The sequence below is a fragment of the Halomonas sp. B23F22_10 genome (assembly GCF_043496975.1).
Taxonomy (GTDB): Bacteria; Pseudomonadota; Gammaproteobacteria; order Pseudomonadales; family Halomonadaceae; genus Halomonas; species Halomonas smyrnensis.
Window position 1 is genome coordinate 49,382 of sequence record NZ_JBIEKF010000002.1, and the last position, 112,762, is coordinate 162,143.

A 112,762-nucleotide genomic window follows, 5' to 3' on the forward strand; every position below is an offset into this window, starting at 1 on the left:
CGATGCTCAGGCTGACCGTGGCGGTGCTGGTGTCGCCGTCGGCATCGGTGATGGTGTAGCTGAAGCTGTCGGCGCCTTCGGCGCCGGCATTGGCCTGGTAGGTGAAGGTGCCGTCACCGTTGTAGGTCACCGTGCCCTTGGCGGGATCGGTGGTGACGCTGATGCCGGTCAGCAGATCCACGCCATCGGCGCCGGCGGTGTCGTTGGCGAAGACATCGATGTCGACGCTGCCGTCCTCGGCCACGTCGTCCGTCACGCTGTCGTCCCGCGCCGTCGGACCATCGTCGTTGACGTCGATGGTCAGCGTCGCTTCCGGCGAGACGTCGCCGTCGTCGTCACTGACGCGGACCGCGAAGGCGTCCTGCACCTGATCGGCGGCGCCGGTCTGGTCGATGCCGTCATGGTCCAGGGTGTTGTCGTCCAGCGCGTAGCTCCAGCGGCCGTCGGTATCGACCGTCAGCGTGCCGTAGGCGCCCTGCACGGCCGTGCCGTCGGCTGCGATGGTGACCCAGCTGCCGTCGGCGTTCTGCACCTCGAGCTGGGCGAGCGCGTCGCCGCCGGTGCTGATCTGGAACTGGCCACTGGTGGTCGTCGTGCCACCGCCGCTGCCATCGGCGAGCGCCGATTCCGAGACCACATCACCGTCCTGGTTCAGGTCCGGGGTGGCCACCGTGGGCGTGGAGTCCTCGGCGATGCTCAGGCTGACCGTGGCGGTGCTGGTGTCGCCGTCGGCATCGGTGATGGTGTAGCTGAAGCTGTCGGCGCCTTCGGCGCCGGCATTGGCCTGGTAGGTGAAGGTGCCGTCACCGTTGTAGGTCACCGTGCCCTTGGCGGGATCGGTGGTGACGGCGATGCCGGTCAGCAGATCCACGCCGTCGGCCCCGGCGGTGTCGTTGGCGAAGACATCGATGTCGACGCTGCCGTCCTCGGCCACGTCGTCCGTCACGCTGTCGTCCCGCGCCGTCGGACCGTCGTCATTGACGTCGATGGTCAGCGTCGCGGCCGGCGAGACATCACCGTCGTCGTCACTGACGCGGACCGCGAAGGCGTCCTGCACCTGATCGGCGGCGCCGGTCTGGTCGACGCCGTCATGGTCCAGGGTGTTGTCGTCCAGCGTGTACGTCCAGCGGCCATCGGTATCGACCGTCAGTGTGCCGTAGGCGCCCTGCACGGCCGTGCCGTCGGCGGAGATCGGGATCCAGACGCCGCTAGCATCCTGCACCTCGATCAGCTCGAGGGCATCCACGCCGGTATCGATCTGGAAGGCGCCGCTGGCGGTCAGGTTGCCGCCACCGCTGCCATCAGGCAGAGCAGACTCCCAGACCACATCACCATCGCCGTTGAGATCCTGGGTACTCACCGTCGGCGAGTCGTCCTCCTCGGCGACGAAGGCCGGATCGAACTCGACCAGATTCGGCCCCTCGAGCGCATTGACGTCGTAGTTGAAGGCCAACGGGCTGACGTTTTCACTGATGCGCAGCAGACGCACGAAATCGTGACCGCTGTCGCCGCCGCCCGCACCACCGGCTCCGCCGGCCGCGGTGGCATCGAGCCCTTCGAGCAGATCACCCTCACCCTCGTCGATGGCCGCCAGCAACGCTGCGATATCCCCATCCTGGGCGCTGGCCTCCTCGCTGGCCGGCGACTGATCCGACGCGAGGTCCGGCGTCATCACGACCTCTTCACCACCGGCGATGGCGGCCGGCTCGAGACCGTCGCCAAAATCCAGCACGGCTCGCCCGCCATCGGACGTGACCAGGGTCTCCCCTTCCTGCAGCGCGTCGCCGACGCTGAGCTCACGAAGGTTGCCGTCGGCGTCACGAGCCCAGGCCTGGCCGGTAATGGATACCACGGTGGCGATGGTCATCAGTCATTTCCCCTGAGGAGTCACATCAACCGGCGTTCGCAACGGATACACCGGTGGTTAATGACGTAACACTAAGTCAGGGGACCAGCCCCACGGTATTGGACCGAAGGACAGGTAACAGAAACTAACGAGGCAGGACTGAGACACCACCCTGGCAGGGCTCAGGAAACGCCCTGCTCCTGGTGGGAAAGCTTTAGCACGAGCTGCATGCGGTCGCGCACCTCGAGCTTGCGGAACACGGCGCCGAGATGCGCCTTGACGGTTCGCTCGGTAATGCCCAGCAGACGAGCCACCGCCTTGTTGCTGTTGCCCTCCGCGACGGCCACCGCCACGGCACGCTCACGCTGGGTCAGGCGGTCGAGCATCTCATCGCGCAGCCTCTCTTCCCCGCCGAGAGCGCGATAGGCCCCTCCCACCACCTGGGCCATGAGTTCAGGCCCCACCCAGATGCCCTGATGGGCCGTGACCAGGGCCATCTGGTTCAACAGCTCGGGCGGGGACAGCGCATGAGCGTAGCCCCGCGCACCGGCCTCGAGAGAATGGGTCGCCTCGCGGGAGTCCGGGGCATAGCTCAACACACTGACGATAGCCCCGTGCCGCGCTAGCTCCCGCACCAGCACGGGCCAGGTGTCTCCCTGGATGACCACCCAGGCCTGGACCTCGGCCGATGCCATCTCCAGGGCGAAGGACTCGTCGACACAGCACGCATCAGGAAAGGCCTCGCGCCAGCGCGGCATCAGGGCGCTCTCACGACATACGAAGATCTGCTTCATCAACGTTCTCCCAGCGCGTTCTGCCAGCCTCTCAACACCGGCTTGAGCAGATACTGCATCACCGTGCGCTTGCCGGTCAGGATGTCCACCTGCGCGGTCATCCCCGGTATCACGTCCAGTCTCTGGTGCTCGCTGCCGCCTTCCAGGGTACGGACCCGCACCAGATAGAAGGTATCACCCTCGTCATCGGTGATGGTATCGGGGCTGATGTGGACCAGCTCGGCCTCGAGCCCCCCATAGATGGCGAAGTCGTAGGCCGTCAGCTTGATGGTGGCCGGCTGTCCGGGCCTCAGGAAGGCGATATCCTGCGGCGCGATACGCGCCTCGACCAGAAGGGCATCCGCGGTGGGCACGATCTCGACCACCTCCTGACCCGGCTGCACCACGCCACCGAGGGTGTTGAGGGTCAGGCGCTGGACGATGCCGTCCACCGGCGAGCGAATCTCCGCCAGCCTCACGCGATCCTCCAGGCCGGCACTGGATTCATCCAACGCCGCCAGCTCCGCCATCGTCTGGGAAAGCTCCCCCCGCCACTCGTTGCGCTTCTCGAGCGTGACCTCACGCAGCTTCGACTGGGCTTCCTCGATGGAGGACTCCAGGCGCTCGACCTGAGCCGCGGCCTGGTCGCGCTGCCCCCGGGCGCGCGTGACCTCACGCTGAAGCCGGAGCACCTCGACCTCGGAGACCGCTCCGGAATCCAGCAGCGGTCGGGTCAGGTTCAGTTCGCGCCCGGCCATGCCCAGCTCCCGTGCGGCCGTGTCGCGCCGAGACCGGGCTTCATCCAGCTCCGCACGCCGCTGGGACAGTTGCTCCTCGAGGATGCTCTTCTGTTCTTCCAGCGCCTCGAGGTTGTTGCGGTACTGCTCACGCTCCTGGGCGACGATGTCAGGCGCCTCCTCGAGCAGTTCCCGCGACGGCGTGAAGGGCTCATCGGTGACCAAGGCGCGCAGGCGTTCCACTCGCGCCTCGAGCGATTCGGCCTTGGCGCGATTCTCGCGGAAGTTGGCCACGAAACGCGTCGGGTCGATGCGCATCAGCAGCTGCCCCTGGGACACCGATTCGCCCTCTTCGACCAGGATCTCCTGGACGACACCGCCATCGAAGGACTGGACCTTCTGCAGCTGGCTGGAGGGAATCACCCGCCCGGCGCCTCGGGTCACCTCATCCAGCGGCGCGAAGGCCGCCCACACGATCAGCGCCACCACGGCCAGCACCACGGTATAGAGCATCAGGCGAGCGCGCAGCGGCTCCTGCTGGAGCCTGGCCCAGTCGGCATCGCTGGCCCAGTCGCGATCCAGGTGCGCGGACGTGACCCGCCGCGAGAACAGCCGGTCGACGAAGGGACGAAACGGCTTGCCGCCGGTCTCGGAAAAGCGGCCGACGGCCTCGAAGCCACGCTGCTCGGAGGTACGGGCGTCTTCCGTCATGCGCCGGCCCTCCCGATCTGACCCTTGCGCAGGGCCTCGATCACCTTGTCCCTGGGACCGTCGGCCACCACCTTGCCGGCATCGATGACCACGATGCGGTCCACCAGTGACAACAAGGACGTGCGGTGAGTCACGATCAGCATCGTCTTGCCCGCTCCCACTTCCTTCAATCTTGCCTTGAGCGCCTCTTCGGAGGAGTGATCCATGGCGCTGGTGGGCTCGTCGAGCAGCAGGACGCGAGGGTCGTGCACCAGCGCCCGGGCGATGGCCACCTGCTGACGTTGCCCGCCGGACAGGCGCTGGCCGCGCTCGCCCACGTCGAGATCGATGCCATCGGGGTGGCCGTCGACCAGCCCGGAGAGGCCACTGAGATGAATCACCCGCAGCAGCGACTCGTCGTCGACACCATCGCTGCCGGCGCCGGCCAGGATGTTTTCGCGCAGCGAACCATGAAAGAGCGTGACGTCCTGGGGCACATAGCCGAAATGACGACGCAGCTGGACGGGGTCGTACTGACGCACGTCAACGCCATCCAGCCGTACCGCGCCGGCATCGGGTTCGTAGAGCCCCAGCAGCAGCTTGTGCAGCGTGGTCTTGCCGCACCCCACTCGCCCGAGCACGCCGACCTTCTCGCCGGCCTCGAGGTTCAGCGAGACCTCCCGCAGCGCCTCTCGCTGCTCGTCGGGGTAGCGGAAGCCGACCTTGTCGAAGCGCAGCTCGCCTTTCACCACGGGGCGATCGATGTACGGTCGATCCTCGTGGCGCTCCACCGGCAGTGCCATCACGCCATCCAGCGAGCGCAGTGCCGTGGAGGCCTGATGATACTGGGCCAGCAGCGCAGCGGCCTGACTGATCGGGGCCATGGCCCGCGATGACAGCATGTAGGCAGCGATCAACCCGCCCTGGGTCAGCTCGCCAGCGATGATCAGATAGACTCCCGTGATGACGACCGCCACCGCCACGCTGTGCTGCGCCCACAGCGCCACGCTGCTCACCGAGGAGCTGATCAGGCGCAGCTGGGCGGTAGTCCGCGAGAGAAAGGCGGAGGCCCGCTCCCAGATGCCCTGCGCCCGGCTCTCCCCGCGCAGCGCCTTCAGGGTCTCGAGCTGCGAGATCGACTCGACCAGCGTGGCATTGCGCTGCGCACTGGCCCGCCAGGTGGTCTCGGACAGCTCGTGCAGCTTGCCCTGCGCCGCCAGCGCATAGAGCAGCACGAAGACGATGCCCACCAGCACCGGAATCACCAGGGGCGGACCGATCAGGGCGATGATGGCGGCGAACAGCAGCACGAACGGTAGATCGACCAGCCCGACCACCGTGGCCGAACCGATGAAGGCGCGCACCGATTCGAAGGACTGCAGCATGGCGGCGAAGGAACCGGTGGAAGACGGCCGCGCGGCCATCTTGAGACCGAGCACCTGCGACATCAGCGACGACGAGAGCTTGACGTCGGCCCGGCTCGCGGCCAGGTCCACGAAGGCGCCGCGCATCAGCCGAAGCGCCAGATCGAAGCACAGCACCACGAAGACGCCGATCGCCAGCACCCACAGCGACTCGGTGGCGTGATTGGGCACCACCCGATCATAGATGTTAAGCACGAACAGCGGCATGGCCAGGGCGAAGAGGTTGATCACCACCGACCCGGCGAGCACGTCGCGGTAGAGCCGGCGGTTCTCGCGAATGACGCCCCAGAACCAGTGTCGGTCGCGCTTGCGCTCGACCTCGGGGCCGCGTGCATCGAAGCGAAAGCGGGGCCTGACATAGATGGCCTGGCCACTGTAGCTGGCCTGCAGGCCGTCCAGGTCAACCTCGGTTGCCGCCTCGCCGAGCTCCGGGAAGATCACCCGGGCACGGCGCGCCTTGAGATCCAGCGCCAGCAGCACGCAGGCGCGTCCCGGCTCGAGCAGCAGCACGGCGGGAAACAGCGCGGGATTGAGCTGTACCAGGCGCGAACGGACGATCCGCGCCGACAGCCCGGCACGAGCGGCGGCACGCGGAAAGACGCCCGGCGTCAGGCGCCCTTCCTCCAGCGGCAGGCCCGCCGTCAAGGCATCGGCACTGACGTCATGTTCGTGGGCCAGCGCAATGTTCCGCAGGCATTCGAGCAGCTCGTCCCGAACGGCAGACCTGGCCCCGCTGCCATCATCGAGCGCTTCACGTTGTGTCAATTCTCACCCCTGCGTCGAAACGATAGAGCGACGTCGGTCGAGCCGGGCTCGACCGACACCCACCTCATGCTCTAAGGCCGATAGGCGGCCATGTCGAGATTCTCGCCGGCACGCTCCAGGGTGACCTCCACGCGGCGGTTCTGCCGACGGCCATCCACGGTGTCGTTGGACGCCACCGGCCGGCGTGAGCCGAAGCCCTCGGTCTGGATCAGCGAGGCATCCACGCCCTGCGTGACCAGATAATCACCGACGCTCCGGGCACGACGCCGAGACAGCGGGTCGTTGATGGCGTCATTGCCAGTGGCATCGGCATGGCCGGCGATGTAGACGCGCACCAGGTCGTTGCGGCCGCGGATCTGCTCGGCGAGCCGACGCAGCTCATCGCGCGATGCCATGCTCAGTTCGGCGCTGTTGATCTCGAACAGGGCGTCCGCCGAGAGCGTGACGTCCGGCGCGCGGGTCGGCGGCGCCGTGATGCCGCCGGTGAAGTCGGCCAGGGTGAAGCCGGTGGGCCCCGACGTCGGACAGATGGTCTCGGGATCGAGGGAGACCCCATCGCTGCCGAGCTCGGCCAGGGTCGGCATGTCGTCGCGACGCACCTCCAGGGTCTGCATCAGCTGCCCCATGGCAGCCAGGGTGCGGGCATCGGCCAGGTCGACGTCATAGCGGGCATCGGTATAGGCGCGGCTGGCCTCGAAGTATTCGTTCTCGGTATCCAGCACGTCCAGCAGGCTACGCTGGCCGATGTCGAACTGCTGCTGGTAGGCGCCACGCACGCGGTCGGTAGAGAGCCGATGCTGGTTGAGATACTCGAGCTGCTCGCGCAGCCGCTGGGTGTCGTTGTAGGCGATCTGGGTGGTCTGGCGCACGTCGACGCAGGCCTTCTCGCGCAGGTTGATGGCCTGCTCGACCCGCTCACTGGCGGCACGGAAACTGGCCAGGTCGCTGCCACCGCGGTACAGGTTCATGCTCGCCACCAGTTCGATGCTGCTGCGGTCCTGTCGCTCGTCGACGTCGTCGAGGGAGCCGCTGTCACTGTCCTTGTAGGTGCCGCTGCGGGCGACCAGGTCGAGCGTCGGATGGAAGGCGGCGCGCTCGCCGCTCCTTGCCGCCCGAGAGGCCGCGATGTTCTCGATCGCGGCATGAAACTCCGGATTGCCCTGGAAGGCCAGATCCAGCGCCGACGCCACGTCTGCGGGCAGTCGACCGGCGAAGTCCGGCGCCGGCGCCAGCGAGGCCGCCGGCAGGCCGCCGACGATACGCTGGAAGCGAGCCGTCACGTCATGCAGGTTGGAGGCCTCGGTCATCAGGTTGGATTCGGCCAGCGCCAGGCGTCCGCTGATCTGCTCGAGATCGACCCCACGGCCGGCCCCGGAGAGCGTGCGCTCCTCGATCTGATTGAAGACCTCCAGGTGCTTGGCGTAGTTTTCCTGAGCCAGGCGGACCAGTGCCCGGTAGCGCTGCACATCCAGATAGGCGCGCGCGGCCTCCAGCGAGGTCTGCTCGCTGGCGTCGAGAAGTTCGTAGTAGCGCACCAGCTCGGCGCGATCGAGACGCTCCACCTCGCTGCTGGTGGCGAAACCGTCATAGATCATCTGCGTCAGCGCCACCTCGGCATAGTCGGTATCGAAGCTGCCACGACCGTCGTACTCACGATCCTCCCGCCCCACACCGGCGTTGACGTCCACGCTGGGCAGATAATTCCCCCAGGCGGCACGGCGATCCTGCCCCGAGGCCCGAAGCTCGCGCCAGGCCGCCCGCACCTCGGGATTGGTGCTGATCGCCTGCTGCACGACGCTTTGCAGATCGCTGCTCCCCGGGGACATCAACCCTTGGGGCAGGGACTGGGCGACGGCCGAGGCGATGGGCAGCAGGGCGAGGCCTGCCCCCACGGCAAGGCCGCGGACGATGCGCGCTCGCGCGACGCGCGAAGAGAGTTTGACGCTAGTGCGTTTCATGGCAGTTCCCACCCCTTGCTGAGCCGGCATCAAAAACACGCGGCTACTGTTCGTTATTGTGCCGACTGAGGCCCTCCCTGATCAGGCGGGCTCCAGCCATGGCGATCTTGATCCTTTCTTCGGCTGCAGGGCAATCAGGCGAAAAGATCAGCCACTGCGATGAACGTATTACCACAATCTCTGTAACATATAGTAACCAAAAAGCCGTGATGCGCCAGTAGGTCGCCATGGTGTTTCTGTATGAATTTTGCCAACCGCTATGTAATCCATGACTTACCAAGGGGTCGGTGTACCGGCCGCTCTCGCTGGCAAGCCCAAACGTGCTATCGTCAGCGCCATCAGTCACACGGCCCGCCCAAGGAGAATCGGCATGTCGTCATCGGAGATCCAGAAGACTCGTGTCATCAATGAGCTACGCAGCTTCATCAAGAAGCTGCTGCAGGACCCCAAGATCCTGGAGCAGTCGCTGACGATCGCCCGGGAACGTCTCGGCGAGGGCGACCAGACCCAGGTCATGGCCCAGATCGCCAACGAGATTTCCGACACCACCAGCGTGCACATCCCGGAAGATCCCAAGGAACACTCCGAGGCCGACCGGCTGTTCCTGGAACTGCTCAAGGAAGTGGTGCGGGAGGAACAGGCCCTCTACTGAGCCTCTACCCGCCCCCGGTCGGGGGCGGCCATTCGCTGCACCGCCTCCCTCGACCTGCGCGCGCTCCCGCTCGCTGGTACAATGCGCGCCCTTTTGCCACGCCCCGCTTCAACGCCGCCTCGCATGCTCTATCTCCTCAAGCTTCACCCCGAGATCACCATCAAGTCCCGTTCGGTCCGTCAGCAGATGACGCGCTGCCTGACGGCCAATATCCGCAATACCCTGCGCCGCCTGGATGAGCGCGTGCGGGTCAAGGACCAGTGGGACGCCATCCGCGTGCGCCTGCCGGAGGGTCTCGACGCAGACACCACGTCCGCCCTCGAGGACAGCCTGACCCGCATCCCCGGCATCCAGCAGGTGCTGGCCACCGAAGAACGCCGGTTCGACTCGCTGGAGCAGGCCGCCGACCATATCGTGCCACTGTGGGGCCCGCTGATCGCCGGTCGCAGCTTCCGGGTCCAGGCCAAGCGGCGCGGGGAACACGATTTCACCTCGGCGGACATGGAGCGTTATCTCGGCGGTCGCCTGCTGGACGCCACCCCCAATGCCCGCGTCGACCTCAAGCACCCCGAGGTGGTCGTGCCGGTGGAGCTCGCCGACCAGCGCCTGCAGGTGATCCGCGCCCGCTGGAAGGGGCTCGGCGGCTATCCCCTGGGCGTACAGGGCCAGGCCCTGGCGCTGATGTCCGGCGGCTTCGATTCGCCGGTGGCGGCCTGGAAGATGATCCGCCGCGGCGTGAAGACCCACTTCCTGTTCTTCAATCTGGGGGGGCCGGCCCACGAGGCCGGCGTGCGCGAGGTCAGCCACCACCTGTGGGAGCGCTATGGCGTCTCCCACAAGGTGAAGTTCATCTCGGTGCCCTTCGACGGCGTGGTGGGCGAGATCCTGCGCACCATCCCGGATGGCCTGATGGGGGTGGTACTCAAGCGCCTGATGATCCGCGCCGCCAATCGCATGGCCCAGCGGCTGCGCATCCCGGCGCTGGTCACCGGCGAGGCCATCGCCCAGGTCTCCAGCCAGACCCTGGCCAACCTGGCGGTGATCGACGACGTCAGCGAGCGCCCGATCCTGCGCCCGGTACTCACCGACGACAAGCAGGACATCATCGACCGGGCCCGGCAGATAGACACCGCCCGCATCGCCGAATCGATGCCCGAGTACTGCGGCGTGATCTCGCGGCGCCCGCATAACAAGGCACCGCTGGACGACGTGCTGGCCGCCGAGCGCGAATTCGATGGTCGGGTACTGGACGACGCCATCGAGGCCGCCGTCATCAAGCGCATCGATGAGGTGCTGGAACGCGAAACGGCGCCGGCCGAGGTCGCGATGGTGCAGACGCCCGAGGAGCTCGCCTCGCTCGACACGCCCTGCATCATCGACATCCGTCGCGCCGACGAGCGCGAGGCCGCCCCCCTGGCGCTGCCCGAGGCCGTCGCTCGGGTGCCACTGATCGAGATCCCCTTCTACGAGCTGCAGGACCGGGCCCCCGAGCTCGATGCGGACCGGCACTATCTGCTGTACTGCGACCAGGGCGTGATGAGCCGCATGCAGGCGCTTCACCTCGCCGACCGCGGCCTGCATCACTTCGGCGTCTATCAGGACCGTCCCGACGCCTGAGGCCCCGGTTCCCGCGGGCGTTAGCCCTATTTTCCTAGTCGTCGATGGAGCAATCTCCTACCCGAGACTCAGGCAGCCCCCGCGGTGTCCCACTATAGTGAGGACACTTCACTCCGTGGGTTGCCTGATATGGATATGGGTTCCAATCCGCCGTCCAGACATCACCCGCTCGCTCGCCTTGCCGATAGCCTCGAAGCGCTCGAGGCATCCGCGGGGCCGGACGAATGGCGAGACGACATACTGGCACTGGTCGAGCGACTGTTCGGTCATGCCCCGATCATGATCGACGGGTTCGATGAACAGGGGCACTGTATCCTCTGGAACCATCAGTGCGAACGGGTCTTCGGCTGGACGGCCGAAGAGGTAATGAAACACCCCGACCCCCTGGCACTGTTCTATCCCGATCCGGCGGAATACCAGGCGGTCGTGGCCGGCCTGTCGTCCAGTGACGGCTCGCAGTTTCAGGAGTGGACACCGACGACCCGTGAAGGACAACGGCTCACCACCCTGTGGGCCAACGTCGCCCTGCCAGGCGGCGGCATGATCTGCATCGGCCACGACATCACCGAACAGCGCCAGGCGGAGAACCAGCGGCGTCTCGCCGCCAGCGTCTTCGCCTCAAGCTCCGACGCCATCATGATCACCGATGCCGAACGGCGCATCTGCGACACCAACGCTGCTTTCACGCGCATCACCGGCTATGCCAGGCAAGACGTGCTGGGCCTGACCCCCGCCATGCTGGGCACCGCTCAGCATGACCCGGAAACCTACGAGGCGATCTGCCGCCATCTGGACACGGAAGGCAGCTGGAAGGGCGAGATCCTCGGCTACCGGCGCAACGGCGAGGCCTACCCGCTGATGCTCTCGGCCTCGGTGGTACGCGACGACCAGGGCCGGGCACTCCACTACGTCGCCACCTTCTCCGACATCACCCACCTCAAGCGCCACCAGGACGAACTGCATCACCTGGCACGACACGACGTGCTGACCGAGCTGCCCAATCGCCGCCACTTCACCGAGCACCTCACGGGCGCGCTGCCACGGGCCCGTCGTGACGACACGCTGCTGGCGGTGTGCTTCCTCGATCTGGACGGTTTCAAGCCGATCAATGACCGGCTGGGCCATGCGGCTGGCGATCAGGTGCTGATCACGATCAGCCAGCGGCTACGCGAGGCCATTCGCGCCGGCGATGTGCTCGCCCGGCTGGGCGGCGACGAGTTCGCCCTGCTGCTGACCGACCTGGAAGACCGCGAGGAGTGCCTGCGGATCGTCGAGCGAGTCCGCCACCTCATCGCCAGGCCCATCCCCCTGGACGACGCACTGGTACGCATCTCCACCAGCATCGGCATCACCCTGTTTCCCCAGGATGATGCGGAGGCGGGCATCCTGCTGCGTCACGCCGATCAGGCCATGTATTGCGCCAAGCGCGGTGGCAAGAACCGCTATGCCTTGTTTGACCCCGAAGAGCGCGAGGATTCGTTACCCGGCCGTCGACGCCTGGATCGCCTCGAGCAGGCCTTACGCGACGACGAGTTTCGGCTTCACTATCAGCCCAGGGTCGATCTGCACAGCGGTGAGGTCTGTGGCCTCGAGGCCCTGATTCGCTGGGAGCATCCCGAGCATGGCCTCCTGGCCCCCGATGAGTTCCTGCCCCAGCTGCTCGGCAGTCGTCTCGAGGCGCCCCTCGGCGAATGGGTGATCGAACGGGTCCTGCATCAGCTCGCGGACTGGCAGCACCAGGGGCTCGCCCTGCGCATCAGCTTCAATGCCAGCGCCAACGACCTGGCCCTGCCCGAGTTCTGCGATCGGCTGACGGCGGCCCTGGCGCGCTACCCCGGGCTGGACCGGCGCCTGCTGGAGGTCGAGTTCCAGGAAAGCGCCGCGGTAGCGGATATCGATGCCATCACCCATACGCTCCAGCATTGCCGCCACTCGGGCCTGCGCATCGCCCTGGACGACTTCGGCACCGGCTACTCGTCGCTCGCTCATCTGCGCGAGCTGCCCATCGACACCCTCAAGATCGACAAGCGCTTCGTCGGTGCCATCCTGGAGGACGAGCGCGACGCCGCCCTGGTCCAGAGCATCATCCAGATCGGCGCACGGCTCGGGCTCGACGTAATCGCCGAAGGCGCCGAGTCGCCCGCACACTGCCAGCGGCTGCTCGAACTGGGCGCCTCACAGGCCCAGGGCTACGCCATCGCCCACCCCATGCCCGCCGAACGCATCCCGCCTTGGCTCGCGAGCCGGGCCAAGGGGCCTCACTGACCGCCCCGCTCGCGTTCGTCACGCACGCCGCGCGGGGCGGCGACGCCCCATTCAGACCGCCTGTGGCACGGCCCGAGCCCGAGCCGGCAAGGGCCCGGGCGGATGCAGCCGGCGAGGAAAATGCTACAATCCGGAGCCTGATTTCACGGATATCCGCATGACGGCCTCGACTTCGCCCAGGCGTCGAGTCGGCCGCCGTGCTCCACGTCTACGGGAACCTCTGAGCCACCATGTCGAACACCGCCCCGCGCAAGATCCTGGTCACCAGCGCCCTGCCCTACGCCAACGGCGCCATCCACCTGGGCCACCTGCTGGAATACATCCAGACCGACATCTGGGTGCGCTTCCAGAAGAGTCGCGGCCATGACTGCCACTACGTCTGCGCCGACGATGCCCACGGTACTGCCATCATGCTGCGCGCCGAGCAGGAGGGCATCACCTCCCAGGCGCTGATCGATCGCGTCAGCCAGGAGCATCAGGCCGACTTCTCGCGCTTCGGGGTCGCGTTCGACAACTATCACTCGACTCACTCCGAGGAAAATCGCCACTTCAGCGAGCTGATCTACACTCGCCTGCGCGACCAGGGCCACATCGCCACCCGCGACATCGAGCAGATGTACGATCCGGAAAAGGGCCTGTTCCTGGCCGACCGCTTCATCAAGGGCACCTGCCCGAAGTGCAAGGCCGAGGATCAATATGGCGACAACTGCGAGGCCTGCGGTGCCACCTACACCCCGGCCGAGCTGATCGACCCGGTCTCGGCGATCTCCGGCGCCACTCCGGAAGTGCGCAGCTCCACGCACTACTTCTTCAAGCTGCCCGACTTCGCGGCCTTCCTGCAGGGCTGGATCAACGACGACCACGTCCAGCCACAGATCCGCAACAAGCTGATGGAGTGGTTCGAGTCAGGCTTCAACGAGTGGGACATCTCCCGCGATGCGCCCTACTTCGGCTTCGAGATCCCCGATGCCCCGGGCAAGTACTTCTATGTCTGGCTGGATGCCCCGATCGGCTACCTGGCCAGCTTCAAGAACCTCTGCGAGCGCGAGGGCCTCGACTTCGACGCCTACTGGCGCGAGGACTCCGACGCCGAGGTCTATCACTTCATCGGCAAGGACATCGTCTACTTCCACGCCCTGTTCTGGCCGGCCATGCTGCACGGCGCCGGCATGCGCACGCCGACCGCGGTGAACTGCCACGGCTTCGTCACCGTCAATGGCGCCAAGATGTCCAAGTCGCGCGGTACCTTCATCAAGGCCGCGACCTATGCCGAGCATCTGAATCCCGAGTACCTGCGCTACTACTTCGCCGCCAAGCTGACCGCCGGCGTCGATGACCTGGACCTCAACCTCGAGGACTTCGCCCAGCGCGTGAACTCGGACCTGGTCGGCAAGGTCGTCAACATCGCCAGCCGCTGCGCCGGCTTCGTCAAGAAGCTCGGCGGCGGCAAGCTCTCGGCCCACTGCGCCGAGCCCCAGCGCGTCGCCCGCTTCGTCGCCGCCGGCGACGAGATCGCCGAGTCGTTCGAGGCCCGCGAGTTCGGCCGCGCCATGCGCAAGGTGATGGAACTCGCCGACGAGGCCAACACCTACATCGCCGAGGCCGAGCCCTGGGTGCTGGCCAAGCAGGAGGGCCGCGAGCAGGAAGTGCTCGATATCTGCTCGGTGGGCATCAACCTGTTCCGCCAGCTGATGGTCTACCTGGCCCCGGTGCTGCCCGAGATGGCCGAGGGCGCCCGCGCCTTCCTGAAGCTCGATTCCCTGGACTGGGACAGCCGGCAGGAACTGCTGGTCGATCATGAGATCGCCAAGTTCAAGCCGCTGATGACCCGGGTCGAACGTGACCGCATCGACGCCATGATCGAAGCGTCCAAGGAGGATCTGGTGGAAGAACAGAAGCTCAAGGAAACCCCCAAGGGTCCGCTGGCCGACACCCCCATCGCCGAGACGATCGACTTCGGCGACTTCGCCAAGGTCGACCTGCGCATCGCGCGCATCGCCAAGGCGGAATACGTCGAGGGCGCCGACAAGCTGCTGCAGCTGACCCTGGACCTGGGCGGCGAGACCCGCAACGTCTTCGCCGGCATCCGCAAGGCCTACGCCCCGGAGGCCCTGGAGGGCCACCTGACGGTGATGGTCGCCAACCTCGCGCCGCGCAAGATGCGCTTCGGCGTCTCCGAAGGCATGGTACTGGCCGCCGGCGACGACGACGGCATCTACCTGCTGGAGCCTCACTCCGGCGCCCAGCCCGGCCAGCGCGTGAGCTGATCCGGGCATGACGCAGCCCGCCCTGATCGAGGCCGTCGACGCCGCCTTGCCGCAGACCCAGTGCGGCAAGTGCGGCCACGACGGCTGCCGTCCCTACGCCGAGGCCATCGCGGAAGGCGAGGCGATCAACCGCTGTCCGCCCGGCGGCCAGGCCACCGTGGTGCGACTGGCCGAACTGACCGGCCGCGCCGAGGTGCCGCTGGAGCAGCCCGCCCAGTCGCCGCTGGTGGCGCGGATTCGCGAGGCCGAGTGCATCGGCTGCACCAAGTGCATCCAGGCCTGCCCGGTGGACGCCATCCTCGGCGCCGCCAAGCACATGCACACGGTGATCGAGGCCGAGTGCACCGGCTGCGAACTCTGCGTGGCCCCCTGCCCGGTCGACTGCATCGACCTGCTGCCGCATCCGGACTGGCAGGCCGCCGACAGCGAGGCCGAGCAGGACGCCTACCTGGCCCGACGCGCCGAGCGCGGCCGTCGCCGCTTCGAGGCGCGCAACGCGCGTCTCGTCCGCGAGGAAGACGCCCGGCGTGAGCGTCGTCGCCAGCGCAGCGCCAGGCAGGCCGCGCCGGCCCGGTCGCCCCATCAGGCCCAGCCACAGGCGCCCACGGCACCGTCCCAGGCGCCGGCGGCGTCGTCCAGTGCCCTGCGCGCCAGTCGGGTCAGCCTGGTCGCCAGCCTCAAGCGACTGGATCGCCAGCGCCAGGCGAGCGATCTCGCGCCCGACAAGCGCGACGAGCTCGAGCGTCGCGATGCGGAGCTTCGCGAGCGCCTGGCCGACGTCGATCGCCAGCTCGCGGGGGCCGACGGCCCCCAGGCATCGAACGACGATGCGGACAAGAGCGCCCGGCAGGCCGAGCGTCAGCGTCGCTTCGCCGTCAACGCGGCCGAACAGGCCAGGCGTCGCGCCCGCCAGCAGCTGGCTCATGCCGAACGCCAGCGCGACGACGAGGCCATCGCCGCCGCCCACGAGCAGATCGAGCGCGCCGAGCACATGCTCGCCGAGGCGCGAGCCGCCCTTGCGCCCGCCTCCCACTGATCCCAAGCGGCCATCCCATGAACGCCCAGAAACGCCAGCAGATCTTCACTCGCCTGCGCGAGCACAATCCCGAACCCACCACCGAGCTGAACTGGTCGACGCCCTTCGAGCTGCTCGCCGCGGTGCTGATGTCGGCCCAGGCCACCGACGTGGGCGTCAACAAGGCCACCGACCGACTGTTTCCGGTGGCCAACACCCCGGCCGCCATCCTCGAGCTGGGGCTGGACGGCCTGAAGGAACACATCAAGACCATCGGCCTGTACAACACCAAGGCCGAGAACCTGATGAAGACCTGCCGCATCCTGATGGATCGGCACGGTGGCGAGGTCCCGCGAACCCGCAAGGCGCTCGAGGCGCTGCCCGGCGTCGGCCGCAAGACCGCCAACGTCATCCTCAACACCGCCTTCGGTGAGCCGACCATCGCCGTGGACACCCATATCTTCCGGGTCTCCAACCGCACCGGCATCGCCAAGGGCAAGGACGTGGTCGAGGTGGAGCAGAAGCTGCTTCGCCACGTGCCCAGGGAATTCCGCCAGGACGCCCACCACTGGCTGATCCTGCACGGTCGCTACACCTGCGTGGCGCGCAAACCGCGCTGTGGCAGCTGCGTGATCGAGGATCTGTGCGAATTCCCGGACAAGGTGGACCTGTAGGCGCTCTTCACCCACCACCCAACGCGCCGGACATGACCGGCCTGGGAGACGCTGGATGGCCCTGCTCCAATCGCTGCTGCTGCCCCCGCTGCTCAACGCCTGGCTGATCCTGATCGGGGGCCTGCTGTGGATGCGCCTGCAGGTGATCGGCGGGCTGATGGTCGCGTTGGGCCTGGGCAGCCTGGTCGTGCTCGCCACCCCGACGGCCAGTCATGCCCTGCGCCAGGGGCTGGAACCCCCGCCGCTCGCCGCCGGCGCCCTCATGGACGGCGCCCAGGGGGAACGAGCTAGCGCCATCGTGATTCTCGGCGGCGGCCGTGACTATGACGCCCCCGAATTCGGCTGGGGCGATGCCCCCTCCAACGCCAGCTGGCGACGCCTGGCCTACGGCGCCTGGCTGCATCGTCAGAGCGACCTGCCGATCCTGGTCAGCGGCGGTCGGGTCCATGACGAACACAGCGCCGAGGCCAGCCTGATGGCCGCCGCCCTGCGCGAGGTGTTCGACGTCCCAGTCCGCTGGCGGGAAGGCGGCAGCGCCAATACGGCGGACAACGCGCGGCGAAGCGCCGAGATGCTCACCGCCGAAGGCATCGACCATGTGGCGCTGGTGTCCCAGGCCTGGCACCTCCCGCGCGCCACGGCCGAGTTCGAGCGCGCGGGCCTTGCCGTCACGCCGGCCCCCACCGAGTTCGCCAGTCCTCCTCCCGGTGGCTCCCTGGCCTGGCGGCCCAGCGCCTATCACCTGCATCAGAGCACCCGCGCCCTGCATGAATGGCTGGGGCGCGGTGCGCAATGGCTGAAAGCCACCCTGTTGCCGCCCTGACACGACAACGCCGCGGCTCGGCCGCGGCGTTGTTCCTCCTGGGAGCCAGGGCTCGTCGACGGTCTTGCCTAATCTCGCGTCGACGGACACGGCGCCCCGCACGGCGCACAGGCACTGGCGTCACGCTGCACCAGCGCAGACTGAGCCCGCCCATCCCCCATGTTGAAGGCGAAGGTGGGGCTATTCAGATGATCGACCAGGATCAGCACCAGGATGGCCAGCAGGATGCCGACGATGCGGTGACGTTGGTAAGCAGCGGTCATGGCGTCTTCCTTCGATCAGTTGGGCAGGCGGAACCAGGGCCGCAGGCGAACGCCGATCAGCGAGCCGGCGAAGGCACAGGCGAACCAGACCCAGGCGTGCACGCTGGCCGAGGCCAGGCCGGAGAACAGCGCGCCGATGTTGCAGCCGAACCCCAGCCGCGCGCCATAGCCCAGCAACAGGCCACCCACCACCGCCGCCAGGAAGGGCCGCCCCCGAGGCGTCTGTCGGCTGGCCTCGTTGAAGCGGTGGGCCATGCCCGCGGCCAGCATCGCGCCCAGCAGCAGACCGAAGTTCATCACCGAGGGGATGTTGACCAGCACCGAGTCGGCCAGCGCCTGGGCGGGATAGGCCCAGTTCCAGAACTCGAACTGCCCCATGTCCACCCCGAGCCCCTGCAACGCCTTGGCGCCCCACAGGTTGAAGGCGAAGGTGATGCCCCAGGGCGAGCCGCCGATCACCAGCGTCAGTGCATTGCCGACGGCCAGCACGATGATCGCCCACAGGAACGGCCAGCGGCCGGTGAAAAGGGCCTTCGCCATGCTGCCCTCGATCGGCCGAAGGCGCAGCTCGGTGCGCTCCAGGTCGCCATGCGCCCGCCGCTCGATGCGGTTGACCCACAGCGTCACGGCGCCGAGGCCCAGCCACTGGACGGCAATCGCTCCCGGCACGCCGACCCAGTCGATCAGGCTGATCGGATCCACCGCCGGCAGATCGAGCCACCAAGGCAGGTGGATGGAGCCGAGTACCGCGCCGACGATGAAGAACAGCAGCGTCACCATCATGCGCAGGTTGCCGGCACCGACAGTAAACAGAGTGCCGGAGCCACAGCCCCCGCCCAGCTGCATGCCGATGCCGAAGAGGAAGGAGCCCACCACCAGTGAGGTCCCCACCGGCGCCACCGCGCCGATCACGTCGTCGCGGCCGCTGCCCAGGATCGGAATCATGATCAGCGCGGCCAGGGCGAACAGCAACAGCTGGGCACGCATCCCGGCGCCGCGCTTCTTGGTCACCAGATTGCGCCAGCCGGCGGTGAAGCCGAAGGCACCGTGATACAGGGCCACGCCCAGCACGGCGCCGATGGCGAACAGTGCCAGCAGAAACGGTGCCGTCTCGAGCCACACCAGCCCGCCCAGCACCACCAGGCCGGCCAGCGCCAGCCCCACCACAAAACGATCGGGCCCCGGTCGGATCGCCGCCGGGGCCATGGTATTCGCTTGAGTCATCGTGTCTTCGCTCTACTCAATAAAAGCCTCCCGGACACACGGCCTCGGGAGGCACGATCGCGCCTCAGTCCTCGACGCCGAAGAACTCGAGCACCTTGCCGAGGCCGCGCTTGGCAACCGTGACCGGGCGACCGTCATCCTGCGACCACTCGGCCATCGAGCCGTCGTAGAGGGCCACGTCGTCTAGCCCCATCACCTCGCTGAGCACGAACCAGTCGGTCGCCGCCCAGTGCCCGGTGTTGCAGAACGATACCGTCGGCTTGCCGGCCTCGATGCCCGCCGCCTCGGCGCGCGACTGCAGCACCTCCTGGTCGAGGTACCAGGCCTGCTGACGCTCGACCAGCAGCGTCTGCTGAGGCAGGTTGAGCGCGCCGGGAATGGTGCCCGGGACCTTGGCCGCAGGCGACTGGTTCTCGCCGCGGAAATAGTCCTCGGGGCGGGCGTCGACCAGCTGGGCCTGCCCCGCCTCGCGGGCGGCCTGCACATCCTCGGTCGTCGCGATCAGCTCAGGCTGCAGCTCGCCCTCGAAGTCGGCGAATTCGCCGCGCTCCGGCGCGCCGCTGGCCACGTCCATGCCCTGGGCCTGCCAGCCGGCGAAGCCACCGTCGAGGATCGCGACCTCCTCGTGCCCCAGCACCTTGAAGGTCCAGTAGACCCGGGCCGCGCTGCCGAAGTCCGTGGCACCGGTACCGGCAGGCACGACGACCACGGTGTCGTCATTGTCGATGCCGAGGCCGCCGATCAGGCGCTCGAGGCTGGAAACGGGCGGCAACAGGCCGGTCACGCCGTCGCGGGACTCGCGCCAGCCGTCATCGGTGTAGCTGCTGTATACGCTGCCAGGAATATGCGCCGCCTCGAAGGTGCCACGATCGCCGCCGCCGTCGATGCCGGAGCGCACGTCGAGCACCACCAGGTCGTCATCGTCGAGGCGATCGCTTAGCCAGTCGGCCTCCACCAGCGGCGAGACGTCGGCGGCCAGCGCCGAGGAAGCCGCCATCATCAATCCAGCGCCTGCCAGAAGGGGTTTCCACATATACCTGACCTCTGTCATCGGGATTTAAGAACCCCATTATCCGGGTCGGCGTCACCACTGCAATATACGCCAAACGCATCAATCAAAATTATTTAAGCGCATAAAGTTATTACGCACCTCACCCGGTGGGGTATCAGCCCAGCGAAAACGCCCCGCCGCGCTCGATCGCCTTTCGATACCCCGGCCGCTCGCGGCAGCGGGCCAGGAAGTCCTGCAGCCGGGGCGCCGACTCGAGCCCGCCGCGCCCCTCGAGCGCCAGCACCGGGAAGCTCATCTGGATGTCCGCCGCCGAGAAGGCCTCTCCGGCGAACCAGGTCGCGCCCTCGAGCTCGGCCTCCCAGAAGTCGCGCAGCTCGGTGATGCGCGGCCCCAGGAAGTTCTGCTCCACGCCCTTGGCGAACTGCCGCCCCAGCGGCCGCACCAGGGCCGGCACCGGCGGCTTGCCGAGGCGCGAGAACACCAGCCGCATCACCAGCGGCGGCATCGCCGACCCCTCGGCGTGGTGCAGCCAGAAGCGATAACGCTCGCGCTCATCGCTGCCGACGGGCGGCGCCAACCGGCCGTCGGCATCGTGATGCTCGAGCAGGTATTCGATGATCGCCCCGGACTCGGCGATGGCCCGCCCACCCCGCGCCTCATCGGTGATCACCGGCGACTTGCCCAGCGGATGCACCGCTTTCAGTGAGGCCGGGGCCAGCATGGTCTCGGGATCACGCCGATAGACGACCAGCTCATACTCGACACCCAGCTCCTCCAGCAGCCACAGCACGCGCTGGGAACGCGAGTTCTCCAGATGATGTACGCGAATCATGAGACATTCTCCCTGTCCTTTCGTGAATCGCCAGTGTAACGGGCTTGGCCCAAGGTCGTCTTTGCCACCTCAGAAGCCCTCTCTAGACTTGGAGAAACAGGGATTCAATGCGTCGTGCAACGGGCGTCACGGGGAGGACGGCATGCGCAAGGTGCTGGTAGTGGACGACGAGCCCAATATCGTCCTGTCGCTGGAGTTTCTGATGCAGCAGGCCGGCTTCGAGGTGGTGACCGCGGAGGACGGCGAGACGGCGCTGGCCCGCGTGTCCGAGACGCGACCGGATCTGATGCTGCTCGACATCAGCCTGCCGGGCATCGGCGGCTTCGACGTGCTGGAACGGCTGCGGGCCGATCCCGACCTCGCACCCCTCCCGATCATCATGCTCACCGCTCACGGGCGCGAGGTGGAACGCGAGAAGGGCCTGGCCCTGGGCGCCGACGACTATGTGACCAAGCCCTTCTCGACCCGCGAGCTCGTCGAGCGCGTCAAGAGGCTGCTCGGCGACGTCGGACGGGAGGGCGAACCATGACCCGCCGCCGTCCCGGTCCGCCCCGCCGCCAGACCCTGATCGGGCTGTGGCTGCTGCTCAGCGGCGTGAGCCTGCTGGGCGGCGCACTCTTCGCCCTGTGGCTGGACGGCCTGATCGCGCCGCAAGGCCTGGCCCGCGGGGCCCTGTGGGCCGGCAGCTTCTCCGGCGGCGGCACCATCTTCCTGGCCGGCCTGATCCTCGAACGGCGGCTGTTCATGCCGCTGCGGCATCTGCAGGTGCAGCTGGCACGCCTGGTGGCCAATCCCGATGCCGTAGACGACTATCCCCCGGAGGGCTGGCTGCGCGGCCTGGGGCCCGACCTGGTGCGCATCCGCGAGGCCTGGCGCGACGATCGTGCCCGGCTGGGCAACGCCCGCGCCGAAGGGGCGCGCAGCGCCGCCCGCATCCGCCAGGAGCTCGAGGCCCTGCTGCAGGTGCTGGACACGCCGCTGCTGCTCTGCGATCGCCATCGCCGGCTCCTGCTGTTCAACCCCGCCGCCGAGGCCCTGTTCGCCGATGCCCCCGGCCTGGGGCTCGGCAAGCGACTCGACACCCTGCTGCCCGCCGCCAGCCTGCAGGAGGCCCTGCGCCAGCTGCCCGAAGACGCGACGCCCAGGGACGTGCTGGTCCCCTGCGGCGAGCGCTGGCTGCGCGCGACCCTCAGACGGATCCCCGAGAGCCAGGGCGAGACCCTGCTGACGCTGGTGGATGCCACGGCCAGCTGGCACAACGAGCTGGGCGCCGGTGCGGCCCTGGCCGAACTGCTGCCCGCCCTGCGCCGCCATGGCGCCGGCCTGACCAGCGCCGCCGATGCCCTGGGGCACCTGTCGGGCACCGATAACGACGCCCTGCGCCAGCGCCTGTCGGGGGTGGTCGAGGAGGAAGGACGCGGGCTGGCCGAAGGCCTGGAGCGGCTGGGCGAGACGCTCGATGCCCAGCAGTGCCAGGCCGAGCGCCTGTCCCCGCTGTGGTCCAACGATCTCTGGGCCGGCCTCGTCGAACGCCTGCCTGCCGGCGGCCCGACCCTCACGCCCATCGGCATGCCGGCCTGGCTCAAGGGCGATGCCCCGGTGCTGCTCGAGGCGCTGCACAGGCTGCTGACCCGGCTGGCCGAGCGCACCGGCGAGACCCGCTTCGACGGCGAGGTCTGCCTGGGCAAGCAGCGCGCCTACCTCGACCTGTGCTGGCAGGGGGCAGCGCTCAGCGAACGCGAGCTGTCGGCCTGGCGAGGCGAACGCCTCGAGGCCCTGCCGCTGGCCCCGACCCTCGGCGAGGTGCTGCGCCAGCATGCCAGCGACGCCTGGAGCCTGGCCGATGAAGACGGCGCTCACGCCCGCCTGCGGCTGCCCCTGCCGGCGCTCGAGCGGGTGGGCGCCCCTCGTCCGGCTCCACCGCCACGCCCCGAGTTTCATGACTTCGGCATCGCCGAGCTGCCACCGCCGGACGCCGAGCTCGCCGCCCGGCCGCTGCGGGCGCTGGAGATCGTGGCCTGCGATACCGAGACCACCGGCCTGGAGCTGCGCCGCGGCGACCGGGTGATCAGCATCGGGGCCTGCCGCATCGTCAACGCCCGGCTGCTGGCCAGCGAGACCTTCGACCTGCTCATCGATCCCGGCCGGCCGATTCCGCCGGCCAGCACCGCCATCCATGGTCTCACCGACGCCGACGTCACCGGCGCCCCGCCCGCCGCCGTCGCCCTGCCGCGCTTTCGCGACTACGTCGGCGACGCCGTGCTGCTGGCCCACAACGCCGCCTTCGACCTACTGGCCCTGCAGCCATCGGACGGCGGCGTCTCCCTCGACATGCCGGTGCTGGACAGCCTGCTGATCTCCCGCGGCCTGGACCCCAGCCTCGACGGCCATGACCTGGATTCCCTGGCCGAACGCTACGGACTCCCCTTCCCGCCGGGCAGCCGCCACACCGCGCTGGGGGATGCCCGGGTCACCGCCGAGCTGTGGCTGGCCCTGCTGCCGCGCCTCGAGGCCCGGGGCATCGACACCCTGGCGGCGGTACTGGCCCTGCAGGCGAGCGCCTTCGACCGGGAGGACGCCAGCGCCTCATGATGACGTCACGCCGCAAGGAGCGCCTGGTCGCCCTGATCGTTCTGGCGACGCTGCTGTTCACACCGCCGCTGCTGCTGGTCACCGAGCGCCTGGGGCTCGGCGCCCTGACGCTGTATGTCTTCCTGGTCTGGACCGCGGTGATCGCGCTGGCCGCCTGGCTGCTGGAAGGCGGGCGCCGGGAATGAGCCTGCGCGGCGAGTGGACCGTGCTGGCCGTGGCCTTCGGCTACCTGGCCCTGCTGTTCCTGATCGCCGCCTGGGGCGACCGGCGCGCCGCACGAGGCCGATCGATCATCGGCTCCCCCACCATCTACGCGCTGTCGATCGCCGTCTACTGCACCGCCTGGACCTTCTACGGCAGCGTCGGGCGCGCCGCCGAGACCGGCCCCAGCTTCCTGCTGATCTATCTCGGCCCGACGCTGGCCATGCTGCTGGCCCCCTTCGTGACGCGCAAGATGGTGCGCATCGCCCGCGCCCAGCGCCTCACGTCGATCGCCGATTTCATCAGCGCCCGCTACGGCAAGAGTACCGGGCTGGGCGCCCTTGTGGCGCTGATCGCCCTGATCGGCATCACGCCCTACATCGCCCTGCAGCTCAAGGCCATCACGCTGAGTCACGCGGTACTGGTCGACTACCCCGTAACGGCCGGCCAGGCCCTGGAGACCACCGCCTTCTGGGCCGATAAGTCGTTCTGGGTGGCGCTGGTGCTGGCGGTGTTCATCATCCTGTTCGGCACCCGCCACCTGGACGCCAGCGAACGCCATGAGGGCATGGTCGCCGCCATTGCCTTCGAGTCGCTGGTCAAGCTGGCGGCCTTCCTGGCGGTCGGCGCGTTCACGGTCTTCGTGCTCTACCGCGGCCCCGGCGAGCTGTTCACCCGGGTCGCCGAGACCCCGGACCTGCTCGGGGTGCTGGGCCTGGCCGCGGTACCGGGCGGCGCCCTGGGCTGGGTGGGCACCCTCGCCCTGGCCTTTTTGGCCTTCCTCGGCCTGCCACGCCAGTTCCAGGTGATGGTGGTCGAGAACGTCGACGAGCGGCACATCATTCGGGCGGCCTGGCTGTTTCCGCTGTATCTGCTCGCGATCAACCTGTTCGTGCTGCCCATCGCCCTGGCCGGCCTGCTGGGCGATGCCGGGGGCGATCCGGACAGCTTCGTGCTGACGCTGCCGCTGGCCACCGGCGCCGAGGGGCTGCCGCTGCTGGTCTTCATCGGCGGCCTCTCGGCCGCCACCGGCATGATGATCGTCGAGACCATCGCGCTGTCCACCATGGTCAGCAACCAGCTGGTGATGCCGCTGCTGTTGCGCGCCCGGCTGCTGCCCCGCGGCGGCCAGGGCGCGCTGGCCGGCTGGATGCTCGGCGTGCGGCGTCTGGCGATACTGGCCATCCTGCTGCTGGGCTACGGCTACCATGCGCTGGTGGGTGACGCCTACAGCCTGGTCACCATCGGCCTGGTGTCCTTCGCCGCGGCGGCCCAGCTCACCCCCGCACTGCTGATCGGCCTCTACTGGCGCGGCGCCAATCGGCTCGGCGCCGGACTCGGCCTCACGGCCGGCTTCATCGTCTGGGCCTGGACGCTGCTGATCCCGGGCTTCGCCCAGTCCGGCTGGCTCGACGCCGACTTCCTCACCGACGGCCCGTTCGGCATCGCCTGGCTCCGGCCCTATGCGCTGTTCGGCCTGGAAGGCTGGGATATCTACACCCATGCGCTGCTGTGGAGCCTGGTGGCCAATGTCGGCCTGCTGGTCGGCGTCTCACTGTTCACGCGGCCGTCGGCGCTGGAACAGACCCAGGCCGCGCTGTTCACCGAGGCGCTGCATCCGCGCCTCGACCAGGCCTCGCTGGGGCATGCCGGCCACACGCCGCGCGGCGAGCTGCGCGCCCTGCTCGACCGCTATCTGGGCGCGGCCACCACCGCCCGAGTATTCGCCGAAGAACCCGATCAGGACGACCGGCACCCCGCGTCGCCGGCGCTGGTGGCGCGGGGCGAACGGGCGCTGGCCGGGGCGCTGGGCAGCGCCTCGGCCCGGGTGCTGATCGACTCGGTGGTGCGCGGCGAAGCCCTCGACCTGCCGGCGCTGCTGAGCGTGCTCGATACCACCTCCGAGACGCTGGAGATGAACCGCCGCCTCGAGCAGAAGTCCCGCGAGCTCGAGCGCGCCGGCGAGGCGCTGCGCGAGGCCAATGAACGGCTGCGCGAACTCGACCGCCTCAAGGACGAGTTCGTGGCCATGGTCAGCCACGAGCTGAGGACGCCCTTGACCTCGATCCGCGCCTTCGCCGAGATCCTGCGCGATCATCGCGACCTGCCCGACGACAAGCGCGAGCACTTCCTCGAGGTGGTGGTACGCGAGAGCCAGCGGCTGTCTCGACTGATCGAGGAGATTCTCGACCTGGCCCGTCTCGAGAGCGGCCGACTGACGCTGCATCCCGAGCGGCTCGATCTCACCGAGCTGGCCCGCCGAGGCGTCGAGGCGGTGCAGCGCCCGCTAGAGGAGCGCGGCATCACGCTGGAGGTGGCCCTCGAGGGGGACGCCGCGCCGGTGATCGGCGACCCCGACCGGCTGGAACAGGTAATCATCAATCTGCTCGACAACGCCGGCAAGTTCGCCGACGGCGCGTCCCCGCGCGTGCGCCTGGCGCTGACGCGCCACAAGCGCGGCTATCGGCTGGCCGTCGAGGACAACGGCGCCGGCATCGCCGAGGAGGAGCGCGAGCGGGTGTTCGAGAAGTTCCACCAGATCCAGCATCAGGACGACGGCGCCCCGCGCGCGCGCCCCCGGGGCAGCGGGCTGGGCCTGCCAATCTCGCGCGGTATCGTCGCCCATCTCGGCGGCCGGCTGTGGGTGGAAGACGCCCCGACGCTGGGCGGCGCCTGTCTGGTGATGGAGCTGCCGGAGGCCCCCGACGATTCGGCTAGCTCGACGCCTGTGCCCGCTTCACCAGCCGGCGAATGACGCCCAGGTCGTGGCGCAGCAACAGGCGCTGATCCTCGCCGAGCGCGTCGAGGTCGATCCAGCCATCGGCGGCGCGGCCCTGACGCAGGGCATCACGCTGGGCCGTCAGCGACAGCGCCTGCAACCGCTCCAGCGCCCGCCGCAGTTCGGCCGCATGCGACACGTCCAGCGCCCCCGCCAGCACCAGCGCGGCCAGGCGGTCTCGGGTGGCCATCGCCCGCACGCGATGACGCACGCTCAGCAGGCGCACGGCGCCGACCAGCGGCAACAGTCCACGATGTTTGAGATCCAGCGCCGACTCGGACGGCGCCCCCTCACCTCCGCCGGCCAGTCGTCCAAAGCGGTCGAGCGCCACCGGACATTCATTCAACAGCGCCGCCATCTCGTCGAGAAACAGTCCGGCCTCGGGCACGTGACGCATCACCCCATCGATCAGCCCAGTCGACAGCGCGGCATCACCGTACACCGGTGAAGCATCGAGCAGGATATTGGCCTGCTGCACGCGCTTGACCCGCCGCTCGGCGGTCCAGATGGCCAGCTGGGTCTGCCACTCCGAAAGGCGCTTGCGCCACATCGGCCAGCGCGCCATGACATGCCCCGGACAAAGCGGAATGCCGGCGGCGTCGAGACGCGCGGTGAAGCGCCAGCCCAGCGCCTGGAAGTAGCCATCGATCTCGGTATGACGGGCGTCCGGATAGTCGGCGATGACCATCGCATTGTCCTGGTCCGGCACCAGCAGGCTCTCATGGCGAGCCGCCGACCCCAGCGTCATCACGCAGAACGCCAGCGGCGGCGCGCCCCAGCCCTGCTCCTGCATGGCGTCGAGTGACGCCTCGATGGCCCGACGATAGAGCGCATCGTTGTGGTCGCTGATCAGCTGGCTGATGCGCCAGGCGGGCAGATCGAGGCGCACCAGCGCCTCCACAAGATGCCGCTGCCAAGCATGCGCCTCGGCCAGGCCCGGCGTCGTCCCCAGACGCTCGATGGCCTCGGCCAGCGGCGCGAGCAGCGCCGGCAGCCGTCCGACATCGGGCACGATGTCGTCGGCAAACAGCGAGCGCCAGGCAGAGGGACGGTGAAGCAGATGCATGACAGCTCTCGTTGGGGGATCGCCTCCAGCGTAGCAAGCGCCTCGAGCTTTCCGATTGACCGGGAACAGTCATCCGGTGCCCTGTCCGGATGCCCGACCAAAAAAAGACGGCGCCCCTGGGGGCGCCGTCGCTTGGAAGCCTGTGGCAGGACCTGAGATCGGCTCAGCGATCGTCGAACAGGGCGTCGCCCACCTCGTCGATCATCCGCTCGGCCTTGTTGACCATCAGCGCATCGCAGGCCTCGCGCCCGGGCACCACGTCGGAGCGCTCGAAGCGATGCTCGAGCATCTCCTCCCCTTCGCCGCGGGGCTTGCGGATCCAGCCGCTGACGCGATACTGGCCGCCCATCTCCTCGGACTGAGGCACGATCAGGTAACCCTGATAGGACACCGGCTCGCCCTCTGGCGCGGCGGCAGGCGTCGTGTCTCCCTGGCCGAACAGACCGGATAGCAGTTTCTTCAGCATCGAAGCCTCCTGGATCAAGAGCGCCGACCTGGCCGGCGCTGTCTGGATCAGTCCTGCTGACGACCCTTGCCCGCCGCAATGCGCAGACGCAGCGCGTTGAGCTTGATGAAGCCTTCGGCATCCTTCTGATCGTAGGCGCCGGCGTCGTCCTCGAAGGTGGCGATGGACTCATCGAACAGCGAGGCGTCGGACTTGCGGCCGGCCACGGTGGCGTTGCCCTTGTAGAGCTTCATGCGCACCACGCCGGAGACGTTCTTCTGGGTCTCGTCGATGGCGGCCTGCAGGGCACGACGCTCCGGGCTCCACCAGTAGCCGTTGTAGATCACCTCGGCGTACTTCGGCATCAGCTGGTCCTTGAGGTGGGCTTCCTCGCGGTCCAGGGTCAGCGACTCGATGGCGCGGTGGGCGCGCAGCATGATGGTGCCCCCCGGGGTCTCGTAGCAGCCGCGGGACTTCATGCCCACGTAGCGGTTCTCGACGATGTCGAGACGGCCGATGCCGTTGTCGCCGCCCAGCTGGTTGAGCTTGGAGATGACCTCGTGGGGACGCATCGGCTCGCCGTCGATGGCCACGATGTCGCCGTTCTCGTAGGTCAGCTCGACGTAGGTCGGGGTGTCCGGGGCGGCCTCGGGGGAGACGCTCCAGCGCCACATGTCTTCCTCGGCCTCGGTCCAGGGGTCCTCGAGGTTGCCGCCCTCATAGGAGATGTGCAGCAGGTTGGCATCCATGGAGTACGGCGACTTCTTCTTCTGGCTGGTGAAGTCGACCGGGATGTCGTGCTGCTGGCAGTAGGCCATCAGCTTCTCGCGGGAGTTGAGATCCCACTCGCGCCACGGGGCGATCACCTTGACGCCCGGCTTCAGCGCGTAGGCACCGAGCTCGAAGCGCACCTGATCGTTGCCCTTGCCGGTGGCGCCGTGGGAGATGGCGTCGGCGCCGGTCTGGTTGGCAATCTCGATCAGGCGCTTGGCGATCAGCGGGCGCGCGATGGAGGTGCCGAGCAGGTACTCGCCTTCATAGATGGTGTTGGCGCGGAACATCGGATAGACGTAGTCGCGGGCGAATTCCTCGCGCAGGTCCTCGATGTAGATTTCCTTGACGCCCAGTGCCTCCGCCTTGGCACGAGCCGGCTCGACTTCCTCGCCCTGACCGATGTCGGCGGTGAAGGTCACCACTTCGCAGTCGTAGGTTTCCTGCAACCACTTGACGATGACGGACGTGTCCAGGCCGCCGGAATAGGCAAGCACGACCTTCTTGACATCGGACATGCTGAGGCTCCTTTTAGCTATTCGGTGTAGAGGAGCGATTATAGCGCGACGAGCCTGGCGCGAATACCGGCGCGGCGGGACGCATCGCGGTGAAACTGCTAGACTCCCGCGTTTCGAGACAACCCGACCCCAAGTCAAGGAGAGGTGCATGAGCGAGGTGGCCGCCCGCGAACTCATGGCACAACGCTTCCGCAGTTTCCTGCCCGTGGTGGTGGACCTGGAAACCGGCGGCTTCAATGCCCAAGGCGACGCAATCCTGGAGATCGCCGCCGTGACCCTGACCATGGACCCCGAGGGCAACCTGATGCCCGACGCCACCTATGCCTATCACGTCAATCCCTTCGAGGGGGCCAACGTCGAGCAGTCCGCCCTGGACTTCACCGGCATCCGCCTCGACGACCCGCTGCGCCAGCAGGTGGCGGTCAGCGAGTCCGAGGCGCTGGGCGAGATCTTCCGGCCGGTGCGCAAGGCGATCAAGGCCAGCGGCTGCACCCGCGCCGTGCTGGTGGGCCACAACGCTGCCTTCGACCACGGCTTCCTGAACGCCGCGGTGGAGCGCTGCGGGGTCAAGCGCAATCCCTTCCACCCCTTCTCGAGCTTCGACACCGCCTCGCTGGCCGGCCTGGTCTATGGCCAGACCGTGCTGGCCCGCGCCTGCCGCGCCGCCGGCATCGAGTTCGACAACAGCGAAGCCCACTCGGCGCGCTACGACACCGAACGCACCGCCGAGCTGTTCTGCGCCATGGTCAACCGCTACAAGGACCTGGGCGGCTGGCAGCTGGCCCAGCGCGAACAGGGCATCGAAGAACCGTAAGCGGCAAGCGGCAAGCGGCAAGCGGCAAGCGGCAAGCGGCAAGCGGCAAGCGGCAAGCGGCAAATCAGCAGCTTGAAAATTGCCTAAAGAAAAAAAGAAACCCCCGAAGGCTGAACACCTTCGGGGGTTTCTTGTGGCTCGACGCTTGTCGCTTACTGCTCGGCGTCGTCCTGATGCTTGGCGGCGGTTTCCTTGATCAGCGGCTCGAGCTCGCCGCTTTGATACATCTCGACGACGATGTCGCAGCCGCCGACCAGCTCACCCTCGACCCACAGCTGCGGGAAGGTCGGCCAGTTGGCGACCTTGGGCAGCTCGGCGCGGATGTCCGGGTTGTCCAGCACGTTGACGAAGGCGAAGCGCTCGCCGCAGGCCATCAGGGCCTGGACGGTCTGGGCCGAGAAGCCGCACTGCGGCAGCTGGGGGGTGCCCTTCATGTAGATCAGGATCGGGTTTTCGCTGATCTGGCGCTGGATGTTCTCGACGGTGGTACTCATCTGCATTCCCTCTGGATCGGTGGTGGCCGCCGCGCCAAGGATAATACCCGAGTGCGCAGGTGGGCCTTCGATGCCGACATTGTACGGATGCCAGCCGCGTTGCGCATCCCCCGCCGGCTGGCTAGGATGGTCGTTTTTTCCCGTGGAGTGACGCCATGGCCACCCGCCATTTCCTGACCCTGCTCGACCTGAGTCCGGAAGAGCTGCGCTACCTGATTCAGCGCGGCATCACGATCAAGAACGGCCTGAAGACCCACGGCCCAACCTACACCCCGTTCGCCAACCGCACCCTGGCGATGATCTTCGAGAAGTCGTCGACGCGCACGCGAGTGTCGTTCGAGACCGCCATGGCCCAGTTCGGCGGCCACGCCCTGTTCCTGTCGCCGCGCGACACCCAACTGGGCCGCGGCGAGCCGATCGGCGACACCGCCCGCGTGCTCTCGGAGATGGTCGATGCGGTGATGATCCGCACCTTCTCCCACGAGGGCCTTGAGGAGTTCGCCGGCGCCAGCGACGTACCGGTGATCAACGCGCTGACCGATGATTACCATCCCTGCCAGCTGCTGGCCGACGTCATGACCTGGACCGAGCTGCGCGGCAGCGTGCGCGGCCGCACGGCGGTATGGATCGGCGACGGCAACAACATGTGTCACTCCTGGATCAACGCCGCCCGCCAGTTCGAGTTCGACCTTCGCGTGGTCTGCCCCGAAGGCTACGAGCCGCGTCAGGACATCCTCGACGCCGCCGGCGACCGGGTGAGCATCCACCGCGACCCCATGGCCGCCGTGGAAGGCGCCGACCTGGTCACCACCGACGTCTGGGCCTCCATGGGCCAGGAAGAAGAGCAGGCCAAGCGCGAGGCCGACTTCGCCGGCTTCCAGGTCAGCGAGGCCATGCTCGACCGCGCCGCCGACGACGTGCTGTTCCTGCACTGCCTGCCGGCCCACCGCGGCGAGGAGATCAGCGAGACCCTGCTCGAGGACCCGCGTGCCGTGGTCTGGCAGGAAGCCGGCAACCGCCTGCATGCCCAGAAGGCGCTGATCGAGTTCCTGCTGCTGGGCCGCGTCGAGAACTGATCGACACCGCCCTCCCCGCTCTCACGACGCCCCGGCCATGCCGGGGCGTCGCCGTTCAGGCTCCCATCCCCCAAGCCATCGCAACCTCCGCCAGGCCTATCCGGCACAACCGGCCAACCCGCCGAGCAGACGCATGTATACATCCCCATAGCTCCCGCCATACTGCGGCGCTCTCGCTTTCTGCTCCGCTTGCGGGTCAGTGCTCGCCGTTCGCAGCGGAGCGCCTCGCCCATGGCGCAGGGGGCTCTTCAACCTGTCGTCGGCGTCTCGGCAACAGGCTTAGACCTTGGTCTAACACTCTCTCGCCGGTATAGTTCTCCACAACATTCGACTCCACGATACAGCCTGCCCTTCCATGACGACGCTCTCCGCCGACACCATCCCCCAGCGCAGCCTCCGCCAGTGCCTCTGCAACATGGCCGTCCTGCTCTATCGCCAGGGCCACGTCCTGGAAATCGTCTCCAGCCCGCATCGTGGCCTCGACCGTCACAGCCTGAACGCACTGGCCGAAGCCGAGCCCGACTGGCCGAGCCATCAGCGCACCCTGGAGCGCAGCGAGGCCGCCACCTTCAACGCCCAGCGTCGCTTCGTGCTCACCGACCTGGGCCGAGAGCTGCTGTTCGAGATGTTTGGCGAGGGCGCCGCCGATATCGCCTGACCTCGGTGCCCTTCCCTTCCACCACTCGGGCGACTTTCGTTAACTCAATGTCGCCTAGCGTCAACTTACTCCCGGCGCCATGACGGACACTCCCTGCAGTTCACGCGAGGAGGTCCCTATGAACCGCAATGTCATCATGACCTGCGCCATCACCGGCGCCGGCGACACCGCCGACAAGAACCCCAACGTTCCGGTCACGCCCAAGCAGATCGCCGACGACTGCATCGCCGCCGCCAAGGCCGGCGCCAGCGTCGCTCACATCCACGTGCGCGACCCCGAGACCGGAGGCATCAGCCACTCCACCGAGCACTTCCGCGAAGTGATGGATCGGGTACGCGAGGCGGATACCGACATCGTCATGAACATCACCGCCGGCGGCGGCGGCGACTGGATCCCGGATGCCACCGACCCGACCCGCGGCGGCCCGGGCACCGACATCCAGACCCCGGCCGAGCGTCACGCCCCGGTGGGCGAGCTGCTGCCGGAGCTGTGCACCCTGGATTGCGGCAGCCTCAACTTCGGCGACATGGTCTACGTCAACACCGCCGACTGGCTGCGCGAGCATGCCCGCCTGGTGCAGGCCGCCGGCGTCAAGCCCGAGCTCGAGTGCTTCGACCTGGGCCACGTCTGGTTCGCCCGCCAGCTGCAGCAGGAAGGCCTGCTCGATGGCGACCCGCTGTTCCAGCTGTGCCTGGGCATCCCCTGGGGCGCCGAGGCGGACACCGAGACCATGCTGGCGATGCGCAACAAGCTGCCGGAGAACGCCAACTGGGCCGCCTTCGGCATCGGCCGCCATCAGATGCCGATGGTCGCCCAGGCGATGCTGCTCGGCGGCCACGTGCGCGTCGGTCTGGAGGACAACCTCTACCTGAGCAAGGGCGTGCCAGCCACCAATGCCAGCCTGGTCGAGAAGGCCACCGGCATCATCGACAATCTCGGCGGTCGCGTCATGACCCCGGCCGAGACCCGCGCCCACCTCAAGCTGCGCGACCCCAAGACCGGTCAGATCGCCGGAGGTGACGCATGAGCCAGCTCTCTATCATCGGTACCGGCGTCATCGGCAACGGCTGGATCGCCCGCGCGCTCGCCAACGGCTGGGACGTGGTCGCCTTCGACCCGGCCGAGGGCGCCGAGACCCGCACCCGCGCCTTCGTCGACAATGCCTGGACATCGCTCGAGAAGGACGGCCTGGCCGAGGGCGCCTCACAAGAGCGCCTGCGCTTCGCGCCGAGCCTAGAGGAAGCCGTCGCGGGCGCCGACCTGATCCAGGAAAACGTGCCGGAGCGTCTGCCGCTCAAGCAGGAGATCCTGGCCGCCATCGATGCCGCCGCCGAGGCGCACGTGGTGATCGGCTCCTCGACTTCCGGCTTCAAGCCGACCGACCTGCAACAGGACTGCCGGAAGGCCCCGGGCCGCGTGATCGTCGCCCACCCCTTCAATCCGGTCTATCTGCTGCCGCTGGTCGAGCTGGTGGGGGGCGAGCACACCTCGCCGGCGCTGCTGGAAGGCGCCCGTGACGACTATCAGCGCCTGGCCATGCGCCCGCTGATCGTGCGTCGCGAGATCGAGGGCCACATCGCCGACCGCCTGATGGAGGCGCTGTGGCGCGAGGCCCTGCACCTGGTCAACGACGGCGTCGCCACCACCGAGGAGATCGACGCCGCCGTGGTCTATGGCTGTGGTCTGCGCTGGTCGCTGATGGGCACCTTCCTGACCTTCCACCTGGCCGGCGGCGAGCAGGGCATGCGCCACATGCTCGAGCAGTTCGGCCCGGCGCTGAAGCTGCCGTGGACCAAGCTCGAGGCCCCGGAGCTCACCGACGAGCTGATCGACAAGGTCGTCGAGGGCTGCGAATTCCAGGCTGCCGGTCGCCCGGTCGCCGAGCTGGACCGCCGCCGCGACGACTTTCTGGTCGAGCTGCTGGCCCTGACCCGCAAGTACTGGCCGGAAGCCGAGGGCCTGGAGGGCCGCATCTGATGCAGCTGCTCGAGCTCACGGTGCCTAACGAGTGGGTCGACTACAACGGCCACATGAACGACGCCGAGTATGCCCGCGCCTTCTCGATGGGGGTCGAGGCGCTGATGGCTCACATCGGGCTGGACGCCGCGGGTCGCGAGGCTCACGACCTGACCATCTACACCCTGGAGACGCACCTCTGCTACCGGGCCGAGGCGCACGAAGGCCAGGCACTGACGGTCGAGGTGCTGCTGCTGGACCACGATGCCAAGCGTCAGCATGTGCTGTTCACGCTGAGCGACGCCGATGGCAACACCGTCGCCACCAGCGAGCAGATGCTGATGGCGATGAGCCTCAGTGGCGGTCGCCCGACGCCCTGCCCGGATGCCGTCGCCGAGCGCATCGCGGCGCTGCCGCAGCCGGCCAGTGCCGAGGAGTGGCCCAAGGCCGCCGGTCGCCGCATCGGCCTGCCGCCGCGACGTTGATCCAGAGCAGTGCCATGCGGCCACCGCGTGGCACGACTCACCGGTCCTGCCCACCTCGCGCTCCCTCCAGGGTTTCACCGAGGGCCCGCCGGGCCGGCATCCAGGGAGGCATCGGACCATAACAACCTGCTACCATCTCGCCCGCTGCGTCCCTACCCGGGACACCGACACGCTCAAATAACTGGTGGCGGCCTTCAGGGCCGCCTCGGGAACGCCGGCCCGACGCCCGGCTCAAGAGGATGACGCTATCGCTACTTCCCCCCCCACCCCGCCAACACGCCGTGCCAGCCAAGAGGTCGAAACCTCGACCGACTACATGGTCACCGAGCTGTCCCAGGACGGTTTCTTCAGCGGCATGCACAAGGGCATGACCATCACCGCCGCACTGCTGGTGCTCGGCTTCGTGCTGTTCACGGGTGTGATGCCCGATTTCGCCAGCAGCCTGTTCGGCGCCACCCGCACCTGGATCGAGACCACCTTCAGCCGCTACTACCTGATCACCGTGGTGATACTGCTGGCGGTCTGTGGCTACATCGTCGTCAGCCGCCACGGCAGCGTCCGCCTGGGCCCCGACGACAGCCGCCCCGACTTCAGCAACTTCGCCTGGTTCTCGATGCTGTTCTCGGCCGGCATCGGCATCGGCATCCTGTTCTTCGGCGTCGCCGAACCGATCTTCTACTTCGACAACACCGGCGCCTTCGGCTACCCGAACAACCCCCATGCCGACATGGCCGGCGCCACCGCCATGAACCATGAGCGGGCCATCGACGCGCTGCGCGTCTCGGTCTTCCATTGGGGCCTGCACGGCTGGGCGATCTACGTGATCGTCGGCATGTCACTGGCCTACTTCGCCTACCGCAAGGGCCTGCCGCTGGCGCTGCGTTCGGCGCTCTATCCCTTCATCGGCGAGCGCATCTTCGGCCCCATCGGCCATATCGTGGACATCCTCGGCGTGCTCGGATGCGTGTTCGGTGTCGCCACCTCGCTGGGGCTCGGCGTCAGCCAGATGGCCGTGGGCCTGGACCGCCTGGTCGGCCTCGACCCGGGGCTCAACACCCAGCTGGTGCTGATCGGCGTGATCTCCCTGGTGTCGGTGCTCTCGGCGGTCTCGGGGGTCCAACGAGGCATCAAGATCATCTCCGAGATGAACATCTGGATCTCGGTGGCCGTGGTCGGCACCTTCCTGATCGGTGGTCCCACCCTGTGGCTGGTGATGACCTTCGGCGAGACCGTGCTGGACTACGCCCTCAACTTCATCCCCATGGGCCTGTGGTTCGCCGACGATGACGGCACGGCCCAGTGGCAGCAGGGCTGGACCATCTTCTACTGGGGCTGGTGGCTGGCCTGGGCTCCGTTCGTCGGCATCTTCATCGCCCGCATCTCCCGCGGTCGCACCCTGCGCGAGTTCGTGCTCGGCGTGCTGCTGGTACCGACCCTGATCATCTTCGTGTGGCTGGTGATCTTCGGCGGCAACGCCCTGCACCAGGAACTGACCGCCGCGGGCGGGCCGGGCAGCGCCGGCATCACCGAGCTGGTCAATGCCTGGAACCTGCCGGCCGCACTGTTCGCCACCGCCGACGGCATCGCCGGCACCGGTACCTTCGGCTGGGTGCTGTCGGCACTGATGGTGTTCCTGCTGATGAGCTGGTTCGTGACCTCATCGGACTCCGGCACCCTGGTGCTGACCACCATCCTGTCGCTGGGCAACGAGGACCCGCCGAAGCGTTTCCGGGTCTTCTGGGGAACGTCGATCGGCCTGGTGGCCGCCGTGCTGCTGGTGGCCGGGGGCCTCAAGGCACTGCAGACCGCGCTGATCGCCGCGGCCCTGCCGCTGAGCGTGGTGATCCTGCTGATGACCGCCGGCGTGCTGGTCTCGCTGGTACGGGAAACGCGCAAGGGTTCTGCCGTGGCTCGACGCCAGTGACGCGACACGGTTGAACGCCACCACGTCAAGAGGCCCGATCCGGCGATGCCGGATCGGGCCTCTCGTCTCAGGGCATGTGCCCGCTCGGGCTCGGCTCAGTAATCGCCGAGCGTGGCCTCCAGCTTGAAGAGGCTTGCCGACAGCTCGCCCGGCGTCATCACCGGCGTCTCAGGCGCCACGGCAGACGGCCAGGCCGTCAGCGTCTGATCGTAGGCGTCCAGCAGCGTCTCGCGGGTCTCATCGTCATACAGGTCAGCATGCTGCTCGAGCAGTTCCTTGGCGGTCTGTACGAAGCCGAAGCTGTCCTGGTATTCCAGCACGTTGACGAACTCGCCGTCCTCGCCGATGGCTTCATCGTACTCGGCCATCGCCTGACGCAGCAACGCCAGCTGAACGCGGCTCTGGAAGCGAACGTCGCCGAGCAGGTCGGTGTCCACCGTCTGCAGGGCGCCGTCGATGGCATCGAATGCCGCTTCATAGGCCCCGGTGTGGCTGCCCCACTCACCACCCTCTCGGGTCTCGGCGATCAGTGCTTCGAGAGCAGGCTCGACATCATCGACGCCGCGCGCCTCGAAGGCCGGCTCCATGGGCTCATAGATCTCATGGATGGGATGGCCGAAGTGCGGCTGGGCAGCCGTCTGCTCACCTTCCTCATAGAGCTCACGGGCCACGGTGAGGTGGCCTTTCATCATGGCCAGATTGGTGGCATAGACGCCGGGGTTGGTGACGTCGATGGCATGGCCGGCTTCGCCGCCTTCACCACCTTCGCCGCCTTCACCACCTTCGCCGCCTTCACCACCGGCAGAAGCGTTCAGGTAAGAGAAGACCGCATAAGGATCGGCGCCGCCTTCACCGCCTTCACCGCCTTCGCCGCCTTCACCGCCTTCACCGCCTTCACCGCCTTCACCGCCTTCACCGCCGTCGTGGTGACCATGTTCGCCGCCTTCACCACCTTCGCCGCCGTCGTGGTGACCATGTTCACCGCCTTCACCACCTTCGCCGCCGTCATGGTGACCATGTTCGCCGCCTTCACCACCTTCGCCGCCGTCATGATGACCGGACTCGCCGCCTTCACCACCTTCGCCGCCCTCGCCACCGTGATCGGCGTGGGCCAGCATCGGCTCGTCGGGTCCTTGGGTGAACTCGGCAGAGGCATCGACTGCGGCCCAGCTGGCGGTACTGGCGCCCAGCAGAACGGTGGTACCGACGCCAACCCAAAGCTTGGTACGGGAGTTGTGAGACATGCGGGATTCCTTTGAATGTTGTGATTGCCGGGACACACGGCCCTGGGACCGACTCGAACCGTCATAGATTGCCGCCGCAGGAAGAGCAATGCAAACGATTCACAGTCGTTTATAATCGCCGCACACACTCGACCCGCCGGAGCACCGACCGTGATTCTCTGCATCGACCAGGCCATCCCTTCCGAACTGCTGTCCCGCGTGCGCGCCACCCTGGCCGACAGCGAATTCCGCGACGGGCGCGAGACGGCCGGCTGGCACGCGCGCACGGTCAAGCAGAACGAACAGGCCGACGGGCGTCGCCCCGATATCGCCGAGCTGCGCCAGGAGATCGCCAGGGTGCTCCAGGCCCATTCGCTGTTCCAGATGGCCGCACGCCCGAAGCGCATCAAGCCGCTGATGTTCAGCCGCTATCAGCCGGGCATGTCCTACGGCAACCACGTCGACGACGCGGTGATGGCCACGCCCCAGGGCGCCATGCGCACCGATCTGTCGTTCACGCTGTTCCTCAATGACCCGGACAGCTACGACGGCGGCGAGCTGCTGATGGACACCACGGCGGGCGAGCAGACCTACAAGCTGCCGGCCGGCGGACTGATCCTCTATCCCTCCTCGACCCTGCATCGCGTCGAGCCGGTCACCCGCGGCGAGCGCCTCGCCGCCGTCGGCTGGGCCCAGAGCCAGGTCCGCGATCCACAGCAGCGCGAGATTCTCTTCGACCTGGATACCACCCGCCGCCAGGAGTTCGATGCCAACGGCAAGACTCGCACCTTCGACATGCTGTCGAAGAGCCTGGCCAACCTGCTGCGGATGTGGGCGGAGGTGTGATGCATGGCCTCAGCCTCGCCGCACCTCCCGCGGCGAGGCACCGAAGTGCTGTCGAAAGGCCCGGGCGAAGCTTGAGGCCGAGGTGAAGCCACAGGCCAGGCCTACGCTCAGTACTTCGAGATCGGTCTCCTCCAGCAGCTGGCGGGCTCGCGTCAGGCGCAGCGCCAGGTACCAGTCGCGGGGCGAGCGTCCCAGCTCGCGCTCGAACAACCGCTGCAGCTGACGCAGCGAGACGCCGCTGCGTCTCGCCACCTCGTCCAGGGTCAGCGGCGTCTCCAGGTGTCGCTCCATCACATCGACGGCCTCCGCCAGCCGCGGGCTATGGGTCTCCAGGCGCCGCGCCTGGGTCATCCGCTGGGCGTCGTGGCGGGTACGCATGCGCTCGTGAATCAGCTGCTCGGACACGTCGATGGCCAGCCGCTGGCCATGGCGCCGGGCGATCACGTCCAGCGCCATGTCCATGGCGGCCGCACCGCCGGCGCAGGAGAAGCGCCGCTTGCCCAGCTCGAACAGCTCGTCGGAGGTTTCGATGGCCGGAAAGCGCTCGCGGAAGGCCGGCAGGCTCTCCCAGTGAAGGGTCACGCGCTCGGCCTCCAGCAGCCCCGCCGCGGCCAGCAGGAAACCGCCGGTATCGAGGCCGCCCAATGCGCAGCCGGCCCCGTCCAGGCGATGCAGCCAGCGCATCAGCCCACGGCTCAGGTAACGCTCGGGGTCGAAACCGCTGCAGACCGCCACCGACGCGGGATGATAACGCGCCTCGATGTCCTGATCGGCCAGCAGCGTCATCCCGTTGGAAGCCGTGACCGGGCCACCGTCCTCGCTGATCAGCCGCCATTCGAACAGCGGCCGACCGCTGATGCGGTTGGCGATGCGCAGCGGCTCCACGGCCGAGAAGAAGGCCATCATCGAGAAACGGGGCAGCAGCAAGAACCCAATCGGCTCGGGCAAGGGGCCGGCATAGTCGAGACGCATGGACATCTAGGGGGTAACGAAAGGTTCGCTCATCATGACCGGCCGGCCTCCCAGTCACAAGCCGCCACGAGCGCGATTGCATCGACCCGCACGCGCTCTACAATCGTGGATCCCATTCCGCCGCCGCGACGAGGCCCATGAGACTGACGCCCGACGTCCCCGCCCCGGAGCGGATCGACTTCCTGCTGCTGCCGCGCTTCGCCATGGTGGCGTTCTTCTCGGCCGTGGAGCCGCTGCGCATCGCCAATCGCATCCGGGGCGAGACGCTGTTCGAATGGCGGCTGATCGGCCGCGACGGCGAGCCGGTGGTCGCCTCCAATGGCATGACCCTGGCGGTCGATCACGCCCTGGCCGATGCACCGCTCGCCCCCAGCCTGGCGGTATGCGCCAGCTTCGAGCCGGAGGCCACCATCGACCAGACGCTGGTCGACTGGCTGCGCGAGCGCGCCGCGGCGGGCTGCCGGCTGGGCGGCATGGACACGGGCTGCTTCGTGCTGGCTACCGCCGGGCTGCTCGACGACCAGACGGTGACGCTGCATTGGGAATCACTGCCCGAATTCCGTGCCCGCTTTCCAGGCATCGACGCAGTGGAGTCGCTCTACGAGGTGACACCGGAGGGGTTTTCCTGCGCCGGCGGCAGCTCATCCATCGACATGAGCCTCGATCTGATCCAACGCCGCCACGGGCTGCCGCTGGCGGAGCAGGTCCGCGACCAGCTACTGCACGACCAGGGGCGTCGCCCGGCCAGTCGACAGCGTGACCCCATGCCCGAGGATCCGACGCTCCACCGCGCCCTGGCCCTGATGGATGCCAACCTGGAAGCGCCACTGGAAATTCGTCGACTGGCCGACGAGCTCGACCTCTCCTGGCGGCGGCTGGATCGGCTGTTCGCGCGTCATCTGGGCACGTCGCCGCAACGGGCCTACCTGGCGCGCCGGCTGGACCACGCCCGGCGGCTGCTGCAGGAGACCCGGCACAGCGTGATGGACGTCGCCGTGGCCTGCGGCTTCGCCTCCGCCTCCAGCTTCACCCGCGCCTTCCGCCAGCGGCATGGCATGACGCCCAGCGAACTTCGACAGCTCCGCTGAGTCCCGACACCCGAACTCCGCTCCGACACCCCAAGACGTTCGCCGCGTTGACACACGAACGCCCACACGGTTTCACTTGAAACCAAATGAGCCGTGACAAGAGAAGCCCCCATCATGACAGCCGCCTGGCAGCAATACCGCAGCGCCCCATCCCTGGGCACCCGCGTGGCGCACGCCGTCGACCTGCCCGAGCACGGGCACCTGAGCCTGTCCGTGGCAAGCGAACGAGGCCGCTTCCCGCTGCTGGTGGTGCGCCTCGCCGACGCCACCCTGGTCGCCTATGTCAACGCCTGCCCGCACCAGTACCTGCCCCTCGACCAGCGCGGCGACCGACTGCTCTGCGACGATGGCGAGACGCTGCGCTGCACCAACCACGACGCCGTCTTCGCCACGCGCAGCGGCGAAGGCGTGGGCGGCCTGGGGACAGGCTGCGCCCTGGACCCGGTGCCGGTGCATCTGGAGAACGACTGGCTGATCATCGGCCATGTGTCGGAAAACGCCTAGCCCGGCGCCTGCCTGTCGAATTGTGCACAGCCGGTGTCGAATCCTGCCGCGAGTCAGCGGGGCGGTGCTGGCATCCTGAGCCGCAACATTCATCGCTCGAGAGACGCCCCATGACCGACGACACACTGCCCCTCACCCCCGACTACGACGCCTGGCCGATCGACGCCGACCTCGACGCCGTCTCCTTCACGCCGCGCCTGGTCACGGTGCGCTGGAGCGACGGTCGCGTCAGCCGCTATCACAGCATCTGGCTGCGCGAGAACGCGGGCGACGAGACCACCGTCAACCCGGCGACCCGGGAGCGCATCCTGGACCTCTCTGCGCTGCCGGCCTGGCCGGAGGTCGTCGAGGCCGAGATCGACGCCGCCGGCGCCCTGTGCGTGACCTTCGCCCCCGAGGACCGCCGTCTGCGCTTCCATCCGGGCTGGTTGCGCGCCAACGACTACGACAACGCCACCGATCCCGAGGCGCCACTGGTGACGGTCACCACCTGGCAGGGGGGACCCGGCGAAGGCCCCGACACCATCGACGGCAGCGGCCTGCTGGAGACCGACCCGGGCAGCGAAGCCGAAGAGGCGATCCTCGCCCCGGCGCTCGAGAGCGTGCTCGGCAAGGGCCTGGTACGACTGCGCGGCCTGCCCACCACCCCCGGCTCGCTCGCGGCCATCGCCCAGCGTATCGGCCCGATCCGCGACACCAACTTCGGCGGCCTGTTCAACGTCAAGGCCAAGCCGGACCCGGACTCCAACGCCTACACCGCCATCGCCCTGCCGCCCCACACCGACCTGCCGACCCGCGAGTACCATCCCGGACTGCAGATGCTGCACTGCCTGGAGAACAGCGTGGAGGGCGGCCAGGCGGTGATGCTCGACGGCTTCGCCGTGGCCGAGGCGTTGCGCGAGCGCGATCCCGAGGCCTTTGCCACCCTGACTCGAGTGCGCTGGTGCTATGCTAACACCGCCAGGGCCACCGACTACGTGTGGTTCGAACCGATGATTCGCCTCGACGCCCGCGGCGAGCTGCTCGAGGTGCGCATCGCCGACTTCCTGCGCGGCCCGCTGCAGACCGCCTTCGAGGACGTGGAACCGGCCTATGAGGCGCTGATGACCCTGCAGCGGCTGCTGCGCGACCCGGCCTTCGCCATCCGCTTCACCTACGCGCCCGGTGATCTGGTGATCTTCGACAACCGCCGCCTGCTGCACGCCCGGGACGCCTTCGAGGGCGACAGCGGCCACCGCTGGCTGCAGGGCTGCTACATGGAACGCGACGAGATCCGCTCCCGCTACCGCATGGTCCAGCGCGCTCGCCGGCAGCGGCGGGTCAGCGCAACCGTCTAACCCACACAATCCGGGAGCCAGCCTCTTGAGCGCCCACGACTCGTCGCCCACAACCACCCTCTCGGCCGCATGGAGCCTGTGGGCGCTATTGCTCGGCGTCGGTCTACTGATGCTGGGCAACGGCTTGCAAGGCAGCCTGCTCGGCATTCGCGCCGCCGAGGAGGCATTCGGCAATACCGTGACCGGTCTGGTGATGTCGTCCTATTTTGTCGGCTTCCTGGCCGGCTCGACCCTGACCCCGCGCAAGCTGCGTCAGGTCGGCCATATCCGGGTGTTCGCGGCCCTGGCCTCGATCACCTCGGTGGCCATCCTGGTGCACGTGCTGTTCATCGATCCCTGGGTCTGGGCCGCCATGCGCCTGATCACCGGTTTCGCCTACGCCGGCCTCTACGTGGTCACCGAGAGCTGGTTGAACGGTCACGCCAGCAATCGCCTGCGCGGACGCCTGCTGGCCTTCTACATGGTGATCAGCTATCTGGGCATGGGCGGCGGCCAGCTGCTGCTCAATGTCGCCGACCCCAGCGGCATGGTGCTGTTCTTGATCGTGTCGATCCTGATGTCGCTGGCCCTGGTGCCGATCCTGCTCAGCTACACCCCCCAGCCGGACACCGGCACCCCCGAGGCCATGAGCCTGCGACGCTTGTATCGGCTGGCACCGCTGGGGACCCTGGGCTGTCTGCTGACCGGCATCACCAACGGCAGTGTCTTCGGCATGGGGGCGGTATTCGCCACCGGCAGCGGCCTGGCGGTGGATCAGGTCGCCGCCTTCATGGGGGCCTTCATCCTCGGCGGCGCCCTGCTGCAATGGCCACTGGGCAAGCTCTCGGACAAGACCGACCGCCGGGTGATCATCGTGGCCGTTGCCGCCATCGCCACCGGGCTGTCGCTGGCCGGCCTGCTGCTGGAGCCCGGGCATGCCCTGCCGCTGACGCTGCTCGGCGTGCTGCTCGGGGGCACCACCCTGACCCTCTACTCACTGCTGCTGGCCTGTGCCAACGATGCCCTCACACCGTCTCAGACGGTGGCGGCGAGCAGCAGCCTGGTGCTGGCGCTGGGCATCGGCGCCATCCTCGGCCCGTTGAGTACCGGGCTGCTGATGGATGCCATCGGCCCCGATGGCTTCCTGTGGGATCTGGCGCTGATACATGCCGTCATCGTCGTTTTCGGCGGTTATTGCCTGGTGCGCCAACCGGCCACCGGCGTCGAGGAACACGGTCACTACGTGGCGGTGCCCGCCGGCACCGCACCGCTGGGCGCCACCTGGGTCGAGGAGGCGGCCAGCGAGCCCAGCCAACTGGAGCTGGGCCTGGTGGAAGCCGCACCCGAGGCGACACCGGGCGACGCGGCCGACTGAGAGGCGCGACATAGACGAAAAAAGCCCCGCTAGCGCGGGGCGAAGAGACGTCAGGACGTCTTGGCTAAGAGAGATGCGCGGTCATTGCTTGACGATCCACTCGTGGGCGGGGTCGTTCTGGAACTTCCACTCACGCTTGGGACCGGCCATCACGTTGAGATAATAGAGTTCATAGCCGTGAGGCGCGCCGACCGGATGATAGCCCCGCGGCACCATCACGCAGCAGCCATTCTCCACCGCCATGGTCTCGTCCAGGCTGCGATCGTCGGTATAGACGCGCTGGAAGGCGAAGCCCTGAGACGGGTTCAGTCGGTGATAGTAGGTCTCCTCGAGGATCGACTCCTCGGGCAGGTTATCCACGTCGTGCTTGTGCGGCGGATAGCTGGACCAGTTGCCGGCCGGCGTATAGACCTCGACCACCAGCAGGCCATCGGCCGGCTCGGAATCCGGCAGCACATCCTGGATATGACGGGTATTGGTACCGTCACCGCGGGTGCTCTGCTTGATCTGGTCGGGACCGATCAGCCGCGGCGCGTGGTTACCATGTCCCGGGGCGCTGCACACCGCAAGCTCCATATCGGTGGTGGCCTCTACCTCGAAGCTGACGCCGTCGGGCAGATAGACGGCGTAAGGCGGCACCTTCTCGAAGATGTCCATGCGCTCGCCGATGTCCTCCCAGCGGTGCTCGCCGCAGGTCACGGTGGCGCGACCGGTCAGCAGCACCAGACAGTGTTCCCGACCGCCGGTGTTGGCCTCGAAGCGCTGGCCTCGGGCCAGCCGTTGCACCCGGAAGCCGACGTGGTTCCAGCCAGCAGATTCCGGCGTGATATCGAGTACCGTGCCTTGATCGTCGGGCGCATGCGGGCGTACCAGTAGTGAGGTCATGGGTCGTCGCTCCTGTCGGGTCAGTGAATGTCAGCCAGTGCGATACGGCGGCCTTCCCGCAACGAGCGCTCGGCCGCTTCGGCCAGGCGCAGCGCCTCAAGACCATCACGGGCGCCAGCCCGCGGCTCGCGTCCCTGCCGCCAGGCATCGACAAAGTCGTCGATCTCGCGGCGATAGGCCTCGGCATAGCGTTCCAGGAAGAACCACTTGGGCTTGTCCTCCACCTGACCGGGTTCACCCGTGAAGCGCAGGCGGGTCTCGCTTTCGTTCTGGGCCTGCAGCATGCCTCCGCTGCCGAAGGCCTCGATGCGCTGATCATAGCCATAGCAGGCCCGGCGCGAGTTGTTGATGTGACACAGCCGGCCGCTCGCGGTGGTCAGGGTCACCATGGCGGTGTCGACATCGCCTGCTTCTCCGATGGCCGAGTCGATCAGACAGCTGCCCTGGGCCTGCACTTCGGCAATCGGCTCATCGAGCAGCCAGCGAGCCATGTCGAAGTCGTGAATCATCATGTCGCGGAAGAGTCCGCCCGAGGCAGCCACATATTCGGCGGGAGGCGGCGCCGGATCGCGGCTGATGATGGTCAGCGTTTCCAGCTCGCCGATCCGCCCTTCCACTACGGCACGCTTTAGGGACGCAAATTGCGGATCATGGCGACGGTTGAAGCCCAGCGCACAGGTCACCGGATGTGCCTCGAGGACTTGCAGCGCCTCGCCGGTGCGAGCCAGGTCGAGGGCGATCGGCTTCTCACAGAGCACGGCCTTGCCGCTGCGGGCGGCGCGTTCGAGGTAGTCGGCATGGGTCGGCGTGCTGGAGGCGATCAAGATAGCATCCACTTCGGCATCCTCGAACGCCGCCTCGGCGTCGATAACGCGCGCACCGAACTGCTGGGCGAGCGCCTCGGCGGCCGCGATGTGATAATCGGCCACCGCGACCAGCCGGGCATCCGGATGCGCGTCAATGGCCTGTGCATGCACCTTGCCGATACGGCCGGCGCCGATCAGGGCGAGTCTCATGGGCGTGTCCTATGGTTTGTTAGTGGCAGGTATCGCGCATTGATTTCCCCGATGGGTCAGGCGCGTTCCTCGTCATCCGGCTGACCGCTGCGCTCGCGGGCCTTGTCCTGGCGAACCCCCAGCGAGATCGCCAGGGTTTGCGTCAAGCACAGCGAAGCGGTCAAGCCGCGAAAGCTCTTCACTTCAGCCTCGTGCACCACCAGCGAGACATCGGCGATGCGGGCCAGTGGGCTGAGGTTGGAGTCGGTGATCACTATCAGCGGAATCTCACGCTTGCGCGCCTCATCGGCCGCTTCTCGAGACTCTTCGGCATAGGGCGAGAAACTGACCACCAACAGCGCATCCTGAGGCTCGATGTTGCGCACCTGCTCGCCATACATGCCGCCCAGCCCATTGACCAGGAAAGTGCGCTTGTCGATATGATGCAGCGCATACGTCATGTAGCTGGCGACGACGAAGCTGCGCCGCGCGCCCATCACGTGGATGGCGCGCGAGCGCTCCAGAATATCGAGCGCCCGCTCCAGCTGACGGGGATCGATACGCCCCGGAAGCTGGTCGAGCACCTCACGATTGGCCTCGGCGAACTCCCACAGCAGCTCGGTACTGTCGGGGGTCTCACCGGTGGCGGTACGCACGGCACGAATGCGTTCGTTGTAATTGGGCAGCTCGTCCACCAGGCGGGTGCGGAACAGCTGCTGCATCTCGGAAAACCCTGAGAAGCCGAAATGATTGGCAAAGCGGATCAGGGTCGACGGAGTGACATCAGCACGCTCGGCCAGCTTGGCCACGGTCGCGAAGGCCACTTCCTGCGGATGATCGAGCAAAAAACGCGCCGTTTGCTGTAGGCGCCGACTCAGCGACGGATAGTCCGTCGTGATGCGCTCCTCCAGCGTGGAGAAGTCTTGAAGTGTCTGGCTCATGATGTCTGCCTCGCTGGTGGGGCCTGGTGCGATGCCGTGCATCCTGTCGACACAGGATAGGCAAAAGGAACAAAAATTCCATTTACACGTTAGTCTAGAATAGCGCGATGCCGATTGCACGAGTCCCTGTCATGCCAAAGAGATGCAGCATGTCACTAGCGACGCTGAAATTTGCACTGAATCACATGGCCTGACCCCGGGGACGCCTCGGCAGCGGATCGAGACGGCGTGTGCCAGAACAGCCTCGTCGATCTCGACCAGTCACGCGCCGCCGGGAACGCGCCCGGGCGCTTGGCGTCGAGATCCTGAGCCTCATCAATGCCCTCTCCCCGTTCAGCATGCGGACGTGCCGCCCGGGCCGACCGCTGGCCCGGCTGGTCCATGCCTGCGTCGGGGGGGGCGGCCTGGCGCTGTGCCCGCTGGTCAATGCCGACGCTCAGGGCGACACGAGCGCCGCACTCGAGCCGGCGCTCTTGTCGCTGAACAGCATCCCGGGCCAGCATGATCTCAAAGGGCTTCGTCGAGCCGCTCGACTTCCCCGCCTAGAGAACCTCGACCAGCCGAGCCGATTGCTGCACGAAAGCCATGACGGCGACGTGTCTCTCGCCCCCTGTGCCAAAACCGTGCATGAACAGGACGCCCCCGCAGGTGTGCTGCGCGGGATCATGGCCCTCCTCCAGGTGCACTACAGCATCAATCCACCGCCCCCAACGCACGCGCGCACCGGCATCGGAACATCGGCGAGGCCGAGATCGACTGAAATGCCTTCTTCAGGATCCCGCGCGATATCGGCTTCGACGGCGCGCTGTCGAGCTGAGTGTTCGACAGAATGAACGCGCAGGAGTCCTCGCACTTGATGCGTGATGAGGATGGCCCCTGGATGTCGCTCTAGCAGTTGGGGTTCAGGGCCTTTTTCGCAGGCTGTGCCCACGGCTGGAAGCGGAGTACCAAGACGCGTCAACGAAACGCTTATTCCATTGCGTGACACATTTCATCACCCAGTGGCGCCACGCCGTCGCGGCTGGAGACCCTGTCTGGTGAGCATTGGGAGGGATGGTGTGACGATACTTCGAACCATCGTTCCAACTATTGTATTACTGGAATTATTGTTCCATTTTATCTAGCATCGAAATGAAAGCCGACGTATCACGCAACCACGGCCGCTAGAGCCCACCGATCGAGCTTCCGCCGTCGGGCGCCGGCCTCAAGCAGGAATCGACTCTATGAATCATGCCAATCCTCTGGATCTGATCTGTCTCGGCCGCGTCGCCGTCGACCTCTACTCGGAGCAGCTCGGCAGCCGCCTAGAAGACGTCTCGAGCTTCGCCAAATACCTGGGCGGCAGTTCCGGCAACGTGGCCTACGGCACCGCCCGCCTCGGCCTGAAGTCCGCCATGCTGTCCCGGGTCGGCGACGAGCAGATGGGCAACTTCGTGCGCGAAGAACTGGCTCGCACCGGCGTGGACGTGAGCGCCCTGCAGACCGACCCCGAGCGCCATACCGGCCTGGTGCTGCTGGCGCTCAAGGATCGCGACAGCTTCCCGCTGCTGTTCTATCGTCGCGACTGCGCCGACATGGCTATCGAGGCTGACGCCATCGACCCGGCCTTCATCGCCCGCGCCAAGGCGCTGGCCATCACCGGCACCCACCTGTCCACCGACACCACCGCTCGCGCCTGTCGTAAGGCGCTGGATGCCGCCGCCGCCCATGGCGTCAAGCGGGTGCTGGACATCGACTACCGGCCGGTGCTGTGGGGCCTGACCTCGCCCGGCGACGGCGAGACCCGCTTCATCGCCGACGAGACCGTCACGCAGGATCTCAAGGCCTGGCTTGCCGACTTCGACCTGATCGTCGGCACCGAGGAGGAATTCCACATTGCCGGCGGCAGCACCGATACCCTCACCGCCCTACGCGCGGTGCGCGAAGTCAGTGACGCCACTCTGGTGTGCAAGCTCGGTGCCCTGGGCTGCGTGGTCTTCGAGGGCGAAATTCCCGCGCGCATCGAGGACGGCATCCTCGTTGAAGGCGTCAAGGTCGAGGTGCTCAACGTGCTCGGCGCCGGCGACGCCTTCATGAGCGGCCTGCTGCGGGGCTGGCTGCGCGGCGAGGACTGGCAGACCAGCGCGGCCTATGCCAACGCCTGTGGCGCCCTGGTGGTCTCGCGCCACGGCTGCGCGCCGGCCATGCCCACCGAGGCCGAGCTCTTCGACTATGTGGCCCGCCGGAACTCGGTCAAGCGCCCCGATCAGGATGCCGGGCTCAATCACCTGCACCGCGTCACCACCCGCGTGCCCAAGGAGTGGCCACGGGTCTGCGGCCTGGCCTTCGATCACCGCCGCCAGCTCACCGACATGGCCCGCGAGGTCCACGGCGACCCCGACCGGATCCCAGCCCTCAAGCAGCTGCTGGTCAAGGCCGCCGAGGAAGGCGCACGTCGGGCCGGCCTCGAGACGCCGGCCATCCTGGTCGACGACGTCTTCGGCCAAGATGCCCTGAACGATGCCACCGGCAAGGGCTGGTGGATCGGCCGCCCGGTGGAGCTGCCGAGCTCCCGGCCGCTGCGTTTCCAGCACGGCGACGACCTGGGCAGCCGCCTGAAGCACTGGCCGCGAGAGCACATCATCAAGTGCCTGGTGTTCTATCACCCGGACGATCCGGTCGAGCTGCGCCTGGATCAGGAGGCCCGCCTGCGTCAGCTCTACCAGGCCGCCTGCGCCAACGGCCTGGAGCTGCTGATCGAGGTGATTCCGCCCAACCAGGCAGACACCGACGACCAGACCCTGGCCCGCGCCGTGCAGCGGCTCTACCACCTGGACATTCGCCCCGACTGGTGGAAGCTGCCGACCATGACCGATGCCGCCTGGGAGGCGGTCAGCCAGGCCATCGAGGCCCAGGACCCTCACTGCCGTGGCGTCGTGCTGCTGGGCCTGGATGCCCCGATGGAGGACATGAAGCGCGGCTTCAGTGCGGCCGCCCGCCATGCCCAGTGCAAGGGCTTCACCGTCGGCCGCACCCTGTTCTCCGCTCCCAGCCGCGACTGGCTGGCCGGCCGCATCGATGACGGCCAGCTGATCGACCGCGTGGCCGGCAACTACGCCGAACTGATCGAGGCCTGGCAGCAGCTGCGCGGCGCCCAGCCCATTGCAGAGGACACCCTGTCATGAGCACCATTCGACTCACCATGGCCCAGGCACTGGTCAAGTACCTGGCCGCCCAGTACATCGAGCTCGACGGTGAGGAAGTGCCGCTGTTCGCCGGCACCTTCGCCATCTTCGGCCACGGCAACGTGGCCGGCCTCGGCGAGGCGCTGTATCACGCCCAGGAGCAGCTGCCGACCTACCGCGCCCACAACGAGCAGACCATGGCGCATGCCGCCATCGCCTACGCCAAGGCCAAGGGGCGCCGGCAGATGATGGCGGTCACCAGCTCGATCGGCCCCGGCGCCGCCAACATGGTCACCGCCGCGGCGCTTGCCCACACCAACCGGCTGCCGCTGCTGCTGCTGCCCGGCGACACCTTCGCCACCCGCGAGCCGGACCCGGTGCTGCAGCAACTCGAGCATTTCAATGACCCGACCATCACCGTCAACGACTGCTTCCGCCCGGTATCGCGCTATTTCGACCGCATCATGCGTCCGGAGCAGCTGCTGACCAGCCTGCCCCAGGCCATCGCCACCCTGCTCGACCCGGAGCATTGCGGCCCGGCCACCCTGTCGCTTCCCCAGGACGTGCAGACCTTTTCCTATGACTACCCGGCACGCTTCTTCGCCCGGCGCGTGCACCGCATCCGCCGCCCGGTGCCCGAGGCCGTCGAGCTCGACGAGGCCCTCGCGGCCCTGCGCGGCGCTCGCCAGCCGCTGATCATCGCCGGGGGCGGCGTGCACTATGCCGACGCCTGCCAGACGCTGGACCGCTTCGCCCGCGACCACGGCATTCCCGTGGCGGAGACCCAGGCCGGCAAGGGCGCCCTGCCCGATGCCCACCCCCTGAGCGTGGGCGCCATCGGCGTCACCGGCAGCGCGGCCGCCAACCGCCTGGCCGAACAGGCCGATGTGATTCTCGCCGTGGGTACGCGCCTGCAGGACTTCACCACCGGTTCACGGGCGCTGTTCGAGCGCGACGACCTGACCCTGGTGGCCTTGAACGTCGGCCGCTTCGACAGCGCCAAGCACCATGCCCTGCCGTTGACCTGCGATGCGCGGGAGGGGCTCGAGGGGCTGACCGCCGCCCTCGGGGACTGGCATGCGAACGACGCATGGCGCGAGCAGGCCGGTAGTCTCAAGCGGGAATGGGACGAGGTAGTGACCCGCGTCACCGCCGATCATGGCCTGCCCCTGCCCACCGATGCCCAGGTGATCGGTGCGGTGAATCGCCAGGCCGGCGAGGACGGCACCGTGGTCTGCGCCGCCGGCGGCCTGCCCGGCGAGCTGCACAAGCTCTGGCAGCCGGCCGGACCGGGCAGCTATCACGTGGAATATGGTTTCTCCTGCATGGGCTACGAGATCGCCGGCGGCCTGGGCGTCAAGATGGCCCGGCCCGAGCGCGAGGTCTTCGTGATGGTCGGTGACGGCAGCTACCTGATGCACAACTCGGAGCTCGCCACCTCGGTAATGCTCGGCCACAAGCTGATCGTGGTGGTGCTCGACAACCGCGGTTTCGGCTGCATCAACCGGCTGCAGCACGCCACCGGCGGCGCCGGCTTCAACAACCTGCTCGAGGACTGCCGCACGGTCCCGGAAGGCGCGCCCAAGACCGACTTCGCCGCCCACGCCCGCGCCCTGGGCTGCCAGGCCGAGTCGGTCAGCGGTATCGCGGCCCTGAAGGCGGCGCTCGTGCGTGCCCGCCAGGCCTCGTCGACCTATGTGATCGCCCTGGACACGGATCCCCTGCCGAGCACCGCCGAGGGGGGCGCCTGGTGGGACGTCGCGGTACCGGAGGTCTCCGAACGCGAGGAGGTCAACACGGCCTATCGCGGCTACGTCGAGGCCAAGGCTCGCCAGCACCGCTGAACCGCCACCAGAGAGCCACCGCGCACTCACCGGCAATCACTGACTGACACGCACCATGAGCGGTCGCCTGACGCCACCCCGGCGGCCGCATCGCCTTCAAGGAGCACGCCATGAGCATTCGCCTCGGCATCAACCCGCTGACCTGGACCAACGACGACCTGCCGAGCCTCGGCGGCGACACCCCCCTGGAGACCTGCCTGACCGAGGGTCGCGAGGCCGGCTTCTCGGGCTTCGAGCTCGGCCAGAAGTTTCCCCGCACCCCCGATGCCCTGTCGAAGGTGCTGGGTGACCATGACCTATCGCTGGTCTCCGGCTGGTATTCCAGCCGCCTGCTGGAGCGCAGCCCCGAGGAGGAGATCGAGGCGATCAAGGATCACCTCCAGCTGCTCAAGCAGTGCGGCGCCAAGGCCATGGTGTTCTGCGAGGTCAGCCGCTGCATCCACGGCGACCAGTCCCACCCGGTCTCCCAGCGCCCGACTCTCAGCGACGCCGACTGGGTGCGCCTCACCGAGGGCCTCAACGTGGTCGGCGACTACCTGAAGGCACAGGGCGTGCACATGGCCTATCACCACCACCTGGGCACCGTGGTGGAAAGCCAGGCGGATGTCGAACGCCTGATGGATAACACCCGCGATTCGGTGGGCCTGCTGCTCGATTTCGGGCATCTGGTCGGAGCCGGCGGCGATCCGCTCGCCATCGCCACCCGCTACGCCTCCCGCATCCAGCATGTGCACTGCAAGGACATGCGCTTCCCGGTACTCGATGAATGGCGCAACCGCGACAAGAGCTTCCTCGACGGAGTGCTCGATGGCCTCTTCACCGTGCCGGGCGACGGCAACATCGACTTCCTGCCCACGCTGCAGCACCTGCGCGAGAACGGCTACCAGGGCTGGCTGGTGGTGGAGGCCGAGCAGGACCCCAAGGTGGCCGACCCGCTGACCTATGCCCGGCGGGGCTATCGCAACCTGCATGCCCTCGCCGAACAGGCCGGCTTCACGATCGACAAATAGGCCACTCGCGACACCACTCCCCGACACATAGCAGGCGTCATCGCGATGCGATGACGGACGCTTCGACGACCTCACTATTCGACGATACAGGTACCCGACATGAACCAGATTCACCACTTTCTCAACGGCAGCATCGTCGAGGGCCGCAGCCAACGCTTCGCCCCCGTCTACAACCCCGCCACCGGCGAACAGAGCGCCCAGGTGGCACTCGCCACCGCGGACGAAACCCGGGACGCCGTGCGACAGGCCCATGATGCCTTCGCGGCCTGGTCGAGGGTCTCGCCCCTCAAGCGCTCGCGCATCCTGTTCAAGTTCAAGGCACTGGTCGAGGCCCATACCGATGAGCTGGCGGCCATGATCTCCCGCGAGCACGGCAAGGTGTTCTCCGATGCCAAGGGCGAAGTGACCCGGGGGCTCGAGGTGGTCGAGTTCGCCTGCGGCATCCCGCACCTGCAGAAGGGCGAGCATTCGATGAACGTCGGCACCGGGGTCGACAGCTACTCGATGATGCAGCCGCTGGGCGTCTGCGCCGGCATCTCGCCGTTCAACTTCCCGGCCATGGTGCCGATGTGGATGTTCCCCATCGCCCTGGCCTGCGGCAATACCTTCGTCATGAAGCCGTCCGAGAAGGACCCGTCCACGCCCATGCGCCTGGCCGAGCTGCTCAAGGAGGCCGGGCTGCCCGACGGCGTCTTCAACGTGGTCAACGGCGACAAGGAATCGGTGGACGTGCTGCTCACCGACGAGCGCGTCCAGGCGGTGAGCTTCGTCGGCTCCACCCCGATCGCCGAGTACATCTATGCCACCGCCTCGGCCCACGGCAAGCGGGTCCAGGCGCTGGGCGGCGCCAAGAACCACATGGTGATCATGCCCGATGCCGACCTGGATCAGGCGGTGGATGCCCTGATGGGGGCGGCCTACGGCAGCGCCGGCGAGCGCTGCATGGCGATCTCGGTAGCGGTGCCGGTGGGTGAGCAGACCGCCCAGCGCCTGCGCGAGAAGCTCATCGCCCGGCTCGAGACGCTCCGCGTCGGCCCGGGCCTGGTGGATGGCCCGGACAACGACATGGGGCCGCTGGTCACCAAGGAGCACCTGGAGAAGGTCAAAGGTTATATCGCCACCGGCGTCGAGGAAGGCGCCGAGCTGGTGGTGGATGGTCGCGAGGCCGTCATCGAGGGCAGCGGCGACGGCTACTTCGTCGGCGGCACCCTGTTCGACCGCGTCACACCGGGCATGCGCATCCACGCGGAAGAGATCTTCGGCCCGGTGCTGGCCATCGCCCGGGCGGCGAGCTTCGACGACGCAGTGGCGATGATCAACGCCCACGAGTACGGCAACGGCACCGCCATCTTCACCCGCGACGGCGACGCCGCGCGCCAGTACTGCGAGCAGATCCAGGTCGGCATGGTCGGCGTCAACGTGCCGATCCCGGTGCCCATGGCCTTCCACAGCTTCGGCGGCTGGAAGCGCTCGCTGTTCGGCCCGCTGCACATGCACGGCCCGGACGGGGTGCGCTTCAATACCCGCATGAAGACCATCACCCAGCGCTGGCCGAGCGGCATTCGTGAAGAGACCAACCACTTCACCATGCCGACCCTGTGACCAACGCCCGATCTCGCGTTCCATCTTCACGCCGGGCCTCGTGCCCGGCGTTTTTTCAGGAGTCTACGCCATGCCCCTCGTGACCATCAGTGTACCCGCCCATCGTCCCGCCGCTCGGCGCAAGCAGGTTGCCAACCTGGTCAATGCCGCGGTGATCGAAACGCTCGACTTCCCGGCAGACGATCGCTACCAGCTCCTCCAGTCCTTGCCGGCCGAAGACATGGAGCTACAGCAGCGCAACGGCGACGCCGTGGTCCTGCAGTTGACCATGCGCGCCGGCCGCCCGATTGAGGCCAAACAGGCCTTCTATCGGCGCATCGCGGAGGATCTTCGCCTACATGCCGACATCGACCCCGCCAACGTGATGATCGTGATCACCGAGAACCGCGACGCCGACTGGTCGTTCAGCGACGGCGTGGCACAGTTCCTGGAAGAGTCCGATGTCCCGGCAGGCTGCTTCTTCAGGCCGGAACGCGAGACTAGTCCTGTGTCGTGAACGCTGGGAAACACCGGCTCAGGAGTCGGAATATCGCGTCATGGCGCGTCAAGGCAACCGGTGGTGCCTCCATGGCGCGTTTTTCATGCGCTCGACCGCTGCCTCCCTTTGCCGGCCAGACGAACCGCTTCTCAGGGGGTAGACCAAAGTATGGAACGCTTATATTGAATGAAAAATTTATGGAATCTATATTCTAAAACAAGCATTCCATTTGTTTCACCGGTAGCGCCCCCGGTGGATTACTTACAAAAGAAAGGAGCGAGGCACATGAGCACGCCAGCCCAGTCCTACGCCGCCAGCGAAATACCTGTAGATGGCACCGGCGGAGCCGGAGAATTCGAGCGCCAGAGGATCCCCCCCAGCCAGCAGCTCAGCGGCAAGTATTTTCTCGGCGCCTACGCTGGCGAACACGTCGCCGGCACCGAGTTCGTCATCGGGGCTTCCCTGGTCTCGCTGGGAGTCAGCACCGTCGACCTGCTGTGGGGCCTGCTGATCGGCAACCTGATGGCAGTGCTCTCCTGGGCCTGGATCTGCAGCCCACTAGCCACACGTTCTCGCATGACCATCTATTGGTACCTGGAGCGCCTCGCCGGTAAACGCCTTGCTGCCGTCTACAGCCTCTTGAATGGTCTGATCTTCGCCGTCACCGCCGGCGCCATGATCACCGTATCGGCCTCGGCCTTTCGCGTGGTCACCAGCATCCCCCCGCAAACGGCTTGGTACCCTCAAAGCTTGAGCTTCGTCGCGCTGGTGCTGTTCGTCGGCGCCATCACCGTGTGGATGACGATCAAGGGCTTCAAGCTGATCGCCAATTTCTCTACCGTCTGTTCGCCATGGATGGCGGCCATGTTCCTGGCCAGTGGCGTCATATCCGTTCCGGTACTGCTGCACATGGGCGAGCTCGAGGGATTCGCGACGTTATCCGGCGTGGTCGATACCTTCGTGTGGTCCGGTACGACGCCAGAGGGCGATCCCGGCATTTCCATGTGGGTGATCGCGGCCTGGGCCTGGGGATGTAACCTGCCCATGCACCTTGGCATGAGCGACATGAGCATCCTGCGCTTCGCCCGCAAGTCTTCCTATGGCTACTTCTCCGCGGCCGGCATGTACATCGGCCACTACATGGCCTGGGTCTGCGCCGGCCTGATGGGTGCCACCGCCGCACTGCTGGCTCAGTCCGAGTTACTCGGCATGGATCCCGGTGGCATCGCTTTCCGTATCCTCGGCGCCATGGGCCTGGTCGCTGTGGTGGTCGCCGGCTGGACCACGTCGATCCCGAGCCTGTACCGCGCTGGATTGGCGTTCCAGTCCGTCTTCACGCAGTACTCCCGCGTTAGTGTCACCGTCGCGGCGGGCGTCGTGACCACACTCATCGCCTGTTTTCCGTTCGTGTTCACCCAGTGGCTGAACGTGTTGTCCTATTTCTTCATCCTGATCGCACCGATCGGCGCCATCATCGTGGCCGAACACTTCCTCCTGCCGCGACTTGGCATGCGCCCCTTCTGGCGCGAAGCCCAAGGGCTTCGCCACAACAAGCCGGCCGTCCTGGCGTGGATCATCGGTATTGGTGTAGGGGTTGCCCTGCTGCTCGAGGGTTCCGTGCATCTCTTCGCGCTGTTCATTCCTGGATGGCTGGCAAGCTTGGTCGCCTATCCCCTGCTGTGTCGGGCCACTGGCGTAGAGAAGCATCATGACGGTGACGTTTACCTTGATGCCTATGGGCCAGTACAACCGGAGGAGACCGTTGGCATGAGTGCTCAACAGGCGCCGGTCAACGTCCGTGATCCTTGGTACTTCATTGCCATCGGATGCCTGTTGATCATCTTGGGGGCTGCTGGCTGGGCCTGGCTCGAGGAAGGCGGTGTTATCGCTCACCTGGAGGCCTTCCAGAACCTGATCGTGGTACCAACTGCACTCTATTTCCTCGCTGCGACTCTGTGGATGCGCAATCGTCGCAAGCCTCGGCACCAGCCGTCCTAATCGGATTAGCTAACACATTGCCATGCGTGTTCCAGCCCCATTCAGAAGCATGCCGCCGGCATGACCCGACTTTTCACAACCCATAGGACGCAACTCATGACTCTCAAGATCGGTGTGATCGGCACTGGCGCTATCGGCCGCGAACATATTCATCGCATCACTCACACGCTCAAGGGCGCTCGGGTGGTAGCGGTCAATGACTTCAACCCCGAACAGGCCCATGCCGTGGTCGATGATCTTGGCCTCGACGCCCAGGTCTACGCCAGCGGCGTGGAGGTCATCCAGGCCCCCAACGTCGATGCTCTGATCGTCACCTCGTCAGGGCAGACCCACGAGGAGTTCGTACTAGCGGCCATCGATGCCGGTAAGCCGGTATTCTGCGAGAAGCCGCTGGCGGTCACAGCCGAAGGCTGTCGCCGCATCGTTGACGCCGAGATGCAAGCCGGACGCAAGCTGGTCCAGGTGGGTTTCATGCGCCGCTTCGACCACTCCTACCGCCAGCTCAAGCAGGCATTGGACACCGACACCATCGGCGCTCCGCTGATCCTGAACTGCGTCCACCGCAACCCTCAGTCGCCGAGCGCGGACTTCAGCGGCGACATGGCGCTGACCGACTCCTGCGTGCACGAATTCGACGTGCTGCGTTGGCTGCTCGAGGACGACTATGTCAGCGCCCAGGTGATCCAACCGCGCAAGACGCGATTGTGCAACGAGTCACTGCAGGATCCCCACGTCATCCTGCTGAGTACCCGTGCAGGCATCCACATCTCCATCGAGAGCTTCGTCAACTGTCAGTACGGCTATGACATTCAGTGCCAGGTGGTAGGCGAGAGAGGTACCGCCAGCTTGCCCGAACCGGCCAGCGTGTCTGTACGCCATGCGGCCAAGCTGTCCTCAGACATCCTGGTCAGCTGGAAAGATCGCTTCATGGACGCCTTCGACATCGAGTTCCAGGAATGGGTTGATGCTACCACCCAGGGACAAATGAATGGCCCCAGCGCCTGGGATGGCTACGTGGTCGCGGTGACCAGCGATGCCTGCGTCAAGGCCAAGCATTCCGGCCAGATCGAGCCCATCGAGCTGCCCGGGCGTCCGGCCTTCTACGACCGCTAGGCGCCCAAAGGCCCGCGCATCGGACGGACGACGCCGGCCTCCCCTCCATTACGCCGCCCTGCCCAGGGGCGGCGTCTGGCCTGACGCATGGCCTTTGCCATGCCACTCCATTTTCAAGACTCACCAAGGAGAATCCCCATGTCTCAGTCCTCTTCTCTGGCCGGGCAGGTCGCCGTGGTCACCGGTTCCACCCAGGGCCTCGGCGAGGCCGTGGCCCGACGCCTCGCGGGACTCGGCCTCGCCGGCCTGGTGCTCTGCGGTCGTAATCGGGACAAGGGACAGGCTCTCGCCGATGCGCTCTCGACCGAGACCTGCCAGGCGGTATTCGTGGCCGCCGATCTGGGGCAAGTGGCAGATTGCCGGCACATCATCGCTGTAGCCGACGATCACTTCGGACGTATCGATGTATTGGTCAACTGCGCCGGCAATACCGAGCGTGGCTCCCTGCTCGATACCGATGAGGCGGCCTTCGATCGGTTGTTCGACGTCAATACCAAGGCGCCTTTCTTCCTCATGCAGGATGCCGCCAAGCTGATGATCCGCGAGGGCATCGAAGGGCGCATGGTCAACATCCTCAGCATGTCGGGACACGGCGGCCAGCCCTTCATCAGCGCTTACTGTGGCAGCAAAGGGGCGCTGACGACCCTGACCCGCAATGCCGCCTTCTCGCTGATGCGCAACCGCATCCGGGTCAACGGCCTCAACATCGGCTGGATGAACACGCCCGGTGAGGATCGGATCCAGAAGACCTTCCACGGTGCCGCAGACGACTGGCGGGCGAAAGCCGAAGCCGAGCAGCCGGCGGGACGGTTGCTGGAACCGATGGAGGTCGCCGGCGGCGTCGAGTTCCTGGTCACAGGGGCTTCCGGCATGATGAGCGGTGCCATCATCGACTTTGATCAGCAGGTGCTGGGCTGCTACGAGGATACCCCCCAGCCACAGGCCGCCATGTCCTTGAGCTAAGTTCAGAGCTGCCCGCCCCGCGGTGGGCCGGCCCACCGCGAGGTGTCGAGGCCTTAGCCTCGCTGCAGGAAATCCACCGGCAGCGGGGCGGGGCGCTCGAAGTCCGTGGCCAGTTCCAGGAAGCAGCGCTCCCTGGCCGAGGTCAGCAGGCCTTCCATGAGCTCCATGGCGTGCAGGGCCATGCGCCCGCTGGCCCGCTCTTCGCGTCCCTCGCCAATGGCCAGAGCCATGTCGACCAGGCCGATACCGCGGCTGTTGTCGGCATGGCTGGTCGAGGTGAAGGGATGCTCGCAGGGGACCTCTTCCCAGTCGCTGAGCGGCTGCTGGCGCGGCATACCCTTCCAGCGATAGTTGTCTCGTGTCCTCAACAGCACCTTACCACCGAAGAGATTGGGGCCGTCGGTGGGATCGATGTCCGGCAGGCAGAGGGTGCCCTTGGTGCCATAGATCTCCAGCCGTGGAAGCTCGGAATCCCAGACGTCGAAACTGGTGAGAAGCGTGCCGATGGCGCCGCTGGCAAACTCCAGATTGCCGGTGATGTGGGTGTCCACCTCGACGTCGATGGACTCACCGCGCCGCGGCTCGCTCTCGATGATGCGCGTGTCGAAGGCGCGGCTGGCCATGGCGCTGCAGCGCCGGACGGGTCCCAGCAGGGACAAGAGTGCAGTGACGTAGTAAGGCCCGATATCGAGCAACGGACCGCCACCCGCCTGGTAGAAGAAATCGGGGTTGGGGTGAAACCACTCGTGGCCGTGGCTGACGACGAAGGCGTTGGCGCCGACGATGTCGCCGAGAGTGCCGTCATCGATCAGCTTGCGACAGGTCTGCAGGCGTCCGCCCAGGAAGGTGTCCGGCGCACTGCCGACGTACAGGCCCTTCTGGCGGGCCAGCTCGATGATGCGCCGACTCTCTTCGTAGCTGGCCGCAAGGGGTTTCTCGGTATAGACGTGCTTGCCCGCTTCCAGGGCCGCCAGGTTGATCTCGGCGTGCGCCGCCGGCACCGCTAGATTGAGCACGATATCGATCTCGGGGTCGTCGAGCAGCGCCTGTGCGTCCGGGTAGGCCCGTGGCACACCGTGGCGGGCGGCGACGGCCTCCGCCTTGTCCAGGCGACGCCCGGCGCAGGCCACCACCTCGACGATATCTCGGTAGCGGGCAAGGTTGGCGAAATAGACATCGCTGATGTCGCCGATGCCCACGATTCCGATCTTGAAGGTACTTTCCATGTAACGCCTCCTGGCTATCCGATTGCTTGTGCCCACGCCGTACATGCCATGCGGAAGGGAGCCATGGCGCATGGCCGATCTTCGCGGATCGGCGATTATGGGATGCGCGGGTACCGGCTAGAGCCTAGGGTTGATGAAATAAAAATTCTATTTATACCAAAGTATAGAACGATTAGTTTGCATTGGATTGAAATTGGAATCTATATTTCAAGACGCACGGTCGACATGCTCATTCCCACCACATAAACACAAGAGGTCCGTCGCCATGCCCACCCTGCTTCGTTCGCTGACGATGTTTCATGCCATCCCCGTTCCCCTGAGCTGGCTCCAGCCCAGCGTCACAAGGCCGGATGATCCTTTGAACGCGGACACCCATTGAACAACAACGAACCGGCGCCCTGATCGCGCCATCAGGAGGTTTCCCCATGAGTGACACAGCCCCTAGCCCACAGCCGCCCGCCGACGAGCGCGTTCAGCACGTCAGCGTGTTCAAGCGGCTGCTCAGCCGTCCCGAATGTGGCGCCGTCGCCGGTGCCTTCCTGGTGATGGTGTTCTTCCTCATTGCCGCCGGCGACACCGGCATGTTCACCGGCACCGGCATCATCAACTTTCTCGAAGTGGCGGCCATGCTGGGTATCATCGCCGTGGCGGCCGCCCTGCTGATGATCGGCGGCGAGTTCGACCTGTCGATCGGCTCGATGATCGGCTTCGTCGGCATGCTGATCGCGATCCCGGCGATCGAATACGGCTGGCCACTGTGGTCGGCACTGCTGTTCGGTTTCGTCTGCGCACTGCTGGTCGGCCTGCTGAACGGTTGGCTGGTGGTACGCACCGGCCTGCCATCGTTCATCGTCACGCTGGGCTTTCTGTTTATCCTGCGCGGACTGGCCATCGGCCTCCCACGGTTGTTCACCGATCGTACCCAGGTCGGTGGCGTTCACCAGGCCATGCAGAACGACTGGCTGGCGCCACTATTCTCGGGTGAGGTAGGCACGGGGCTGTTCCAATGGCTGGCTGATATCGGAGTCATCGCCACCAACTTCGCCGGCAATCCCACGGTCAGCGGCATTCCGGTGTCCATCGTGTGGTGGTTCGGACTGACCGCGGTTGCCACCTGGGTGCTGCTGGGCACGCGCTTTGGCAACTGGATCTTCGCCTGCGGCGGAGACCCCAATGCCGCACGCAACGTCGGTGTGCCGGTTAAGCGAGTCAAGATCGCGCTGTTCGCATTTACCGCCCTGTGCGCCGCCATCTACGCCGCCCTCCAGGTCATGGACACCGGTTCCGCCGACAGCATGCGCGGCATGCTCAAGGAGCTGCAGGCGATCATCGCGGTGGTGATCGGCGGTGCCCTGCTGACCGGGGGCTACGGCTCGGCCATCGGCGCGACCTTCGGCGCCCTGATCTTCGGCACCGTACAGATGGGGATCTTCTATACCGGCGTGAACACCGACTGGTTCCAGGTCTTCCTCGGCGCGATGCTGCTGGTCGCGGTGCTGTTCAACAACTATGTGCGCAAGAAAGCGCTGGAGGCCAAGTGATGTCTACGCAAACTCCGATGATCGAAATGCGCAGCGTCGGCAAGCGCTTCGGCAGCGTTATCGCCCTCAACGACATCTCGATGAAGGTCTGCAGCGGCGAGGTGATGTGTCTGCTTGGCGACAACGGTGCCGGCAAGTCGACCCTGATCAAGACCCTGTCGGGGGTGCACAAGCCTACCGAGGGCGAGATGCTGGTGGCGGGCAAGCCAACTCGGTTCCGCAATCCCGCCAAGGCGCTGGACGCCGGTATCGCCACGGTATTCCAGGATCTGGCGATGATTCCCATGATGTCGATCACCCGCAACTTCTTCATGGGCCGCGAGCCGACCATCGGCTGGGGACCGTTCAAGCGCATCGACTGGCAGTTCGCCGAGCGGGTGGCGCGGGAGGAGATGGCCAAGATCGGCATCGACATCCGTGACCCCAGCCAGCCGGTGGGCACCCTCTCCGGGGGCGAGCGCCAGTGTGTGGCCATCGCTCGGGCGGTGTACTTCGGGGCCAAGGTGCTGATCCTCGACGAGCCGACCTCGGCACTCGGGGTCAAGCAGGCCTCGGTGGTACTGCGCTACATCGCCAAGGCGCGCTCCGATGGCCTGGCGGTGATCTTCATTACCCACAACGTCCATCATGCCTATCCCGTTGCCGATGCCTTCACCCTGCTCAAGCGGGGCACCAGCCTCGGCACCTTCCGCAAGTCGGAGGTGAGTCGCGAGGAGGTGCTCAACATGATGGCCGGCGGTGCCGAGCTCGAAAGCCTCGATGCCGAGCTGGCCGAGTTCCAGCGCAACGACCGAGAGCGAACCGAGTCGGCAGCACCGGCAGTGCGCCTGGCCAACGGCCATTGAGCCGCGCCCGGTCCATGGACCGGGCCGCATGACCCCGCCGGGCGTCACGGCGCCCTTTTCCTTCTTGCCAAGGAGACCGCCATGACTCCGCCACTGCGTCACTTCGGTGCCTCGGAACGGCTGGATCTCGTTCGCTTCGCTGCCCTGTGCGAACGTCACACCGAGCCCGCCGACTATTCTCTGGCAGAGCGCCTCTCCGCCGGTGTTCCCGTCTACGATGGTCGGCGTGCCCTCGAGCTCGGCGCGCGGGTGGATACGCGAGCGTCACTGCTCGACGAATGGCATCAGGGGCTGCTCGAGGGTCCCGGGGTGCTGGTTATCGAGGGGATGTTCGCCGATACCCGGGTCATCGATGACGCCAGCGAGGCCTTCTTCGCCATCATCGAGTCGGAGCGGGCGGCCGGCGCCAAGGGCGATCATTTTGCCCCCGCCGGCAGCAACGATCGCATCTGGAACGCTTTCCAGAAGCATGGCCTGACGGCCCCCGAGAATTTCCTCGCCTACTATGCCAATCCCCTGCTGGCACTGGTCAGCGAGGCCTGGCTGGGGCCTCATTATCAGGTCACATCGCAGGTCAACGTCGTCAATCCGGGCGGCCAGGCACAGCGACCCCATCGCGATTACCACCTTGGTTTCCAGGACGATGCCAGCGTGGCGCGCTATCCACTGCCCATGCAGGTGGCTTCGCAGCTGCTGACCCTGCAGGGGGCCATCGCCCACAGCGACATGCCGCTGGATACAGGCCCGACCCAATTGCTTCCCTATTCCCAACGCTATCCGGAGGGCTACCTGGCCTATCGCGATCCGGCATTCCGCGACTACTTTGCCGAACACGCCCTTCAGCTGCCGTTGGCAAAGGGAGATGGCCTCTTCTTCAATCCGGCGCTGTTCCATGCCGCCGGCGAAAATCGCAGTCGCGATCGACGGCGCATGGCCAACCTGCTGCAGGTGTCGTCGGCGTTTGGTCGGCCCATGGAGGCGGTCGATTCCCGCCGGCTGATCGAGGCCTGCTATCCGGCGCTGCTCGACGCCTACCGTCGCGAGAGCCTGTCACCTGGCATTCAAGCCTTTCTTACCGCGGTCGCCGAGGGCTATGCCTTCCCGGCAAACCTCGACCTGACGCCGCCCGAGTCCGGCATGGCGCCGGAGACTCAGCGCCGGCTCGTGGAGCGCGCCCTGGAGCAGGCATGGTCGCCAACAACCATCGGGAAAGCCCTTGAGCGACTGGAAGAATTGCGCCGGCCCTGACGGAGTCGAATTTACGCCGACTCACTCGATGTTGATGCCGTCCTGGGCAAGTCGTCGTGACGCCAGCCCAGGTGGAGCGTTTGATGACCCGATGAGAATATTTTTTCCATTAATACCAAAGTATAGAACATAAAATTTGAACGTATTTAAAATAGAATATATGTTCAAAGAGACCGGATGGGTCGTCACCGAATCGATGCAGCCGGCCTCGCGACAAGGAACAACACTTGCTGCGATGGTTGACAGACAGGCCCGAGAATAGAGGGCAAGCGCCGCAAGCATCGAGTACGAATGCACGATAGCGCCAGTCGACGATTCAGCGAAAAACCGTCGTTACTATCAAGAACAATCACGGAGAACCGTCATGCAAAAGCGACTCAAGAACCTCTCTCTCGGGCTCATGGCCGGGGCCTGCCTCGTAGGTGGTAGCAGTGCAGTCAATGCCCAGGACGCCGGTGGTTCGGAGCCCCTGGATATCATCGCCATCACCCATATCGTGGCCGCCGACCCCTTCGGCGCGGTGCTCAAGAACGGCTTCGAAGACGCCGCCGAGGCCATGAACGTCAACATGAGGTACCAGTCGCCCGCCCAATACGACACGGCACAGATGCAGCGCATGATCGAGCAGGCTGTGGCCGCGAGCCCCGACGGCATAGCCCTGACGATTCCCGATCCCAGTGCCTTCGCGGGGCCGATACAGGAAGCGATCGATTCCGGGATTCCGGTCGTTGCCCTGAACTCCGGCGAGACAGTCGCCCATGATCTGGGGGCGCTGGCCTACGTGGGACAGAGCGAGTATCGCTCCGGCAAGCTGGCCGGCGAGCGCATGAAAGAGGCAGGTGTTGAGCATCCGGTCTGCGTCAATTTCGCCCCCGGGCAGGCACAGTTGGACGCCCGTTGCAGCGGCTTCGATGAGGGCTTTGGCGGCGGAAGTACCCAACTATCCACGACCCAGGACCCCACCGAGATCACCAATGCCGTCTTCGCTTATCTCAACAGTAATCCCGATACCGACGGCATCATGAGCCTGGGCTCGCTGTCGACCGACCCGCTGCTCGCCATGCTGCGTGACCAGAACGCCCTGGAACAGATCTCCCTGGCGACCTTCGATCTGTCGCCGCAGACGCTCGAGGCGGTGCGTGACGGCGACATGCTGTTCGCCATCGACCAGCAGCAGTATCTGCAGGGCTACCTGCCGGTGGTGATGCTGTCGCTCTACAATCGCTATGGGCTGATGCCTACCACCGATGTCCAGACCGGCCCCAACTTCATCACCCAGGATGATGCCTCCCAGGTCATCGAGCTGACGGATCAAGGCTTCCGCTGATTCCCGCCCCACGCCCTCGGTCGGCCATACTTAGCGTATGGTCGGCCGTATTGACTTCCCACATGATTTCGCGGAGACCGCATGAAGATTGGAATCGTCACCGACAGCTTGGCGAACCTCGGCCTTGATGAACTGCTGGCTTTCTGCGCCGAACAAGGCATCGATAGCGTTGAGTTCGCCATCGGTAACTGGTCCAACTCGCCGCACCTCGACGCCGCCGCTCTGCTGGAAAGCCAAAGCAAGCGTCAAGAGCTTAAGTCCAAGCTTCTTCACCATGGCCTCACCATCTCGGCCTTCAATGCCAACGGCAACTCAATGCACCCTACTGATGGCGAGCGACAGGACGCTGTCGTACGCCAGGCCATCCGGCTCTCGGAGCACTTCGATGTGCCTAGGGTCAACCTGATGTCCGGGCTCCCGGCCGGGGCTGCCGGTGACAGCATGCCCAACTGGGTGACTGCCGCCTGGCCGCCGGAAACACATCGCATGCTCGACTACCAGTGGAATGAGGTCGCGATCCCCTACTGGCGAGAGCTGGTTTCCTACGCCAACGACCACGGCATCCACCAGCTCTGCCTGGAAATGCACGGCAACCAGCTGGTCTACAATATGCCGTCCTTCCTGCGCCTGCATGGGGCCGTAGGCGATACCGTGGGCCTCAACTTCGATCCCAGCCACCTGTTCTGGATGGGCGGCGACCCGATCGAGATCGTCAAGCGCTACGCACGGCACATCTACCATGTGCATGCCAAGGATACTTACCTGCATCCCGGCAACCTGGCCCACAACACACGGCTCGACCATCTGCCCATGGACCGTTTCCAGGAGCGCAGCTGGTCCTACGTGACGCTGGGGTATGGCCACGGCGAGTCCTGGTGGCGCGATTTCTGCTATTGGCTGCAGGCCGGGGGCTATCAGGATGGCGTGCTGAGTATCGAACATGAGGACATCAACCTGTCGCGTCGCGAGGGGGTGATCCGCTCCGTCGCGCTGCTGCGAAATTGCATGCCCACCGAGACACCCGATTTCGAACTGCCCAGTTGATCCCCCTTTCACTCGTCGAACGTCGAGGAGCTCCGCCATGCCAGAGCGTCTCAACATCGGCCTGATCGGCAGCGGCTTCATGGGCCAGACCCACGCCGACGCCTATCGTCGGGCCCGTCTGCTCTACCGCGACCTGCCGCTCGAGCCCCATCTGTATGCCGTGGCCGATCTGGGCACAGAGGCGGCCGAGAGCGCACGCAAGCGCTTCGACGCCGAATTCGCCTACGGCGACTGGCGCGAGCTGGTCGCCGACCCCAGGGTCGATGTGATCGACATCACCTCGCCCAACCAGCTGCACTACGAGATGGCGATGGCCGCCATCGAGCACGGCAAGCACGTCTACTGCGAGAAGCCGCTGGCGATGAACGACGACCAGGCTGCCGCCATGCACGAGGCAGCCGAGCGCGCGGGCCTCAAGACCATGGTCGCGTTCAACAACGTCAAGACGCCGGCGGCCATGCTCGCCAAACAGCTGATCGAGGCCGGCGAGATCGGTCGGCCGACGCGCTTTCGCGGCACCTTCGATCAGGGCTTCTTCAACGACCCCGACCTGCCCTGGTCGTGGCGCTGCTCGCGGGAAGCCGCGGGCACCGGTGCGCTGGGAGACCTGGGTGCCCACACCATCAGCGTCGCCCAGTACCTGATGGGCGACGTCAGGGCGGTTTGTGCCCAGGCCCAGACCTTCTTCACCGAGCGTCCGGTCGCCTCGGGCTACGCCGGCTACTCGAGCAAGGTCGAGGCAGGAGCGGAGCGGCGTCCGGTCGACAACGACGATCAGTCTCAGGCGCTGGTCAATTTCGCCTCCGGTGCAGCCGGCGTGATCGAGAGCTCGCGAATTGCTGCCGGCAAGGTGTTTGGCATCACCTGGGAGGTCTGCGGCACGGAAGGCACTCTGATCATGGACGGCGAGCGCTTCAACGAGCTGAAGGTCTACCGCTTCTCGGACGACAAGCGTGATCGCGGCTTCAAGACCCTGCTGGTCGGCTCGCAGGTGCCTCAGTTCGGCGCCTTCTTTCCGTTCGACTTCGGCGGCGGGGCGCTAGGCTACTTCGATGTCAAGGTGATCGAGGTCCATGACCTGATCCAGGGCATCGCCGGCGACGACGGCTGCTATCCCGACTTCGCCTTCGGCCGCCACAACCAGCGCATCATCACCGCCATCGACGACTCCGCGCAGCAGCGGCACTGGGTCGATATCTGACCGACCATCAGGGAGAGCGCTCCATGAGCAACACCCGAACCAGGACGATCAAACCGGTACGCTGGGGCATCCTCGGCACCGCCAACATCGCCGTCGACCAGCTGATTCCGGCGATGCACGCGAGTCCCTGGTGCGAGCCCTGGGCGATCGGCTCGCGCGATCTCGACAAGGCACGGCGTTGTGCCAGGGAGATGGGGATTCCGCACGCCCACGACAGCTACGCGGCAGTGCTCGACGATCCCGAAGTCGAGGCGGTGTACATCCCACTACCCAATCATCTGCACGTCGAGTACGCGCGGATGGCAATGGATCGCGGCAAGCACGTGCTGTGCGAGAAGCCGATCGCCATGACGGCCGCCGAGGCCGAGGTGCTGGCCGACGTACCACAGGGCATTGTTCTCGGCGAGGCCTTCATGGTTCGCCACCAGCCTCGCTGGGTCGAACTACGCAAGCAGCTGCGCGATCAGGCGATCGGCGAAGTACGCGCCGTGCAAGCCTTGCTTTCCTTCACTCTCGACAGCCCCGGCGACTTCCGCCTGCGTCGCGAATACGGTGGCGGCGCGATCTTCGATCTGGGTTGCTACGCCTCGATGACCACCCGCTACCTGTTCGATACCGAGCCGCAGAGGGTGATGGCGCTGATCGAACGCGACCCGGAACACGAGGTCGATATCCGGGCCACAGCCATCCTCGACTACGGCCAGGGGCGTCACGCCAGCTTCACGGTCAGTACCGCCATGGCCGCCACTCAGCATCTCCATGTGGTGGGTAGCACCGGGGCGATCGACCTGCCCTTCCCCTTTGCTCCGCAGCAAAATGCGTCCTCGACGATAATCGTCGACCGTGCCAGGGCCCTCAACCAGTGCGCACCCGAGCCCCAAACATTCGCTCCCGCCGCTCACTACGAGTGCGAGGTCACCAATTTCGCGCGAGTGATCCGCGGCGAATCGGCTCCCCATTTCGACATCCGTGACGCCATCGCCAACATGCGAGTGCTCGACGCACTGTTCGCCTCCGGCGAGTCGGGCACCTGGCAGCCGGTAACCTAGTTAGCCGGTACATCCTCCCCAGAAACGGCAGGCCACTAGATGCTGAGCGAGGGCCGGGGACCCTCGGCCTCGAGGATAACCGGTGGGCCTGCTGACCGAGCCAAGGCTTCATCGCCGTCTTAAGCGGCCTATCCCGGCCCCCGGGCCGCCGTGTCTCTGGGCGCTTCCCCAAAACGTGTCCGATAGGCCCGGGAAAAGTGCGCGGGATGCGTAAACCCGGTGGCCAGGGCGGCCTCGGATACGGTGCAGTGGCTGCTGGGATTGGCCCGCCAGGCGGCAGATCTCGGGGATCGGCAACAGTGACCGGCCCGATAGCCCTGACCTGCATCAGCCCCATTACGACTTTAACGACGACCTGCTTTCACCAGGCAGCACCTTCCTGGCCGGCGTGGCACGCGAGTACTTGCGCACCCACCAGTAGACAGCAAACCACCATCGAACTCCGGGTATCAAGCAGGAGAGACCGGTAGCTAACGCCATGTCTGCTCCGCCGGCGCCTCATCCACTCCCGCGCCGCGGCACTGAAGCCGCCGCGGTCCACCCCCGCCAGCAGCAGCCTGAGCGCTTCTGGCCGGCTGTCCACGCTCGCCTCCTCGGGGCCATTCGATGCAGGGAGTCGCGTCATTTTTGCACCAGGTGCAAAGATGTTTTGCATGTGATGATGATTGAAGCGCTCAGTCACGATCCTCACCCTTGGGCGTACGACTGATTAGGAGATTAACGAAAGCCCATGAACATCCTGCTGCTCAACGGTGCCAAGGCCTATGCCCACTCCGGCGGCCGCTACAACGACACCCTGCACGAGACCGCTCGTGGCACCCTGGCCGAACAGGGCCACGCCCTGCAGGAGACACGCATCGACGATGGCTACTCGGCAGACGCCGAGGTCGACAAGTGGCTGTGGGCCGACGTCATCATCCTGCAGATGCCGGGCTGGTGGATGGGCACCCCCTGGACGGTCAAGCGCTATCTCGATGAAGTGCTGACCACGGGCCATGGCAAGCTCTACGCCAGCGACGGCCGCTCGCGTCAGGACCCGACCCGACAGTACGGCAGTGGCGGCCTGCTGCAGGGCAAGCGCTACCTGCTGTCACTGACCTGGAACGCGCCGCAGGAAGCCTTCGACGCCCCCGGTGACTTCTTCGAGGGCCGCGGCGTCGACGCCGTCTACTTCCCGGTGCACAAGGCGCTGGAATTCCTCGGCATGAGCGCCCTGCCGACCTTCCTGGCCAACGACGTGATCAAGGCACCGGCCATCGATACCCACCGGGACGCGTACCAGGCTCACCTGGTACGCGTCCTCGACGAACGCCACAACGCCTGAATCCGACCCAAGGAGTTCGCATGACGACCCAAACGCTGCCTAATCCCGGCTTCGGCACCTTCCGCCTCGAGGGGGACACCCTCAAGCAGAGCATTCAGACCGCGCTCGAGCTCGGCTATCGCCATATCGACACCGCCCAGTTCTATGGCAACGAGGCCGAGGTCGGACAGGCCATCGCCGAGAGCGGCATCCCTCGCGAGGAGATCTTCCTGACCACCAAGGTCTGGCACGACCGTCTCGCCCCCGGCGACCTGGAAGCCAGCGTCGAGGAGAGCCTGAACAAGCTCGGCACCGACCACGTCGATCTGCTGCTGATCCACTGGCCTTCGCCCGACGACGAAGTGCCCATGGCCGACTACCTGACGGCGCTCAAGGACGTGCAGCAGGCCGGCAAGACCCGTCATATCGGGGTCTCGAACTTCACTCGCGCCCAGCTCGACCGGGCCGTCGAGATTCTCGGCGAGGGTGCCCTGCTGACCAACCAGGTCGAGGTGCATCCCTTCCTGCAGAACCGCGCGCTGATCGAGCACTGCGAACGCTACGGCATCGCGGTGACCGCCTTCATGCCGCTGGCCGTCGGCAAGGTCATGGAAGACGAGACCCTGGTGCGCATCGCCGATGCCCATGACGCCAGCCCGGCGCAGGTCGCCCTGGCCTGGCTGAACCAGCAGGGCATCGTGACCATTCCGTCCTCCACCAAGGCGAAGAACATCCGCAGCAACCTGGTCGCCCTCGAGCTCACCCTGAGCGACGAGGAGATGCAGGCCATCGCCGCCCTCGACCGCGGCGCGCGCATCGCCAACCCGGACTTCGCCCCGGCCTGGGACCGAGCCAAGCCTGAACCGACGGTGACGGCGCCACGCTGACACGCCGCCGACATTGTCTCCGCGGGCCCGGCGTACCGGGCCCGCGGCCACCCGATCACCGGGCAGAACCCGCCTTCCTCGGAGCCGGTCGCGCGCGGCCTGATGAGCGCCCTCAAGGGCTCAATCCGGCTAGCGGGAGCCGCCACCACGGGCGGGGCGGCCATGCCGGTCCCGCCCGTGGTCCATCGGCACCATCGATCCCCGCCGCCTCGACGCGCTATGCTGGCTGCCCCTCGAGCTCATGCCGCAAAGGAGTCAGCCATGAACCGTATCGCCTTCATCACCGGTGCCACCTCCGGATTCGGACGCGCCTGTGCCCACCGCTTCGCCGAGGCGGGCTGGTCGCTGGTGCTCGCCGGCCGTCGCGAGGAGCGCCTCGACGAGCTGCGTGAGGCGCTGAAAGACCGGGTGCCGGTGTACACGGCAGTGCTCGACGTGCGCGACGACGCCGCGGTGAAGGCCGTGGTCGAGGCCCTGCCCGACGACTTCCGTGGCGTGACCTGCCTGGTCAACAATGCCGGCCTGGCCCTGGCGCCCGAGCCGGCGCAGCGGGTCGACCTCGCCGACTGGCACACCATGATCGACACCAACATCCGCGGGTTGGCCAACGTCACTCATGCGCTGTTGCGGACGCTGATCGAACAGGGTGCCGGCACCAGCATCATCAATCTCGGCTCGGTGGCCGGTGACACCCCCTACCCCGGCAGCCATGTCTATGGCGCCACCAAGGCCTTCGTCAAGCAGTTCAGCTACAACCTGCGCTGCGACCTGCTGGGCACCGGCGTGCGCGTGACCGATGTGGCCCCGGGCCTGGCCGAGACCGAGTTCACGCTGGTGCGCACCGGCGGCAACCAGGACGCCCACGACGCTCTCTACCAGGGCACCACGCCGCTGTCCGCCGAGGATATCGCCGAGCAGATCTTCTACGTCGCGACCCTGCCCGCGCATATCAACATCAACCGGATGGACGTGATGCCCGTGCGTCAGGCCTGGGCGCCCTTCGCCATCGACCGCGACTGACGGGCATGCCGGTCGCTCGCCGGGCCGCCGCTCGGCGAGCGACTCCCGAACCGGCCCGGCGACAGTGAGCAAGCCAAGTGGACCGGGAAGAATGGAAGGAGAGAGAAGGAAAATCCCACGCAAAAAAAAGCCGCCCGATGCTTGGCATCGGGCGGCTTTTCGATATTCGTTTGGTGGAGCCTAGCGGGATCGAACCGCTGACCTCAACACTGCCAGTGTTGCGCTCTCCCAGCTGAGCTAAGGCCCCACTGTTGCTCGCCGGTACTGCCTTGCGAGAACGAGGCGAATACTACGGTGAAAAGTCTCAAGCGTCAAGCCTTGAATCATCTTTTCCACATCGCACCGAGCCCGGCCACGGCCGCAAGAAGGCCCGCACGACGGTCTTGAAACGATGATGTCGTGCGAGCCATGCCTCGCCGCCAGCGTTTTGCCGTTTAGCGACTCCGGGCACCTTGCCCTCTCAGGGAGGGCAAACGAGGGCCGGGGCCCTACTCGGCGGTGGCCAGCAGGCTGGCGTTGCCGCCGGCGGCGGTGGTGTCGATGCAGAGGTGGCGCTCCACCGCATAGCGCTCCGGGGCGATGATCTGGGTCTCCAGCGGCACGATGGGCCCGTCGCGCTCGGCCAGCGCCAGGCGCAGCTCGCGGGTCCAGTCGCTGCTGCCGGCGGCGGCCACCGCCACGATGCCCTCGAGGGCGGTGAGGGTCTCGGCCTCGACCCGGCCGTCGCGCCCGGCGACCGGCGCCCCGGCCCGCTCGAGCGGCTTGACGGCCTCGGCCGCGCCCGGCGCGACGATCAGCGCCGGGCAGCCGGTTCCCAGCGCCTGCACCGCTTGGGCGACGGCGATCTCCAGCGTCGGCCCGAGGCAGAGCACCGGCCCCTTGGGGTACATCGCCAGCCGGTTGCTCTCCCCGGTCGGCCCCGGCAGGGTCTGGGGCGTCATGTCCAGGGAGGCGGCCTCGGCCAGCGCCTTGCGGATCACCCCGCGCTGGCCGGAGAGTGCCCGGCGCAGCACCTCGACCCGGTCGGGCCGCGCCGCCCAGTTGCGCGGATCGAGCCCGTCGAGGGCGGACTGCAGCTCGCCGAGCGCCACCACCTCGCCGCCGGGCGCCTCGTGATGCTCGACCTCGGCGGTGCGGCGGAAGCGGGTGACGTAGAGCGGCCCGCCGGCCTTGGGCCCGGTGCCCGAGAGCCCTTCGCCGCCGAAGGGCTGGGAGCCGACGATGGCGCCGATCTGGTTGCGGTTGACGTAGACGTTGCCGACGTGGATCCGCTCGACGATCTGCTGCACGCGATCGTCGATGCGGGTGTGCAGGCCGAAGGTCAGGCCGTAGCCCTTGGCGTTGATCGCGTCGACGACCCCGTCGAGCTCCCGCGCCTTGAAGGTGGCCACGTGCAGCACCGGCCCGAAGACCTCGCGCTCCAGATCCTCGATGCCGCCGACCTCGACCACCGCCGGGGTGACGAAGGTGCCGACGTCCGGCGCCGGCAGGGTCTTCAAGAGCTTGCCGGCCTTGCGCTGGGCCTCCACATAGGCGCCGATGTCGGCCTGGGCCTCGGCGTCGATCACCGGCGAGACGTCGGTGTCGGTGTTCCAAGGATCGCCGATCACCAGCGCGTCCATGGCGCCGTCGAGCATGGTCAAGAGCCGCTCGCGCGCCTCCTCCTGGACGTAGAGCATGCGCAGCGCCGAGCAGCGCTGGCCGGCCGACTGGAAGGAGGAGATCAGGATGTCGCGCACCGCCTGCTCGGTCAGCGCGCTGGAGTCCACGATCATGGCGTTGAGCCCGCCGGTCTCGGCGATCAGGACCGCGTCCGGCCCGGCGTTCTGGGTCAGCGCCTTGTGGATGATCTGCGCCACCTCGGTGGAGCCGGTGAAGCAGACCCCGGCGATGCGCGGATCGCTGGTCAGGGGGCCGCCCACCGTCGGCCCGTCGCCGGGCAGCAGCTGCAGCGCCGCCTCGGGCAGGCCGGCCTCGCGCATCAGTTCGACGGCCCGGGCGGCGATCAGCGGCGTCTGCTCGGCGGGCTTGGCGAGCACCGCGTTGCCGGCCCCGAGCGCGGCGGCGATCTGGCCGGTGAAGATGGCCAGCGGGAAGTTCCAGGGGCTGATGCAGACGAAGATGCCCCTGGCGCTGCCGGGCTCCTCGGCCTCGAGGCGCTCGCTCTCGTTGGCGTAGTAGCGCAGGAAGTCCACCGCCTCGCGCACCTCGGCGATGCCGTCGAAGATCATCTTGCCGGCCTCGCGGGTGGCGATCACGGTCAGCTCGGCGATGTGCTCTTCATAGAGGTCCGCGGTGCGACGCAGCACCTCGGCGCGCTCGGCCACCGGCCGCGCCGACCACGCCTGGAAGCCGTCCTCGGCGGCGTCCAGCGCGGCCGCCACCTCCTCCCGGGTCGCCTCATGCACCTGGCCGACCACCCTCGAGGTGTCGGCGGGAGAGCGCGCATCGCGCGCCTTGCCCTGGGGCGCCGGGCTCCCGGCGAGCATCGGCCCGGCCGTCCAGGTGGCGTCGGCGAAGGCCTCCCGGGCCGAGATCAGCGGCAGGATCGAGGCCGGCTCGTTGATCCGATAGCCCCGGGAGTTCTTGCGCTCCGGGGCGAACAGCTCGCCGGGCTGGCGGATCGAGGGGCTGGCGATGGCGTCACCCAGGCGCTCGTGCTCGGCCACCGGATCCTTGGAGACCTCGCTCGGCGGAATGGTGTCGTCCACGACCTGGTTGACGAACGAGGAGTTGGCCCCGTTCTCCAGCAGGCGGCGCACCAGGTAGGCCAGCAGGTCGCGGTGGGCGCCGACCGGCGCGTAGATGCGGCAGTGGGTGCCTTCCGCCTGGCGAACGATGTGATGCAGCGACTCGCCCATGCCGTGCAACCGCTGGAACTCGTAGCTCTCCTTGTCGTCACCGGCCATGGCGATGATGGCGGCGCAGGTGTGGGCGTTGTGGGTCGCGAACTGCGGGTAGATGCGATCGCGCCGCTCAAGCAGCATGCGTGCGCAGGCCATGTAGCTGACGTCGGTGTTGACCTTGCGGGTGAAGACCGGGAAGGTCTCGACGCCCATCTCCTGGGCCAGCTTGATCTCGGTGTCCCAGTAGGCGCCCTTGACCAGGCGCACCATGATCCTGCGGTCGTAGCGCTCGGCCATCGTGTGGAGGGCCTCGATCACCGGCGCGGCGCGGCGTCCGTAGGCCTGCACCACCACCCCGAAGCCGTCCCAGCCGTCGAGCGCCGGGTCGGCGAGCAGCGCCTCGATGACGTCCAGCGACAGATCCAGACGGTCCTGCTCCTCGGCGTCGATGTTGAAGCCGATGTTGGCCTTGGCCGCCTGCCTCACCAGCTCCTGGGCGCGCGGCACCAGGACCCTCATCACGGTGTCACGGTGGGTGGTCTCGTAGCGCGGATGCAGCGCCGAGAGTTTCACCGAGATACCGGGGCTACTGCGCACGTCGCCCTGGGCCTGCTTGGCGATGGTGCGAATCGCCGTGGCGTAGGCGTCGTGGTAGCGCAGGGCGTCGTCGTCGGTGCGCGCCGCCTCGCCCAGCATGTCGTAGGAATAGGTGTAACCCTGCTTCTCGAGCTCACGGGCGTTCTTCATGCCCTCCTCGATGGTCTGGCCGAGCACGAACTGGCGGCCGAGGACCTTCATCGACTGGCCCACGGCGGTGCGCACCACCGGCTCGCCCATGCGCCGCACCAGGCCGCGCAGCGCACGCACCGGCCCCTTGGGATCCTTTTCCAGCACATTGCCGGTCAGCATCAGCGCCCAGGTCGAGGCGTTGACCATCGACGAGGACGACTTGCCGAGGTGCGCGCCCCAGTCGGACGGCTCGATCTTGTCGTGGATCAGGTCGTCGATGGTCTCGGCGTCGGGCACCCGCAGCAACGCCTCGGCCAGGCACATCAGGCCGACGCCCTCGGCGGTGGAGAGCCCGTACTCGGCCAGGAACGACTCCATCATCGACGGCGAGGTCTCCTTGCGCACCCGCGCCACATAGTTGGCGCCGGCCTCGGCCACCAGACGGCGCTCCTCCTCCGAGAGCCCAATGCGCTCGACCAGCCCGCGCAGCACCTCCGACTCGTCGACGTCGTAGTGGGCGCGGATGCGCGAGCGCAGCTCGCTCACGGCATCGTGGGGATGAAGGTTGGCTTCGTTCATGGTCAATCTCCCTGGCGACGCGCCACGCATCGGCGATTCTCGGGCGCGGATGGCATCGTCGTTGTCGAAAGTTACACACTAGCATAGGGCCCTGGGGGTAGGCCCGAAGAGGCAGGCGGTCGCGGCGTTGCTCTCAGGCTTTCCCGCGGCAGACGTCGCGGGGTGCGCTGCTGCGCCACGCGAAGCGGGTCACCCGAAAGGGGGAAAGGTCGAGGGCCGGTGGCTCACCGGACAGGCGGGCGGGGTCGGGCGAACGCCCAGCGAAGAACGACACCCGGGCGGCACCGCCCGCATGCCCTGAACACAGGTGAAAGAGCCTCCGGCATCGCCCCGTGAGAGACGGACCCTCTTCGGTAGATACACTCTGTGGCCCAGCCGCAGCACAGACGAGGTGGGCGGTTAACGGGTGGCCGCTGCAGGCAACGTAGCCAAGGGGCCAGGCATTCGTGGCGGCCTCGATGACGCCTTGCTGGGAAAGGCTTGGAGCGCCTCCAGGTAATGGCCATGTCCGCCGCCTGACATGTCACCGAAAAATGCCCAACTGGACATCTTGCCGTTTCCCTCACCCAGCGTTATCTCACGACACCTAGACGGTCGGCTAACGACAAAAAACAAAAAAGCCGCCCGATGCATTGCATCGGGCGGCTTCTCGGAATTCGTTGGTGGAGCCTAGCGGGATCGAACCGCTGACCTCAACACTGCCAGTGTTGCGCTCTCCCAGCTGAGCTAAGGCCCCACTGTTGCTCGCCGCTGCTACCTTGCGAGAACGAGGTGAATAATACGGACATTCTCCCCGCCCGTCAACAGCTTGGCGGGAAAAATCCCCCCTTGGTATGACACCAATTCACCTTAGGAAAATGTTGTGCCACGCTAGGGGCTGACCATGGCCTCCTTCCAACGCGCCAGACATACTCAACACCATTTTCAGGAGCACCTGCCTTGATCAGGGTTCTCGTTGCCGACGACCATCACTTGGTTAGGACCAGCATTGCCCACCTGCTGGACGCCGAGCAGGACATCTCCATCGTGGGTGAAGCCGCGGATGGCGAGGAAGCCATTCGTCTGGCCCGTGAACTCAAGCCGGACATCGTGCTGATGGACATCCGCATGCCGGGCATCGGCGGGCTGGAGGCCACCCGCAAGATCCATCGCTTTACCCAGGACATCCGTATCCTGGTGCTCACCGCCTTCATCGAGGACACCTTCGCCCAGCGCCTGCTCGATGCCGGCGCCCAAGGCTTCATCAGCAAGGGCTCTCAGCACGATGAGATGGTGACCGCCGTGCGCGGCGTCTTCGCCGGGCAACGCTACATCAGCCCGGAGATCGCCCAGCGCCTGGTGCTGTCGCGCATCGACGCCAGCGACAATCCCTTCGACCAGCTGTCACAGCGCGAGCTGCAGGTCGCGATGATGATCGTCAACTGTCAGAAGGTGGCCGACATCGCCGACCGCATGTTTCTGAGCCCCAAGACCGTCAACACCTATCGCTATCGCATCTTCGAGAAGCTTAACGTGCACTCCGACGTCGAACTGACTCACCTGGGGCTGCGCCACGGCCTGGTCGACGGCTTCAGCGAGGTGGAATAGCCGCCGCCCCGCCTGGCGGCGAGTCTGATAGGATGAGCCTCCATCCTCGCCAGACCGCCGCCCGATGAGTTTCGATTCGCGCCACTTTCTCGCCACCGTCACCGAAGCCCCCGGCGTTTACCGCATGCTCGACGAGAGCGGCGAAACGCTCTATGTCGGCAAGGCACGCCGACTCAAGCCGCGCCTGGCCAGCTACTTTCGCGGCGCCTTGAACACCAAGACCCAGGCGCTGGTCGCGCGCATCGCCGATATCCAGGTGACGGTCACCAACAGCGAGACCGAGGCGCTGCTGCTCGAGCAGACGCTGATCAAGGAACAGCGCCCGCCGTACAACATCCTGCTGCGCGACGACAAGTCCTACCCCTTCGTGTTCGTCACCGACCGCCATCCGTTTCCTGCGCTCGAATACAAGCGGGCACGCACCCGCCACGACGACGGTCGCTATCTGGGCCCCTATCCCAGCAGCACCGCGGTGCGCGAGAGCCTGTCGCTGATGCAGAAGATCTTCCGCATCCGCAACTGCGAGGACAGCGTCTTCGCCCATCGCACTCGGCCCTGCCTGCAGTACCAGATCGATCGCTGCACGGCGCCCTGCGTGGATTACATCTCCGAGGCCGACTATCGGCGCGACCTGGAGCACGCCATCCAGTGCCTGGAGGGCAAGAGCGAGGCCGTGACCCAGGAGCTGACCCGCGACATGGAAGCCGCCAGCCAGGCCCTCGAGTTCGAGGAAGCCGCTCGCCTGCGCGACCAGATCCAGCAGCTACGCCAGCTTCAACAGCGCCAGTTCGTCGACACCGGCAGCGGCGACGCAGACGTCTTCGCCCTGGCCTCTCGCCCCGGGGCACTGTGCATCTCGGTACTCGCCATTCGTCAGGGTCGACTGCTGGGTGCCCGCCACCACCAGCCGACCAACGGCCTGGACCTCGGCCCCGAGGCGCTGCTCGGCGAGTTCGTCAGCCAGTTCTATCTCGGCCAGGCCCGCGAGATTCCCGGCGAGGTGATCACCAGCCATGCACTGCCGGACGCGGAGCTGTTGGCCCAGGCGCTGAGCGAGCATGCCGGCAAGCGGGTTCGCGTCACCGACCAGGTGCGCAGCCACCGCGCCCAGTGGCAGGAGCTGGCCCGCACCAACGCCGAACAGCAGCTGGCCGGCCAGCTGGCCAATCAGACGCAGCTCGCCAGACGCTTCGAGGCGCTGCGCGAGGCGCTCGGCCTCGAGCAGCCCCCGGAACGCCTGGAATGCTTCGACATCAGCCACAGCCAGGGCGAGGCCACCGTGGCCTCCTGCGTGGTGTTCGATGCCGACGGCCCGCGCAAGTCCGACTATCGCCGCTTCAACATCGAGGGCATCGAGCCCGGCGACGACTACGCCGCCATGCGCCAGGCCCTGACCCGTCGTTTCAAGCGCCTCGCCCAGGGGGAAGGGGCGCGGCCGGACATCCTGGTCGTCGACGGCGGCAAGGGCCAGCTCAACATGGCCCGCGAGGTCTTCGCCGACCTCGGCGTGACCGGCGTGATGCTGCTCGGCGTCGCCAAGGGCAGCACCCGCAAGGCCGGTCTCGAGATCCTCTATCTGGAGACCGTCGATCGCACCCTCGATCTCGACGCCACTTCCCCGGCGCTTCACCTGTTGCAGCACATCCGCGACGAATCCCACCGCTTCGCCATCACCGGCCACCGCACCCGGCGCGACAAGGCACGGCGCACCTCGACACTCGAGGACATCCCCGGCGTCGGTCCGCGCCGCCGACGCGAACTGCTGCGCTTCTTCGGCGGCCTGCAGGGGGTGCGCCAGGCCAGCCGTGACGAGCTCGCACGAGTACCGGGCATCAGCGCCACCCTGGCCGACACCATCCATCGCGCCCTGCACGGATGAATGCCGCCGGGCATCGCCAACGCTCCACCCCGGCGTACGACACGATCCATCGCGCTCTACATGGATGAGTGTCGCCGAGCCGGATAGAATGGCCGGATATTTCGTGTTCCCACCTCAGGCAAGGACCGCAGCTTCGATGAACATTCCCAATCTCCTGACCCTGGCCAGAATCGTCTTCATCCCGCTGCTGGTCGTGCTGTTCTATCTGCCCTTCTCGTGGAGCATGCTGGCCACCGGCGCGCTGTTCGGCCTGGCCTCGATCACCGATTGGCTGGACGGCTACCTGGCCCGGCGCTGGGATCAGTCGACGCCCTTCGGCGCCTTCCTCGACCCGGTCGCCGACAAGTTGATGGTGGCCGTGGCCCTGGCACTGTTGATCGAGCGCTACGATGCCAGCTGGCTGACGCTGCCGGCGCTGGTCATCATCGGCCGCGAGATCGTGATCTCGGCCCTGCGCGAATGGATGGCCGAGATGGGCAAGCGTGGCACGGTGGCCGTCTCCTCGATCGGCAAGGTGAAGACCACCCTGCAGATGATCGCCCTGCTGCTGCTGCTGGGCTTCGCCCCGGGCACACCGATCGCCACGATCGGCGTCGTCACCCTCTATGCCGCGGCACTGCTGACCCTGTGGTCGATGATCCAGTACCTGCGTGCCGCCTGGCCGCACCTCAGCGACTCGATGTAATGAATCTCCAGAAAAGCGTTTGACAGTCACCGACTTATCCGTATAATACGTCCTCGAGTCAGGCGGGAATAGCTCAGTGGTAGAGCATCGCCTTGCCAAGGCGAGGGTCGCGAGTTCGAATCTCGTTTCCCGCTCCACTCTCTTCGAAGAGCAACGTCGACGAAGAGAACTGACTCGACCGGATCAATGCGCAAGACGGGCCATCGTCTTCGCTCCATCCCCCACGGGTGGCACGATCCTTGAGGCTGGATGGCAGAGTGGTTATGCAGCGGACTGCAACTCCGTGTACGCCGGTTCGATTCCGACTCCAGCCTCCATCATTCCTATAGCTGTGCGCTCGAACCCCGCCCGGATGGCGAAATTGGTAGACGCAAGGGACTTAAAATCCCTCGGTGGCAACACCGTGCCGGTTCGAGCCCGGCTCCGGGCACCATGATTCCCTGACCCGCCATGGGCCGACCTGTCGACGGTACCCTCCCCCATGAAGCTGGTACGCCCGCTCCGCGATCCCTACTTCACGAATCAGCATCGCCGCATCCTGCACGTGCTGCGCGTCGCGCTGGCACTGATCGTCGCCTATGCGGTCACCGAACCCTTCGATCTTCCGCACCGCGGCTGGGCGCTGGTCAGCACCGTGATGGTGATGGGCAACCTGCCCCACATCGGCGGCGTGCTCGACAAGGGGCGCCAGCGCCTGCTGGGCTCGCTGATCGGCGCCCTCTGGGGGCTGCTGCTGATCGTCACCCTCACGCCCTGGCCGGCCCTGCTGCATCTCGGCGCCCTCGCCGGCATCGCCGCGGTGACCTGGTACACGTTCAGCAAGCGCTTCGGCTACGGCGGCCTGATGTTCGCCATCAGCCTGCTGCTGGTGGTCGGCGGCAGCACGCCGGAGCTGGATGCCGCCCTGTGGCGCAGCTTCAATGTGCTGCTGGGCACCCTGATCGGCATCGGCGTCACCGTACTGGTCCTGCCCCACAAGGCCACCGACCTGCTGCGCTTCGCCCTGGCCGATCACCTCGACCACATGGCCCGGCTTTATCACGCCCATACCTCGGCCAGCGCGCCGCCCGATCTCGACACCCACGAGTTGCTCAAGGGCTGCAGCAAGCTGCTGGTCAAGCAGCGCGGCCTGGTCGATGCCATCCACCGCGAGAACCGCCTGACCCGAATCGAGCTGGACGAGCTCATCTCCCTGCAGCGCCGCATGTTCTCGACCATCGAACTGCTGCTGGAAACCCACTGGAACACCCGCGCCGGCCACGAGCTCATCGATGCCATGGAAGGGCTGCGCGATCAGCAGCACACCCTGGCCCGCGGCATCGGCACCCTGGCCTTCCAGGTACGCACCGGCCACCCCATCGACGTCGACCTCGCGCCCTTCGACCTGCAGCGTCACGCCGGCCTCGCCGGCGACGCCCGCGCCGAGGACGGCCGCCGCCTGTTCAGCCCCAGCGGCTACCTGTGGCTGAACCGCGAGCTGGCTCGCCTGACCGGTGAGCTGGTCGAGCGGCTGGGCAGCCTGGAACGCCTGCCCAGCCGCCGTCTGCGCAAGGGCGCCTCGCGCCACGGCCTGCTCGAGCCCCACGACAGCGGTGATGCCTCGCGGTAACGCCCCGCCATGAAAGGAACCCTCCGATGCCCGACAGCACCCACGAGACCCTGATCATCGGCGGCGGCATCGCCGGCCTGGTACTGGCCCTGGAGATCGCCGAACAACGTCCCGTGACGCTGCTGCAGCCGTCCCGCAATGCCATGGGCGCCAGTCGCTGGGCCCAGGGCGGCATCGCCGCCGTGCTGTCGCCGGACGACGATCTGGAGGCCCACGTTGCCGACACCCTGGTGGCCGGCGATGGCCTGTGCGACGAGGCCGCCGTCCGCTTTACCGTGGAACAGGGGCCGGACGCCATCGCCTGGCTACTGTCGCTGGGCGTGCCCTTCACCCCGGACCCCGACCCCGAGGCCCGCTATCCGTATCACCTGACCCGGGAAGGCGGCCACGGCGCGCGCCGCATCATCCATGCCGATGACGCCACCGGGCGCGCCGTGGTGGAAACCCTGCGACAGCACGTCGAACACCATCCGCACATCCGGCTGCGCACCGACCTGACCGCCATCGGCCTGATCGGTGATACGGCTGGCCAGTGCCGTGGCGCCCGCTGCCTCGACGAGCAAGGCAGGCTGGTGGAGCTGCCGGCGGCGGACACCGTGCTGGCCACCGGCGGTGCCAGCGGCCTGTTCCGCCACACCACCAGCCCCGATCCGGCCTGCGGCGAGGGCATGCTGATGGCGGCCGAGCTCGGTGCCGAGCTGATGAACCTGGAATTCCAGCAGTTCCACCCCACCTGCCTGTTCGACCCGGATGGACCGCCCTTCCTGATCAGCGAGGCCGTGCGCGGCGAAGGCGGCCATCTGCTCGATGCCGAAGGCCATCGCTTCATGCCCGAGGTCGACCCCCGTGCCGAGCTCGCTCCCCGCGACGTGGTCGCCCGCGCCATCGACGCCGAGATGCAACGCAGCGGCCGCGAGCATGTCTGGCTCGACGTGCGCCACCTGGGGGAAGACGCCATTCGCCACCACTTCCCCACCATCCACGCCCACTGCGCCTCCCGCGGCATCGATATCGCCCACGAGCCGATTCCGGTGGTCCCGGCCGCCCACTACAGCTGCGGCGGCGTCAGCACCGATCTCGAGGGCGCTACCACGGTGCCGCGCCTCTATGCCGTGGGGGAAGTCGCCGGCACCGGGCTGCACGGCGCCAATCGGATGGCCAGCAACTCGCTGCTGGAGTGCCTCGCCTTCGCCCGCAGCTGTGCCCGCCGCCTGCGCCATGCCGCCCCCGCCGATTCGGCCCCACTGACGCCGTGGCACCCCGGCACCTCCACGGTGCCGGAGACGGAATGCCGGACGCTGCTCGCCGAGGTGCGCGGCATCATGAGCGAGAACGTCGCCATCGTGCGCCACGATGCCGGACTCGCCACGGCCGAGCGGCGCCTCGCCGAGCTCGCCGAGCGTCTGGCGCCACGCATCGCCGACGCAACGCCCAGCGTCGCCCTCGCCCGGCTGTGGCACGCCCTGCGCCTGGCACGGCTCACCGTGGCCAGCGCCCGGTCGCGGCGCGAATCCCGCGGGCTGCACTTCAATCCGGACTGCCCGCTGCACGGCGACCCCGCGCCGCAGCCGTCTCGTGTCCATCTCAGTGATCTGGTTTCGCTCAACGACTGAACGGGAAGACGGCACGAAGCGGCGGCCAAGGCAACGCGGGGCGTCGCGACCCATGGCACGGGGGCACGGCATCGGGGAAACCTGCCTCAGGAGAACGCCGGGAAAGCATCAGGAAAGAGAGTGAAGCGCCTTGCGCAGCCGACGCAGCGATTCGACATCACCGCTGTCGGGCCACAGCCACAGGCGCCTACCGGGCAGGCGCAGGCCGATCAGCCAGGGCCCCAGATAGTCGCACCGCAGCGGCACTTGCTGCCAATGCTCAGCACCGTCGTGGCGCCAGGCCAGCAGCGGCGCGGTCTGGTCACGAGCCTGCAGACGCAGGGTACCGCTCGGTCGGCGCCGCGCGGCATCGACCAGTACGACCCCCATCAGGACCGCCGCCGCCAGGGCCGCCCACCACGGGGCGTACAGACCCAGCCACCCCACCACACCCAGGGCCGGCAGGCCCTGGGCAAGCAGCGACAACCTAGAGGTTGCGATAGTGATCGTTATCGGTGCTCTCGGCATGCTCGACGATCATCTTGACGATGCGGCGGCGCTCGGGCTCCTCGGGCCACTCGCGGCGCATCAGCCAGGCGAAGAGATCCTGATCCTCCTCGTCGATCAGGGTGCGATAGGCGGCCTGATCCTGCTCGCCAAGATCATCATAGCGCTGCTCCAGGAAGGGAATCAGCAGCAGGTCGAGCTCCCACATGCCACGACGGGAATGCCAGTAGAGGCGCTTGCGAAGGGCGGCTGCCGCGGACGAATCGTCGTTCAAGATCGGCCTCGTTGATCCGATGAATGTGGCGACAGTATACCCGAGCCATCCGCCCCCCGGCAGCCCGCGCGCCGGCCGATGCGCTTGCGGTACGACCAAGGGCCGACCAGCGTCGGGCACGGGCCCGACAGCGGCACGAGACTTGCGTGTGCAGGCTAGTGCGTTGTTTTATCGAAAGTTGCACAGTATGCTTTGAGTAACGATCGCCCTGCGCCCCACGGCCGGATCAGGACAGCACGGAGAGAGCCGATGACCAAGTCCGAATTGATCGAGCAGATTGCCATGCGACAGCCCGAGCTGTCCGTCAAGGATGTCGAGGCCGCCGTACGGCTGATCCTGGATGACATCACCGACACCCTGGCGGAGGGCGGGCGCGTCGAGATCCGCGGCTTCGGCAGCTTCTCGCTGCACTATCGCGAGCCGCGCGTCGGTCGCAATCCCAAGACCGGCGACCCCGTCGATCTCGACGGCAAGTTCGTCCCGCATTTCAAACCCGGCAAGGAGCTGCGCGAGCAGGTGGACGCCAGCCGCGCCCTCGGTTACTGACGGGCGTATCCGACCGCCCTTCCCTCTCTTTCCACACGACACGGGAACTCACACATGCGTTGGCTCAAAGGCCTGATCCTGGCCGTCATCCTGCTGGTGGTACTGCTGGTCGGCATTCTGTTCGCCGTCAACAATCAGCAGGCCCTGCCCCTCAACCTGATCTGGATCGAACTGCCGTCGGCGTCGCTTTCCGTCTGGCTGCTCTCCAGTCTGGTGATCGGTGTGCTGCTGGGCATGCTCGCCATGGGCGGCGTCTACCTCCGCCTGCGCACCCTGCTGACCCGCGCCCAGCGCCATAATCAGCAGCAGCGCAAGGAGCTGGACCAGCTGCGCGTCCAGGAGATGAAGGAACTGCCCTGAGCATGACCGATGTTCTGCTGCTGGCCCTGTTGTTGGCAGCGGTCGCCATCGGCTGGTGGCTCGGCCGCCGCGAACGCCGGACCACCGCCCCCGCCTCTCAGCCCCCGACGCTGGCCCGCGATTACTTCGTGGGCCTCAACTATCTGCTCAACGACCAGCAGGACCGCGCCATCGAGACCTTCATCGGCGCCCTCGAGGTCAACAGCGATACCATCGAGACCCACATTGCCCTGGGCAACCTGTTTCGCACTCGCGGCGAAGCCGACCGCGCGGTGAAGGTCCACCAGAACCTGCTGGCACGCCCCACGCTCAGCGGCGAGCAGGGTGATCGGGTGCAGCTGGAGCTGTCGCGTGACTTCCTGCAGCTCGGCCTGCTGGATCGCGCCGAGCGGCTGCTCTTCTCGCTGATCAAGGACAGCCAGAACAGCGAACATCGCCACGCCGCGCGCAAGCTGCTGGTCGACCTGCTGGAGCGGGAGGGCGAATATCAGCAGGCCCTGGACGTGGCCCAGCCGGCACTGGTGAAGGAGAGTGACGACGTGCGCCGCGCCGCGGCGCACTGGCTGTGCGAGATCGCCGACCAGGAGCGCCAGTCGGCGAGTCCGGTGCTGGCAAGACGCCACCTCAAGCAGGCTCTCGCCACCGACCGCCGGTGCGTGCGCGCCAACCTGATGCTGGCCGACATGGCCCTGGAGACGGGCCAGTATCGCCAGGCCATTCGCCTGCTGCAGCGCATCCCCGATCAGGACAAGAACTTCATTCCCACCCTGCTCGAGCCCCTCGGCCGCGCCTACCGCCTGCTCGACGACGAAGAGGGGCTGATTCGTCATCTCGAGTCGCTGCTGGAGATCGCGCCCTACACCAGCGTCATCATCATGCTGGCCGAGGCCCTGCGCCGCCATCAGGGAGACACCGAAGCCGCCCAGGCACTATTGACCCGCGAACTCGAGCGCTCGCCGAGCCTCGGCGCCGTGGACTACCTGATTCGGCTCTATCACCAGCAGGAAGGCAGCACCGGGAATCCACGCATCGAGCTGCTGCAGCGCCACACGCACACCCTGCTCAAGGCCCGCCCCCGTCATCGCTGCCAGCGCTGTGGCTTCAGCGGCGAGCCGCTGCTATGGCAGTGCCCCCGCTGTCGCAGCTGGGGCACCACCAAACCGATCACCGGGATCGAGGGCGAATAGCGCGCTCAGCCCCCCGCCAGCTCCGCCTCGATGGCGGCCAGCGCCGCCATGGGGTCGTCGGCCTGGGTCACCGGGCGTCCGATCACCAGATGCGTGCTGCCGGCCACCATGGCCTCCGACGGCGTCATCACCCGCCGCTGGTCACCGGCCTCGGCCGTGGCCGGACGAATCCCCGGCGTCACCTTGAGGAAGTCATCGCCGCACTGGGTGCGCAGCCGCGCGGCCTCCTGAGCCGAGCACACCACCCCGTCCATGCCGCTGTCTCGGGCCAGCGCCGCCAGACGCTCGACCTGTTCGGCGGGCGTGGCGGTGACGCCCACTTCCGCCAGATCCTCGCCCCCCATGCTGGTCAGCACCGTGACCGCGATCAGGCGGGTGGACAGGTCGTGCTGAACCAGCCGCTGCTTGGCCGCCTCCATCATCCGCCCGCCGCCACCGGCGTGCACGTTGACCATCCACACGCCCTGCTCGGCGGCGGCCTGAACGGCACCGGCCACGGTGTTGGGAATGTCGTGGAACTTGAGGTCCAGAAATACCTCGAAGCCGCGGCCGTGCAGGGCCTCGAGCACGGCGGGGCCGCTGCGAGTGAACAGCTCCTTGCCCACCTTGACCCGGCAGCGAGACGGATCGAGCCGGTCGGCCATGCACAGGGCGGCATCCAGCGAAGCGTAGTCGAGGGCGATGATCAGAGGGGATGCGGTGGGCACGAGCAGGGCTCCTGGCAGCTGAATGAACCCGCGCAGTATATCAGCCATGTGCCCGGACGCATGGCGAGATCGCTCGCAGCGAATGTCGTACATGACCCATGGCGGCGGCCGTCATTCGCTCACATCCGAGGGCCCTCACCGGCACTAGCTTGGAGGCAGGGACCACCATGGCCCCTGATCAAAAGCCAACCGCAGAGGACATTCAGCCATGAGGACACGTTACACGACAGGCATCGCCATCCTGGGGCTGACGCTGATGCTCGGCCTGGCATCACCGGTCACCGCCCAGGAGATGGCGCCGATCAACGTCAACACCGCCGATGCCACGCTACTGACCGAGCTGCCGGGAATCGGCGAGACGAAGGCCGAGGCCATCGTCGAGGATCGCGAGGCCAACGGACCCTATGAGTCCGCCGACGATCTCGCCCGGGTCAGCGGCATCGGCGAGATGACCGTCGAAAGGCTCTCCGAGCAGGTCACGTTCTGAGAAACCGTCGGACGGCGGCGCTCGGGCGGCGTCGGAATGGCCTAGACCCTGAGCCCGCCGTCGCACTCTACCACCCGCCCGGTGAAGTAGTCGTTGGTGAAGATAAAGGCCACGCTCTCGGCGATATCGCCGGGCTGCCCCATGTGACGTAGCGGGATACCGTCCGTGATGCGCTCGAGGATGTCTTCCCGCAGCGTCGCGGTCATCTCGGTCTCGATGAAGCCGGGTGCCACCGCCCCCACCCGAATGCCGTGCCGGGCCAGCTCCCGGGCCCAGGTCACGGTCAGCGACGCCACGCCGGCCTTGGCCGCCGCATAGTTGCTCTGGCCGACGTTGCCGCCGCGCACCACGCTGGAGATATTGACGATCACGCCCTGGCGGCCGGCCTCGATCATCCGGGTGGCCGCCTCGCGCCCGCAGAGGAAGACGCCGGTCAGGTTGACGTCGATCACCTGCTGCCAGTCCGCCAGCGACAGGCGCTCCGACACCTCGCCTTCCCTCGCCTTGACCAGCAGGCCGTCGCGCACGATGCCGGCGTTGTTGACCAGGCCATCGATGGGGCCGAGGGCCTCCTCAACGGCGGTGAAGACGGCGGCCACCGAGCCCTCATCGGCCACGTCCACAACGAACCCGCGCGCACCGACGCCGGCCTCTGCCAGCCGACCCACGGCGGCATCCAGGCTGTCGCCGTCACGATCCAGCAGCGCCACGGTCGCGCCCTCACGGCCCAGACGTTCGGCCATCGCCAGGCCCAGACCACGGGCGCCGCCGGTAATGGCAATGATGCGATCCTGCAGTGTCATGTCGAGTCTCCAGCCGATGGTGTCGCGTCTCATCCCGGCCATCACACCGCCAGGGCAAGTGCCTGTCGTACTCAGCTTATCCCGAATGTTGCGATGCAACACTCGGCTTTTGGTCGAGGCTTGATTTCCCGGCACGACGCCCCCATCTATCGGGCATTCGTCAACGCGGAGTCATCATGCCCCTTCTCGCTTTCTTTACCGTCTTCGCCCTGCTCGACTTCGTCCTGCTGTTCACGGTCGGCAGCCATATCGGGCTGCTGACCACCCTGGCCCTGGTGCTGGGCACCGGATTCCTCGGTCTGCACCTGATCCGCCGGGAAGGCGTCGCCACCTTCGCCCGCGCCCAGGAGCGCATGAACCGTGGCGAGCTGCCCTCCGGCGAGCTGCTGACCGGTGCCGCCCTGATCTTCGGTGGTGCCCTGCTGATGGCCCCGGGCTTCCTGTCCGACGCCCTGGGCTTCATGTGCCTGATTCCGGACGCTCGCCGCCTGCTCGGCCGACTGCTGGGCCGGGCCGGCATGCGCTTCCAGGGCGTGCACATGCAGGCCGGCGCCTATCAGGCGCGCCAGGGGCGCGACGCCGACTGGCAGCAGGCCGGCGAGTCACACGAGCCGGGGCCGCGTACCTCCTCGCATGACGAGGACGGCGACCCGCTGGAAGGCGACTTCATCGCCCACGATGAGCGGCGCGGCTGAACGGCAAAAAATTTTCGGGCGGGGGCTTGAAAGCCCACTGGCCAGCCCCACCTATCCGACAGCAACGAGTTTCGATTCCGGCCCGCCGGAATCATCCCCACGGAAGGCAGACGCCTTCACCCCGCAGCAAGACCTGCGGGTTGATGATGAAAACGCCGGGGCAGCGACGCCCTGGCACAGCAAACCATCAGGAGAACGTGAGCAATGAACATCCGTCCCTTGCACGATCGCGTCGTCATCCGTCGCGTCGAAGAAGAACAGAAAACCGCTGGCGGCATCGTGCTCCCGGGCAGCGCCCAGGAAAAGCCGACTCGTGGCGAAGTGCTCGCCGCCGGTAACGGCCGGATCCTGGACAGCGGCGACGTTCGTCCGCTGGACGTCAAGGTCGGCGACACCGTGATCTTCAAAGATGGCTTCGGCGTCGAGAAGCAGAAGATCGACGGCGAAGAAGTGCTGATCATGAGCGAGTCCGACATCCTGGCCGTCGTCGAAGGCTAAGCCTAGACCGCCACCCGCTCGAAACCGACGTTCACGAACTCACAGGAAACCTACGAAAATGGCAGCGAAACAAGTCAAGTTCTCCAGCGATGCCCGCACTCGCATGGCCAAGGGTGTCGATACCCTGGCCAACGCCGTCAAGGCCACCCTCGGCCCGAAAGGCCGCAACGTGGTGCTGGAAAAGTCCTTCGGCGCGCCGACCGTGACCAAGGACGGCGTCTCCGTGGCCAAGGAGATCGAGCTCAAGGACAAGTTCGAGAACATGGGCGCGCAGATGGTCAAGGAAGTCGCTTCCAAGACCTCCGACGTGGCCGGTGACGGCACCACTACCGCCACCGTGCTGGCCCAGTCCATCGTCAACGAAGGCCTGAAGGGCGTCATCGCGGGCATGAACCCGATGGACCTGAAGCGCGGCATCGACCAGGCCATCCAGGCCGCGGTCAAGGAAGTCGGCGAGCTGGCCGTGCCGTGCACCGACTCCAACGCCATCGCCCAAGTCGGCACCATCTCCGCCAACGGCGACACCAACATCGGCCGCATCATCGCCGAAGCGATGGAAAAGGTCGGTAAAGAAGGCGTCATCACCGTCGACGAAGGCCGTGGCTTCGAAGACGAGCTGGACGTCGTGGAAGGCATGCAGTTCGATCGCGGCTACCTGTCGCCGTACTTCGTGACCAACCACGACACCATGGCCGTGGAACTGGAAGATCCGTTCATCCTGCTGGTGGACAAGAAGATCTCCAACATCCGCGAACTGCTGCCGACCCTCGAGGCCGTCGCCAAGGCCGGCAAGCCGCTGGTGATCATCGCCGAGGACATCGAAGGCGAGGCCCTGGCCACCCTGGTGGTCAACACCATGCGCGGCATCGTCAAGGTCGCGGCCGCCAAGGCCCCGGGCTTCGGCGACCGTCGCAAGGCCATGCTGCAGGACATCGCCATCCTGACCGGCGGCACCGTGATCTCCGAGGAAGTCGGTCTGGATCTCGAGCAGGCCACCCTGGACCACCTGGGCACCGCCAAGCGCGTGACCATGTCCAAGGAAAACACCACCATCATCGATGGTGCCGGCCAGGACGCTGACATCGAGGCACGCGTCAACCAGATCCGCGCCCAGATCGAAGAGACCTCTTCCGACTACGACCGCGAGAAGCTCCAGGAGCGCGTCGCCAAGCTGGCCGGCGGTGTCGCCGTGATCCGCGTCGGTGCCGCCACCGAGGTGGAGATGAAGGAGAAGAAGGCTCGCGTCGAAGACGCCCTGCACTCCACTCGCGCCGCCGTCGAGGAAGGCGTGGTGCCTGGCGGTGGTACCGCCCTGATCCGCGTGCTGACCAAGGTCGCCGGCCTCAAGGGCGAGAACGAAGACCAGACCCACGGCATCGCCATCGCCGTGCGCGCCATGGAAGCGCCGCTGCGCCAGATCGTCACCAACGCCGGCCAGGAGGCTTCCGTCATCCTGAACCGCGTCAAGGACGGTGAGGGCAACTTCGGCTACAACGCCCAGACCGGCGAATTCGGCGACCTGTTCGACATGGGCGTGCTGGACCCGGCCAAGGTCACCCGTAGCGCCCTGCAGTCCGCAGGTTCCGTTGCCGGCCTGATGATCACCACCGAGTGCATGATCGCCGACGACCCGGACGAGCAGGAAGCTGCCGGTGGCGGCGACATGGGCGGCATGGGCGGCATGGGAGGCATGGGCGGCATGATGTAATCGGCCCCCTGCCCCAGGCCCCGCCTGAGAAAGACCCCCGCCGGAGACCGGCGGGGGTCTTTTCGTTGTGGCGAGAGCCCCCTCCAGCCAATGGCCGAACCGCGCAAGACAGGCTTGGCGGCTTGGCGGCTTGGCGGCTTGGCGGCTTGGCGGCTTGGCGGCTTGGCGGCTTGGCGGCTTGGCGCGGTAAGATACACGACTTACGTCTCTCACCACCTGGCTGCGCCCTCTGTCCATGCTTTCCAATATCCGTATCGTCCTCGTCCAGACCTATCACCCCGGCAATATCGGCGCCTCGGCGCGGGCCATGAAGACCATGGGGCTCACCGACCTGGTGCTGGTCAACCCGCGCGACTTCCCTCACCCCGAGGCCAGTCGACTGGCCGCCGGCGCCGAGGACCTCGTCGACGCAGCCCGAGTGGTCGGCTCGCTGCAAGAGGCGGTGAGCGACTGCGTCCAGGTGATCGGCGCCAGCGCCCGACTGCGCAGCATGCCCCTGCCCCACTTCGACGAGCCCGCCGAGATGGCCGAGTCGCTGGTGACGCATGCCGCGGGTGATCCCGTCGCCCTGGTATTCGGCCGCGAGCGCTTCGGGCTGACCAACGACGAGATCCGCTGCTGCAGTCACCAGGTCAGCATTCCCGCCAACCCGGACTACGGCGTGCTCAATCTTTCCCAGGCCGTCCAGGTGCTGGCCTACGAGACCTTCCGCGCCTGGCGACAGCGCCCGGATAGCGGCTTCCAGGCCGCTCGGCCGGCCAAGGATCGCCAGCCGACCCGGGAGCAGTTAGGCCACTTCCACGACCATTTGTCTCGCCTGATGCAGGCCAGCGGTTTTATCACCCAGCCCCATGCCCGCACCGAGGAGCAGCTGCAGGCGCTGTTCGCTCGTGCCCAGCCCTCGCGCAAGGAGCTCTCGCTGTTGCGCGGGCTGCTGAGTTCGCTTGAGCCTGACGCGAAAGACTGAGGCCTGAAGCAGGAGACGGACGCCAAAGCGCCGATCGACATCGAATCGTCATCGTCGATTCACCCCACCGTCATGCGCCTGGCCGAGACTACAACTGCCCAAGACGGGAACCGGCAACGGATACTGCCACTCGCTTCGCCAGGGACGCCAGGGGCAGGACGCTCCTCAGGGACGCCGTTCGGCATCGGGACGATGCCCAGGGAGGATGGGAATATCGCCACGACGCTCGCGTCGTGGCGTTTTTCTTTGCCGTTCCGGCACAAGGTGGCAGAGTGGAGGAGTCTACGGCCCAGGAGAGTCGCCATGCGCAGCGAGCCTGAAACCCCCTCGCCCGACGCTACCCCGCGAAAGCGGCAGCACCTGATTCACGACGAGCTTCCGAAAGAGCACGAGGATCCGCTGATCGGCGTCCTGCACCGCGTCATTCGCATGGGCGTCAAGGTACTGGCCGTGCTGATGGTGTTCGTGATCCTGTGGGGCGTCCTGGACGTCGTTTACGTGCTCTATCAGCAGCTCACCTCTCCGCCCTTCCTGCTGCTGGAAGTCGGCGACCTCTTCCGCCTCTTCGGCGCCTTCATGGTGGTGCTGATCGCCATCGAGATCTTCATCAACATTCGCCTGTATCTCGGTACCGATGTGCTGCCGATACAGCTGGTGATCGCCACCGCACTGATGGCCATCGCCCGAAAAGTGATCGTGCTGGACATCGAGGCCGTCTCGGCCGAGTACGTGTTCGCCATCGCCGCCGTGGTGCTGGCCCTCGGCGTCACTCACTGGCTGGTCGCCCGCAAGCAGTAAGCCGCAGCGATCCTCTTTTCCACTCGCACCCTCAACCCGAGCACCTCCTCTCGTCAGGCATCCAGACACCGGCAACACTGGCAGAACCACCGGGCAGGCCGGTAACCTCATTCGATATCAGCGAGCCCGGCCGCCTTCGAGTCGGGCTACGACTCCACCGCGCATCGAGAGAGGTCCCATGCCCCGCTTCGCCGATCACCTCTATACGCCCGGCCCCGACAACCCCTTTCCCGGCCTCGCGGCGCTGCAGCGGCGCCTGGGCCACGCCATTCCTCATCGGCTAGGCTCCAACGAGGGGCTCGACATGCCCCATGCCGCGCTGCGTGAGCACTTCGGCGAGACCATGGCCGAGCACGTCACCTGCTACGGCGACGCCGAGGCCCTGGCCCTGCGTGAGCGCCTGGCGCGCCGCCACGGTTTCGACGTCGACAGCCTGCTGGTGGATGCCGGCTGCGACAGCCTGCTGGCCCTCACCCTGCGCACGGTGGCCCCGACCGGCACCACCGTCATCGCCTCCGCCGGCACCTACCCGACCTTCGGCTACTTCGCCCGCGGCCAGGGCTGCCGCCTAGTGGAGGTCGACTATCGAGAGGACGAAGCGCGACTGGCGCCGGACCTCGACGCCCTGGCCGCCGCCGCGCATCGGGAAGACGCCCGGCTGGTGTATCTGGCCAATCCGGACAATCCCACCGGCCATCGACACGCGGCCGACGACGTTGCCCGCTTCCGCCAGGCATTGCCCGAAGACTGCTGGCTGCTGCTGGACGAGGCCTATCACGACTTCCGCGACGACGCCGACGCGCCGGATTTCACCCGCGCCCTGCCCGGCGTGATCCGCTGCCGCACGTTGTCGAAGGCCATGGGGCTGGCCGGACTGCGCGTCGGCTACGCGATCGTCGAGCCAGAGACGCGAGCCATGATGCAGAAGGTGCGCATTCACTACGCCGTCTCCTCGCTCAGCCTGGCGGCCGCCGAGGTGGTGCTGGATCATCCTGCCGAGATCGACCGCCATCTGCGCGACGTGATCGCGCGGCGCGAGCGGCTGACGGCGCATTTCCGCGCCCTGGGTGTCGACGTGCTGCCGAGCGCCACCAACTTCATCGCCCTTCGCCTGCCCAGCGTCGAGCTGGCCGCACGCGTTCACGCCGCCCTGCTGGACGAAGGCAAGCTGACCGCCCGCGCCGCTCATCCGGCGCTCGGCCATCTGCTGCGGATCACCGCGGTGGAGGATGCTTTGGCGCCGGGCCGGCTGGCGACGCTGGAAGCGGCACTCGCGGAAGGAAACGAAGGCTAGTAGGCAGGCGGCGCCGCTCAGCAGCGCCCCTGCATGGCCAGCCCGGGCGGGCAGAAGCCATCGCGACGACGGTGATCGCGGTCGTCGCGGTGACGCCGATGGTGGCGACGCTCGCGGTAGTGATCGTCATGACGGCGATAGTGGCGATACTCCCTTCGCTCGTGATGGCGATGACCATGGTGATAGCCGCCGACCTCCACCAGAGGGCCGGTGTCGATGCGCGCCGGCGTGTAGCTGCACCCCGTCATCAGCAGCATGGCCGCCAATGCCAGGCCTCCCATGACGCCGCGGCGACGTGAGGAGGTCATCTCAGCAGCGCCCTTTCTTCGCCTGCCCCGGCGGGCAGAAGCCACCCCCATGGCTGCGATGGTCGCGATCATGGTGGCCACCGATCTCGAGTAGCGGCTCGGGGTCGATGCGGGCGGGCGTGTAGCTGCAGCCGGCCACAAACAGGGCGGCAAGCAGCAGGGTCGCAAGGGTCAGCGGGCGAATTGACATGGTACCTCCTGGGCCTGATGGATGACCGCCATTCTAGCGCAGCCCACAGGCCTTACCCATGTGGCGCCGCGACGACGCACCCTGTCTCCTACCGGAAACACTTCGGCCCCTTGTCGGGCGAGAAGCGCCCCGTACCGGGCGGGAAGGCACGGGGCTCGCCCGTGGCGAGATCGCCACGCCCCTGCCTCTGGCCGGCATCCTCGGCAGCTTCCCGATGGGCTCGGCACGGCAAGGCCCGAACACCGCCGAAAAATCCCCCATCGCGTCGCCCAAAATCGGAAAAAACCGCGGATGGAGCGCCCCCACGACTTTGCTATCGTCACGCAACACCCACCCGACAACAGGAGCGAGCCGATGGGCGCTGCGTCCCTGCCCGATAATGTCCCTTCCACCATGGCCGCCATGCGACTGGTCGGCCACGGCGACGTGGACCGGCTGGTCTATGACGAGACCGTGCCGACGCCACGCCCCGGCACCGGCGAGGTGCTGGTCAAGGTCACCGCCACGGCCAAGAACAACACCGACCGCAAGGCCCGCGAGGGCCTCTACCCGACCAAGGACCAGGGCGACGTGACCTCGTTCGCCATGGGCGGATCCCCGACCCTGACCTTCCCGCGCATCCAGGGCGCCGACATCGTGGGCCGGGTGGTCGCCACGGGCGACGGCGTCGAGGCCTCGCGGCTCGGCGAGCGCGGCCTGCTCGACTTCAACCTCTACGCCGACGCCCGCCGCGACATCAATCTGACGCCTGACTATTACGGCCACGGCGCCGACGGCGGCTTCGCCGAGTACGTCGCCGTGCCCTCGGACCAGTTCCACTCTGTGCCCAACGCCGAGCTTGCCGATGCCGAGCTGGCGGCCATGGGCATGTGCTCCTATCAGACCGCCTATCACATGATGACGGCGGCCGGCGTGACGTCGGGCGAGCGCGTGCTCGTCACCGGCGCCAGCGGCGGCGTGGGCACCGCCCTGATCCAGCTGTGCCGGGTCGTCGGCGCCATTCCCTACGCCCTGAGCCAGCCCGACAAGGCCGACGCCCTGATCGAGCTCGGCGCCGAGGCGGTGCTCGACCGCTCCGACATGAACGATTTCGAGGAACGGGTGAAGGCCGTGACCGGCGGTGCCCCGCTCGATGCGGTGATGGACCTGGTGGGCGGCGAGATGACCGACCGCTTCATCGACGCCATGATCTTCGACATGTCGGCCCGCTCGACCTACCCGCGGCTGTCCATCGCCGGCGCCAGCGGCGGCAACGTCAGCGAAGTCATGTGGACCCGCATCTATCTTTACCAGGTGCAGATCTTCGGCGTCTCCCACGGCACCCGGGAGGAGGCCGAGCAGCTGGTGGAATGGATCCGTGGCGGCCAGCTCAGGCCGGTGCTGCACGCGGCCTTCAGGCTCTCCGACCTGCACGCGGCGGAGCGCTACTTCGTCAATCGCGGCAGCCACTATCTCGGCAAGATCGTGATCGTCCCCGACGCCGAATGGGACGAACACGGCGCGCCCTTCGCCCTTGAGGGAACACAATGAGCAAGCCCGAACTGACGCTGCGGCTGATGGACACCCACGCCGGCGGCGACGTCAGCCGCATCGTGCTCGGCGGCGTCACGCCGCTGCCGGGCGCCACCGTGCGCGACCAGATGCACTATCTGCGCGACAGCGCCGACGGCCTGCGCACGCTGCTGCTCGACGAGCCCTACGGCATCCCCGAGATGTCGGTCGACCTGATCGTGCCGCCCAGCGACCCGGAGGCCGCGGCCGGCTACATCATCATGGAAGTGATGGGCTATCCCATCTACTCCGGCTCCAACACCATCTGCACCGCCACCGCGGTGCTCGAGGCCGGGCTGGTGCCCAAGCGCGAGGGGCGCCAGCACTTCCTGCTGGAATCGCCCGCCGGGCGCGTGCAGATCGAGGCGCTGGTCGAGAACGACGTGGTCGAGGCCATCACCTGCGAGGGACTGCCGAGCTACATCGACACCTACCGCGAGACGATTCACGTCCCGGGCATCGGCGAGGTCACCTACAGCGTGGCCTACAGCGGCGGCTTCTACGCCCTGGTGGATGCCACCGAGCTCGGTTTCTCGCTGGTCCGCGAGGAGGAGCGAGCCCTGTCCGACTGCGCCTACAAGATCGTCGAGGCGCTCCAGGCCGAGCGCGGCTTCACCCACTACACCCTGGGCGACGTGGGCCCGCTGCCCTTCCTGCACTTCATGGGCCCGGTGACCGAGGTCGCCGACGGCTTCTACCGCTCGCGCTCCACCACCTACGTGCATCCCGGCGTGATCTGCCGCAGCACCACCGGCACCGGCACCTCGGCACGCCTGGCGCTGATGCATCACGAGGGCCGCATCCGGCCGGGCGACCGACTCGAGACCGTGTCGCTGCGCGAGACCGGCTTCATCGGCCAGTTCACCGGCACCCGCCAGGAGGGCGGCCAGACGGTGGTGGAGAACACCATCACCGGCAAGGCCTTCGTGCTGGCGCACTCCGATATCGTCGTCAATCCCGACGATCCCATGGTGCGCGACGGCAGCGTATACCATATCCTCGGCTCGCGGTCCGACGCCGCGGACTGATCGCCGGCGCGCCGTTCTTCGGCGCGCCGGGCTGACCGGGCGCAGGCCCGGCCCTTCCCACCTCTCCCACCGAGACCCCGCATGCCCACGGCACTGATCCTGCTCGACGTCCAGAACCTCTACTACACCAGCCGCCAGGCTCACGGCCGCAACGTCGACTACAACGCCCTCTGGGCCCGCGCCACCGAGGGCCGGCGGGTCGGCCACGCCCTCGCCTACGCCATCGACCGCGGCGACGAGAAACAGCGTCAGTTCCAGAACATCCTCCGCGCCATCGGCTTCGAGGTGAGGCTCAAGCCCTTCATCCGGCGCGCCGACGGCTCGGCCAAGGGCGACTGGGACGTGGGCATCACCCTGGACGCCATCGACCATGCCGGTGAGGCCGACGTGGTGGTGCTGATCTCCGGCGACGGCGACTTCGCGCCGCTGGTCGACAGGCTGCGCCAACGGTTCGGGGTCGAGGTGGAGGTGTTCGGCGTGCCCGCCTATACCGCCGACGCCCTGATCCGCTCGGCCGACCGCTTCGTGCCGGTCGAGGGCGCGCTGCTGATGGGGAACGCCTCGCGCTAGCCGGCCCTGTGACGGGGCCCATGTCGTATTGATGGCACGTCATGACGGGACCAGAGCGCCCACCGTGGACGAAGCCGCATCATGTGACGGCACAACTCGACAACACAGGGTTCCTGTCGGAACCCGCCGGCAGTCAACGCCCCGGGCGCCTATACTGCATCGCAGCATGGCGAGCGAAAGCGGAGGCAACTGACATGGCGAACGATACCCCGACGGCAGCGCGCAAGCGCATCGACCTGGCCCTGCAGGGCGGCGGCTCTCACGGCGCCCTGACCTGGGGCGTGCTCGACCGCCTGCTGGAGGACGAACGCCTCGAGATCGATGCCATCAGCGGCACCAGCGCCGGCGCCATGAATGCCGTGATGCTTGCCGGCGGCCTGCAGCGCGACGGCCGCGACGGTGCCCGCCAGGCGCTGCGCGATTTCTGGCACGCGGTGAGCCGGCTGTCGCGCTTCTCGCCGCTGCGCCGCACCTTCTGGGATCGCCTGGTGGGCAACGACAGTCTCGATCACTCTCCCGGCTACCTGTTCATGGAGGGGCTCACCCGGCTGATCGATCCGGCGCGACTCAACCCCCTCGGCATCAATCCGCTGCGCGACCTGGTCGAGGAGCAGGTCGACTTCGAACGGGTCAACGCCTGCGACCGGATCAAGGTGTTCGTCAACGCCACCAACGTGCGCACCGGCCGGGCCACGATCTTCACCCAGCCCCACCTCACGCTGGATACCCTGATGGCCTCGGCCTGCCTGCCCACCCTGTTCCCCGCCGTGGAGATCGGCGGCGAGGCCTACTGGGACGGCGGCTACAGCGGCAATCCGGCGCTCTATCCGCTGGTCGACCACCGCGGCTGCAGCGATCTGGTGGTGGTGCAGGTCAATCCGCTGGTGCGCAACAAGCTGCCCGACGGTGCCCGCGAGATCATCAACCGGGTCAACGAGATCACCTTCAACTCGAGCCTGGTCAAGGAGCTGCGCAGCATCCAGCTGCTCCAGCGGCTGATCGACGTCGAGGGGCTGGAGCTCGAGCGCGTGCGCGCGATGCGACTGCACCTGATCCACGCCGAACATGACGTCCAGGAACTCAGCGCCTCGAGCAAGATGAACGCCGAGTGGGAATTCATCTCGCGGCTGCACGACCAGGGCCGCGCCTGGGCCGATCGCTGGCTCGACGAACACTTCGAGGCCCTCGGCCAACACTCCTCCTTCGACCTCGACACCGTGTTCGACGACACCTTCGGCCCGCTCAGCTACCCCGACGATGCCGAGGGCGCCGACACCGACACCCAGCGCCGGGCCTGAGTCATGGCCGGCCCGCGGCCAAATGCCGCGGCCCGCTTGTCTGTCTTCGGGGGGCGACATAGAATCGCCCGCATGACTCACAAGCGCCCCTTCCTCTTCCTGCTGGCCATTCCGGTGGTCGCGATCCTGGCCCTGGCCACCTTCATCTTCGGCGGCCAGGCGCTGTCCGACAGCGGCCGTGACGACGAGATCCGCCAGGCCCTGGCCGCCGAGCTCGGCGCCAGCGGCGAGATCGATCTCAAGAACCTGCAGGAAGTCCAGTACGGCTACGGCGTCTGCGGGCTGTATCTCACCGATGACTCGGAAAACGGCTACGCCTCCTTCTTCTACGATACCAGCGCCGACCGCCTGACCCTGGACATCACCTCGCGCCGCTATCAGTCGCACTGCAGCCTGTCGGCCGTGTGCTGATCCCCGGGCGCATCCCGAACGGAGAGACGACACCATGGCAAGCGCACCACGCCACCACCGGCTGACCCGCACCGCCCACCGCCTGACACTGGGCCTGCTCACCGCCATCCTGGCCGCCGGCAGCGTGCAGGCCAGCGAGCTCGAGGTCAGCGATGCCCGCCTGCGGCTGATGCCAGGCGATCTGCCTGCCGCCGGCTATTTCCGCCTGCACAACACCGGCGAGGAGACCGTCACCCTGACCGGCGCCGGCAGCGACGCCTTCGGGCACGTCATGCTGCACCAGACGATGCAGGAGGACGGGATGTCGAGCATGCACGCGGTCTCCGAGCTGGAAGTCGCTCCGGGGGACACCCTCGAATTCGCGCCCAAGGGCTACCATCTGATGTTCATGAAGCGCGCCGTGCCGCTCGCCGTGGGCGATGAGCTCGAGGTCACGCTGGAGTTCGCCGACCAGCCGCCTGTGCCGGTGAACTTCGACGTGGTGTCCCCCGCCTCCCTGTAGTCCGAGATGTCGTTAACCATGAGAGCCTTCATGCCCGCCGCCCTGACCCGCCAGACGTTTTTACGCCGGACTGCTCCTCGCTTGACCCTGCCGCTGGTGGCCGCGCTGACGCTGGCCGGCTGCAGCGATCAGAACTGGCGTACCACCGATGTCTCCGAGATCATGCCGCCCCTCGACTTCACCCTGGTCGATGAACACGGCGAGACGGTCCAAGCCGAGGACTACGCGGGCAAGACCACGCTGCTCTACTTCGGTTACACCCACTGTCCGGACGTCTGCCCGACCACCCTGGCGCGGCTCTCGGCGGCTACCCACCGGCTCGACGACGAGCTCCGCGACGACATCCAGGTGCTGTTCGTCTCCGTGGACCCGGCGCGCGACACGCCCGAGGTCATGGGCCAGTATGCCGATGCCTTCGGGCCGCAGTTCATCGGCCTCACCGGCGAGACCGAGCAGATCGATGCGCTGACCAACCGCTACCGCATCACCTACTCCTACGACGAGCCGGACGCCGACGGCCGCTACGACGTCACCCACTCCAGCGCCGTCTTCGCCTTCGACCCGCAGGGCGATGCCCAGCTGCTGCTGCGCGACAGCGACCCGCTGGATAACATCGTCGCCGATATCGAACGCCTCGCCTCCCAGAGCTGAAGCTCGAAGCACAACACCGGCCCGAGCGCCGGGCCTCACGCCCGGCGTCCTTCCCCGGCGCCTTTCCTGCCCGGCTGATGGTTGCTCCTCGAACGGCCCCGCTACATGACGGTCAACGAACGGCCTGGCGTGAGCCGGGTCGATAGATAGCCAAGCCCCGCCCGATATAGCAGAATCACCGTGTCCGATACGCCAATACGAAGGAACCCGATGAACACAGACGATCTAGAAGATTTCGAAAAATCCATGCACAAGGAGATCGACGCCTTTCTCGAAGCCGGATCTCAGCCCGCCAAGCCTCAGAAAGCCACTCGATCCTCCACGAAGAAGCCACAACCGCCCACGGCATCCGCCAGCGAGATGAAAACCGGCCATATCGTCAAGCTCGCCGTGCGCACCAAGCAGTTGGAACTGGACACCGCCTTCGAGTATCACTCCACCAGCATCTCCAGGCTCGAGGCCCAGATGGAAGCCGAGAAGGCCGCCAACAAGGCCGGCTATCCGATCATCGGCTATGTCATCGATATTCAGCGGGTCTAATCAGCAAGCGATCACACCAAACATCCCCTCTTGCTCGGCTCGGCGGATACCACCTGCTGTCGATCGATGAATGAAGGCTTGCGGCGCTATCTTTCCCTCTTTTCCGGTAGCCCTCTTGACCCATAAAACGACACGGGAAGATTCCCCGCAGTAAGACACTTGCCGGGATCGAATAATCCTGCCCCGATGACTACCGCCACGTTCCTTTCGGCACGGATGGCAAAGCAGACAACGAACCATGAATGGGCACTATTAAAAGTCACGTCAAAGCAGTTTAAGCATCTCTTCGAGCCCGATAGACATCAATCGAGTCGAGAGCCCGCTTCTGCGCATCACCGTGTTGCCCCTGCCCGGGCGCCATTCTCGAGGATTCCCCATGCATATCGGCATCCTGACCATGACGTTCGCCCTGTCCGGCTGCGATTCCCTGAAGCAGAAACGTCAACGAATGGGCGGGCTGCACCAGCGCTACGGGCGTCACCCTGCCGTGGCGGTCTGCGAGAGCGGCGCGCGCGATAGCCTGACGACCAGCGAGTGGACCTTCGTGGTCACGGGGCACTCGGTGCCGGAGGTCGAGTCGCTGTGCAGCGAGATCGAGGACAGGCTGCAGCGGGGCGTGGACGGCCGCGTCACCGAAGCGCAGCGCGAGATGCTGTAAGCCGCACGCGGTCTGCTCAGCGTCGGTGCTGATCATCTGGCCGCGTCTGTCGGTTCGCCGCCGCGCCGCTCGCGCGGCCCTCGTCTTGGGTCACCGGACGCGCCGGACCCGGGCCTTCCTGACGGGCATTTGGCCGGACGCGGCGGCGCGCGGCTCGCGATGCGACCGGACGGGCCGTGGCGACATGGCCGCCGGCACCGCGCCCGCGACGTTGGCCGCTTGCCAGGGCGACCAGGGCACCGGCGAGCCCCATGACCATGCCGACGCTGCCCGCCACGCCTGGCCACTCGCCGAACAGCAGCAGCGTGGCGACAAGCGTCACGGCCGGCGTCAACGCCACCAGCGCCGCACTCTGCCCGACCCCGAAGCGCTGCAGGCTGGCATTGAAGAAGCCGTAGCCGCCGAAGGTCGCCAGCACGATCAGCCAGCCCAGGGCGGCCAGCGTGTCCATCGTCGGCCGCGGGGCCGACAGCCCTTGGCCGCTCAGCCAGGCGGCCAGGGCGAAGACCAGCGTGGCCGCCATCAGCTGGGCGGTCAGCCGCATCGGCATGGGCAAGGCCGGAGGGCGTCCGGCGCTCAGCACGCTGCCGAGGCTCACCGCGGCCACCGCCAGCAGCGGCAGACCGTAGGCCCAGAGCGGCGCACCGCCCACGCGGTGCAGATCATCCAGCACGCTCAAACCCGCCCCCAGGGTCGCCACACTCAGCCCCAGCCACTGCGCCACCCGCGGGCGTTCACCCAGCAGGCGTCCGGCCAGCAGCGTCGCGGCCAGCGGCTGCAGGGCCCCGATCAGGGCCGCCACGCCGGCGCTGACGCCGTGTTCCACGGCCAGCAGCATGGCCAGCAGATAGCCGCCCATGGTGAGGCTGCCCACCAGCGCCTCATGTGCCAGGCCACGGGGCGACAGGGAAAGCCGGCCGCGGCTCGCGATCAGCCCCCACAGGACGGCCAGCAGGGTCGCCACGGCGAAGCGCCAGGCGTAGAGCGACAGCGCCGGCGTCTCGACGGCCACGGCCAGGCGACTGCCCACGAAGCCACTGCTCCAGCAGATCACGAAGCCCAGCCCGACGGCCAGGCCACCGAAATGCCTGGGGGCACGCCACCGCGTTGTGCCTTCTCTCGTTGCCAGCATCCTGATCACCTCCCGTCGAGCTTGCGGAGGCGAGTCTGCGCCGGGTAGTGTTTTCAGGGAATCGAAACTTATTGGAGTGAGCATTCAACATGACTGAAGCCTTGACCCAAACGCTGGATCTCGAGGCACTGCGGAGCTTCGTGGCGGTGGCACGGCTGGGATCGCTGGCCGCGGCGGCCGAGCAGCGGCATCGCACCGTCGGCGCCCTGAGCATGCAGATCAAGCGCCTCGAGACGCACCTCGGCACCCGGCTGATGATACGTGGCGCCCGGGGAATGACGCTCACCGCCAGCGGCGACGCGCTGCTTGGCGAGGCCCGCGAACTGCTGCGCCGCCACGACGGCCTGGTGGCCAGGATCAGCGGCCGCGGCCTGTCCGGTCGCGTACGCGTCGGCATGCCGGAGGACTTCGCCAGCCACCTGGTGGGGCGCCTGTTGCCAGACTTCCTGGCCCGGCATCCCGACGTGGTGCTGGAAGCGGTGACCGCGACCAGCGGCGAGCTGGTCCGACGCCTCGAGCGGGGCGATCTGTCGCTGATCGTGGCGCTGGATCGGCCCCATCGACTGAGCGGCGGCGAACGGCTATGGCGCACCTCTCCGGTGTGGGCCGGCGCCCGCGATCTGTCGCTGTCGGCGGACGCGCCGCTGCCGCTGGCGCTGCATCCGGTGGACTGCCCCTACCGCCAGCTGGGCATCGAAGCGCTGGACGCCGAGCGTCGCCCCTGGCATGCGGTCTTCACCAGCACCAGCATCCACGCGCTGGAGACCGCCGTGGAAGCGGGGCTGGCCGTCAGCATCCTGGAGCAGGACCGACTGACGCCGGCCATGCGCGAGCTGGGTGACGCCGAGGGCCTGCCGCGGCTGGCGGACTGCCATGCCGAGCTGCACTACGGGCGCGGCGTCAGCGCGACGTCCTGGCCGGCGGTGGAGGCGCTGGGCGAGATGATCCGGGCGCGCCTGGGGCATCGCGGCTGAGGAGTGGGATCGACTGTCGAGATTCCCCGTCTCGGCCAGGGATGCCTGCCTGCCGCCGACGATCGGCGTCCGATGCCGTCGACGTCATCCGCCGCACCCATGCCGTGCTCCCGCTGGCCGCCCGGCAGAAGCGCGTCAACCACTGAGCGCGCGGAAACGGCGTGATGCACAAACCGCAGGGGGCGCCGTGGCGCCCCCTGATGACGTTTCCCGCTCGCGGGATCTCACGACGCCTGCAGCGCTCGCTCTTCCTTGCGATGCTGCAGCGGCGCAGTGCCGAAACAGCGCTTATACTCGCGACTGAACTGCGACACGCTGCGATAGCCTACCGCCTCGGCGGCCTGGTTGACGTGACTGGCTTCCTGCACCAGCAGCTGCTGCGCCTTGATCAACCGCAGCCGCTTCAGATACTGCAGCGGCGAGGCCTGAGCCACCTGCTTGAAGTGCTGATGGAAGGTCGAGGGGCTCATGCTGGCCTGGCGGGCCAGTGCCTCCACCGAGACCTCCTCGGCGAAGTGGCCGTGCAACCAGGACAGCACCTGCACGATCCGCGAATAGTGCCCCTGGTGGTGCACCAGCGCCCGCAGCGCCGGGCCCTGCTCACCGCGCAGCGCCTCGAACACCACGTCACGCACGCGCAGCGGCCCCATGGCGGCGGCCTCGGCGGGATCATGCAGGGTCCGCAACAGCCGCAGCACCGCCTCGCTCATGCCATCGGTCATCGAGACGGAATCCATCGGCACCGGCGAGGCCTCGTCGGCGCTGCGCTCGCCCATGGCCGTCACCAGCTCACCGAGCAGCGCCGGATCGAGGCGAATCGACACGCCCAGCAGCGGCGACTCGGCCGAGGCATGGGTCTCGCATTCGAAGGGCAGCGGCAACGACTGCACCAGGTACTGGCCGGGGCCGTAATGGATCTCGCGGTCGCCGAGATAGCCAATCTTGTGGCCCTGGGTGATGATGATCAGGCTAGGTTCGTACATCAGCGGCGTGCGCAGGATGGGCCGATGCGAGGCCATCAGCGAGACCGACGGCAGCGTGGTCGGCGAAAAGCCGTCGCGCTCGACCAGAGGCGCGATCAGGCCGATCAGCGGGCATTCATGGGCATGGGAGACGGGCATTGACGGAGCCTTTGATGCGGCCACGGCCACACGATTGGGATGATTCAGGCGATATTTCTGTCGTCATGGTGCCCCAGACTGAAGAAATTGGCAAAAACGACAGAGAATCAGCGGTCCTCAACGCTCTGGTACCGGCGCATAATGCGCTTCACCGGCAACGGGGCGTCGCGTTCGGCCGATCATGACGATATTTTACGCCGCCGACGCGCCCGGGATGCGCTCCTTCGTAGAAACGAGCAAAAACGCCGGAGGAACATCGGTCCATCACCGCCGTCCCAGTTCCCATAATGTCACTCGTCCTATCCTGATGGCGGCCCACCCCGTCGGTCAGAACACCCTCATTGAAAGGAAGAACCATCATGAGCGAGACCAAAGCGTACGCTGCCTTTTCCGCCGACAAGCCCTTGGCGCCGTTCACCTTCGAACGCCGCGAGCCGCGCGCGGACGACGTCGCCATCGAGATCCTCTACAGCGGCGTCTGCCACAGCGACCTGCACTTCGCCCGCGATGACTGGGGCATGAGCCGCTACCCCGTGGTGCCCGGCCACGAGATCGTCGGCCGCGTCACCGCCGTGGGCGGCGAAGTCAGCAAGTTCCAGGTCGGCGATATCGTCGGCGTGGGCTGCATGGTCGACTCCTGCCGCCACTGCAAGCCCTGCGAGGACGGCGTCGAACAGTACTGCCTCGAAGGCTTCACCATGACCTACGGCGGCGATGACCGTCAGGACGGCACCTTCACCCAAGGCGGCTACTCTGACCAGATCGTGGTCAGCGAGCACTTCGTGCTGCGCATGCCGGAGGGCATCGACCTGGCCTCCGCCGCGCCGATCCTGTGCGCCGGCATCACCACCTTTTCGCCGCTCAAGCACTACGGCGTGAAGGCCGGTGACAAGGTCGGCGTGATCGGCATGGGCGGCCTCGGCCACATGGGCGTCAAGCTGGCCAAGGCGCTCGGCGCCGAGGTCACCGTGTTCACCCGCTCCGAAGCCAAGATCGAGGAAGCCCGTCGCCACGGCGCCCATCACGTGGTCGTCTCCAGCGACGAGGAGCAGATGGCCGCGGTCGCCGAGACCTACGACTTCATGCTCGACACCGTGCCGGTGCAGCACGATCTGAACCCCTACCTGGGCGCCCTGAAGTACGACGGCACCCACATCATGGTCGGCCTGCTCGAGCCCATCGAACCGGCGATTCAGGCCTTCAACCTGGTGTTCAAGCGCCGCGTGCTGGCCGGCTCGCTGATCGGCGGCATCGAGGAGACGCAGGAGCTGCTCGACTTCTGCGCCGAGCACGATATCCGCTGCGACGTCGAGATGATCGACATGCAGGACATCAACACCGCCTTCGACCGCATGCAGAAGGGTGACGTCCGCTACCGCTTCGTCATCGACATGGCCTCGCTCAAGGACTGATCTCTCGATCGCCCCGACCGCCGGCCGCCCGCAAGGGCGGCCGGCGTCGTCGTGGCCGCGGCGCGCTGGCCGACGATCGTCACCATGGCGTAGGCTTTGAATCGCACCCATCTCGCCACCCACCACCAGGAGAGCACGACATGCAGTCACGCTATGTCACCATCCATGCCCATCCCGAAGGCACACCGGAACGCGAGCTGTTCGCGCTGGGAACCGCCGAGCTGCCGGCGCTGGCCGAAGGCGAGGTCCGGGTGCGCAACACCTGGCTGTCGGTGGACCCCTACATGCGCGGCCGCATGAGCGGCGTGGCCACCTACATCGAGCCCTTCACGCTGGGTGCCCCGCTGGAAGGCGCGGCCATCGGCGAAGTCATCGAGTCCCGCGCCGAGGCCTTCCCGACGGGCACCAAGGTCCGTCATATGGGCGGCTGGCGCGACGTCGCCCAGCTGCCCGCCGAGCGGGTCGAACCCCTGCCCGCCCTCGACGTGCCGGAACAGGCCTACCTGGGTGTGCTGGGCATGCCGGGCATGACCGCCTGGGCCGGCCTGAACCGCATCGCCGAAATGAAGGAAGGCGACAACGTGCTGGTCAGCGGCGCCGCCGGCGCGGTGGGCTCGCTGGCCGTCCAGCTGGCCAAGGCCAAGGGCGGCACCGTGGTCGGCATCGCCGGCACCCAGGACAAGCTCGACTGGCTCGAGGCGCATGGCGTCAAGGCCGTCAGCTACAAGGGCAAGGACGCCACCCAGCTCACCGCGGCCCTCAACGAGGCCTGCCCCGAGGGCTTCGATGTCTACTACGAGAACGTCGGCGGCACCTGCCTCGAGGCGGCGCTGAACACCCTGAGGCTCGGCGCGCGCATCGCGGTGTGCGGCATGATCTCCCACTACAACGCCGAAGGCCCGAGCGCCGGGCCGGGCAATCTGGCGATGATCGTGATCCGCCGCGCCCGCATGGAAGGCTTCATCGTCTTCGATCACTGGGCGCACTACCCCGACTTCCTCGAGGAAGTCGGCCCCCAGGTGGCCGCCGGCCGGCTCGACTATGAAGAGACCGTGGTGGAAGGCCTGGAGCAGACGCCGGATGCCTTCCTGCAGCTGTTCGAAGGCGGCAATCGCGGCAAGATGCTGGTTCGGCTATGAACCAAGCGCCGGTGGCGGTGATCCTGGCCGCCGGCGCCTCCCGGCGCTTCGGCGCCTCGGACAAGCGCCTGGCCCGGCTGCCATCGGGCCGGACGCTGCTGGCCGCCACGCTCTCCAGGGCGTCGGCGGCCTTTTCGCGTCTGCGGGTGGTGCTGCGCGAGGACGACGACCCCGTCGCCCTGGGCCTGCCCGCCGACACGCCGATCCTGCGCGCACCCCGTGCCGCGAACGGCCTGGGCGCCAGCCTGGCCGACGCCTTCGTCGCGCTGGCCGCCGACCCCGCCCTGGCCGAGGCGCCCGCCGCGGCAGTGCTGCTCGGCGACATGCCGAACATCGCCCTCGCGACGCTCGAGGCACTGCGCGATCGGGCCGCCCCCGGACGCATCGTCCGCCCCCGGCACGCCGGCCGACCGGGCCATCCGGTGCTGTTCGGCCGCGACGTCTGGGCGGAGCTTGCCGCCCTCGGCGGCGACGAAGGCGCGCGACGCGTCGTCGGCCGCCACCGCGCTCGCTGCCATGAGCTCGAGATCGACGATCCCGGCATCCATCTCGATATCGACGTGGCCGACGACCTCGCCGCCCTGTCGCGCGCGGGCGGCGACGAGACTGATCGGATGCGCAAGCACCAAGAACGATAACAGGAGAACGACCGTGACCAGCCTCACCATCAACGGGCAGACCCACGAGGTGGATGCCCCGGCCGACATGCCCCTGCTGTGGGCGATCCGCGATCTGGTCGGCTTCACCGGCACCAAGTACGGCTGCGGCCGCGGCCTGTGCGGCGCCTGTACCGTGCACCTGGACGGCCAGGCCACCCGCAGCTGCATCACGCCGATTGCCGCGGTGGGCGATCGCGAGGTCACCACCATCGAGGCCATCGGCGACGACCCGACCGGGGCCAGCGTGCAGAAGGCCTGGCGCGAGCTCGACGTGGTCCAGTGCGGCTACTGCCAGTCCGGCCAGATCATGTCGGCGACCGCCCTGCTGCAGGGCAATCCCGAGCCGGACGACAGCGCCATCGACGGCGCCATGAGCGGCAACCTCTGCCGTTGCGCCACCTATGTCCGCATTCGCGCCGCCATCCACGAGGCCGCCGCCTCCCTCGGCCAGGAGGTGTCCTGATGCACGTCTTGAAGCAGCACGCCCAGTCCCGCGCCGCGACCGCCCTATCGACGGTCAACGTCAGCCGTCGCGGCTTCATGAAGGGTTCCGCCGGGCTCGCCCTGGGCCTCTACATCGCCCCGCTGCTGGGCCACGATAGCCGCGCCCGGGCCGCCGGCGACAACGGGGAGTTCGCGCCCAACGCCTTCGTGCGCGTGACGCCGGAAGGCGAGGTGGTGGTGATCGCCAAGCACATCGAGATGGGCCAGGGCACCTACACCGGGCTCGCCACCCTGGTCGCCGAGGAACTCGACGCCGACTGGGCCTCGGTGCGCGTCGAGGGCGCCCCGGCCAACACCCAGCGCTACCAGAACCTCGCGTTCGGCATCCAGGGCACCGGCGGCAGCACCTCCATCGCCAACTCCTTCGAGCAGATGCGCCAGGCCGGCGCCAAGGCCCGGGCCATGCTGGTGGCCGCCGCCGCCGAGCGGCTCGAGGTCTCGCCGGGCAGCCTCGGCGTCCACCAGGGCAGGGTCATCCACGAGGCCTCCGGACGCGAGCTAGGCTTCGGCGAGCTGGCCGAGGCCGCCGCCGACCAGCCGGTGCCCGACGAGGTCACACTGAAGTCGCCCGAGCGGTTCACGCTGATCGGCAAGCAGCGGCTGATGCGCCAGGATAGCCCGGCCAAGACCGACGGCAGCGCCCGCTTCACCCAGGACGTCCAGCTCGACGGCATGCTGATTGCCGTGCCGGCACATCCCGCACGCTTCGGCAGCCGGCTGACCGGCGTCGACGACGCCGAGGCGCTCGAGGTGCCGGGCGTGGTGGCCAGCGTCCGCTTCCCCTCCCCGACCCGCGACGGCGACCTGGTCGCGGTGCTGGCTACCAACACCTGGGCCGCCATCAAGGGCCGTGACGCCCTGGCTCTCGAGTGGGACGACAGCCAGGCCTTCACCATGGGCAGCGAGGCGATGGAGGCCGACTACCGCGAGCGCGCCGGCCGAACCGGCGACACGGTCACCGACCGAGGCGACGCCGCCGCCGCGCTGGACGAGGCCGCCCAGGTCATCGAGGCCGACTACGTGGTGCCCTATCTGGCCCACGCCGCCATGGAGCCGCTCAACTGCGTGGTCGACCTGCGGGACGATCACGTCAGCATCCTCAACGGCGAGCAGTGGCAGACCCTCGACCAGCAGGCGGTGGCCAAGCTGCTCGACCTGCCGCCGGAGCAGGTGCGCATCCAGCAGCTTTTCGCCGGCGGCAGCTTCGGCCGCCGCGCCAACCCGATCAGCGACTACGTGCTGGAGGCCGCGGCCATCGCCAAGGCCGCCCGCGACCAGGGCCAGGCCGTGCCGATCAAGATGGTCTGGACCCGCGAGAACGACACCCGCGGCGGCCACTATCGCCCCTTCAACTATCACCGCGCCCGCCTCGCCCTGGACGCCGACGGCCACCTGACCGCCTGGCACCAGCGCCTGGTCGGCCAGTCGATCATGAACGGCACGCCGATGGAATCGATGATGGTCAAGGACGGCATCGACGCCACCTCCGTCGAGGGCGTCGCCGAACTGGCCTACGGCGTGCCGTCGCTCAACGTCGAGCTGCACACGCCGAGCGATATCGGCGTGCCGGTGCAGTGGTGGCGCTCCGTGGGCCACACCCACACCGGCTTCTCCACCGAGAGCCTGATCGACGAGGCCGCCGCGGCGGCCGGCCAGGACCCTTACCGGTACCGGCGCGAGCGGCTCCATGAGCGCCCGCGCTGGCAGGGCGTGCTCGACCTGGCGGCTGAGAAAGCCGGCTGGTCGACGCCGCTGGAAGGCGACGCCGAAGGCGTGAAGCGCGGCCGCGGCATCGCCGTCCACGAGTCCTTCGCCAGCTACGTCGCCCAGGTCGCCGAGGTCACGGTCGACGCCGACGGCCGGCTCAAGGTCGACCGGGTGGTGTGCGCGGTGGACTGCGGCCTGGCGATCAACCCGGACGTGGTCAGCGCCCAGATGGAAGGCGGCATCGGCTTCGCCCTGGCGGCGGCGCTGCACAGCGAGCTGACCCTCGACGACGGCCAGGTGCAGCAGTCGAACTTCCATGACTTCCAGGTGCTGCGCCTGAACGAGATGCCCGAGATCGAGGTGCATATCGTGCCCTCCGCCGAGGCGCCCACCGGCGTCGGCGAGCCCGGCGTGCCGCCGCTGGCACCGGCGGTGACCAACGCCATCTTCGCCGCCACCGGCCAGCGTATTCGTCGGCTGCCGATCGCCAACCAGCTCAGGGGCTGACCATGCGCGCACTGGACGTGGAGGTAGTCGAGGCCGCGCGACGCTGGTACGCCGAGGGGCATGACCTCTGGTGGTGCACGGTGCTCTCGACCTTCGGCTCGGCGCCGCGCGAACCGGGCGCGCTGCTGGTCGCCCGGGCCGACGGCCGCCATGTGGGCTCGCTGTCCGGTGGCTGCGTGGAGGAGGATTTCCTGGAGCGGCTCGCGGCGGGCGACTTCCGCGCGCCGGCCCAGGTCATCGCCTACGGCGACGGTGCCGATGCGCTGCACGGCAGCCGGGTGAGCCTGCCCTGCGAGGGGCGGCTCGAGGTGCTGATCGAGCACTGGCCGGCCGGCGACGCCTCGGTGGCCGACGAACTCGAGGCCTACGCCGAGGCGCTGCAGGGCGGCCAGCTGCTGGAGCGCCGCGTGGCCCTCGACGACGGCGAGAGCCACTGGCAGGTGGCGGCGGCCATGGGGCCGGGGGCGGTCCGCGACGAGCAGGCGGTGCGCCTTCATGTCGGCCCCGCCGCGCGGTTGCTGGTCGCCGGCCTCTCGCCGGTCAGCCAGTTCTGCGTGCAGTTCGGCCTGGCGCTGGGCTTCGAGGTGACAGTGTGCGATCCGCGTCCCGAGGCCTGGGAAGGCATCGAGCTCGGCGATGCCCAGGGTCACCGCGAGCTGCCGAGCGAGTTCCTGCGCCGCGAGGGGGCGCACCGCATGACGGCGGTGGTCGCCGTCACCCACGACCCGCGCCTGGACGACCTGACCATGCTCGAGGCCGTGCGTGGCGACGCCTTCTACATCGGCGTCATGGGCTCCCGGCGCACCTCGGAGAAACGTGCCGAGCGCCTCAGGCGCAGCGGCGGCATCGACGAGGCGTCCCTCGCACGCATCCACATGCCGATCGGACTGGATCTCGGCAGCAAGACGCCAGCCGAGATCGCCCTGGCGACGGTGAGCGACATCGTGCGGGTGATGCGCGGCAAGTGACCGCCACTCACGCGGACGAGCGCTCACCAACAAACGAGGCCCCGCTTGGCGGGGCCTTGTTCGTTCGGGCGCGGGTCGTGCGGTCTTAGGCTGGCGGCCGCTTACGTCGTGGCGCGCTTGGCCGGCGCCAGCTCGTCGCCGGAGCCCTCGAAGTGGGTCTCGATGCTGCGGCTGTGGCTCAGCTGTTCGGCGCGGGCCTCTTGCATGGCCTGGCTGTCACCGTTGACCTGCTCGGCCTCGAACTGCACGGACGGCGCCTGCTGGTTCTGGGCGGCGACCGGCTGCTGGTTCAGCTGCAGGGCGCGCTGGGTGGCGTTGTCACCGGCCTGGGCGGCCAGCGGCAGTGCGGCGATCAGCAGCGCGGAAAGGGTCAGCTTGGTGTTCATGAATACGTCTCCTTAAAAGCGTGAAATGCGTGTCGGGTGGAGTCAGTCAGGCCCGCCCCGGCGCTATCTCGGGAAAGGGCCTTGTCTGGGTCAGGACCTCTCAGGTGGTGGCCCGCTTGGCCGGCGCCAGCTCCTCGCCGGAAACCTCGAAGCGCGTCTCGATGCTACGGCTGCGGCTCAGCTGCTTGGCGCGGGCCTCTTGCATGGCCTGGCTGTCGCCGTTGACCCGCTCGGCCTCGAACGTCACGGACGGCGCCTGCTGGCTCTGGGCGGCGACCGGCTGCTGGTTGAGCTGCAGGGCGCGCTGGGTGGCGTTGTCACCGGCCTGGGCGGCCAGCGGCAGTGCGGCGATCAACAGTGCGGAAAGGGTCAGCTTGGTGTTCATATGGGATCTCCTGTGAATCGGCATTCGTGTGAAGAGCTTTGCTGCCTGCCTAGTTGTTAGTCAGCTTAAATTCCAACTCTTACGAACAAAAGCGGCTTAATTCGAAATATATTTTCGAATTTATAGAAAGGAATGGCGTCTCCACGCGCCGAGCCGGCTCGGACGCGTCACAGCGAAGGGAGGAAAGAACGGCAGAATAA

The 112,762-nt window shown here is 67.2% G+C and carries 104 protein-coding genes, 5 tRNA genes and 1 pseudogene; 76 read left to right on the forward strand and 34 right to left on the reverse strand.

Features of this window, described 5'->3' with window-relative positions:
• The 5 genes from ACGTNF_RS04310 to ACGTNF_RS04330 form a co-directional block, all read right to left on the reverse strand.
• A partial coding sequence (locus ACGTNF_RS04310; protein ID WP_394600585.1) for a retention module-containing protein occupies positions 1–1,867 on the reverse strand: 1,867 nt, incomplete at its 3' end.
• Positions 1,868–2,028: 161 nt separating this feature from the next.
• Positions 2,029–2,640: a response regulator transcription factor gene (locus ACGTNF_RS04315; RefSeq protein WP_394600586.1), complete on the reverse strand. Its 612-nt coding sequence runs from the start codon at positions 2,638–2,640 to the stop codon at positions 2,029–2,031.
• On the reverse strand, positions 2,640–4,067 hold the full coding sequence (locus tag ACGTNF_RS04320; protein WP_394600587.1) for an HlyD family type I secretion periplasmic adaptor subunit: 1,428 nt from the start codon (positions 4,065–4,067) through the stop codon (positions 2,640–2,642). The genes ACGTNF_RS04315 and ACGTNF_RS04320 overlap by 1 nt, the downstream gene beginning before the upstream one ends.
• Complete coding sequence (locus tag ACGTNF_RS04325) at positions 4,064–6,235, reverse strand: type I secretion system permease/ATPase (RefSeq protein ID WP_394600588.1); 2,172 nt, start codon at positions 6,233–6,235, stop codon at positions 4,064–4,066. The genes ACGTNF_RS04320 and ACGTNF_RS04325 overlap by 4 nt, the downstream gene beginning before the upstream one ends.
• A 71-nt stretch (positions 6,236–6,306) precedes the next feature.
• Positions 6,307–8,193: a TolC family outer membrane protein gene (locus tag ACGTNF_RS04330; protein WP_394600589.1), complete on the reverse strand. Its 1,887-nt coding sequence runs from the start codon at positions 8,191–8,193 to the stop codon at positions 6,307–6,309.
• A 370-nt stretch (positions 8,194–8,563) separates the two neighbouring features.
• On the opposite strand from ACGTNF_RS04330, the gene ACGTNF_RS04335 reads away from it, so the two are divergent.
• Complete coding sequence (locus ACGTNF_RS04335) at positions 8,564–8,845, forward strand: hypothetical protein (RefSeq protein ID WP_016855562.1); 282 nt, start codon at positions 8,564–8,566, stop codon at positions 8,843–8,845.
• Between the two features lie 123 nt (positions 8,846–8,968).
• The gene (gene thiI / locus ACGTNF_RS04340; protein WP_394600590.1) at positions 8,969–10,462 is read left to right on the forward strand and encodes a tRNA uracil 4-sulfurtransferase ThiI; all 1,494 of its coding nucleotides are present in this window, start codon (positions 8,969–8,971) and stop codon (positions 10,460–10,462) included.
• A 108-nt stretch (positions 10,463–10,570) separates the two neighbouring features.
• On the opposite strand, the gene ACGTNF_RS04345 is transcribed toward thiI, so the two are convergent.
• Positions 10,571–10,837, reverse strand: coding sequence for a hypothetical protein (locus ACGTNF_RS04345; protein ID WP_394601085.1), 267 nt, complete (start codon positions 10,835–10,837; stop codon positions 10,571–10,573).
• Between ACGTNF_RS04345 and ACGTNF_RS04350 the strand changes: the two genes are divergently transcribed.
• The 5 genes from ACGTNF_RS04350 to ACGTNF_RS04370 all read left to right on the forward strand — a co-directional run bounded on the left by ACGTNF_RS04350 (position 10,742) and on the right by ACGTNF_RS04370 (position 17,506).
• Positions 10,742–12,727, forward strand: coding sequence for a sensor domain-containing protein (locus ACGTNF_RS04350; RefSeq protein ID WP_394600591.1), 1,986 nt, complete (start codon positions 10,742–10,744; stop codon positions 12,725–12,727). The two genes, ACGTNF_RS04345 and ACGTNF_RS04350, sit on opposite strands and share 96 nt — an antisense overlap.
• A 230-nt stretch (positions 12,728–12,957) precedes the next feature.
• Entirely contained in the window at positions 12,958–14,994 is a 2,037-nt protein-coding gene (gene metG / locus ACGTNF_RS04355; protein WP_394600592.1) for a methionine--tRNA ligase, read from the forward strand.
• A gap of 7 nt (positions 14,995–15,001) precedes the next feature.
• Positions 15,002–16,030 carry an RnfABCDGE type electron transport complex subunit B gene (locus ACGTNF_RS04360; RefSeq protein WP_394600593.1) on the forward strand — a complete coding sequence of 343 codons (1,029 nt, stop codon included), beginning with the start codon at positions 15,002–15,004 and terminating at the stop codon, positions 16,028–16,030.
• A 17-nt stretch (positions 16,031–16,047) separates the two neighbouring features.
• A complete protein-coding gene (gene nth / locus ACGTNF_RS04365) occupies positions 16,048–16,683 on the forward strand; it encodes an endonuclease III (protein WP_394600594.1) in 636 nt (211 codons plus the stop codon).
• 55 nt (positions 16,684–16,738) lie between these two features.
• Positions 16,739–17,506, forward strand: a complete 768-nt coding sequence (locus tag ACGTNF_RS04370; RefSeq protein WP_394600595.1) for a YdcF family protein — start codon at positions 16,739–16,741, stop codon at positions 17,504–17,506.
• Positions 17,507–17,574: 68 nt separating this feature from the next.
• Here the strand turns inward: ACGTNF_RS04370 and ACGTNF_RS04375 are convergent, their stop codons facing one another.
• From ACGTNF_RS04375 to ACGTNF_RS04390, 4 genes are all read right to left on the reverse strand, one after another.
• On the reverse strand, positions 17,575–17,769 hold the full coding sequence (locus ACGTNF_RS04375; RefSeq protein ID WP_016855569.1) for a hypothetical protein: 195 nt from the start codon (positions 17,767–17,769) through the stop codon (positions 17,575–17,577).
• 15 nt (positions 17,770–17,784) lie between these two features.
• The gene (locus tag ACGTNF_RS04380; protein WP_394600596.1) at positions 17,785–18,993 is read right to left on the reverse strand and encodes a YeeE/YedE family protein; all 1,209 of its coding nucleotides are present in this window, start codon (positions 18,991–18,993) and stop codon (positions 17,785–17,787) included.
• 64 nt (positions 18,994–19,057) lie between these two features.
• Positions 19,058–20,026 carry a sulfurtransferase gene (locus tag ACGTNF_RS04385; protein ID WP_394600597.1) on the reverse strand — a complete coding sequence of 323 codons (969 nt, stop codon included), beginning with the start codon at positions 20,024–20,026 and terminating at the stop codon, positions 19,058–19,060.
• A 133-nt stretch (positions 20,027–20,159) separates the two neighbouring features.
• On the reverse strand, positions 20,160–20,837 hold the full coding sequence (locus tag ACGTNF_RS04390) for a glutathione S-transferase family protein (protein ID WP_394600598.1): 678 nt from the start codon (positions 20,835–20,837) through the stop codon (positions 20,160–20,162).
• 142 nt (positions 20,838–20,979) lie between these two features.
• Here ACGTNF_RS04390 and ACGTNF_RS04395 point away from each other — a divergent pair, with 142 nt between their 5' ends.
• Genes ACGTNF_RS04395 through ACGTNF_RS04410 form a run of 4 tightly spaced genes read left to right on the forward strand, consistent with a single transcriptional unit; the run spans position 20,980 to position 26,385 of the window.
• Positions 20,980–21,366 carry a response regulator transcription factor gene (locus ACGTNF_RS04395; protein WP_394600599.1) on the forward strand — a complete coding sequence of 129 codons (387 nt, stop codon included), beginning with the start codon at positions 20,980–20,982 and terminating at the stop codon, positions 21,364–21,366.
• Positions 21,363–23,429: a 3'-5' exonuclease gene (locus tag ACGTNF_RS04400; protein WP_394600600.1), complete on the forward strand. Its 2,067-nt coding sequence runs from the start codon at positions 21,363–21,365 to the stop codon at positions 23,427–23,429. The genes ACGTNF_RS04395 and ACGTNF_RS04400 overlap by 4 nt, the downstream gene beginning before the upstream one ends.
• Positions 23,426–23,614 carry a hypothetical protein gene (locus tag ACGTNF_RS04405; RefSeq protein WP_394600601.1) on the forward strand — a complete coding sequence of 63 codons (189 nt, stop codon included), beginning with the start codon at positions 23,426–23,428 and terminating at the stop codon, positions 23,612–23,614. Before ACGTNF_RS04400 ends, ACGTNF_RS04405 begins: the two co-directional genes overlap by 4 nt.
• Positions 23,611–26,385: an ATP-binding protein gene (locus ACGTNF_RS04410; protein WP_394600602.1), complete on the forward strand. Its 2,775-nt coding sequence runs from the start codon at positions 23,611–23,613 to the stop codon at positions 26,383–26,385. The genes ACGTNF_RS04405 and ACGTNF_RS04410 overlap by 4 nt, the downstream gene beginning before the upstream one ends.
• On the opposite strand, the gene ACGTNF_RS04415 is transcribed toward ACGTNF_RS04410, so the two are convergent.
• From ACGTNF_RS04415 to ACGTNF_RS04425, 3 genes are all read right to left on the reverse strand, one after another.
• Positions 26,345–27,475 carry a DUF294 nucleotidyltransferase-like domain-containing protein gene (locus tag ACGTNF_RS04415; RefSeq protein WP_394600603.1) on the reverse strand — a complete coding sequence of 377 codons (1,131 nt, stop codon included), beginning with the start codon at positions 27,473–27,475 and terminating at the stop codon, positions 26,345–26,347. The two genes, ACGTNF_RS04410 and ACGTNF_RS04415, sit on opposite strands and share 41 nt — an antisense overlap.
• A 163-nt stretch (positions 27,476–27,638) precedes the next feature.
• On the reverse strand, positions 27,639–27,941 hold the full coding sequence (locus ACGTNF_RS04420) for an HlyU family transcriptional regulator (RefSeq protein WP_394600604.1): 303 nt from the start codon (positions 27,939–27,941) through the stop codon (positions 27,639–27,641).
• 47 nt (positions 27,942–27,988) lie between these two features.
• The gene (locus ACGTNF_RS04425; RefSeq protein ID WP_016855579.1) at positions 27,989–29,209 is read right to left on the reverse strand and encodes an argininosuccinate synthase; all 1,221 of its coding nucleotides are present in this window, start codon (positions 29,207–29,209) and stop codon (positions 27,989–27,991) included.
• A gap of 148 nt (positions 29,210–29,357) precedes the next feature.
• Between ACGTNF_RS04425 and rnt the strand changes: the two genes are divergently transcribed.
• Positions 29,358–30,023: a ribonuclease T gene (gene rnt / locus ACGTNF_RS04430; RefSeq protein WP_016855580.1), complete on the forward strand. Its 666-nt coding sequence runs from the start codon at positions 29,358–29,360 to the stop codon at positions 30,021–30,023.
• Positions 30,024–30,175: 152 nt separating this feature from the next.
• Here rnt and ACGTNF_RS04435 read toward each other — a convergent pair whose 3' ends face one another.
• Positions 30,176–30,517 (reverse strand): Grx4 family monothiol glutaredoxin, encoded by a 342-nt coding sequence (locus ACGTNF_RS04435; RefSeq protein WP_394600605.1) that lies wholly within the window; start codon positions 30,515–30,517, stop codon positions 30,176–30,178.
• 155 nt (positions 30,518–30,672) lie between these two features.
• On the opposite strand from ACGTNF_RS04435, the gene argF reads away from it, so the two are divergent.
• The 6 genes from argF to ACGTNF_RS04465 all read left to right on the forward strand — a co-directional run bounded on the left by argF (position 30,673) and on the right by ACGTNF_RS04465 (position 36,616).
• Complete coding sequence (gene argF, locus ACGTNF_RS04440) at positions 30,673–31,593, forward strand: ornithine carbamoyltransferase (RefSeq protein WP_016855582.1); 921 nt, start codon at positions 30,673–30,675, stop codon at positions 31,591–31,593.
• Between the two features lie 355 nt (positions 31,594–31,948).
• Complete coding sequence (locus ACGTNF_RS04445; RefSeq protein WP_394600606.1) at positions 31,949–32,251, forward strand: hypothetical protein; 303 nt, start codon at positions 31,949–31,951, stop codon at positions 32,249–32,251.
• Positions 32,252–32,369: 118 nt separating this feature from the next.
• Positions 32,370–33,278, forward strand: a complete 909-nt coding sequence (locus ACGTNF_RS04450) for a beta-keto acid cleavage family enzyme (RefSeq protein WP_152479145.1) — start codon at positions 32,370–32,372, stop codon at positions 33,276–33,278.
• Entirely contained in the window at positions 33,275–34,228 is a 954-nt protein-coding gene (locus ACGTNF_RS04455; protein ID WP_394600607.1) for an L-carnitine dehydrogenase, read from the forward strand. Before ACGTNF_RS04450 ends, ACGTNF_RS04455 begins: the two co-directional genes overlap by 4 nt.
• Positions 34,228–34,692, forward strand: coding sequence for a thioesterase family protein (locus tag ACGTNF_RS04460; protein WP_394600608.1), 465 nt, complete (start codon positions 34,228–34,230; stop codon positions 34,690–34,692). Before ACGTNF_RS04455 ends, ACGTNF_RS04460 begins: the two co-directional genes overlap by 1 nt.
• Positions 34,693–35,008: 316 nt before the next feature.
• Positions 35,009–36,616 carry a BCCT family transporter gene (locus ACGTNF_RS04465; protein WP_394600609.1) on the forward strand — a complete coding sequence of 536 codons (1,608 nt, stop codon included), beginning with the start codon at positions 35,009–35,011 and terminating at the stop codon, positions 36,614–36,616.
• 95 nt (positions 36,617–36,711) lie between these two features.
• Here the strand turns inward: ACGTNF_RS04465 and ACGTNF_RS04470 are convergent, their stop codons facing one another.
• Complete coding sequence (locus ACGTNF_RS04470) at positions 36,712–37,203, reverse strand: 4-helix bundle domain-containing protein (RefSeq protein ID WP_394600610.1); 492 nt, start codon at positions 37,201–37,203, stop codon at positions 36,712–36,714.
• A 24-nt stretch (positions 37,204–37,227) separates the two neighbouring features.
• Between ACGTNF_RS04470 and ACGTNF_RS04475 the strand changes: the two genes are divergently transcribed.
• Positions 37,228–37,875, forward strand: coding sequence for a hypothetical protein (locus ACGTNF_RS04475; protein WP_394600611.1), 648 nt, complete (start codon positions 37,228–37,230; stop codon positions 37,873–37,875).
• A gap of 135 nt (positions 37,876–38,010) precedes the next feature.
• Positions 38,011–38,685, forward strand: coding sequence for a Fe2+-dependent dioxygenase (locus ACGTNF_RS04480; RefSeq protein ID WP_394600612.1), 675 nt, complete (start codon positions 38,011–38,013; stop codon positions 38,683–38,685).
• A 9-nt stretch (positions 38,686–38,694) separates the two neighbouring features.
• Here ACGTNF_RS04480 and ACGTNF_RS04485 read toward each other — a convergent pair whose 3' ends face one another.
• On the reverse strand, positions 38,695–39,657 hold the full coding sequence (locus tag ACGTNF_RS04485) for a GlxA family transcriptional regulator (RefSeq protein ID WP_394600613.1): 963 nt from the start codon (positions 39,655–39,657) through the stop codon (positions 38,695–38,697).
• 137 nt (positions 39,658–39,794) lie between these two features.
• On the opposite strand from ACGTNF_RS04485, the gene ACGTNF_RS04490 reads away from it, so the two are divergent.
• The 4 genes from ACGTNF_RS04490 (at position 39,795) to ACGTNF_RS04505 (ending at position 43,940) form a co-directional block, all read left to right on the forward strand.
• Complete coding sequence (locus tag ACGTNF_RS04490) at positions 39,795–40,745, forward strand: GlxA family transcriptional regulator (protein WP_394600614.1); 951 nt, start codon at positions 39,795–39,797, stop codon at positions 40,743–40,745.
• Positions 40,746–40,859: 114 nt separating this feature from the next.
• A complete protein-coding gene (locus ACGTNF_RS04495) occupies positions 40,860–41,249 on the forward strand; it encodes a Rieske (2Fe-2S) protein (RefSeq protein ID WP_394600615.1) in 390 nt (129 codons plus the stop codon).
• 110 nt (positions 41,250–41,359) lie between these two features.
• Positions 41,360–42,586 (forward strand): TauD/TfdA family dioxygenase, encoded by a 1,227-nt coding sequence (locus ACGTNF_RS04500; RefSeq protein WP_394600616.1) that lies wholly within the window; start codon positions 41,360–41,362, stop codon positions 42,584–42,586.
• Between the two features lie 25 nt (positions 42,587–42,611).
• A complete protein-coding gene (locus ACGTNF_RS04505; protein WP_394600617.1) occupies positions 42,612–43,940 on the forward strand; it encodes an MFS transporter in 1,329 nt (442 codons plus the stop codon).
• A gap of 81 nt (positions 43,941–44,021) precedes the next feature.
• On the opposite strand, the gene iolB is transcribed toward ACGTNF_RS04505, so the two are convergent.
• The 3 genes from iolB to ACGTNF_RS04520 are packed head-to-tail and all read right to left on the reverse strand — an operon-like array spanning position 44,022 to position 46,761.
• Positions 44,022–44,825: a 5-deoxy-glucuronate isomerase gene (gene iolB, locus ACGTNF_RS04510; protein ID WP_016855606.1), complete on the reverse strand. Its 804-nt coding sequence runs from the start codon at positions 44,823–44,825 to the stop codon at positions 44,022–44,024.
• A 20-nt stretch (positions 44,826–44,845) separates the two neighbouring features.
• Positions 44,846–45,841, reverse strand: coding sequence for an inositol 2-dehydrogenase (iolG, locus tag ACGTNF_RS04515; protein ID WP_394600618.1), 996 nt, complete (start codon positions 45,839–45,841; stop codon positions 44,846–44,848).
• A gap of 56 nt (positions 45,842–45,897) precedes the next feature.
• On the reverse strand, positions 45,898–46,761 hold the full coding sequence (locus ACGTNF_RS04520) for a MurR/RpiR family transcriptional regulator (RefSeq protein WP_394600619.1): 864 nt from the start codon (positions 46,759–46,761) through the stop codon (positions 45,898–45,900).
• A gap of 1,223 nt (positions 46,762–47,984) precedes the next feature.
• Here ACGTNF_RS04520 and ACGTNF_RS04525 point away from each other — a divergent pair.
• From ACGTNF_RS04525 to ACGTNF_RS04560, 8 genes are all read left to right on the forward strand, one after another.
• On the forward strand, positions 47,985–49,925 hold the full coding sequence (locus tag ACGTNF_RS04525) for a bifunctional 5-dehydro-2-deoxygluconokinase/5-dehydro-2-deoxyphosphogluconate aldolase (RefSeq protein ID WP_394600620.1): 1,941 nt from the start codon (positions 47,985–47,987) through the stop codon (positions 49,923–49,925).
• Positions 49,922–51,769 carry a 3D-(3,5/4)-trihydroxycyclohexane-1,2-dione acylhydrolase (decyclizing) gene (gene iolD / locus ACGTNF_RS04530; RefSeq protein ID WP_394600621.1) on the forward strand — a complete coding sequence of 616 codons (1,848 nt, stop codon included), beginning with the start codon at positions 49,922–49,924 and terminating at the stop codon, positions 51,767–51,769. The genes ACGTNF_RS04525 and iolD overlap by 4 nt, the downstream gene beginning before the upstream one ends.
• Positions 51,770–51,879: 110 nt before the next feature.
• Positions 51,880–52,779: a myo-inosose-2 dehydratase gene (gene iolE, locus ACGTNF_RS04535; RefSeq protein ID WP_394600622.1), complete on the forward strand. Its 900-nt coding sequence runs from the start codon at positions 51,880–51,882 to the stop codon at positions 52,777–52,779.
• A 99-nt stretch (positions 52,780–52,878) separates the two neighbouring features.
• Entirely contained in the window at positions 52,879–54,381 is a 1,503-nt protein-coding gene (locus ACGTNF_RS04540; protein WP_394600623.1) for a CoA-acylating methylmalonate-semialdehyde dehydrogenase, read from the forward strand.
• Between the two features lie 70 nt (positions 54,382–54,451).
• A complete protein-coding gene (locus tag ACGTNF_RS04545) occupies positions 54,452–54,877 on the forward strand; it encodes a tautomerase family protein (RefSeq protein ID WP_394600624.1) in 426 nt (141 codons plus the stop codon).
• A gap of 267 nt (positions 54,878–55,144) precedes the next feature.
• Positions 55,145–56,857 carry a purine-cytosine permease family protein gene (locus ACGTNF_RS04550; protein ID WP_394600625.1) on the forward strand — a complete coding sequence of 571 codons (1,713 nt, stop codon included), beginning with the start codon at positions 55,145–55,147 and terminating at the stop codon, positions 56,855–56,857.
• 96 nt (positions 56,858–56,953) lie between these two features.
• Entirely contained in the window at positions 56,954–57,970 is a 1,017-nt protein-coding gene (locus ACGTNF_RS04555) for a Gfo/Idh/MocA family oxidoreductase (RefSeq protein ID WP_394600626.1), read from the forward strand.
• 87 nt (positions 57,971–58,057) lie between these two features.
• Positions 58,058–58,933 (forward strand): SDR family oxidoreductase, encoded by an 876-nt coding sequence (locus ACGTNF_RS04560; RefSeq protein WP_394600627.1) that lies wholly within the window; start codon positions 58,058–58,060, stop codon positions 58,931–58,933.
• A gap of 53 nt (positions 58,934–58,986) precedes the next feature.
• On the opposite strand, the gene ACGTNF_RS04565 is transcribed toward ACGTNF_RS04560, so the two are convergent.
• A complete protein-coding gene (locus ACGTNF_RS04565; protein ID WP_394600628.1) occupies positions 58,987–60,159 on the reverse strand; it encodes a Gfo/Idh/MocA family protein in 1,173 nt (390 codons plus the stop codon).
• 425 nt (positions 60,160–60,584) lie between these two features.
• Here ACGTNF_RS04565 and ACGTNF_RS04570 point away from each other — a divergent pair, with 425 nt between their 5' ends.
• The 7 genes from ACGTNF_RS04570 (at position 60,585) to ACGTNF_RS04600 (ending at position 68,414) form a co-directional block, all read left to right on the forward strand.
• Positions 60,585–61,700, forward strand: coding sequence for an ABC transporter permease (locus tag ACGTNF_RS04570; protein ID WP_394600629.1), 1,116 nt, complete (start codon positions 60,585–60,587; stop codon positions 61,698–61,700).
• Complete coding sequence (locus ACGTNF_RS04575; RefSeq protein WP_394600630.1) at positions 61,700–62,545, forward strand: ATP-binding cassette domain-containing protein; 846 nt, start codon at positions 61,700–61,702, stop codon at positions 62,543–62,545. The genes ACGTNF_RS04570 and ACGTNF_RS04575 overlap by 1 nt, the downstream gene beginning before the upstream one ends.
• Positions 62,546–62,626: 81 nt before the next feature.
• Positions 62,627–63,793: a phytanoyl-CoA dioxygenase family protein gene (locus ACGTNF_RS04580; protein ID WP_394600631.1), complete on the forward strand. Its 1,167-nt coding sequence runs from the start codon at positions 62,627–62,629 to the stop codon at positions 63,791–63,793.
• A 364-nt stretch (positions 63,794–64,157) separates the two neighbouring features.
• Complete coding sequence (locus ACGTNF_RS04585) at positions 64,158–65,120, forward strand: sugar ABC transporter substrate-binding protein (protein ID WP_394600632.1); 963 nt, start codon at positions 64,158–64,160, stop codon at positions 65,118–65,120.
• A gap of 81 nt (positions 65,121–65,201) precedes the next feature.
• Positions 65,202–66,164, forward strand: coding sequence for a sugar phosphate isomerase/epimerase family protein (locus ACGTNF_RS04590; protein ID WP_394600633.1), 963 nt, complete (start codon positions 65,202–65,204; stop codon positions 66,162–66,164).
• Positions 66,165–66,201: 37 nt separating this feature from the next.
• The gene (locus ACGTNF_RS04595; protein WP_394600634.1) at positions 66,202–67,365 is read left to right on the forward strand and encodes a Gfo/Idh/MocA family protein; all 1,164 of its coding nucleotides are present in this window, start codon (positions 66,202–66,204) and stop codon (positions 67,363–67,365) included.
• A 23-nt stretch (positions 67,366–67,388) separates the two neighbouring features.
• Positions 67,389–68,414: a Gfo/Idh/MocA family protein gene (locus ACGTNF_RS04600; RefSeq protein WP_394600635.1), complete on the forward strand. Its 1,026-nt coding sequence runs from the start codon at positions 67,389–67,391 to the stop codon at positions 68,412–68,414.
• Between the two features lie 128 nt (positions 68,415–68,542).
• On the opposite strand, the pseudogene ACGTNF_RS04605 reads toward ACGTNF_RS04600, so the two are convergent.
• Positions 68,543–68,711: pseudogene (locus ACGTNF_RS04605) on the reverse strand (helix-turn-helix domain-containing protein); the annotation flags it as partial.
• A gap of 433 nt (positions 68,712–69,144) precedes the next feature.
• Here ACGTNF_RS04605 and ACGTNF_RS04610 point away from each other — a divergent pair.
• The 3 genes from ACGTNF_RS04610 to ACGTNF_RS04620 all read left to right on the forward strand — a co-directional run bounded on the left by ACGTNF_RS04610 (position 69,145) and on the right by ACGTNF_RS04620 (position 71,624).
• Positions 69,145–69,738: an NAD(P)H-dependent oxidoreductase gene (locus tag ACGTNF_RS04610; protein ID WP_394600636.1), complete on the forward strand. Its 594-nt coding sequence runs from the start codon at positions 69,145–69,147 to the stop codon at positions 69,736–69,738.
• Positions 69,739–69,758: 20 nt separating this feature from the next.
• Complete coding sequence (gene dkgB, locus ACGTNF_RS04615; protein WP_394600637.1) at positions 69,759–70,604, forward strand: 2,5-didehydrogluconate reductase DkgB; 846 nt, start codon at positions 69,759–69,761, stop codon at positions 70,602–70,604.
• A 261-nt stretch (positions 70,605–70,865) separates the two neighbouring features.
• Positions 70,866–71,624 carry an SDR family NAD(P)-dependent oxidoreductase gene (locus ACGTNF_RS04620; RefSeq protein WP_394600638.1) on the forward strand — a complete coding sequence of 253 codons (759 nt, stop codon included), beginning with the start codon at positions 70,866–70,868 and terminating at the stop codon, positions 71,622–71,624.
• Between the two features lie 171 nt (positions 71,625–71,795).
• On the opposite strand, the gene ACGTNF_RS04625 is transcribed toward ACGTNF_RS04620, so the two are convergent.
• The 3 genes from ACGTNF_RS04625 to ACGTNF_RS04635 form a co-directional block, all read right to left on the reverse strand.
• Positions 71,796–71,871 (reverse strand) — tRNA-Ala (locus ACGTNF_RS04625).
• A 241-nt stretch (positions 71,872–72,112) separates the two neighbouring features.
• Positions 72,113–75,778, reverse strand: a complete 3,666-nt coding sequence (gene putA / locus ACGTNF_RS04630; protein ID WP_394600639.1) for a bifunctional proline dehydrogenase/L-glutamate gamma-semialdehyde dehydrogenase PutA — start codon at positions 75,776–75,778, stop codon at positions 72,113–72,115.
• 660 nt (positions 75,779–76,438) lie between these two features.
• Positions 76,439–76,514, reverse strand: a tRNA-Ala gene (locus ACGTNF_RS04635).
• A 203-nt stretch (positions 76,515–76,717) separates the two neighbouring features.
• Here ACGTNF_RS04635 and uvrY point away from each other — a divergent pair.
• The 8 genes from uvrY to nadB all read left to right on the forward strand — a co-directional run bounded on the left by uvrY (position 76,718) and on the right by nadB (position 83,151).
• A complete protein-coding gene (gene uvrY, locus ACGTNF_RS04640) occupies positions 76,718–77,365 on the forward strand; it encodes a UvrY/SirA/GacA family response regulator transcription factor (protein WP_152479168.1) in 648 nt (215 codons plus the stop codon).
• Between the two features lie 64 nt (positions 77,366–77,429).
• On the forward strand, positions 77,430–79,244 hold the full coding sequence (uvrC, locus tag ACGTNF_RS04645; RefSeq protein WP_152479169.1) for an excinuclease ABC subunit UvrC: 1,815 nt from the start codon (positions 77,430–77,432) through the stop codon (positions 79,242–79,244).
• Between the two features lie 136 nt (positions 79,245–79,380).
• The gene (gene pgsA / locus ACGTNF_RS04650) at positions 79,381–79,929 is read left to right on the forward strand and encodes a CDP-diacylglycerol--glycerol-3-phosphate 3-phosphatidyltransferase (RefSeq protein ID WP_016855296.1); all 549 of its coding nucleotides are present in this window, start codon (positions 79,381–79,383) and stop codon (positions 79,927–79,929) included.
• 62 nt (positions 79,930–79,991) lie between these two features.
• Positions 79,992–80,066 (forward strand) — tRNA-Gly (locus tag ACGTNF_RS04655).
• Positions 80,067–80,172: 106 nt separating this feature from the next.
• Positions 80,173–80,246 (forward strand) — tRNA-Cys (locus ACGTNF_RS04660).
• A 29-nt stretch (positions 80,247–80,275) separates the two neighbouring features.
• Positions 80,276–80,362, forward strand: a tRNA-Leu gene (locus ACGTNF_RS04665).
• A 48-nt stretch (positions 80,363–80,410) separates the two neighbouring features.
• Positions 80,411–81,538: an FUSC family protein gene (locus ACGTNF_RS04670; protein WP_394600640.1), complete on the forward strand. Its 1,128-nt coding sequence runs from the start codon at positions 80,411–80,413 to the stop codon at positions 81,536–81,538.
• 26 nt (positions 81,539–81,564) lie between these two features.
• Positions 81,565–83,151 carry an L-aspartate oxidase gene (gene nadB / locus ACGTNF_RS04675; RefSeq protein ID WP_394600641.1) on the forward strand — a complete coding sequence of 529 codons (1,587 nt, stop codon included), beginning with the start codon at positions 81,565–81,567 and terminating at the stop codon, positions 83,149–83,151.
• A gap of 108 nt (positions 83,152–83,259) precedes the next feature.
• On the opposite strand, the gene ACGTNF_RS04680 is transcribed toward nadB, so the two are convergent.
• Together ACGTNF_RS04680 and ACGTNF_RS04685 are read right to left on the reverse strand one after the other, a co-directional pair.
• On the reverse strand, positions 83,260–83,616 hold the full coding sequence (locus ACGTNF_RS04680) for a hypothetical protein (protein ID WP_394600642.1): 357 nt from the start codon (positions 83,614–83,616) through the stop codon (positions 83,260–83,262).
• Position 83,617: 1 nt separating this feature from the next.
• On the reverse strand, positions 83,618–83,911 hold the full coding sequence (locus ACGTNF_RS04685) for an FAD assembly factor SdhE (protein WP_016855300.1): 294 nt from the start codon (positions 83,909–83,911) through the stop codon (positions 83,618–83,620).
• A 225-nt stretch (positions 83,912–84,136) separates the two neighbouring features.
• Here ACGTNF_RS04685 and ACGTNF_RS04690 point away from each other — a divergent pair, with 225 nt between their 5' ends.
• Genes ACGTNF_RS04690 through lapB form a run of 3 tightly spaced genes read left to right on the forward strand, consistent with a single transcriptional unit; the run spans position 84,137 to position 86,004 of the window.
• Positions 84,137–84,457, forward strand: a complete 321-nt coding sequence (locus ACGTNF_RS04690; protein ID WP_272943086.1) for an integration host factor subunit beta — start codon at positions 84,137–84,139, stop codon at positions 84,455–84,457.
• Between the two features lie 54 nt (positions 84,458–84,511).
• Positions 84,512–84,817: a lipopolysaccharide assembly protein LapA domain-containing protein gene (locus ACGTNF_RS04695; protein WP_394600643.1), complete on the forward strand. Its 306-nt coding sequence runs from the start codon at positions 84,512–84,514 to the stop codon at positions 84,815–84,817.
• A 2-nt stretch (positions 84,818–84,819) separates the two neighbouring features.
• Positions 84,820–86,004 carry a lipopolysaccharide assembly protein LapB gene (lapB, locus tag ACGTNF_RS04700; RefSeq protein ID WP_394600644.1) on the forward strand — a complete coding sequence of 395 codons (1,185 nt, stop codon included), beginning with the start codon at positions 84,820–84,822 and terminating at the stop codon, positions 86,002–86,004.
• Positions 86,005–86,009: 5 nt separating this feature from the next.
• Here lapB and pyrF read toward each other — a convergent pair whose 3' ends face one another.
• Complete coding sequence (gene pyrF, locus ACGTNF_RS04705; protein WP_394600645.1) at positions 86,010–86,711, reverse strand: orotidine-5'-phosphate decarboxylase; 702 nt, start codon at positions 86,709–86,711, stop codon at positions 86,010–86,012.
• A gap of 208 nt (positions 86,712–86,919) precedes the next feature.
• Here pyrF and ACGTNF_RS04710 point away from each other — a divergent pair, with 208 nt between their 5' ends.
• Entirely contained in the window at positions 86,920–87,198 is a 279-nt protein-coding gene (locus tag ACGTNF_RS04710; protein ID WP_152479175.1) for a ComEA family DNA-binding protein, read from the forward strand.
• A gap of 41 nt (positions 87,199–87,239) precedes the next feature.
• Here ACGTNF_RS04710 and ACGTNF_RS04715 read toward each other — a convergent pair whose 3' ends face one another.
• Entirely contained in the window at positions 87,240–88,001 is a 762-nt protein-coding gene (locus ACGTNF_RS04715) for an SDR family NAD(P)-dependent oxidoreductase (protein ID WP_152479176.1), read from the reverse strand.
• Positions 88,002–88,177: 176 nt separating this feature from the next.
• Between ACGTNF_RS04715 and ACGTNF_RS04720 the strand changes: the two genes are divergently transcribed.
• From ACGTNF_RS04720 to ACGTNF_RS04745, 6 genes are all read left to right on the forward strand, one after another.
• The gene (locus ACGTNF_RS04720; protein WP_394600646.1) at positions 88,178–88,696 is read left to right on the forward strand and encodes an FxsA family protein; all 519 of its coding nucleotides are present in this window, start codon (positions 88,178–88,180) and stop codon (positions 88,694–88,696) included.
• 204 nt (positions 88,697–88,900) lie between these two features.
• The gene (locus ACGTNF_RS04725; protein WP_016855308.1) at positions 88,901–89,194 is read left to right on the forward strand and encodes a co-chaperone GroES; all 294 of its coding nucleotides are present in this window, start codon (positions 88,901–88,903) and stop codon (positions 89,192–89,194) included.
• 58 nt (positions 89,195–89,252) lie between these two features.
• Positions 89,253–90,902: a chaperonin GroEL gene (gene groL / locus ACGTNF_RS04730; RefSeq protein WP_394600647.1), complete on the forward strand. Its 1,650-nt coding sequence runs from the start codon at positions 89,253–89,255 to the stop codon at positions 90,900–90,902.
• A gap of 235 nt (positions 90,903–91,137) precedes the next feature.
• On the forward strand, positions 91,138–91,869 hold the full coding sequence (locus ACGTNF_RS04735) for an RNA methyltransferase (RefSeq protein ID WP_394600648.1): 732 nt from the start codon (positions 91,138–91,140) through the stop codon (positions 91,867–91,869).
• Positions 91,870–92,172: 303 nt separating this feature from the next.
• Positions 92,173–92,667 (forward strand): phosphate-starvation-inducible PsiE family protein, encoded by a 495-nt coding sequence (locus ACGTNF_RS04740; protein ID WP_394600649.1) that lies wholly within the window; start codon positions 92,173–92,175, stop codon positions 92,665–92,667.
• A gap of 178 nt (positions 92,668–92,845) precedes the next feature.
• Complete coding sequence (locus tag ACGTNF_RS04745) at positions 92,846–93,961, forward strand: pyridoxal phosphate-dependent aminotransferase (RefSeq protein ID WP_394600650.1); 1,116 nt, start codon at positions 92,846–92,848, stop codon at positions 93,959–93,961.
• 17 nt (positions 93,962–93,978) lie between these two features.
• On the opposite strand, the gene ACGTNF_RS04750 is transcribed toward ACGTNF_RS04745, so the two are convergent.
• Together ACGTNF_RS04750 and ACGTNF_RS04755 are read right to left on the reverse strand one after the other, a co-directional pair.
• Positions 93,979–94,269 (reverse strand): hypothetical protein, encoded by a 291-nt coding sequence (locus ACGTNF_RS04750; RefSeq protein WP_394600651.1) that lies wholly within the window; start codon positions 94,267–94,269, stop codon positions 93,979–93,981.
• A 1-nt stretch (position 94,270) separates the two neighbouring features.
• Complete coding sequence (locus ACGTNF_RS04755) at positions 94,271–94,459, reverse strand: hypothetical protein (RefSeq protein WP_394600652.1); 189 nt, start codon at positions 94,457–94,459, stop codon at positions 94,271–94,273.
• Between the two features lie 354 nt (positions 94,460–94,813).
• Here ACGTNF_RS04755 and ACGTNF_RS04760 point away from each other — a divergent pair, with 354 nt between their 5' ends.
• From ACGTNF_RS04760 to ACGTNF_RS04800, 9 genes are all read left to right on the forward strand, one after another.
• A complete protein-coding gene (locus ACGTNF_RS04760; RefSeq protein ID WP_394600653.1) occupies positions 94,814–95,989 on the forward strand; it encodes a zinc-binding dehydrogenase in 1,176 nt (391 codons plus the stop codon).
• A complete protein-coding gene (locus ACGTNF_RS04765) occupies positions 95,986–97,038 on the forward strand; it encodes a proline racemase family protein (RefSeq protein ID WP_016855316.1) in 1,053 nt (350 codons plus the stop codon). The genes ACGTNF_RS04760 and ACGTNF_RS04765 overlap by 4 nt, the downstream gene beginning before the upstream one ends.
• Before the next feature lie 81 nt (positions 97,039–97,119).
• Complete coding sequence (locus ACGTNF_RS04770) at positions 97,120–97,608, forward strand: LabA-like NYN domain-containing protein (RefSeq protein WP_016855317.1); 489 nt, start codon at positions 97,120–97,122, stop codon at positions 97,606–97,608.
• A gap of 194 nt (positions 97,609–97,802) precedes the next feature.
• Positions 97,803–98,906, forward strand: coding sequence for a patatin-like phospholipase family protein (locus ACGTNF_RS04775; protein WP_394600654.1), 1,104 nt, complete (start codon positions 97,803–97,805; stop codon positions 98,904–98,906).
• Between the two features lie 72 nt (positions 98,907–98,978).
• Complete coding sequence (locus ACGTNF_RS04780) at positions 98,979–99,317, forward strand: hypothetical protein (RefSeq protein ID WP_394600655.1); 339 nt, start codon at positions 98,979–98,981, stop codon at positions 99,315–99,317.
• A 34-nt stretch (positions 99,318–99,351) separates the two neighbouring features.
• Positions 99,352–99,819: a copper chaperone PCu(A)C gene (locus ACGTNF_RS04785; RefSeq protein ID WP_394600656.1), complete on the forward strand. Its 468-nt coding sequence runs from the start codon at positions 99,352–99,354 to the stop codon at positions 99,817–99,819.
• An 81-nt stretch (positions 99,820–99,900) separates the two neighbouring features.
• Entirely contained in the window at positions 99,901–100,470 is a 570-nt protein-coding gene (locus ACGTNF_RS04790) for an SCO family protein (protein WP_394600657.1), read from the forward strand.
• A gap of 210 nt (positions 100,471–100,680) precedes the next feature.
• Positions 100,681–101,010, forward strand: coding sequence for a hypothetical protein (locus ACGTNF_RS04795; RefSeq protein ID WP_394600658.1), 330 nt, complete (start codon positions 100,681–100,683; stop codon positions 101,008–101,010).
• Positions 101,011–101,386: 376 nt separating this feature from the next.
• Positions 101,387–101,668 carry a DUF503 domain-containing protein gene (locus tag ACGTNF_RS04800; protein WP_394600659.1) on the forward strand — a complete coding sequence of 94 codons (282 nt, stop codon included), beginning with the start codon at positions 101,387–101,389 and terminating at the stop codon, positions 101,666–101,668.
• A 16-nt stretch (positions 101,669–101,684) separates the two neighbouring features.
• Here ACGTNF_RS04800 and ACGTNF_RS04805 read toward each other — a convergent pair whose 3' ends face one another.
• A complete protein-coding gene (locus tag ACGTNF_RS04805) occupies positions 101,685–102,800 on the reverse strand; it encodes a DMT family transporter (RefSeq protein ID WP_394600660.1) in 1,116 nt (371 codons plus the stop codon).
• Between the two features lie 89 nt (positions 102,801–102,889).
• Between ACGTNF_RS04805 and ACGTNF_RS04810 the strand changes: the two genes are divergently transcribed.
• Complete coding sequence (locus tag ACGTNF_RS04810; protein ID WP_394600661.1) at positions 102,890–103,774, forward strand: LysR substrate-binding domain-containing protein; 885 nt, start codon at positions 102,890–102,892, stop codon at positions 103,772–103,774.
• A gap of 224 nt (positions 103,775–103,998) precedes the next feature.
• On the opposite strand, the gene ACGTNF_RS04815 is transcribed toward ACGTNF_RS04810, so the two are convergent.
• Positions 103,999–104,895, reverse strand: coding sequence for an AraC family transcriptional regulator (locus tag ACGTNF_RS04815; protein ID WP_016855326.1), 897 nt, complete (start codon positions 104,893–104,895; stop codon positions 103,999–104,001).
• 359 nt (positions 104,896–105,254) lie between these two features.
• Here ACGTNF_RS04815 and ACGTNF_RS04820 point away from each other — a divergent pair, with 359 nt between their 5' ends.
• The 6 genes from ACGTNF_RS04820 (at position 105,255) to ACGTNF_RS04845 (ending at position 111,791) form a co-directional block, all read left to right on the forward strand.
• Positions 105,255–106,307, forward strand: a complete 1,053-nt coding sequence (locus ACGTNF_RS04820) for an NAD(P)-dependent alcohol dehydrogenase (protein WP_394600662.1) — start codon at positions 105,255–105,257, stop codon at positions 106,305–106,307.
• Positions 106,308–106,447: 140 nt separating this feature from the next.
• Positions 106,448–107,446 carry an NADP-dependent oxidoreductase gene (locus ACGTNF_RS04825; RefSeq protein WP_394600663.1) on the forward strand — a complete coding sequence of 333 codons (999 nt, stop codon included), beginning with the start codon at positions 106,448–106,450 and terminating at the stop codon, positions 107,444–107,446.
• Entirely contained in the window at positions 107,443–108,084 is a 642-nt protein-coding gene (locus ACGTNF_RS04830) for a nucleotidyltransferase family protein (RefSeq protein ID WP_394600664.1), read from the forward strand. Before ACGTNF_RS04825 ends, ACGTNF_RS04830 begins: the two co-directional genes overlap by 4 nt.
• Positions 108,085–108,097: 13 nt before the next feature.
• Positions 108,098–108,568: a (2Fe-2S)-binding protein gene (locus ACGTNF_RS04835; protein WP_394600665.1), complete on the forward strand. Its 471-nt coding sequence runs from the start codon at positions 108,098–108,100 to the stop codon at positions 108,566–108,568.
• Complete coding sequence (locus tag ACGTNF_RS04840) at positions 108,568–110,823, forward strand: xanthine dehydrogenase family protein molybdopterin-binding subunit (protein WP_394600666.1); 2,256 nt, start codon at positions 108,568–108,570, stop codon at positions 110,821–110,823. Before ACGTNF_RS04835 ends, ACGTNF_RS04840 begins: the two co-directional genes overlap by 1 nt.
• 2 nt (positions 110,824–110,825) lie before the next feature.
• On the forward strand, positions 110,826–111,791 hold the full coding sequence (locus ACGTNF_RS04845) for an XdhC family protein (RefSeq protein WP_394600667.1): 966 nt from the start codon (positions 110,826–110,828) through the stop codon (positions 111,789–111,791).
• A gap of 101 nt (positions 111,792–111,892) precedes the next feature.
• On the opposite strand, the gene ACGTNF_RS04850 is transcribed toward ACGTNF_RS04845, so the two are convergent.
• Positions 111,893–112,177 (reverse strand): hypothetical protein, encoded by a 285-nt coding sequence (locus tag ACGTNF_RS04850; RefSeq protein ID WP_394600668.1) that lies wholly within the window; start codon positions 112,175–112,177, stop codon positions 111,893–111,895.
• Positions 112,178–112,277: 100 nt separating this feature from the next.
• Complete coding sequence (locus tag ACGTNF_RS04855; RefSeq protein WP_394600669.1) at positions 112,278–112,562, reverse strand: hypothetical protein; 285 nt, start codon at positions 112,560–112,562, stop codon at positions 112,278–112,280.
• Positions 112,563–112,762 lie beyond the last annotated feature (200 nt).

Excerpts from the sequence above, each read along its gene's own strand:
- ACGTNF_RS04315 (WP_394600586.1), bottom strand. The coding sequence starts at position 2,640 with ATGAAGCAGATCTTCGTATGTCGTGAGAGCGCCCTGATGCCGCGCTGG.
- ACGTNF_RS04320 (WP_394600587.1), bottom strand. The coding sequence starts at position 4,067 with ATGACGGAAGACGCCCGTACCTCCGAGCAGCGTGGCTTCGAGGCCGTC.
- ACGTNF_RS04330 (WP_394600589.1), bottom strand. The coding sequence starts at position 8,193 with ATGAAACGCACTAGCGTCAAACTCTCTTCGCGCGTCGCGCGAGCGCGC.
- ACGTNF_RS04335 (WP_016855562.1), top strand. The coding sequence starts at position 8,564 with ATGTCGTCATCGGAGATCCAGAAGACTCGTGTCATCAATGAGCTACGC.
- thiI (WP_394600590.1), top strand. The coding sequence starts at position 8,969 with ATGCTCTATCTCCTCAAGCTTCACCCCGAGATCACCATCAAGTCCCGT.
- ACGTNF_RS04350 (WP_394600591.1), top strand. The coding sequence starts at position 10,742 with ATGATCGACGGGTTCGATGAACAGGGGCACTGTATCCTCTGGAACCAT.
- metG (WP_394600592.1), top strand. The coding sequence starts at position 12,958 with ATGTCGAACACCGCCCCGCGCAAGATCCTGGTCACCAGCGCCCTGCCC.
- ACGTNF_RS04360 (WP_394600593.1), top strand. The coding sequence starts at position 15,002 with ATGACGCAGCCCGCCCTGATCGAGGCCGTCGACGCCGCCTTGCCGCAG.
- nth (WP_394600594.1), top strand. The coding sequence starts at position 16,048 with ATGAACGCCCAGAAACGCCAGCAGATCTTCACTCGCCTGCGCGAGCAC.
- ACGTNF_RS04370 (WP_394600595.1), top strand. The coding sequence starts at position 16,739 with ATGGCCCTGCTCCAATCGCTGCTGCTGCCCCCGCTGCTCAACGCCTGG.
- ACGTNF_RS04375 (WP_016855569.1), bottom strand. The coding sequence starts at position 17,769 with ATGACCGCTGCTTACCAACGTCACCGCATCGTCGGCATCCTGCTGGCC.
- ACGTNF_RS04380 (WP_394600596.1), bottom strand. The coding sequence starts at position 18,993 with ATGACTCAAGCGAATACCATGGCCCCGGCGGCGATCCGACCGGGGCCC.
- ACGTNF_RS04385 (WP_394600597.1), bottom strand. The coding sequence starts at position 20,026 with ATGTGGAAACCCCTTCTGGCAGGCGCTGGATTGATGATGGCGGCTTCC.
- ACGTNF_RS04390 (WP_394600598.1), bottom strand. The coding sequence starts at position 20,837 with ATGATTCGCGTACATCATCTGGAGAACTCGCGTTCCCAGCGCGTGCTG.
- ACGTNF_RS04395 (WP_394600599.1), top strand. The coding sequence starts at position 20,980 with ATGCGCAAGGTGCTGGTAGTGGACGACGAGCCCAATATCGTCCTGTCG.
- ACGTNF_RS04400 (WP_394600600.1), top strand. The coding sequence starts at position 21,363 with ATGACCCGCCGCCGTCCCGGTCCGCCCCGCCGCCAGACCCTGATCGGG.
- ACGTNF_RS04405 (WP_394600601.1), top strand. The coding sequence starts at position 23,426 with ATGATGACGTCACGCCGCAAGGAGCGCCTGGTCGCCCTGATCGTTCTG.
- ACGTNF_RS04410 (WP_394600602.1), top strand. The coding sequence starts at position 23,611 with ATGAGCCTGCGCGGCGAGTGGACCGTGCTGGCCGTGGCCTTCGGCTAC.
- ACGTNF_RS04415 (WP_394600603.1), bottom strand. The coding sequence starts at position 27,475 with ATGCATCTGCTTCACCGTCCCTCTGCCTGGCGCTCGCTGTTTGCCGAC.
- ACGTNF_RS04420 (WP_394600604.1), bottom strand. The coding sequence starts at position 27,941 with ATGCTGAAGAAACTGCTATCCGGTCTGTTCGGCCAGGGAGACACGACG.
- ACGTNF_RS04425 (WP_016855579.1), bottom strand. The coding sequence starts at position 29,209 with ATGTCCGATGTCAAGAAGGTCGTGCTTGCCTATTCCGGCGGCCTGGAC.
- rnt (WP_016855580.1), top strand. The coding sequence starts at position 29,358 with ATGAGCGAGGTGGCCGCCCGCGAACTCATGGCACAACGCTTCCGCAGT.
- ACGTNF_RS04435 (WP_394600605.1), bottom strand. The coding sequence starts at position 30,517 with ATGAGTACCACCGTCGAGAACATCCAGCGCCAGATCAGCGAAAACCCG.
- argF (WP_016855582.1), top strand. The coding sequence starts at position 30,673 with ATGGCCACCCGCCATTTCCTGACCCTGCTCGACCTGAGTCCGGAAGAG.
- ACGTNF_RS04445 (WP_394600606.1), top strand. The coding sequence starts at position 31,949 with ATGACGACGCTCTCCGCCGACACCATCCCCCAGCGCAGCCTCCGCCAG.
- ACGTNF_RS04450 (WP_152479145.1), top strand. The coding sequence starts at position 32,370 with ATGAACCGCAATGTCATCATGACCTGCGCCATCACCGGCGCCGGCGAC.
- ACGTNF_RS04455 (WP_394600607.1), top strand. The coding sequence starts at position 33,275 with ATGAGCCAGCTCTCTATCATCGGTACCGGCGTCATCGGCAACGGCTGG.
- ACGTNF_RS04460 (WP_394600608.1), top strand. The coding sequence starts at position 34,228 with ATGCAGCTGCTCGAGCTCACGGTGCCTAACGAGTGGGTCGACTACAAC.
- ACGTNF_RS04465 (WP_394600609.1), top strand. The coding sequence starts at position 35,009 with ATGGTCACCGAGCTGTCCCAGGACGGTTTCTTCAGCGGCATGCACAAG.
- ACGTNF_RS04470 (WP_394600610.1), bottom strand. The coding sequence starts at position 37,203 with ATGGAGCCGGCCTTCGAGGCGCGCGGCGTCGATGATGTCGAGCCTGCT.
- ACGTNF_RS04475 (WP_394600611.1), top strand. The coding sequence starts at position 37,228 with ATGGCCGAAGTGCGGCTGGGCAGCCGTCTGCTCACCTTCCTCATAGAG.
- ACGTNF_RS04485 (WP_394600613.1), bottom strand. The coding sequence starts at position 39,657 with ATGCGTCTCGACTATGCCGGCCCCTTGCCCGAGCCGATTGGGTTCTTG.
- ACGTNF_RS04490 (WP_394600614.1), top strand. The coding sequence starts at position 39,795 with ATGAGACTGACGCCCGACGTCCCCGCCCCGGAGCGGATCGACTTCCTG.
- ACGTNF_RS04495 (WP_394600615.1), top strand. The coding sequence starts at position 40,860 with ATGACAGCCGCCTGGCAGCAATACCGCAGCGCCCCATCCCTGGGCACC.
- ACGTNF_RS04500 (WP_394600616.1), top strand. The coding sequence starts at position 41,360 with ATGACCGACGACACACTGCCCCTCACCCCCGACTACGACGCCTGGCCG.
- iolB (WP_016855606.1), bottom strand. The coding sequence starts at position 44,825 with ATGACCTCACTACTGGTACGCCCGCATGCGCCCGACGATCAAGGCACG.
- iolG (WP_394600618.1), bottom strand. The coding sequence starts at position 45,841 with ATGAGACTCGCCCTGATCGGCGCCGGCCGTATCGGCAAGGTGCATGCA.
- ACGTNF_RS04520 (WP_394600619.1), bottom strand. The coding sequence starts at position 46,761 with ATGAGCCAGACACTTCAAGACTTCTCCACGCTGGAGGAGCGCATCACG.
- ACGTNF_RS04525 (WP_394600620.1), top strand. The coding sequence starts at position 47,985 with ATGAATCATGCCAATCCTCTGGATCTGATCTGTCTCGGCCGCGTCGCC.
- iolD (WP_394600621.1), top strand. The coding sequence starts at position 49,922 with ATGAGCACCATTCGACTCACCATGGCCCAGGCACTGGTCAAGTACCTG.
- iolE (WP_394600622.1), top strand. The coding sequence starts at position 51,880 with ATGAGCATTCGCCTCGGCATCAACCCGCTGACCTGGACCAACGACGAC.
- ACGTNF_RS04540 (WP_394600623.1), top strand. The coding sequence starts at position 52,879 with ATGAACCAGATTCACCACTTTCTCAACGGCAGCATCGTCGAGGGCCGC.
- ACGTNF_RS04545 (WP_394600624.1), top strand. The coding sequence starts at position 54,452 with ATGCCCCTCGTGACCATCAGTGTACCCGCCCATCGTCCCGCCGCTCGG.
- ACGTNF_RS04550 (WP_394600625.1), top strand. The coding sequence starts at position 55,145 with ATGAGCACGCCAGCCCAGTCCTACGCCGCCAGCGAAATACCTGTAGAT.
- ACGTNF_RS04555 (WP_394600626.1), top strand. The coding sequence starts at position 56,954 with ATGACTCTCAAGATCGGTGTGATCGGCACTGGCGCTATCGGCCGCGAA.
- ACGTNF_RS04560 (WP_394600627.1), top strand. The coding sequence starts at position 58,058 with ATGGCCTTTGCCATGCCACTCCATTTTCAAGACTCACCAAGGAGAATC.
- ACGTNF_RS04565 (WP_394600628.1), bottom strand. The coding sequence starts at position 60,159 with ATGGAAAGTACCTTCAAGATCGGAATCGTGGGCATCGGCGACATCAGC.
- ACGTNF_RS04570 (WP_394600629.1), top strand. The coding sequence starts at position 60,585 with ATGAGTGACACAGCCCCTAGCCCACAGCCGCCCGCCGACGAGCGCGTT.
- ACGTNF_RS04575 (WP_394600630.1), top strand. The coding sequence starts at position 61,700 with ATGTCTACGCAAACTCCGATGATCGAAATGCGCAGCGTCGGCAAGCGC.
- ACGTNF_RS04580 (WP_394600631.1), top strand. The coding sequence starts at position 62,627 with ATGACTCCGCCACTGCGTCACTTCGGTGCCTCGGAACGGCTGGATCTC.
- ACGTNF_RS04585 (WP_394600632.1), top strand. The coding sequence starts at position 64,158 with ATGCAAAAGCGACTCAAGAACCTCTCTCTCGGGCTCATGGCCGGGGCC.
- ACGTNF_RS04590 (WP_394600633.1), top strand. The coding sequence starts at position 65,202 with ATGAAGATTGGAATCGTCACCGACAGCTTGGCGAACCTCGGCCTTGAT.
- ACGTNF_RS04595 (WP_394600634.1), top strand. The coding sequence starts at position 66,202 with ATGCCAGAGCGTCTCAACATCGGCCTGATCGGCAGCGGCTTCATGGGC.
- ACGTNF_RS04600 (WP_394600635.1), top strand. The coding sequence starts at position 67,389 with ATGAGCAACACCCGAACCAGGACGATCAAACCGGTACGCTGGGGCATC.
- ACGTNF_RS04610 (WP_394600636.1), top strand. The coding sequence starts at position 69,145 with ATGAACATCCTGCTGCTCAACGGTGCCAAGGCCTATGCCCACTCCGGC.
- dkgB (WP_394600637.1), top strand. The coding sequence starts at position 69,759 with ATGACGACCCAAACGCTGCCTAATCCCGGCTTCGGCACCTTCCGCCTC.
- ACGTNF_RS04620 (WP_394600638.1), top strand. The coding sequence starts at position 70,866 with ATGAACCGTATCGCCTTCATCACCGGTGCCACCTCCGGATTCGGACGC.
- putA (WP_394600639.1), bottom strand. The coding sequence starts at position 75,778 with ATGAACGAAGCCAACCTTCATCCCCACGATGCCGTGAGCGAGCTGCGC.
- uvrC (WP_152479169.1), top strand. The coding sequence starts at position 77,430 with ATGAGTTTCGATTCGCGCCACTTTCTCGCCACCGTCACCGAAGCCCCC.
- pgsA (WP_016855296.1), top strand. The coding sequence starts at position 79,381 with ATGAACATTCCCAATCTCCTGACCCTGGCCAGAATCGTCTTCATCCCG.
- ACGTNF_RS04670 (WP_394600640.1), top strand. The coding sequence starts at position 80,411 with ATGAAGCTGGTACGCCCGCTCCGCGATCCCTACTTCACGAATCAGCAT.
- nadB (WP_394600641.1), top strand. The coding sequence starts at position 81,565 with ATGCCCGACAGCACCCACGAGACCCTGATCATCGGCGGCGGCATCGCC.
- ACGTNF_RS04695 (WP_394600643.1), top strand. The coding sequence starts at position 84,512 with ATGCGTTGGCTCAAAGGCCTGATCCTGGCCGTCATCCTGCTGGTGGTA.
- lapB (WP_394600644.1), top strand. The coding sequence starts at position 84,820 with ATGACCGATGTTCTGCTGCTGGCCCTGTTGTTGGCAGCGGTCGCCATC.
- ACGTNF_RS04710 (WP_152479175.1), top strand. The coding sequence starts at position 86,920 with ATGAGGACACGTTACACGACAGGCATCGCCATCCTGGGGCTGACGCTG.
- ACGTNF_RS04715 (WP_152479176.1), bottom strand. The coding sequence starts at position 88,001 with ATGACACTGCAGGATCGCATCATTGCCATTACCGGCGGCGCCCGTGGT.
- ACGTNF_RS04720 (WP_394600646.1), top strand. The coding sequence starts at position 88,178 with ATGCCCCTTCTCGCTTTCTTTACCGTCTTCGCCCTGCTCGACTTCGTC.
- ACGTNF_RS04725 (WP_016855308.1), top strand. The coding sequence starts at position 88,901 with ATGAACATCCGTCCCTTGCACGATCGCGTCGTCATCCGTCGCGTCGAA.
- groL (WP_394600647.1), top strand. The coding sequence starts at position 89,253 with ATGGCAGCGAAACAAGTCAAGTTCTCCAGCGATGCCCGCACTCGCATG.
- ACGTNF_RS04735 (WP_394600648.1), top strand. The coding sequence starts at position 91,138 with ATGCTTTCCAATATCCGTATCGTCCTCGTCCAGACCTATCACCCCGGC.
- ACGTNF_RS04740 (WP_394600649.1), top strand. The coding sequence starts at position 92,173 with ATGCGCAGCGAGCCTGAAACCCCCTCGCCCGACGCTACCCCGCGAAAG.
- ACGTNF_RS04745 (WP_394600650.1), top strand. The coding sequence starts at position 92,846 with ATGCCCCGCTTCGCCGATCACCTCTATACGCCCGGCCCCGACAACCCC.
- ACGTNF_RS04750 (WP_394600651.1), bottom strand. The coding sequence starts at position 94,269 with ATGACCTCCTCACGTCGCCGCGGCGTCATGGGAGGCCTGGCATTGGCG.
- ACGTNF_RS04755 (WP_394600652.1), bottom strand. The coding sequence starts at position 94,459 with ATGTCAATTCGCCCGCTGACCCTTGCGACCCTGCTGCTTGCCGCCCTG.
- ACGTNF_RS04760 (WP_394600653.1), top strand. The coding sequence starts at position 94,814 with ATGGGCGCTGCGTCCCTGCCCGATAATGTCCCTTCCACCATGGCCGCC.
- ACGTNF_RS04765 (WP_016855316.1), top strand. The coding sequence starts at position 95,986 with ATGAGCAAGCCCGAACTGACGCTGCGGCTGATGGACACCCACGCCGGC.
- ACGTNF_RS04770 (WP_016855317.1), top strand. The coding sequence starts at position 97,120 with ATGCCCACGGCACTGATCCTGCTCGACGTCCAGAACCTCTACTACACC.
- ACGTNF_RS04775 (WP_394600654.1), top strand. The coding sequence starts at position 97,803 with ATGGCGAACGATACCCCGACGGCAGCGCGCAAGCGCATCGACCTGGCC.
- ACGTNF_RS04780 (WP_394600655.1), top strand. The coding sequence starts at position 98,979 with ATGACTCACAAGCGCCCCTTCCTCTTCCTGCTGGCCATTCCGGTGGTC.
- ACGTNF_RS04785 (WP_394600656.1), top strand. The coding sequence starts at position 99,352 with ATGGCAAGCGCACCACGCCACCACCGGCTGACCCGCACCGCCCACCGC.
- ACGTNF_RS04795 (WP_394600658.1), top strand. The coding sequence starts at position 100,681 with ATGAACACAGACGATCTAGAAGATTTCGAAAAATCCATGCACAAGGAG.
- ACGTNF_RS04800 (WP_394600659.1), top strand. The coding sequence starts at position 101,387 with ATGCATATCGGCATCCTGACCATGACGTTCGCCCTGTCCGGCTGCGAT.
- ACGTNF_RS04805 (WP_394600660.1), bottom strand. The coding sequence starts at position 102,800 with ATGCTGGCAACGAGAGAAGGCACAACGCGGTGGCGTGCCCCCAGGCAT.
- ACGTNF_RS04810 (WP_394600661.1), top strand. The coding sequence starts at position 102,890 with ATGACTGAAGCCTTGACCCAAACGCTGGATCTCGAGGCACTGCGGAGC.
- ACGTNF_RS04815 (WP_016855326.1), bottom strand. The coding sequence starts at position 104,895 with ATGCCCGTCTCCCATGCCCATGAATGCCCGCTGATCGGCCTGATCGCG.
- ACGTNF_RS04820 (WP_394600662.1), top strand. The coding sequence starts at position 105,255 with ATGAGCGAGACCAAAGCGTACGCTGCCTTTTCCGCCGACAAGCCCTTG.
- ACGTNF_RS04825 (WP_394600663.1), top strand. The coding sequence starts at position 106,448 with ATGCAGTCACGCTATGTCACCATCCATGCCCATCCCGAAGGCACACCG.
- ACGTNF_RS04830 (WP_394600664.1), top strand. The coding sequence starts at position 107,443 with ATGAACCAAGCGCCGGTGGCGGTGATCCTGGCCGCCGGCGCCTCCCGG.
- ACGTNF_RS04840 (WP_394600666.1), top strand. The coding sequence starts at position 108,568 with ATGCACGTCTTGAAGCAGCACGCCCAGTCCCGCGCCGCGACCGCCCTA.
- ACGTNF_RS04845 (WP_394600667.1), top strand. The coding sequence starts at position 110,826 with ATGCGCGCACTGGACGTGGAGGTAGTCGAGGCCGCGCGACGCTGGTAC.
- ACGTNF_RS04850 (WP_394600668.1), bottom strand. The coding sequence starts at position 112,177 with ATGAACACCAAGCTGACCCTTTCCGCGCTGCTGATCGCCGCACTGCCG.
- ACGTNF_RS04855 (WP_394600669.1), bottom strand. The coding sequence starts at position 112,562 with ATGAACACCAAGCTGACCCTTTCCGCACTGTTGATCGCCGCACTGCCG.